Genomic DNA, 112,962 nt, shown 5'->3' on the forward strand with positions numbered 1-112,962 from the left:
ACGTGATCAGGTGGTAGGCCGCCCACAGCTTCCAGTCGGCGAGGTCGGCCTGCGCCCACAGCTCCGCGAAGCCGGTCGCGAAGGACGGCTCGCGCACCACGAGGTCGTCGAGCGACCCGGCGGGCGCGCCGAGGGCGTCGGCCCACGCCGCCCAGTCGAACCCGGGCGCGGAGCCCGCGAGGTCGGCCAGCGTCATCGGGTTGTAGGTCAGGGTGGCGTCGCGGTCGCGCACGACGTCCCAGTGGTGCCCGGCCAGCGCCGTCTCCAGGGCGACGACGCGCTCGGCCGCCGCCTCCGGGGTGACGCCCCACGACGCCTCGTCCACGCCGGCGAGCCCGAGCATCCGCGCGACGTGCGGGAGGAAGGCGTCGCGCACGGCCGCGTACTGGTCCTCCCGGTAGTACGCCTCGTCGGGCAGGCCGAGGCCGCCCTGGACGAGGTAGACGACGTACCGCTCGGGGTCCTTGGCGTCGTTGTCGACGTAGAGGCCGACCACGCCGCCCCCGCCGGTGCGCTGCAGCCCGCCCAGGACGCGCGTCAGGGCGGCGGAGTCCGCGGCGTCGCGCACGGCGCCGAGCTCGTCGGCGACCGGGTCGGTGCCGAGCGCCTCGATGCGGTCGGTGTCCATGAAGCTGGCGTACAGGGCGCCCACCTGGGCCTGCGCGCCCGTCGCGGTCCCGGCCAGGACGGCGGCGCCCGCGTCGGTGATGATCTCGCGGACCTGCTCCTCCGCGGCGTCGTGCAGGGTGCGGAACGCGCCGTCCATGGCGCGGTCGGCGGGGATCTCGTAGGTGTCGAGCCAGCGCCCGTTGACGTGGCGGAACAGGTCGTCCTGCGGGCGGACGGCGTCGTCGAGGGCGGACAGGTCGATGCCGGACCGCAGCCCGGTCGCGTCGGTCGTCATGGCGTCACACTACGCGTCGCGCGCGGGGCGTCCGGCGCGTACGGCACGGTCGGCGCGATGGGGGAGAATGGCCCCATGCGCCTGCACATCGCCGCCGATCATGCCGGATTCGAGCTCAAGTCCCACCTCGTCGCCCACCTCACCGAGGCCGGTCACGACGTCGTCGACCACGGGGCCCACGAGTACGACGCGCTGGACGACTACCCCTCGTTCTGCTTCGCCGCGGGCGAGGCGGTCGTCGCGGAGCCGGGCACGCTCGGCATCGTCATCGGCGGGTCGGGCAACGGCGAGCAGATCGCCGCGAACAAGGTGCCGGGCGTCCGCGCGATCCTCGCCTGGTCCCTGGACACGGCCACGCTCGGCCGCCAGCACAACGACGCGAACGTCATCGCCGTCGGCGGCCGCATGCACTCCCTGGAGGAGGCCGCGGCCCTCGTCGACGCGTTCGTCGCCGAGCCGTTCTCGGGCGACGCGCGCCACCAGCGCCGCATCGACCAGCTCGCCGCGTACGAGGCCTCCCGGCCCGCGACCGCCTGACGTGCCCGAGGGGCACACCGTCCACCGGCTGGCCCGTACCCTCGAGACGCTGTTCGCCGGGCGGCCGCTCGCCGTGACCAGCCCGCAGGGCCGGTTCGCGCACGGCGCGGCGCTGCTCGACGGGTCCGTCCTGGTGCGCGCCGAGGCGTGGGGCAAGCAGCTGTTCTGCGGCTTCGCGTCGTCGGGCGACGACGACGTGGCCCGCTGGCTGCGCGTCCACCTCGGCCTGTACGGCGCGTGGACGTTCGCAGGCACGGGGGACGACGTCGTGCACGCCATCGGGGCGCCACGGCGACGCATCGGCGAACGGGACTCCGTCCCGGCCGGCGTCGCGGCGGACGCCCCGGGAGCGTGGGAGCCGCCGGCGCCCCGCGGGGCCGTGCGCGTGCGGCTGCTCGCCGACTCGGCGGTCGCGGACCTCACCGGCCCCACGGCCTGCGAGGTCCTCACGGGTGCCGAGAAGGCGGACGTCGAGGCCCGGCTGGGACCGGACCCGATCCGGCCCGACGGCGGCCGGGGCGACCTGGCCGCGGCCCGCGACGCGTTCGTGGCGCGGGTGCGGCGCTCGCGGGTGACGGTCGGCCAGCAGCTCATGGACCAGGCCGTGGTGGCGGGCGTCGGCAACATCTACCGCGCCGAGGCCTTGTTCCGGGCCCGGCTCGACCCGCTGCGCCCGGGCCGGGACGTGCCCGCGGCCGTCCTCGCCGCGATCTGGGACGACCTCGTCGACCTCATGCGCGACGGGGCCGCGACGGGCCGGATCGTCACGACCCGGCCCGAGGACCGCGGGGCGGGGACCGGCCCGGCCCCCGGCGCCGGCCGTCGCCGCACCCGGCAGAACACCGACGACGACACCGGCGCCGTGCCCGCGGACGAGGCGTTCTACGTCTACCACCGCGACGGGCTCGGCTGCCGCGTGTGCGGCACGCCCGTGGCGGTGGCGGACCTGGCGGGCCGGAACCTGTTCTGGTGCCCGGCCTGCCAGTCCTGACCGCCGTCGGACCTGCCGCGGCGCCGGGTCAGAAGACCCAGGAGCAGACCGGCGCCACCGGCCAGCCGAACGCCGTGCTCGCGGCCGCCAGCGCGCCGGGGGCGCGCTCGTCGACGAGGCCCGCCGTGGCGAGGACCGCCAGGGACGTGCCGCCCAGGTAGGCGGCGCCCAGCTCGCGCACGTCGAGCGCGAGGTCCGCCTCGGCGGGCGGGACGTCGACCGCCTCGCACGACGCCGGCCCGAACGCCGTGGCCCGCAGCCGCCACACGCCCGCGTTGTCGGGCAGCCGCACGTCGCGCACCGCGAGCGTCACGTCGACGTCCGCCGCGTACTGCCGCCCCGCCAGCGCGACCGGCAGGTCGACGAGCCGCACCCACACGTTGTCGACCCGCTGCTGCGCGGCCGCGCGGGGGTTCTCCAGCAGGGTGAGCACGGCGTCGTCGGGCGCGAGGATGAACGTGCGGGTCTGCGTCATGAGGTCCAGGTCCACCAGCACGCCCCACAGGGCCCGCGCCGCCGCCGCGTCCAGCGCGACGGCCTCGGACACCGACACCGTGCCGTTCGTGCCCGTGGGCACCCACTCCAGCTTGCGGCGCAGCAGCGCGTACCCGCGCGGCCGCCCGTCACGCTCCACCACGACGACGCGCCGCGACTCCTGCCCGCCCCGGAACGCGGGGGAGTCCGCCCAGAAGTGCGCCTGGAGCTCGCCCGACTCGCGGGTGGCCCACCCGGGGCGGTTCACGCCCAGCCCGCCGGGGGCGCGTCCCGCCGCCCGGTGCACGGCGTCCACGAGGACGCCGTGCCGGTCCCGGTCGGCGTCCTCGATCCGCACCGTGTGGTCCGCCGCGCCGGGGACGTCGCGCAGCCGGGCGCCCCGCGGGATGGTCAGGCGGACGTCGTCGGCGGCCTTGCCGTACCCGAACCGGCCGTAGATCGCGTACTCCGCGGCGAACAGCGCCGACAGCGGCTCGCCGCGCTCCCGGCAGCGGGCCAGGTGCCGGTCGATCATCGCCGTGGCGAGGCCGCGACGCCGGTGCTGCGGGTGCACCCCCACCCACGTCAGCCCCGCCGTCGGCAGCGTGCCGCCCGGCACCTCGAACCGCGAGAACGGGTACGAGGAGTGCATCGCCGCCAGCGACGTCGCGCCGTCCTCGCGGGTGACCTCGACCGCGACGGTGCGGTCCCACGTCAGCGGGGAAGGAAGCTTGTCGAGCTCGTCCAGGGAGACGCCCGTCGGGAACGCCCAGGTGTCGAGCTGCGTCGCCGCCCGGGCGTCGTCGGCGGTGAGCGTGCGGAAGCGGTAGCCGGCAGGCAGGCCGGAGGCAGGGTCCATGCCCCGATCGTGGGGGGTGGCGGGCGGGCAGCGCCACCCGATATCGCCGGAGGTCGCCCGGGACGTGTCCGCCGGTCGGTGGCGGGTGTCATAGTCGGGGCATGCCGTCCCGCCCGCCCCGCGCCGTCCCCGGCTCCGACCCCGGCTCCGACCCGGACGCGCCGACGACGGCCGAGGAGTACCTCGACGAGGTCCTGGCCGTCGTCGAGCAGGTACCGGCCGGTCGGGCGACGACGTACGGGATCGTCGCCGAGGCCGTCGCGGACGTCCTCGGGCGCGGCGGGCCCCGTCAGGTCGGTCAGGTCATGGCGCGTGCCGGGTCGGGCGTCGCGTGGTGGCGGGTCGTGAACGCCGCGGGCTCGCCCCCGGCACGCCACCTCGACACGGCGCTGGCCGAGCTGCGCGCCGAGGGCTGCCCGCTCACCCGCGACGGGCGCCGCGTGGACCTGCGGCGCGCCGTCTGGCTGCCCTGACGCTCAGGCGCCCAGCAGCGCCGCGACGGACGCCGGGTCGCCCTGCGCGAGCAGCGTCGTCAGGGCCGTGCCCTCCCAGCGGGCGAGGTCGGTGCGGACCTTGGTGGCGGGGCCGACGAGCGCGACCTCCTCGACCAGCTCGGTCGGCACCGCACGGGCGGCGTCCTCCTTGCGTCCGGCGAGGAACAGCCGCTGCACCTCGTCCGTGACCTCGGCGTACCCGAGCCGGTCGAGCGACGCCTTGTGGAAGTTCGCCTCCTTGGCGCCCATCCCGCCGACGTACAGCGCGATGTGGGGGCGCACGACGTCCGCCGCGGACTCGACGTCGTCGCGGACCACGACGGGGACGGTCGCCAGGACCTCGAAGTCCTCGGGGCGGGAGCGCTCGTCGGCGCGCGCCGCGAAGCCCTCCGCCAGCAGGGCACGCAGCTCGGCGTCGTGGCGCGCCGGGTAGAAGCCCGCCATCCAGCCGTCGGCGATCTCCGCGGCCAGCGCGACGTTCTTCGGGCCCTGCGCCGCGAGGACGATCGGCAGGTCGGCGCGCAGCGGGTGCACGGTGGGCTTGAGCGCCCGCCCCAGGCCGGTCGCGCCGGGCGTGTCCGCGCCGACGGGCAGGGTGTAGAACTCGCCGTCGTACGTCACGGGGCGCTCGCGGGCGATCACCTCGCGCACGATCTCGACGAACTCGCGGGTGCGGGCGAGCGGCCGCCGGTACGGCTGGCCGTACCAGCCCTCGACGACCTGCGGGCCGGACGCCCCGAGGCCGAGGACGAACCGGCCGCCCGACAGGTGGTCGAGCGTGAGGGCGTGCATGGCGGTGGCGGTGGGCGTGCGGGCGGCCATCTGCGCGATCCCGGTGCCGAGCCGCAGCCGGGTGGTGTGCGAGCCCCACCAGGCGAGCGGCGTGAAGGCGTCGGACCCGTAGGCCTCGGCGGTCCAGACGGAGTCGAGGCCCGCGGCCTCGGCGGCCTGCAGCATCTCCACGACGCCGGCCGGGGGCCGGCGGGACCAGTAGCCGGTCTGGATGCCGATGCGCAGGGTGGTCATGGGGCTCCTCGTCGAGTCGGGTACCCGGGACGCGCCGTTCCGGGTACCCGACACCCTAGCGGACGCCGCCACCGCCCCCGGTGCGTGCGCGCGCCCGGTCCGCCATCGTGTTGAGCAGCGCGGCGGCCGTGGCCGCGTCGTCCACCGTGACCACGAGCGACCGCTCGCCCGTGCGCTCGACCAGCAGCCCCTCGCCGGAGCGCAGCACCACGCCGACCCGGCCCCCGTGGAACCCGACGCGCCAGCCCCAGCCACCGAAGTCGCCCAGCGGCGAGACGTCGACGACCGAGGCGCGCACCACCTCGTCGGCGGGGACCTGCGTGCGGGGCCAGCCCAGCGCGGAACGTACGCGCATGCCCGCGGAGTCCACCCGCACCGTGAAGGAGAACATCGCGGCGAACACCCCGACGAGCAGGACGGGTACCGCCAGCAGCGCCCACATCTGCAGGACGATCGCCAGCAGGGTGACCGTCAGGATCGCGACGACGGCGATGACGGTGCCCGGCCCGCCCTGCGTCGTGCGGAACCACACGGCGCGCTCGTCCGCGGCCAGCCCGGCGCGTGCGGCGTCCGGCTCCACCGGGTCGGTGGCGGGCTGCGCCGGGTCGCCGGCCACGAGGAGCGCCGCCGGCACGGCGAGCACCAGGGGGCCGAGCAGCACCGCGACGAGGGCCCCGCCCGGCATGGCGACGGTCGAGACGTCGGTGACGCCGCGCTGCAGCACCACGGTGACCAGCAGGAGCGTCGCACCCAGACCGCCGGACCACACGTTCGCCGCCGCCGTCATGCGCCGCGTGGACGCGCTGGACCCCCAGGCGAGGCTGATCGCCGAGAAGAGCGCGACGAGGGACAGCACGAGCGCGACGTCGGCCCACAGGAAGGTGGTGAGCGCCATCGTGTCGTCCGGCACCCCGCCGGGACCCCAGTGGGAGGCCACGCGGGCGGGCAGGTCGTCCTGGGCCGCCAGGGTCACGACCGCGGCCGCGAGCACCAGGCCGACGGCGGCCGCCGCGGACCAGGCCGTCGAGCGGCGGGCGAGCCGGCGCCAGCCGGGCCGGTCGCTGCGAGGGGGTGTCGTCATCGTCTCATCGCCTCCTTGACGAGGGTGGTGGCGGCCTCGGGGGAGAGCCGGGCCGACCGGGCGGCCGCGACGAACGCGGCGAGGGCGTGCTCCACGGCACCGATGTCCGTGGCGGCACGGGCGGTCACGACCGCGCCGCGACCGCGGCGGAGCTCGACCAGACCGTCGTCGCGGAGCTGCCGGTAGGCCTTGAGCACCGTGTGGACGTTGAGGTCGAGCGACGACGCGAGCTCGCGTGCGGAGGGCAGCCGGTCGCCCGGCGTCAGGTCGCCACGGGCCGCGGCGACCCGCGCCTGCGCGACGAGCTGGGCGTAGAGCGGCTCGTCGCTCGCGGCGTCGATGGTCCAGAGCATGCCGCCACTGTAGTTGTTCTATGGCAACTAGAACAAGTTGGTGCCGAGTCGGCGCAGCATGGTCCCGTGGACGGGTGGGACGGGGAAGAGAAGTGGTGCGGAGCGCCATTGCACCGCACCGCGTTCCTTTCTAGTCCTCGGCAAGGACGCCTACAAGGCTCGTTGCCGAATCGCAATCAGATCTCCCGGGCGCAGGGCCCGGCGTCCGCGACCTGCGAGGGCGCGACGGCGGTTCGTCCGTGGACGGACGACGGCCCGGGGTCGCGCACGACGGATCGTGCACGACCCCGGGCCGTCGCCGGGCCGGTCAGATGACGTACTCGAGCAGCTCCGAGGCGTCCTCGACGTGCTGGCCGTGGTCCGGCCGGTGGCCGGGCGCCCGGACGATCGCCGGGACGCCGACGGCCACCATGCCCGCCGGGACGTCCTTCGTCACCACCGCGTTCGCGCCCACCTGCACGTCGTTGCCGATCCACAGCGGACCGAGGACCTTCGCGCCGGCGCCGACCATCACGCGGTCCCCGAGCGTGGGGTGCCGCTTGCCCTTCGCCATCGACCGGCCACCCAGGGTGGAGCCGTGGAAGAGCACGCAGTCGTCGCCGATCACCGTCGTCTGCCCGATCACGACACCCATGCCGTGGTCGATGAACAGCCGGCGTCCGATCCGCGCCCCCGGGTGGATCTCGATCCCCGTGAGCCACCGCGCGAGCTGGGACACCAGCCGTGCGGGCAGCCGCAGGCCCGGCCGGTGCCACATGCGGTGCGCCACCCGGTGCGTCCACAGCGCGTGGACGCCCGGGTAGGCGAGCGCCACCTCGATCCGGCTGCGTGCCGCCGGGTCGTGGGCGTGCGCGGCGCCGAGGTCCTCACCGAGGATGTCGAGCAGGTGCCGCAGGCCCGGCCGGTGACCGTTCGGCATGGGGTGGTCGGTCTCGTCGTGGTCCGGTGTCACGTCAGTCCAGCAGGTCGGAGAAGAGGACGGTCGACAGGTAGCGCTCACCGAAGCTCGGGATGATGACGACGATCGTCTTGCCCGCGTTCTCGGGACGGGCCGCGACCTGCGCCGCCGCCGCGAGGGCCGCGCCGGACGAGATGCCCACGAGCAGGCCCTCCTCCTGGGCGGACCGCTTGGCCCACTCCACCGCGGTCTCCGCGTTGATGTCGACGACCTCGTCGTAGACGTTCGTGTCGAGGATCTCCGGGACGAAGTTCGCGCCGATGCCCTGGATCTTGTGCGGGCCGGGGGCGCCGCCGTTGAGGATGGGCGACTCCTCGGGCTCCACGGCGATGATCTGCACGCCGGGCTTGCGCTCCTTGAGCACCTGGCCGACGCCCGTGATGGTGCCGCCCGTGCCGACGCCGGCGATGAGGATGTCGACCTCGCCGTCGGTGTCGGCCCAGATCTCCTCGGCCGTGGTCTCGCGGTGGATCTTCGGGTTGGCCTCGTTCGCGAACTGGCGGGCGAGGATGGCGCCCGGACGCTCCGCGGCGATCTTCTCGGCGGCGGCGACGGCGCCCTTCATGCCCTCGGCGGCCGGGGTGAGGATGAGCTCGGCGCCGTACGCGCGCAGCAGGGCGCGGCGCTCCTTCGACATCGTCTCCGGCATGGCGAGCACCACGTTGTAGCCGCGGGCCGCGCCCACGAACGCCAGCGCGATGCCGGTGTTGCCCGACGTGCCCTCGACGATGGTGCCGCCCGGCTTCAGCTCGCCCGACGCCTCCGCGGCGTCGACGATCGAGACGCCGATGCGGTCCTTGACCGAGCTGGCGGGGTTGTAGAACTCGAGCTTGGCGAGCACCGTGGCGCCGGCGCCCTCGGTGAGCCGGTTGATGCGGACCAGCGGGGTGCGGCCGATGAGCTTCGTGGCGTCGTCGTAGATGGTGGCCATGGTGATGATCCTTCGGTGGGGTGCGATGGTGCGGGGCGAGGTCCGGACGGCGCGGCGCGCAGGTGCGCGGGAGCGTCCGTGAGCGGGGAGGGCCGGCGAGCGTCGCACGGTCGCCGCGACCCGGCGGGTCAGGCGTGACGTGGACGCTCTAGCGACAGCAGCAGGGGACCACCGGGAGGCCGTGCGCCGACGACGGCGTGCACGTGCGAGCACCGACCGAGGACGTCGTCCGGGTCATCTGTGCCTGCCTCCCTGATCTCGTGGTCCGGCGGGATCGCGCGCACGCCGAGGCGCGGGACGCGGCCCGCAGGGCCAGACTAGCCACCCCCGGACCGATCGACAAGACCGTGCCCACCCATCGACACGATCGATGGAAAGCGGGTGCCCGCCGCCGGCCACGGTGGTGCTCACCCTGCCCCGGAGGACGACGAAGGGCGACCCGGATCATCCGGGTCGCCCTTCGGTCTGCGGAGCGGGCGACGGGAATCGAACCCGCGTAGCCAGTTTGGAAGACTGGGGCTCTACCATTGAGCTACGCCCGCGACGATGCCCGACGACGTGCGTCGGGATGCGGCGTCAGCCTAGCAAAGGCCCCGCCCTGGTCCGTGCCACGACCGGCTCGAGCCGTCGATCCGGGCCGGTGCCGTGCCGGACCGCGACGACCGGCCACTACACTGACGCCGGACCCGCCGTCCCGAGGGCGGACGGGTACCACGGGGTGTGGCGCAGTTTGGTAGCGCATCTGCTTTGGGAGCAGAGGGTCGCAGGTTCAAATCCTGTCACCCCGACCACCGCCCACCTGCACCGATACCACTCGGAGCAGGTGGGCGAACCCGTGGGAAGGGCCATTGAGGTTCTCACTGAGGTTCTCAGCCTCGTCGCCGTCATCTGCCGGCCCGACGTGAGCACGGGAAGCATGGCATCCGTCACCGCCATCAGGCATCACAGGTCAGTTCACCTATCCGTGCAGCAGTCCCGCCGTCGGGCGCAGGGGGTCACAGATTCAGATCCTGTCACCTCGACCGACGTGTACGGGTGGTTCTGAAATCTTGCCGCAGCGACTCCCGGGCAGCGTCCGCTGCGGCCTGTTCGCATGATGGGCGGTGTGGTTACCTCATCAGTGCAGTGAGCTCGGCGGCGAACTGGGGCACCGTCTCCTCGAGCGTCGCGACGAGCTCGAGCACGCTGGTCGGAGGGTTCGCGTTCCGGGCGAGTATCTGGTGCAACGTGCGGATCACCGCGACCTGGTTGAGGTCCAGCAGGTCCAGGAGGAAGTCGTCCGGGTGGATGGCTGCGACTCCGTACGGCTCGAGGTGCTCGGGTGCGAAGTCCTTGAGGTTCGCGGTCACGATCAGGCCCGTGTTCGCCCGCACGGCCGCCGCCATGACGTGACGATCCTTGGGATCGTTCGTCATGGCGGGGACGAGGCCCTCGTGTCCGGTCACCGTCGCGTCGGGGAACACCCGGCGCATCGTGCTCACCCGCTTGGCGGCCCTCTCCGGCTCCAGGCCCAGATGCTTGATCAGGTTCCGCTGCGTCTCGTCGAGGATCTCGGCGGACCACAGGGGGCGGTACATGCCCTTGTCCGCGCAGCGCAGCAGCACGTCGAACAGCGGATACGGAATGAGCACGCACGCATCCAGGACCGCCGAGTACATCAGCCGCTCTACCGGGTCTGGACGAACCCGGTCGTCACCGGTCCCTCGGTCGCCTCACGGGTCAGCTCGTCGAGGGCCTCACGACGTGCAGCCGTGTGGCGACGCTGGAACGAGTCCAGATCCGCAAGGCGCACCCGACGGTGACGGCCCGGCTTCGTGAACGGGATCTGCCCGTCCTCGAGCAGCCCGACCAGCGTCGGGCGGGAGATCCCGAGGAAGTCCGCGGCCTGCTGCGTCGTCATGATGGTGTCGCGCGGCACCACCGAGATGCCCTTGCCCTGCTGCATGGCGTCCACGACGTCCTTGAGGATCTCGTAGACGTTCAGCGGCAGCGTGATCTCCTCGCCGTCGGGCCCCACCAGCGCAGGCATGTCGTGACCGTGGAGGATGCGCGAGACCGACGCGAGAGCCTCCGAGTCGTCGGGTGTCGCGAACGTCACGGGAACTGCTGCTGGCGCGGCCATACCCTGACCTTAATCGAAGAAAACGAAAACGGATAGCGTGTACTCGGGGATCATGCCGCTCAGGAGCGCGCGCGGGGGAGGCCCGTCGTAGCGCGGACCAGCTCCGCCTGGGCGGCCACGGGCATCGCCGCGAACATCCCCCACATGGCGCGTGCGAGCTCGGTCGTGCCGGCATCTCGGGAGAGGAGACCTCGTCGCAGGGCGGCCGGCAGACGCCCGAAGCCCTCGAAGAGCTCCAGCGTGCCTCGGGTGCTGAGCCGGAGCAGCGCGCGCAGGCCGACCTGGCGCAGGCGCTCGGTGGCGTCGAGCTGGTCGGCGTCGTCGGGCGCGTGCCCGTGGGCGAGGTCCTGGGCGAGCGTGTCCGCTCGGCGCAGGGAGTGCGCGACGGAGTAGCCGGTGATGAGGTGCCCACCACGTCCCGCGGTACCGACGGCCAGGACGCCGGGGGGCGGGGGAGCGCCCCGCCCGCGCATGGGGATCCGCACGACCTCCCGGTCGAGCGGGTCGTCCACGGTGCGCGCGTCGACCCCGCGGGCCAGCAGGCGGCGTCGCAGCCGTCCCCGCAGCTCCGCGACGGGCATTCCCGGCGCGGCGGCCAGGCAGGTCTCCTCCAGGAGCATCCGGTCGTCACCCACGGGGACGGCGTAGAGGAAGGTCGGGGTGGCGGTCGGCCGTTCGTCGGCGGACCAGTCGGTGCGCCAGTCCATGAGCAGCGACTCGGCGCCCTGGAGGGCCGGTAGGGCGTCCTCGGTCCGCACGACGATCCCGTAGGCGGTCTGCATCGGGGCCGGGTCGTCGGCTCGCAGCCCGTCCGGGCGTGCCCCGCGGGCGTCGACCACCACGCGGGCCTCGCCGCGCAGCGCGGCGACCTGCGCGTCGTCGAGGCGTCCGGTGCGGACCTCGACGTCGTCCAGCGGCAGCGCGGCCTGCAGCGCCGCGTTGTCGAGCACCAGGTAGCCGCGGTCGAGCGGGTGCACGCCGACGGACCGCAGCTCGGGGTTCGCCGCCCGGGCGCGGACGACGGAGGACGGCAGGTCGCCGAGCTCGTCGGCCCAGATGCCGTACGTCGGGGTCCACACCGCGTCGGGCCGAGGGTCGACCGCCAGCACCGACGACCCGTGGGCGGCGCACCGCGAGGCGAGGGCACGCCCGGCCGGACCGAGCCCGACGACCGCCACGTCCTTCATCATGGTGACCGACCCTACGTCGACGGGAGGCCGTCATGAGCCCAGCACGCGGACCCCGCCTGCCCACGCTGCCCCACCCGCACCTCATCTGGCTGCGCAGCGCCGCCACGATCGTGCTGAGCTGCGTCGTCGCGCAGGCGGGCTGGGCCGCGGCGCTGCTCGGCGGGCAGCCGGGATACCTGGTGCAGCACCGGGCGGGCGCCTGGGTGACGCTCGCGGCCGCCGTCGCGGCGGCGGGGGTCTACGTCGTGCTCCGCCGGTCCGCCGGCCCGGTCAACGTGGCGCTGGCGCTCGCGGTGGCGGTGCTGGTGGCCGTGCAGGTCGCCCTCGGCGAGCTCGGCGTCGACTTCCGTTCGGTGCACATCTTCACCGGGGTGCTGCTGGCGATGCTCGTCACGGCCCTGACGTCGTGGACGTACCGTCACCGGCTCCCCGGGTCGTCGGCCGGCAGCTCCAGCACCAGCCCGCGCAGCGTGTAGCCCTCGATGAGGTCGTCCCAGCCCACCTCCGGCTCGCGGACCACACGCGGTGCGCGACCCAGGAGCCGGGTGAGCAGGACGTCGGCCTCCAGGATCGCCAGCGGCTGGCCGGGACACTTGTGGGCGCCGTCGCCGAAGGTGAGTCCTGCGGCGTTGACGCCCCGCGGCAGGGTGCGGCCGGGGCACAGGTCCAGGCCGTCCTCGCCCGTCGCCCGCGGGTCCGCGTTCGCGGGACGCACGCACACGTCGACGAGGTCGCCCGCCTCGATCGTCCACGAGTCCTCACCGTCGGTGACGTCGATCGGTTCCTGCGCGCGCCGGTACAGGTGCCCCACGACCGGTTCGAGCCGGATGATCTCGGTCAGGATCGCGAAGCGTTCCTGCTCCCCGGCGACGAGGTACCGCTCGCGCAGGACGTCGTCGCGCAGCAGGTGCCACGCCGCCATCGTGACGAACTCGCGCGTCGTCACCATCCCGGCCGTGCCGTACGTGACGCACTCGACGAGGATGTCGACGTCCGTGTACCCCTCGTCGATCAGATGGCTGATGACGTCCTCGCGCCGCTCCCGTCGGCGCTCGCGGATCGCCGGACGCACGTCCGCCAGGAAGAAGCGCCCCACGGGCAGGAGCCCGTTCCACGCCGCCAGCATCCACTGGCGGGGCGTGCGCCCCAGGTCACGGCGGGTGATGTCGAACGGCGGCTGGCGGAAGAAGCTGACCAGCCGACGGGACATGCGCGGCACGGACGACTCCGTCAGGCCGACCACCTCGGCGGTGACCTCGACCGTGTAGTGCAGCGCGAGCTCGTCCAGCGTGAGCCGGCCTCCGGGCCCGGTCCGGCCGAGCAGGCGGTCCGCGCACTCCTCCATCTGCGCGGTGTAGCGCTCGGCGACGACCACGGGGGCGAAGAACCGGGCGACCTTGCTGCGCTGCTCGTCGTGCAGCGGCCCGTCGGACACGAGGATCGGGTGGTGCTTGAGCCGGCCCCGGGGGATGGCCTCCGCGGTGAACCCGGCCTGCGTCGTCGCGTGCCGCGCCCGCAGCACCTGGCGCGCGGTCTCGAGCGAACGGACGCGCCACACGGTGCTCACCCCGGCGCGGCCGTCGGCGCCCTGCCGCTCCACGCGCGGGGTGCTCGGTTCGCCCGGTCGCACCGCCCTCCGCCGCCCGGTCATCGCCGTGCGGGGGAGAGGCGGTGGCGCACGGCCCGGGCGGTGCGTGCGACGGCGGCGCCCGCCCCCGACAGGTCCGGCCGGCGTCGCAGCACGCCCTGCAGCGGCACGGTCCAGACGTCCTCCCCGCGCACGCCCCAGCCCTGCAGCAGGTGGTTGGCGGCCAGCACGCCGGTCACTGCGGCGCGCTCCATGAGGGCGATCGGCCAGTCGACCCGCAGACCGTCGCCGGCCAGCGCCAGCCCCGGGTACGGGGTGTCGACGGTCAGCCGGTCACGCCACGGCCCGGTGCCGACCAGGCCGCAGTCGTCCTCGACGAGCAGCTCGTCGTGGAGGGCCAGCAGCCCGCGCGTCTCGGGGTACACCTCGTGCAGCGCGGCCAGGAGGCGGGCCCGGAGCCGGTCGGTGTCGAGCCCGCGCGGCCCGTCGCCGGCGAGGTCGGGGTCGCGCGCGGGGTCCGCCGCATAGGCGTGCAGCTCCACGACCGAGCCGCCGTGCTCGCGCGCCCAGTCCGCCGCCCCCTGCTCGAAGCGCTCCAGGACGGTGACGTTGTCGAGCAGGTCGTAGCCGCTGGTGCCGAGGAACGCCTCGCGCTCCGGGGCGACCTGGCCGTCCAGCCACAGGCGGAGCACGGCGAACGGCGGGGCGTTGCGACCCGCGGCGAGGCGCCGGTGCCAGTCCGCGCGCTCGGGGGTGCCGGGCCCGTCGACCGACGCCCCGGCGAGCGGCGCGAGCAGCTCCCGGGTGACGCGAGGGTCGGCGGCGACCACGACCGCGTCCGCGGCGATCTCGCCGGACGCGGTGCGCACCCGCCACGACCCGTCCTCGTCCTGCCCGAGCGACTCCACCCGGGTGCCCGTGCGGACGTCGGCACCCTGCTCGCCGAGGTAGCGGCGCAGCGGCGCCCACAGGGCGGTGTCGTAGTCGTCGTCGGGGACGTCGAACAGCAGACCCTCCGACGACCCCGCGAAGTACGTGTGAAACATGCCGACCAGCTCGCCGGCACCGAACTCGGTCGGATGGGCGAAGAACGACCGGGCGAAGACCTCCAGCGCGAGGTGCCGCGCCCCCTCGGGGAAGCGCAGCCGGTCGAGGAAGTCCTGCGCGGACTCGCCGTCGTAGCGCTCGTGGCTCGCCGGGTAGGACACCGACACGAGCTCGATCGCGCTGGGCAGGTGCACCGACGGCAGCGCGGACAGCGGGAACGTGGGGCTGCGCACGACGAACGCGGCGAGGTTGGCGGGCGGGGTCAGCGGCAGCGACGCGAAGCTGTCGGTGAGCCCGTCGCCGCGACGCAGCGGGTAGTCGGGGACCGGCACCAGGTGGGAGAGCGTCGGGTCGGCGCGGCGCAGCAGCGCGCGCAGCGTGTAGTACTGCCGGAAGAACGCGTGGAAGCCGCGGCTCATCGTCCGGGGGACGTCGCCGGCGTCCGGCGTGCCGTCCGGGCCGTCGGCGAGCGGCCACGCGCGGACCCGGCCGCCGAGCTGGTCGCACGCCTCGAGCAGCGTCACGCGGACGCCGCGCTCGGCCAGGATCGTCGCCGCGCCCAGGCCGGCGATGCCGCCCCCGACGACGACCACGTGCCGGTCGTCGGTGGGGTGCTCGGTACCGGGCGTGCCGGGGTGGAGGACGGCGCCGCGGTCGCGACCGGGCGGCACGGGCCGGCTCATGCCGGGTCCGCGTCAGGTCGACGGGCCATCACGGTGTGCAGGATGCCGCGCTGCCATCCGGTGCCGGTGCGCCACCTGACGTCGGTCAGCCCGGCGCGTTCCAGACGGGCCTCGAGCTGGGTGGTGCTGTCGTTGTCCACGACGCTGCGCCACAGGTAGCGGTAGATCGCCGGGTTGCCCCGCACGATCACCGACAACGGCATGACGACGCCCCAGCAGACGGCCGTCCAGACCGCCGTGGACACCCGACGACCCTTCACGTGGTAGTCCTGCAACGCGATCCACCCGCCGGGCCGCACCTGGTCGCGGATCGCCGCCACGACGTCGTCGCGCTGCTCCTCGGGGACGTTGCGCAGGAGGTACGCGGCGAACGCGCCGTCCGCCTCCGCCCGGCCCTGCTCCCGCGCCACCTTCGGCAGGTCCTGCGCGAAGGCCTGCACGAACCGGACGCCCTCCGGCCAGGGCTTCGCCTCGGCGTGGCTCAGCATCCCGCCCGACGCGTCGAGCCCGACGACGTCGGCGTCCTCGCCGGCCGCGTCGAGGAGCGCCCGCGTGGACAGGCCCGAGCCGCACCCCAGGTCCCACAGCACGAGCGGCTCGCCGCCGCCCCGCCGCGGCAGCCGCGAGACCAGGTCGCGCGCCGCGGTGAGCAGCGCACGGTGGTAGCCCGGGTTGAGGCGGGTCAGGAGGTCGTAGCGATCGGCGGCACGGTCGAACTCGTCGGCGAGCCGTCCTCCTCGCACCTCGACGGGACCGTCGGCAGCGGAGCGTTTGCGAAGCACGCCCTTACCTTAGGGGGCGGCGCGCAGATTGCACCGGATCGCACGCCCGACGACGCGGCACGCGCGCGGGCACCGATGAGGATCGTCGCCGACAGTGGTCTCATCACCCGTCCGCACCGACGCGTCGCACCCGAGGGAGAGCCGCGAGATGAGACCGCTGCGCTATTCGATCAACGTCACGCTCGACGGCTGCTGCCACCACGAGGCCGGCGTCCCGCCCGACGCGGAGTCGATGGACTTCTGGACCGCCGAGACGCGAGGCGCCGGCGCCCTGCTCTTCGGTCGCGTCACCTACCAGATGATGGAGTCCGCGTGGCGGCGGCCCCAGACCGGCCCGTGGCCCGACTGGATGCAGGAGTGGGACACCCCCTTCGCCGAGGCCATCGACCAGCAGAAGAAGTACGTCGTGTCCAGCACGCTCGACGACGTCGACTGGAACGCCGAGCTGCTGCGCGGCGACCTGGGGGAGGCCGTCCAGCGGCTCAAGGAGGAACCGGGCGAGTTCCTGTCCGTCGGCGGGGTGACCCTGCCCCGGGCGCTCGCCGACCTCGGGCTCATCGACGAGTACGTGTTCCTCGTGCAGCCGGTCCTGGCCGGGCACGGACCGACGCTGCTCGCCGGGCTGCGCGAGCGGATCCGGCTCGAGCTGGTGGACCGCCAGGAGTTCCGCTCCGGGACGGTCGCGCTGCGCTACCGCCCCGCACCCGTTGCCGGCTGACCGGTACGGGCCCGCGACCTCTCAGCGCGGGTCGTCCGCGCGTGTGGCGCCGTCGTCCGGGCCCACCAGGTCGGTCCAGCCGACCAGCTCGATCCCCACGAGGTTCTGGTGCGCGTCGAGATCGAGGACGACCGTCCCGCGCAGACGCTCGTCGTCGACGACGACCTGCAGCGGTGCGCGGCTCCTGTCGCGCGGACGGAGCCCGATGTACGCGGCGTCCGCACCGCCGTCGTAGGCGAACCGCAGGCGCCGGCGGGCGCTGACGTGGGTGAACGCCGCGCTGACGGCCGTCCGGGCGGCCCGCCGCGCCGCCGCCAGGCGACCCCGCGGACTCCGGTCGTGCTGCTCGGTCAGGAAGTCGAGCAGGATCTCGATGCCGTCGAGCCGGAACTCCTCGGGGAGCGCGTCGACGGCGGCGGCCGCGGCTTCCGAGGCGGTGGCGTCGTCCGCGGTCGTGGTGGCGCCGACGAGCATCCCCGACGGGAACGGCTCGCCCGCGGTACCGACGGAGCGGAGCTCGCGAGCCTCGACGTCCTCCCAGACGGCGTCCATCTGCTCCATCAGCACGGTCGCGACCCGGTCCCGCTGCGCGTGCCCGGCCGCGGAGAGCAGCCGGCGCAGTCCCGGTGCGATCACGGACCCGGGGTCCGGCAGCGCGACGGTGTGCGTCCCGCCCTCGGCGTCGATCCACATGGTGGCGGCCCCTCCCTGGCGACCGGCGGCCGCGTCGAGCGGTGATCGTAGCGGTCGGCCACGTGCCGGGGACGCCGCGCAGCGAAAGGGACGTGCTCCGCCGCGCGCTCGACCGGCGCCGCTGGTAGACCGGCCCCATGCCGGACTCCCCCCAGAGCGTCGAGGAACCCAGGAGCGTCCGCGTCGTGGCGTCGGAGCACGGCGGGGAGAGCACGCTGACGGTCGTGGTCGCGTTCGTCGCGAACCTGCTGATCGCGATCGCGAAGTCGGCGGCGGCGGTGCTGACGGGGTCGGCGTCGATGCTCGCGGAGGCGGTGCACTCGTGGGCCGACGCGGGCAACGAGGTGTTCCTGCTCGTCGCGGACAAGCGGTCGCGGCGTCCCGCGGACGCGGACCACCCGATGGGGTTCGGGCGCGAGGCGTACGTGTGGTCGATGTTCGCCGCGATCGGTCTGTTCGCCGTCGGCGCGGGGGTGTCGGTGGTGCACGGCATCCAGGAGCTGGTGCACCCGGAGCCGGCGGAGAACCTGGGGATCGCGTACGCGGTGCTGGGGGTCGCGTTCGTGCTGGAGGGGATCTCGTTCCTCCAGGCGGTCCGGCAGGCGCGCGCGGGGGCGCGGGCGTCCCGGCAGGACGTGCTGGACCACGTGGTGGGCACGTCGGACCCGACGCTGCGGGCGGTGGTCGCCGAGGACGCGGCCGCTCTGGTCGGGCTCGTCGTCGCGTTCGCGGGGGTGCTGGCCCACCAGCTCACCGGGTCGGCGGTGCCGGACGCCGTGGGGTCGATCGTCATCGGCGTCCTGCTGGGGGTGGTCGCCGTCGTCCTCATCGACCGCAACCGCCGGTTCCTCGTGGGGGAGGTGAAGCGTCCCGAGGTGCGGGACGCCGCGCTGCGCGCACTGCTCGCGCTGCCGGACGTCGACCGGGTCACCTACCTGCGCCTGGAGTTCGTGGGACCGCGCTCGGTGTACCTGGTGGCGGCGGTGGACCTCACGGGCGACGACGTCGAGTCGTCGGTGGCGCTCCGCCTCGACGTGATCGAGCGCCACGTGGTGGCGCACCCGGCGGTGGCGGGGGCGGTGCTGACGGTGTCGGCACCGGGCGAACCTGCGCTGAGCCCCTCGTCGCCGTCGTGACCTGCCGATAGGCTCGAGGACGTCCCTCGAGAACCAGACCGGAGCACCCCGTGAGCGACCCGAACGACCCCTACGCCCCGCCGTCGGCGGACCATCCGCAGGACCAGGGGACGCAGCCGCTCCCGTACGCGTACTCGACGGGCACCCCCGCCGAGCCGCCGCACCGGTCGACCGACACGCCTGTGTCCCCGCCGCCGGCCCCCTACGCGCCGCCCGCGCCGTACGCGCCGCCCGCGCCGTACGCCGCGGGGACGTCCCCGGCGCAGCCCTACCCGTCGGGGACGTCGGCCGCGGCCGGTCCTCTGGTCCCCGGGCCGCAGCCCTACCCGTACCCCTACGCCCTGCCCTACGCGCCGCGGCGGACCAACGGGCTGGCGGTGACGTCGATGATCCTCGGGATCCTGTGGCTGTACTGGGTGGGCAGCCTCCTCGCGCTGGTCTTCGGGTACGTGGCCCTGGCCCAGATCCGCCGCGCGCCCGTCGAGTCGCCGCAGGACGGGCGCGGGATGGCGATCGCCGGGATCGTGCTCGGCTGGGTGGGGGTCGCGACGCTCGCGCTCTTCGTCGTGGGCCTGGCCGCCCTGTCCGGCTCCGGCTACTGACGGGCGTCGCGCGCGGTCACGCGTCCGCGGGCACCGTCGAGTCCTCCTCGATCAGCTCCATGGTGAGCTGCGCGGCCGCCCAGGCGCCCTCGGCGGCCGCCTGACCGACCTGTGCCGCGAGGTTCGTCGCGTTCCCCGCCACCCGGACGCCGGGGACCGTCGTGGCGCCGTGCGGGTCGGCCACCAGGTGCTCGCCCGCGCCCGACGGGTGCGGCGCGACCTCCAGTCCCAGGCCCTCCAGCCCGGCCGTGCGGACCCGGGACGTGGTCGCGACGACGACGGCGTCCAGCGGCACCGACGTGCCGTCGTCGAGCACCGCCGCGTGCAGGGCGTCGTCGACGACGTCGAGCCGCGCCACGGTGCCTGGCACGACGGCGACCCCGCGGTGGGCGAGCCGCGCGGCGTCGTCGGGGGCGACGTCGCCGGCCGTGTGCGCGAGGAGCGTCACGTGCGCGGTCCACTGCCGGAACAGCAGCGCCTGGCGGACGGCGTGCGGCCCGGTCGCCAGCACGCCGACGCGGCGGTCCCGCACCTCGTAGCCGTGGCAGAACGGGCAGTGCAGCACGTCACGCCCCCAGCGCTCCGCGAGGCCCGGGACGGCGGGCAGCTCGTCGACGAGCCCCGTCGCCACCAGCAGGCGGCGGGCCCGCGTCGTGCGGCCGTCGGCCAGGGTGAGGTGGAACGGGTGGGTCGGGTCGTCGTCGCGGACGGCCCCGACGACGCGCCCGGCCACGATCTCGCCGCCGACGGCCTGCACCTCGCGGCGGCCGGTGGCGAGGAGGTCCGCGGGGGAGACGCCCTCGCGGCCGAGCAGGCCGTGCACGGCGCCCGCGGGGGCGTTGCGGGGCTCGCCGGCGTCGACGACGAGGGTGCGCCAGCGGGCGCGGGCCAGGGTGAGGGCGCCGGAGAGGCCGGCGGCTCCGCCGCCGATCACGACGACGTCGTGGCGGGGGTCCAGGGTCGCTGTCATGCGTCGAGACTGCCGCCGGACACCACCAGACGGCAACAGGCGTTGCCGTTCTGGCAAGATGGGGGAGTGCGCCACGACCACGACCACGACGGACCTGGTACCCCCCGCGCCGACCGGGCCGCCCCGCCCGGTCCGGCCGCCGGGGACGACCTCGCCGCCGCGCTCGGGACGGTCGGCGTCCGGCTGCGGACCCTGCGCTCCGGCGCCGGGCTCACCCTGGCGCAGGTCGCGGGGCGGACCGGCATCTCGGTCAGCACCCTGTCCCGGCTGGAGTCCGGCTCCCGGCGCCCCACCCTGGAGCTGCTCCTGCCGCTGGCCCGGGCCTACGGCGTGACGCTCGACGACCTCGTCGACGCCCCCACCACGGGCGACCCGCGCGTCCACCTGCGACCGGTCACCACCGACGGCATGACGAGCATCGCGCTGACCTCCGGCGCCACCGAGATCGGCGCGTACAAGCTCGTCCTCGAGGCCGGGTCGCGCCCCGCCCCCGACCCGCGCACCCACGACGGCTACGAGTGGCTGTACGTCCTGACCGGTCGCCTGCGGCTGGTGCTCGGCCACCACGACGTCGTCATGGGGCCGGGCGAGGCCGCCGAGTTCGACACCCGGGTGCCGCACTGGTTCGGCCCGGCGGACGGCGGGGCGGTGGAGCTGCTCAGCCTGTTCGGCGAGCAGGGGCAGCGGGCGCACACCCGGGTACGGCCCCGCGCCCGGGAGTGACCCGCGCCGCGACCCGGCGGCCCGGTACGCCGTCGTCGGCAGTGGTGCATCCCACCGCCCCCCGCCTGTCGGCGCCACGGGCCGGTGGCGTACAATCGACGGGTTGCCCGTACGCCTGCCCGTGCGAGCCGCATGCCCGCATCACGCGCCGCAACCATCTCCCCGGTCCGCCGGGACGACGCGCGCGCACGCACCCGACACGTTGGAGTACATCGAAGTGAAGAGCGCCGTCGAGACCCTGGAGCCCACCAAGGTCAAGCTGACCGTCGAGGTGGAGTACGACGAGCTCAAGCCGAGCATCGACCACGCCTACCAGCACATCGCGGAGCAGGTGAACATCCCCGGCTTCCGCAAGGGCAAGGTCCCGCCGCGCATCATCGACCAGCGCGTCGGTTGGGGTGCCGTCGTCGAGCACGCCGTGAACGAGGGCCTGTCCGGCTTCTACCGCGAGGCCGTCACCACCGAGTCGCTGCGCCCCCTGGGCCAGCCCGAGGTCGAGGTCACCGAGATCCCCGCCAAGGCCGGCGAGGGCCAGCTGGCCTTCACCGCCGAGGTCGAGGTCCGCCCCGAGATCGAGCTCCCCGAGCTGTCCGGTCTCGAGCTGACCGTCGAGTCCACCGAGGTCTCCGACGACGACGTCGCCGAGCGACTCGACTCCCTGCGCGAGCGCTTCGGCACCCTCGTGGGCGTCGACCGCCCCGCCGTCGAGGGCGACTACGTCGTCATCGACCTGAAGGCCGTCATCGGCGACGAGGAGATCGACTCGGTCTCCGGCGTCTCCTACCAGATCGGCTCCGGCAACATGCTGGACGGCCTGGACGAGGCCCTCACCGGTCTGTCGGCCGGCGAGACCACCACCTTCTCGACCGAGCTCGCCGGTGGCGAGCACCAGGGCGAGGAGTCCTCGGTGACCGTCACCGCGACCTCCGTCAAGGAGCGCGAGCTGCCCGAGGCGGACGACGACTTCGCGCAGATGGCGTCCGAGTTCGACACGCTCGACGAGCTCAAGGCCGACCTGCGCGAGCAGGTCGCCTCGGCCAAGACCTCCAACCAGGCCGTCGCCGCCCGCGACGCGCTGCTGGAGAAGCTCCTCGAGGCCGTCGAGATCCCCGTCCCGGCCGGCGTCGTCGAGGCCGAGGTGCACCGTCACCTCGAGTCCGAGGGTCGCCTGGAGGACGACGAGCACCGCGCCGAGGTCACCGTGGACGCCACCAAGGCGATCACGAACCAGATCCTGCTCGACACCCTCGCCGAGAAGCTCGAGGTCAAGGTCGGCCAGGGCGAGCTCATCGAGTACCTGGTCCAGGCCTCGCGCCAGTACGGCATGGAGCCGCAGCAGTTCATCTCCTCCCTCGACCAGTCCGGCCAGATCCCGGCCATGGTCGGCGAGGTCGCGCGCTCCAAGTCGCTCGCCGTCGCGCTGCGCGACGTCGTCGTCAAGGACGGCGAGGGCAACGTCGTCGACCTGTCGGAGTTCATCGGCTCCGAGGAGGACGACGCCGCCCAGGCCGCCGAGGCCGAGGTCGAGGAGTCCGCGGAGTCCGCCGACTCCTCGCCGGAGTCCGCCGACTCGGCCGACGAGGCCCCCAAGGCCTGACGCCACCCCGCACGCCCCGACGGCCCGCGTCCTCCGCCCGGAGGACGCGGGCCGTCGTCGTCCCGCCGTCGGGGGCGCGCACCGACCCGCGGGACCCCGTTCCGGGGCCGGTGTGCGCCCGCAGCGAAACCGGAGCGTTCCGGGACTCTTCGGGGCAGGGGCGCACGTTAGGGTCGAGCGACAGCGAACCGAAGGAGACGGACGTGAACATGCTGCGGACGGACGTGGCCGCACCTGTGGCTCGGGGCGAGGCCCAGGGCCTCGGCCTCAACGACTCGATCTACAACCGACTCCTCAAGGAGCGCATCATCTGGCTCGGCTCGGAGGTGCGCGACGACAACGCGAACGCCATCTGCGCCCAGATGATGCTCCTCGCGGCCGAGGACCCCACCAAGGACATCTACCTCTACATCAACTCCCCGGGCGGCTCGATCACGGCCGGCATGGCGATCTACGACACCATGCAGTACATCCAGCCGGACGTCGCCACGGTCGCCATGGGCATGGCCGCCTCGATGGGGCAGTTCCTGCTCTCCTCCGGCGCGAAGGGCAAGCGCTACGCCACGCCCCACGCCCGCGTCATGATGCACCAGCCGTCCGGCGGCATCGGCGGCACCGCCACCGACGTCCGCATCAACGCGCAGCTCATCATGCACATGAAGCAGGTGCTGTCGGAGCTGACCGCCGAGCAGACCGGCCAGCCGCTGGAGAAGATCCTCAAGGACAACGACCGCGACTCCTGGTTCACCGCTCCCGAGGCGCTGGAGTACGGGTTCATCGACCACGTCGTGACCAACGCCTCGGCGGTCGCCGGCGGCGGCGGCACGAACGCCGACTGACGCCCCCGACGCCACCCTTCAGACTTCATCCGAGGAGAACCATGAGCTACTCCAGCGAGTACCAGTTCGCCATGACGGCGCAGCGGCTGGCCGGTGCCGCCGGCCGCCCCGGGGGCGTCGCGCTCCCGGGCGGCGCACCGACGTCACGCTACGTCCTGCCGCAGTTCGAGGAGCGTACGGCGTACGGGTTCAAGCGTCAGGACCCGTACACCAAGCTGTTCGAGGACCGCATCATCTTCATGGGCGTCCAGGTCGACGACGCGTCGGCCGACGACATCATGGCCCAGCTCCTGGTCCTGGAGTCCCAGGACCCGGACCGCGACATCATGATCTACATCAACTCGCCGGGCGGCTCGTTCACCGCGATGACCGCGCTGTACGACACGATGCAGTTCATCAAGCCGCAGATCCAGACCGTCTGCCTCGGCCAGGCCGCGTCGGCCGCCGCCGTGCTGCTGGCCGCCGGCCAGCCGGGCAAGCGTCTGGCCCTGCCGAACGCCCGTGTCCTCATCCACCAGCCGGCGATGGAGGGTGGCGGCTACGCGCAGGCGTCCGACATCGAGATCCACGCCAACGAGCTGATCCGGATGCGTGAGTGGCTCGAGCACACGCTCGCCCACCACACGGGCCGCGACGAGGAGCAGGTGCGCGAGGACATCGAGCGCGACAAGATCCTCACCGCCGCGCAGGCGAAGGACTACGGCCTGGTCGACCAGGTCCTGGAGTCCCGCAAGCCGGCGCACCTGGCCCGCTGAGCCGGTCGATGAACGACGACGCGACCCGGGTCGCCGCGCAGGTCGCGGCACCCGGGTCGCGCCACACCGGGAGAACTCTGCTGACAAGTGGGGCCCGGTGGTGTGGAATGGACGCGGAAGCGCTCGAGACAAGGGAGGCCCGTGGTGGCTCGAATCGGTGACGGTGCAGACCTGCTCAAGTGCTCGTTCTGCGGGAAGTCTCAGAAGCAGGTCAAGAAGCTCATCGCCGGTCCGGCCGTGTACATCTGCGACGAGTGCATCGAGCTCTGCAACGAGATCATCGAGGAGGAGCTCGGCGAGGCCACGGAGCTGGGGCTGACCGAGCTGCCCAAGCCGCGGGAGATCTTCGCGTTCCTCGAGCAGTACGTCATCGGCCAGGACGGGGCGAAGCGCGCGCTCGCCGTGGCCGTGTACAACCACTACAAGCGGGTGCAGGCCCCGGCGGCGACGAAGGAGGACGACGGCGTCGAGATCGCCAAGTCGAACATCCTGCTCGTCGGTCCCACCGGCACCGGCAAGACGTACCTCGCGCAGACGCTCGCCAAGATGCTCAACGTCCCGTTCGCCATCGCGGACGCCACGGCCCTCACCGAGGCGGGGTACGTCGGCGAGGACGTCGAGAACATCCTCCTCAAGCTCATCCAGGCCGCCGACTACGACGTCAAGAAGGCCGAGACGGGCATCATCTACATCGACGAGGTCGACAAGGTGGCCCGCAAGGCGGAGAACCCGTCGATCACGCGCGACGTGTCCGGCGAGGGCGTGCAGCAGGCCCTGCTGAAGATCATCGAGGGCACCAGCGCGTCGGTGCCGCCGCAGGGCGGGCGCAAGCACCCGCACCAGGAGTTCATCCAGATCGACACGACGAACGTGCTGTTCATCGTCGCCGGCGCGTTCGCCGGCCTGGACGACATCATCGCGGCCCGCTCCCGCAAGCGCGGCATCGGGTTCTCCGCCCCCATGGAGTCCACCGGCGACGAGGACCTGTTCGCCGAGGTCCGGCCCGAGGACCTGCACAAGTACGGCCTCATCCCCGAGTTCATCGGGCGCCTCCCCGTCATCGCCGCGGTGTCGCCGCTCGACCGCGAGGCCCTGGTGCGCATCCTCACCGAGCCCCGCAACGCCCTGGTCAAGCAGTACCAGCGGATGTTCGAGATCGACGGTGTCGAGCTCGCCTTCGAGGACGACGCGATCGACGCGATCGCCGAACAGGCGCTGCTGCGGGGGACCGGTGCGCGCGGGCTGCGGGCCATCATGGAGGAGGTCCTCCAGCAGGTCATGTTCGACGTGCCGAGCCGCGACGACGTGGAGCGCGTCGTCGTGACGCGCGAGGTCGTCGAGGAGAACGTCAACCCGACGATCGTCCCGCGGACCTCGGGACCGGTGCGCAACCGCAAGTCCGCCTGACACGCCGTGGCCTCCGGGCGTGACCCCGGGGGGGCTGAGACGTCCGTCCCACCCCGTGGGGTGGGCCGCGTCGCGACGTCGTCGGGCCGTAGGATCGGGGACATGGCAGAAGCTTTCGACGAGTCGCCCGTGCCCGCCGACGGGCGGCCGATGCCGTCCGAGATCCTCGACCTGCGCGGCACGATCGACAACATCGACGCCGCGCTCGTCCATCTCCTCGCCGAGCGGTTCCGCGCCACGCAGCGCGTGGGCGAGCTCAAGGCGACCAGCGGGATGCCGCCGGCCGACCCCACGCGCGACCGCCAGCAGATCGAGCGCCTCAAGGCCATCGCGTCCGGCGCCGGGCTGGACCCGGAGTTCGCGGAGCAGTTCCGCAACTTCATCGTCTCCGAGGTGATCCGCCACCACGAGCGCATCGCCGCCGAGCACGCCGCCGGTCGTCGCGCCGGCGAGGCCCCCACCCTGGACACCTATTCTTGAAGAGGTGAGTGACCGCGGGGATCCCGCGAGTCAGCGCACGTCTGCGCGAGTCAGCGCAGGAATCCGCGAGTCAGCGCAGTTCGCGCCGAGTCAGCGCAGAGCCCCGCGAGTCGGCGCACGTCTGCGCGAGTCAGCGCGTTGACCTGCGCCGACGACGTCTCACGCCGGTCGTGAGGATTCCGTCGAGGTCGTGCACCGCTCGGACGACTGTGGGGGCGCGCGGTGGCGTGCGGCCACGATCCGTCGCACGCTGGGGGCCACAGCCGACGGACCCGGAAGGGGGATCCTCTGCATGACCACCCGATGGCTCAAGCCGCTCGTCGGACACCCCGGACCTTTCGCGACGGTCTACCTCGACGCGACGCGTTCGGTCGAGGCAGGCGACAAGGACGTCGCGAACCGGTGGCGCGCCGTGCGCCGCGCCCTGGAGAAGCAAGGAGCACCGGCGACGGTGCTCACCGACCTGGACGACGTCGTCGCCGTCCCGACACGCGTGGCGGGCACGCACGGCCGTGTCCTCATCGCCGACTCGACGGGGGTCCTGGTCGACCGGGTCCTCAAGGAGCCGCCGGCGGTGACCGTCGGCCTCTGGCACGAGGTGCCCTCCCTGCTGCAGGCCGCCCGCTCGGCGGACGAGAACGTCGACGCCGTCTGCGTGACGGTCGACCGGCAGGGTGCGGACTTCTGCCGCGTCGGCGCCGACGGCTACGCCACCGGCCCCGTGGAGAGCTTCGAGGCACCGCACGACGAGGTGTCGAAGTCGAGCAGCACGACGGTCAAGCGGGCCACGATCGAGTCACGCGCCGAGGACTCGTGGCGGCGCAACGCCGAGGCGGTCGCCGCGGAGATCGACCGCCGGGTCGCCGAGGAGCGGCCGGAGACCGTGCTGATCAGCGGCGACGTGCGCGCCGTGCACCTCGTCAAGGCCGCGCTGGGGCAGGGTGCCGGGCGGTTGACCGTGGAGGTCTCCGGCGGTGGGCGCGGGCCGGGCATCCGGCAGGCCGCCTTCGCGGAGGCCCTCGCCGACGCGCTCGACTCGTTCCGGGAGCGGCGCCGCGAGCTGGTGCTGGCCGAGCTGCGGCAGGGCCTCGGCCGTGCCGACGGCGCGGTGACGAGCATCGACGACGTCGTGCAGGTCCTCGCCCGGGGCCAGGTGAAGCACCTCGTGCTGTCGGAGGAGCTCGCCGACGCCGCGGCGGTCGCTCTGCGGCGCTGGGCCGCGGGTGACGCGGACAACCCGGGCTTCGGGGGCCTGCTGGACGGCCGCAACCTCTGGATCGGTCCCGAGCCGATGCACATCGCCGTGGCCCGGGCCGAGCTGACGGGCCAGGGTGTCTCCGAGGGGCTCCAGGAGCTGCCGGCGGCGTCCGCCCTCATGCGGGCCGCCGTCGCGCAGGACGCCGGGCTCACCTTCGCCCCGCCGGGGTCGGTGGAGCTCATGGACGGCGTCGGCGCCACCCTGCGGTGGTCCGACGGCGGGACACCGCACGAGTCCGCCGTGTCGATGAGCGGTGACGGCCGTCGCCTGCACAACCTGTAGCGACCGTCGTCGTGACGTGCGAAGGGCCCCGCTCGTTCCCGAGCGGGGCCCTTCGTCGCGCTGACTCACGCCGACCTGCGCTGACTCGCGAGAGCCTGCGCTGACTCGCGGTGCCGCGTGTCAGGCGCGCGGCTGCTTCAACGGCGGCTCGCCGAGCACGTGCTCGACGACGACGATGCCGCCCTGGACGTCCGGGTCGCCCTGACCCTCGGCGGCCTCGACCAGATCGAGCGGACCCTCGACGCGCCCGGCGCCGCGGACGTCGTCCAGCGCGGAGCGGACGCCCGGCAGGAGCGCGGCGGGGGCCGCGACGGTGCCCGAGAGGATGGGCGTCTTCATGGAGACCTTGGCGGCCGACTTGAGCTTGCGCAGCGCGGCGAGCGCGTGGCCCGCGGCGGCGAGGTCGGTCGGGTTCGCGCCCGCCGCGGCGGACCGCAGCGGCTCAGCGACCGGCCACTCGGCGCGGTGCACCGACCCGGCGCGCCACCAGGACCAGACCTCCTCGGTGGCGAACGGGATGAACGGCGCCAGCAGACGCAGCATGACGTCGAGCGCGAGGGCGAGCGCGGTGCGCGCCGACACGGTCTCGGCGGTGACCTCGCCCGCGGCGGCGCCGGCACCGTAGGCCCGGTCCTTGACCAGCTCGAGGTAGTCGTCGCAGAAGGTCCAGAAGAACGACTCGGTGACCTCCAGCGCCCGCGTGTGGTCGTACGCGTCGAACGCGGCGGTGGCCTGCTCCACGACGTCCGCGAGCCCCGCGAGCATCGCCCGGTCGAGCTCGACGGTCACGGCGGCCGGGTCGAGGACGATCTCCCCGGCACCGGTCTCGGCGTCGACGCCGAACGTGAGGGCGAACTTCGAGGCGTTGAGGACCTTGATCGCCAGGCGGCGGCCGATCTTCATCTGCCCGACCTCGAAGGCCGCGTCGGTGCCGAGGCGCGCCGCGGCGGCCCAGTAGCGCACCGCGTCGGAGCCGTGCTCGACGAGCAGGTCCATCGGCGTGACGACGTTGCCCTTCGACTTGGACATCTTCTTGCGGTCCGGGTCGAGGATCCAGCCGGAGATGGCGGCGTTCTTCCAGGGCAGGACGCCGCACTCCAGGTGCGAGCGGACCACGGAGGAGAACAGCCAGGTGCGGATGATGTCCTGGCCCTGGGGGCGCAGGTCCATCGGATAGACGCGGTCGAACAGGTCGGCGTCGCGCTCCCAGCCGGACACGATGAGCGGGGACAGCGACGACGTCGCCCAGGTGTCCATGACGTCGGCGTCGCCGACGAAGCCGCCGGGCACGCCGCGCTGGGACTCGTCGTAGCCCGTGGGGGCCTGCGACGTCGGGTCGACGGGCAGCTCGGCCTCGGTCGGAAGGATGACGCGGTCGTGGTCGACGTCGCCGTGCTCGTCGACGCCGTACCAGACGGGGACGGCCACACCGAAGAAGCGCTGGCGGGAGATCAGCCAGTCGCCGTTGAGGCCGCCGACCCAGTTGTCGTAGCGCACCCGCATGAAGTCGGGGTGGAAGTCGAGCTCCTTGCCGCGGCCGAGCAGCTCGTCCTTGAGGTCACGCTGGTCCCAGGCGCGGCCGCCGTTGCGGATGTACCACTGCCGCGAGGTGACGATCTCGAGGGGCTTGTCGCCCTTCTCGTAGAAGTTCGTCATGCGCTGGGTGGGCTTCGGCTCGCCGTCCAGGTCGCCGGAGGCGCGCAGCGCGTCGACGACGGCGGTGCGCGCGGAGAACGAGGTCTTGCCCGCGAGCTGATCGGCGTACAGCCCGGCGCCGGGGCCCGCGGCGATCCACTCGGGGGTCTCGCGGGTGAGGCGGCCGTCGCGCTGCACCACGGAGCGGGTGGGGAGCTGGAGCTCGCGCCACCACTGGACGTCGGTGAGGTCGCCGAACGTGCAGCACATCGCGATGCCGGCGCCCTTGTCCATGGCGGCGGCGGGGTGCGCGAGGACGGGGATCTCGACGCCGAACAGCGGCGAGGTCACCGTGGTGCCGAACAGGTCCTGGTACCTCTCGTCGTCGGGGTGCGCGATGAGAGCGACGACGGCGGGCAGCAGCTCGGGGCGGGTCGTCTCGATGTGGACCGGGGTGCCGTCGGGGCGGTGGAACGCGACCCGGTGGTAGTGACCGGGGTACTCCCGCGCCTCGAGCTCGGCCTGGGCGACGGCCGTCTGGAAGGTGACGTCCCACAGGCCGGGGGCCTCGGCCTGGTAGGCCTCGCCGCGCTCCAGGTTGCGCAGGAACGCGCGCTGGGAGGCGGCGCGCGAGGTCGCGTCGATCGTCTGGTAGGTCTGCGACCAGTCGACGGACAGGCCGAGCTTGCGCCACAGCTCCTCGAACTGGCGCTCGTCGTCGGCGGTGAGCTGCTCGCACAGCTCGATGAAGTTGCGGCGGCTCACGGGCACCTGGTCGCCGGGCTTGACGTTCTTGCCGTCGGTGCCCTGGTGCGGCGGCACGAAGCCCTCGACGTACGGCAGGGACGGGTCGCAGCGCACGCCGAAGTAGTTCTGGACGCGACGCTCGGTGGGCAGGCCGTTGTCGTCCCACCCCATCGGGTAGAACACCTCCTTGCCCTGCATGCGCTGGTAGCGCGCGACGACGTCGGTGTGGGTGTAGCTGAAGACGTGACCCACGTGCAGGGAGCCGGACACCGTGGGCGGCGGGGTGTCGATGGAGTACACCTCGTCGCGGGTCTTCGACCGGTCGAACGCGAAGGTGCCCTCGGCGGTCCAGCGCTCGTCGAAGCGGGCCTCCAGGCCGTCCAACGAGACCTTGTCCGGTACCTCCCGGACCACCGCGCGCACGACGTCGCCGGCTACCGCGCCGGTGGTCGGGGTCGCTGCGGGGGTCTGCGCGGGCGCGTCGTGCGCCGGGGAGGTCGGGAAGTCGCTCATGGTCAGCCATTGTCCCAGATCCGTCGTGTCGTGCGGACCGCTCTCAGCGGCTGGACGCAGGGTCTGCGAGGAGGTGGTCCGCCGGGCGTAAGGTCGGGGCATGGCAGACCTCACCATCGGCTATGCCGCGATGCTCGAGCAGTTCCACCCCACCGACGTGGTCGCACTGTCCGCCTACGCGGAGGAGCACGGCTTCTCCGGCGTGATGGCCGCGGACCACTTCCAGCCGTGGGTCCCGCAGCAGGGGGAGGCGGCGTTCGTCTGGAACGTCCTGACCGCCCTCGGCGAGCGCACCCGTGGCGACCTCGGTCCCGGCGTGACGTGCCCGTCGTTCCGGTTCCACCCGGCCGTGGTCGCGCAGGCGTCGGCGACCCTCGCGGCGATGTACCCGGGCCGGCACTGGCTCGGCCTCGGCTCGGGCGAGGCGCTCAACGAGCACGTCACCGCGGGCTACTGGCCCGAGGCGCCCGAGCGCATCAACCGCATGTTCGAGGCGATCGACGTCATCAAGAAGCTCTTCGCGTCCGGTCTGGAGGGCAAGGACGTCAAGCACTCGGGGCAGTTCTTCAAGCTGGAGTCCACGCGGCTGTGGACCATGCCGGAGGTCGCCCCGGAGATCCTGGTGGCCACCGCCGGCCCGATCACCGCCAAGCGGGCGGGCAAGCACGCGGACGGCCTCATCACCGTCGGCGCCCCGCTCGAGAAGATCGAGATGCTGTTCGGCCGCTTCGACGCCGGCGTCAAGGAGTCGGGCCGCGACCCCGAGGGCATGCCCAAGGTGCTCCAGGTCCACATGTCGTGGGCGGAGACCGACGAGGAGGCGCTCGCGAACGCGATGACCGAGTGGCCCAACGGCGGCATGAAGTTCCCCAAGGCGGACATCCGGTCCCCGCACGACTTCGCGCAGATGGCCAAGCTGGTCCGTCCCGAGGACTTCGAGGGCCGCATGGTGATCTCGGCCGACCCGGACGAGCACCGCGCCGCCATCCAGAAGTACGTCGACCTCGGCTTCGACCGCATCTACCTGCACAACGTGGGCCGCAACCAGCGGGAGTGGATCGAGGTCTTCGGCCGCGAGGTGCTGCCGAAGCTCGTCCGGTGACGCCGCCGGGCACCGGGCCCCTCGACGACGCCCGCCTGGAGCTGTGGGCGCCGGCGGGCCTGGGCGAGGTGCGCCCCGGCGACGACCTCGCCGCGCTCGTCGGCGACCTGCTGGCCGCCGACGCGGCGCGCTCGGGCGTCCCCCTCGCCGAGGGGGACGTCGTCGTCGTCACGTCCAAGATCGTGTCGAAGGCGGAGGGCCGGGTGGTCGCCGCCGCGGACCGCGAGCAGGCCATCACGGACGAGACGGTGCGCGTCGTGGCGACGCGGGCCCGCCCGGGCGGGCCGCCGCTGCGCATCGTGGAGAACCGGCTGGGCCTCGTCATGGCGGCGGCCGGGGTCGACGCCTCCAACACGCCGGAGGGCACGGTGCTGCTGCTGCCCGTCGACCCGGACGCCTCGGCGCGCGCGCTGCGGGCGGCGTGGCGGGCGCGGTTCGGGCTCGAGCGGCTCGCCGTGGTCGTCACCGACACGGCGGGACGCCCGTGGCGCGACGGCGTCACGGACGTCGCGATCGGGGCGGCCGGGCTGCGGGTGGTGGACGACCTGCGGGGCGGCCTCGACGCGCACGGTCGCCCGCTCACCGTCACGGTGACGGCGGTGGCGGACGAGATCGCCGCCGCCTCGGAGCTCGTGCGGGGCAAGACGTCGGGCCGCGCCGTCGCGGTCGTGCGGGGTGCGGGCCGGTTCGTGCTGGGCGGGACGGGGCCGGACGGCGACGGGCCCGGTGCCCGGACGCTGGTGCGGACCGGTCCGGACGACCTGTTCCGCGAGGGCACCGCGGAGGCGTACGCCCGCGGCCTGGCCGACGGCCGCGCCGCGGCGGGGACCGCACCCGGTCGGGACGGCTAGCGCCGACGCCCGGCACCGCGCGGGAATCCTGTGGCCCGCCGGGCGCCGGGTCGGTAGCGTGCCGCGCATGCTGCCCACCGACTGGATCGAGCACCGCCGACCGGGCGACCGGGAGGTCGTCGGGTGGATCAGGCCCGCCGGGCACGACTGGGTCGCCGTGTCCCTGCTGGGCCACGACCTGACGGGACCGGTGGGCTGGCACGACGCCGAGGAGACGCTCGACGCGACCTCGTTGTCCTGGCTCGCGGGCGTCTGGGTGCTGGAGCGCGCCGACGACGACCCGTTGCGGGTGCGGATCGTGGAGGTCACCCCGGACCGGGTGGTCGTGCAGACGGACGACCTGGGGGCGGTCGACGCCCCCGTGGAGCGGCAGGTGCTGCCGTGGCCGGCGCCCGCGGCGCTGCGGCCGCACCGTCCGGGGGATCCCGACGGGCGGGTGCTCGGCGGGGCGTGACCGTCCGTCCCTCCGCGTCCGGGCGCCGGATCCCGCGCCTGCCGTCGCCGGAACCCGGCGCAGGGGCTACCGTCTCGGTGGACTCCTGCGACGTGCGGGGGTCGGGGAGGGATGCACGCATGACGCAGCACGTGACCAGCACGGCCGGCGACCAGGTGGGCTTCGACCGCTACGGCGACGGACCGGCCGTCGTGTTCGTGGCCGGCGCCGGGCCGTTCCGGGCGGTGGACCCGCTGACGACCCGGACCGCGCAGCTGGTGGCCGAGCAGGGGCTGACCGCCGTCGTGTACGACCGGCTGGGCCGGGGGGACAGCCCGGCCGACGGCGTCCTGGACCTGGACCGCGAGGTGTCGGCGCTGGGGGCCGTGATCGACGTGGCGGGGGTCCCGGCCGTGCTGGTGGGGCACTCGTCGGGGTGTGCGATCGCGCTCGCCGCCGCGGACGTGGAGCAGCCCGTGGCGGGTCTGCTGCTGTGGGAGGCGCCGCTCGCCGGCAGCCTGGAGGAGGTCGCCGCGTGGAGCGGCGAGTTCGAGCGGCGCCTGGACGCGGAGGACTACGTGGGCGCCACCGAGCAGTACATGCGGGACATGCCGCCGGAGTGGCTCGCGGCGATGAAGGCGGCCCCGGAGTTCGAGGTGCTGGCGCGGGCCTCGCGCAGCCAGCGCGCGGACGGTCAGGCGATGGTGCGGGCCACCGAGCTGCTGGAGACGGGCGCCCTGCGCGAGCTGTCGGTGCCGGTGCTGGCCACCTACGGCACGAGCACGTTCCCGGAGATGCCGGTGGCGGCGCAGCGCGTCGCGGAGGTGGCCACCCGCGGCCGCGTCGAGGAGGTGCCCGGGGAGGGCCACTCGTGGGACGCGGAGGCGATGGCCGCGCGGATCGTGCAGTTCGTGCGCCACGAGCTCTGAGGTCGACCGGGCCGGCGGGCCGCCCGCCGTCCGGCGCCGTCCGGCGCCGTCAGGACGCGGACCGCGGCTCCGGCGAGTCGACGTCGTCCCACGGGTCGCGCAGCGGCTGATCGTCGCCGGGGACCCCCGGGGCCGGCGCCGGGGCCGGGGCCTCGCCGCGATCGACGGCCGCGGCGTACTCGCCGGCAGTCCCGGCGGACACCTCGGCGGGCGCCGGGTCCGCCGCGGGGACGTGGTCGCCGGCAGGGGCGTCGGCCGTCCCGAGGTGGCGGCCCGTCGTCGCGGAGGCCGCCGGGGCCGTCACGGCGGGCCGCGCGGCGGCCACCGCGGGGTCGTCCGACCCTGTCGGTGTCGGGCCCGGGTCGTCGTCGGGGTCGACGTCGTCGCCCGACAGCCAGCGCAGCCAGACGTTGCGCGGGTCGCCCTCGAGGACCAGCGCGCGCACCAGCAAGGTGAGCGGGATCGACAGGATCGCGCCGAGCGGGCCGATGACGAACGTCCAGAACACCACCGAGACGAAGCTCAGGGTGAGGGACAGCGAGACGGCGTCGGCGACGAACTTGGGCTGCACGAACACCTGCAGCACCACGTTGACCACGCAGTAGACCGCCACGACGCCCAGCGCGAGCTGCCAGCCGCCGACGACGAGCGCCATGACGGCCGGCGGGACGAGGCCGAGCACGAACCCGATGTTCGGCACGAAGTTGGTGACGAACGCGAGGATCGCCCAGATCGCGGCGCCGGGGACCTGGAGCAGGGCCAGGGCGACGCCGTCGACGAGCGCGACGACCGCGCCGAAGCTCGCGTTGACGACGTAGTAGCGGCGCACGCCGGAGCTGAACCGTTCGGCACGGTCGATGGCGTCGGCGCGGGTGCGCCCGAACCGGGGGCGCGCGGTGGCGTACCGGGAACCGTCGGCCGCCATGAACACGGCGTAGGCCAGCACGAAGAAGAAGGCGGTGCCGATGCCGAGCGCCGTCCCGCTGACGGTGCCCGCGACCGAGACGATGTTGGACGGCTGGAGCCAGGTGGTGACGGCGTCGGCGACCTGCGTGTCGAGCCCGGCCGCGGCGAGCTGCGCCTGGAGGTCCTCCACGACGCCGCCGAGCTGCGGCAGGAACTCCCGCACGAGCGCCGCGAACCGGAAGCCCGCCCAGACGCCCATCGCGAGGAGCGCCGCGAGGATGAGGTAGGTCAGCACGACGACGGCGGTCGTCGCGAGCCAGCTCGGCCAGCCGCGGGCCTGGAGCGGGAACCGCACGGGGTGGCAGATGATGACGATGACCGCGGCGAGCAGCAGCGGCGCCAGCACCTCGCCGGCCACGTGCATCCCGCCCAGCACCACGACGGCCGCCGCGAGCCCGAGCAGCGTCCGCAGCGTCGGACCCAGCCCGGCCGGTGCGGCCCCGGGGCCGGGCGTCGGGGCGGTCGTGGCGGGAGCGTCCTGGCTCGCGGGCACCGTGGTCGTCACGGGGCGACCCTAGCGGCGACCCGGCACGGTGGCGCGCTGCCGCGCGGGGCTATGCTGCGAAGAGGTGTCGGCACGGGGACAGAGGCGGTGGCAGGGGTGCAGGGGAACGTGGTGCGGTACGACGCGGCCAAGGGGTACGCGTTCGTCGCGACGGAGGGGCTCGACGAGGACGTGTTCCTCCACGTGAACGACCTCGACTTCGACAAGTCCCTCATGGCGGTCGGCACGGTCGTCGACGTGGACTACGAGGTGGGGGACCGGGGGCCGCGGGCGACCGGTGCCTCCCTGGTGTCCTCGCCCGTGGCGGACGCCGTGCAGGCGGCCCTGGGCGGGTCCACGGTGTCGTCCCCCGACGTGGACCAGGCCCCGCACGACGGCTTCGCCGACGTGCTGTCCGCGGCCGAGCTGCGCGTCGAGCTCACCGAGCGGCTCCTCGCGGCGGCCGGCGACCTGACGGGACGTCAGGTGCTGGCCGTGCGCTCCGCCGTCGAGCAGGTCGCGCGGGGGCACGGCTGGCTCGACGGCTGAGCTACATCCACTTCTTCCAGCGGAACACGGCGTAGAGGCCGACGCTGACGGCGAGCATCAGCAGCAGGGCGAACGGGTAGCCGAACGCCCAGTGCAGCTCCGGCATCGAGTCGAAGTTCATGCCGTAGATCGCGCCCACGAGGGTCGGGGCGAAGAGGATGGCCGCCCAGCCGGAGATCCGCTTGACCTCGTCGCCCTGCTTGATCGACACCTCCGTCAGGTGCGTCATCTCCTCGTTCTGCCGCTGCGCCACCAGGGTCGCGTTCACGGTGAGGATGTCGCGCAGCGCGGCGCGGAACGTCTCCACGGACTCGGCGACCTCGATGAGGTGGTCCGCGACGTCGCGCAGGTACGCCTGCATCTCGTCGTCGACCCGGTACTTCTCGGCGCCCTTAGCCAGCGACTGGCACACGCTCTGCAGGGGACGCACGGCCCGCTGGAAGTCCACGACCTCGCGGGACAGCTCGTAGATGCGCCGCGACACGTGCGCGTCGCCGGAGAAGACCTCGCCCTCGATCTGGTCGATGTCGTAGTCCAGTCCGGACACGACGGGCGCGTAGTCGTCGACGATGCGGTCCATGATCGCGTAGAGGACGGCCTCGGGGCCGCGCGCCAGCATCTGCGGCGTCGACTCCAGGCGGGCCCGGACCGCGGCCAGGTCGGGGGAGTCGCCGTGGCGGACCGTCACCACGAAGTCCGGCCCGATGAACACGTGCAGCTCCGCGAACTCGACCTCCTCGATCGAGTCCAGGTAGCGCGCCGCGTGCAGCACCACGAACAGCGTCTCGCCGTACCGCTCGATCTTGGGTCGCTGGTGCGCCTGGATGGCGTCCTCGACGGCGAGCGGGTGCAGGTCGAACTCGCGGGCGAGGGCCGCGAGCTCGTGCTCGTCGGGTCGCTCCAGCCCGATCCACGCCATGCCGCCGGGCGCCGAGCGCAGCGCGCGGAACGTGTCGGCCAGGCGCGTGAAGCCGGCCGTGCGGTGCCCCTCGTCGTCGTAGACGGCCGCCGCGACGATGGCGGAGCGGGGACGCAGCGGGGTGGGTGTCGTCGGGTCCGCCGCGGGGTAGTTCACCCCGGGACGCCGCGGGCGCAGCGCGCCGAGCATCTGACGGGTACGGACCGAACGGTTGGAGCTGAAGGCCATGAGGACTCCCAGGCGTGCAGGATCGGTGGTCTGCGTGCTGGTATCCGCGACTGTCGGTGCCGACGGGGGCGCTCGGGGAACGGCGGCGTCACCGCCCTGACGGGGCGGCGGTGTGGAACCGGGTCAGTCGCGGCTCGGACTACTGGGAGGTTCGCTGCGAGTCATGCGCGGAACCTCCTTCGTGGTCGGGCGACGGCCTGGTGCCGCGCGCCTGGTGGGGCCGGGCACATTCTACTCCGCGAAGCGTCGCCCGCGCCCCGTCGGGCGGGCGTGGCCTGCGCCACTGTGCCGCCCCGGCGGGGCCGGGTCCGTGCCGCTCGGTGGCCGGTCAGCGCGCGACGACGTCGCGGATCGCGGCGAGGGTCGCCGGGATGCCGTCGTGCGCCATGCGGGTGCGCTGCTCGATCTGCACGGGCGCGTCGTCGCCGTAGCGCTCCGCGAACGTCGCCAGGCCCTGCGGCGTGAACTCCCACCACTCCGTGAGCGTCGTCGAGCCCTCGTAGGGCCCGGGGGCGAGGTCGTAGCCCCAGCGCACCAGCCCGTCGCCCACCTCCCACGCGAACCGGCGGCCGGGTTCGGCGGCCACCACCGTGCACCGCGTCTCCCAGGTGCGCTCCGCGGTCTCGTTCCGGCCGGTGAACTGCGCGCCCACCCGCGGCCCCTCGCCGGGCGCCGGGGCGTCCCCCTCGTCCCACCGGCACGCGACGCACACCGGCGACCACTCGCCGGTGCGGGTGACGTCGCTGACCACCCGGTAGACCTCCGCGGCGGGGGCGGGGACGACGATCGAGCCGGCATGAGTACGTGCGTCAGTCATGCGGCGATGATGGCACGACGACCCGGGCCGGTCACGATTGGGCCACGACGGGTCGGCGGGCGTACGGTGCGCGCCGTGACCACGACCCGGACGAGGGCGACGACGCTCGCGTGCCTCCTGTTCCTCCTGCTGCTCGGCGCCGCGTCCGTCTGGACCGTGCTGCCGCCCGCACCCCGCGGCGCCGACACCCCCGCCGACGAGTTCTCCGCCACCCGCGCGTTCGAGGTCGTCGAGGCCGTCGGCACCGACGTCCACCCCCACGGCACCCCCGCGAACGACGCCGTGCGCGAGCTGCTCGTCCAGCGCCTGGTCGACCTCGGCCTCGACCCCGAGGTCGTGGACGGCGTCGGCATGGACGACGGGCTCGGCGGGCAGAGCCGCGTCGCCGCGACGCGCAACGTCGTCGCGACCCTGCCCGGCACCGATCCCTCCGTGCCCCTCTTCCTCGTCGCGCACTACGACTCCGCCGAGGTCTCCTACGGCGGCAACGACGACGGCGCCGGGCTCGCCACCATCCTGGAGACCGTCCGCGCCCTGGGTGACGGGCCCGCGCTGCGCAACGACGTCGTCGTCGTCCTCACCGACGCCGAAGAGGCGTGCCTGTGCGGCGCCGAGGCGTTCGTCCACGCCGACCCGCGTGCCGCCGACGGGGGCGTCGCCCTCAACTTCGAGGCCCGCGGCACCGCCGGGCCCGCCATCATGTTCGAGACGTCCGACGGCAACGCCGGGCTCGTGGACGCCTACGCCGACGTGCCCTACCCCGTGGGCAGCTCGCTCGCCGTCGAGGTCTACCGCATCCTGCCGAACGACACCGACTTCTCGCCGTTCCTCGACGACGCCGACGGTCGCTTCACCGGCCTCAACACCGCCTACATCGACGGGTCCGCCGCCTACCACTCGCCGCAGGACACCCCCGAGCGCATGTCGCTCGCCAGCCTGCAGCACCACGGCTCCAACGCCCTCGCCCTCACCCGCACCCTCGGCGACGCCGACCTCGCCGCGCTCGCCACGCCCTCCGGGGGCGACGCCACCTACTTCCCGCTGCCCGGCCGACTGCTCGCCGCCTACCCCGGCTGGCTGGTCTGGCCCCTCGCGCTCGCGGGCGTCCTCGCCGTGGCCGCGCTCGCGGTCGTCGTGGGCCGTCGGCGTCGCGACGACGGCGAGCGGCTCGCCGGGCCGGGCCGCCTCGCGCTCGGGCTCGCCGCCGGGATCCTGCCGATCGTCGGCGCCGTCCTGGGTGCCATGGGCCTGTGGGCGCTGCTGGTCGCCGTGCGTCCCGGGTACGCCGAGCTCATCGACCCCTGGCAGCCGTGGGGCTTCCGCGTCGCGCTCCTCGGGATCGTCGCGCTGGTCGTCACCGGCTGGTTCGTCGGCCTGCGCCGGTGGCTCGGCTCCCCGGCGCTCGCGGTCGGCGCGCTCGGCTGGCTCGCGCTGCTCGGCGTCGTCCTGGCCGCCGTCACCCCGGGCGGGTCGTACCTCGCGGCGCTGCCGGCGCTCGCCGGTGCCGTGGCCGGGATCGTCGCCCTGGGCCGTGGCGCGACCGGCCGCCGGGTCGCCGTCACCCTCGGCGCGGCCGTGGGCGTCGTCGTCCTCGCGCCCGTCGTGCTCCTGTTCTTCCCGGCGCTCGGCCTCGCCACCGGTGCGGCACCCGCCGTCGTCGCCGCGCTCCTGGGGCTGGCTCTCGTGCCCGTCCTGGCCGTCGTGCTGCCGACCGGTCGCCCCGGCCGCTGGACCGTCGCCGCGTGCGGCGCCGTCGCCGTGGGGGCGCTCGCGGTCGGGTTCGTCGTCGACTCGTTCGACGCCGAGACCCCCCGGCCCACCGCTCTCGGCTACGCCCTCGACGCCGACACCGGGGACGCCTGGTGGGTGTCCGACGAGGTCACGCCGGGCGACTGGACCGCGCAGTACGTGGACGGCACCGCGCCCCTGTCGGTCCGGTTCCCGCCGCTGCACGACGAGGTCTGGGCGGGGCCCGCGCGGGTCGCGGACCTGCCCGCGCCCACCGTCGAGGTCGTCGACGACGTCACCACGGGCGACGAGCGCTCCCTCACCCTGCGGGTGCGCCCCGGGGACGGCGAGATCGGCACCGCCGGCGCCCTGCGCTACGTCGACGTCAGCGGTGCCGCGACCGACGCCGGCGTCGTGCGCGCGGCCGAGGTCGCCGGGCGCGACGTCCCCGTCGACGCGGGCGGGCACCTCGACACCCGGTTCTACGCGCCGGACGCCGACGGGTTCGAGATGACGCTCACCGTGGCCGCCGGGCAGGACGTCGTGCTGCGGCTCGTCGCCGCGGGCGGCGGGCTGGAGACCCTGCCCGGGTTCGTCGAGCGGCCCGCCGACGTCGGCGTGGCCGGTTCGCACACCGCCGAGCTCGTCCTCGTCGGGACCACCGTCACCCTGTGACACCGGCGCCGCCCGGGCCGCAGTGCCCGGGCGGTGCGGACGCCGGTGGGACGCCGGCGTCGCAGGTCGGCCCGCCACGTCCACGACGTCGGCAGGACACCTTCACACCGACCGTTGGCACGCGGCCGGTCCTGCTGGGACGCTGGCAGGCATGGCCATCGACCTGCCGAACGCCCGCGAGCCGCTCGCCCTCGTCGCCACGACGGTCGACTCCGTCGAGGTCGCGCAGGAGCTCGCCTCCGAGGCGGTCGGCAAGCGGCTCGCGGCCTGCGCCCAGGTCGACGCCCCCATCACCAGCACCTACTGGTGGGAGGGCGCGGTCGTCACCACCACGGAGGTGCGGGTCACCTTCAAGACCACCGCCGGGCGGGCGCCCGACCTCGAGGAGTGGATCGTGGTGCGCCATCCGTACGACGTGCCCGAGGTGCTGCGCACGCTCGTCAAGGCGGCCGGCTCGGGCTACCAGTCGTGGGTGCGCGCCGAGGTGCAGTGACCCCGGACCGACCCCGGGTTCGGCTCAGGCCGCCCGGCGGCGGTGCTCGGCCGGGCTCACGCCGCGCACCCGCTTGAACGCCGCGGACAGCGCGAACGGGGTGGCGTACCCGACGGCCCGCGCCACCGACGTCAGCGTCGCGTCGTCGTCGGCGAGCAGCAGGTCGGCCGCGAGGTCCAGGCGCCAACCCGTCAGGTACGCCATCGGCGACTCGCCGACCAGTCCGGTGAACCGCCGGGCGAACGCCGCCCGGGACAGCCCCACCTCCCGGGCCAGGCCCTCCACCGTCCACGCGCGGGCGGGGTCGTGGTGGATGAGCCGCAGCGCCTGCCCGACCCCGGGGTCGGCGTCGGCGCGGTACCAGCCCGGGGCGTCCGGGCGGTCCAGCCAGGTGCGCAGGCACGTGATGAGCAGCAGGTCGAGCAGCCGGTCGAGCACCGCCTCCTGGCCCGGGAGGTCCTGCACGACCTCGCGGGCCAGCAGGTCGACCAGCGTCGGGTCGACCTCGCCGGGCCGCAGCACCACCCGGTGCGGCAGGACCCGCAGGATGCGGCGACCGACGGCGCCGTCCAGCGGGTAGGTGCCCATGATGAACACGGTGTCGCCGTCCGGGTCGTTGCCCCAGCTGCGCACCCCGAAGGTCGTCATGGGGGACGGCCCGCCGTCGACCGCCCGGCAGTCCTCCGGGTTCGGGCCGACCACGACGGTCGATGGCGTCGTGGGGGAGTCCGCCACCAGGTAGTGCTGCGGGCCGCGCAGCAGCACCACGTCCCCGGCCGCCAGGTGCACGCCCTCGTCCCCGTCCGGTCCCGGTGACCCGACCCAGCCGGACCCGCGCAGCACCGGGACGATCGTCAACGGCGACTCGTCCTCGATCCGCATGCCCCACGGCGCGGAGAGGTGGCTGCGCAGGAGGAACGCCCCACGGGCGCGCGGCCCGTCGAGCAGCCCGGCGACGACGTCCATGCGACCCAGCGTAGGCCCGGAACCGGCCCGGCGAGACGATCGCGTATGCGCCCGAGCGTCGCGGCGATGGATCGTCTCGTCAGGTGCGGGTGGAATCGGACACGTCAGCACGTCCGCCCCACCACGGAGGTCACCATGACCACGCAGCCCGCCACCCGTCCCGCACCCCAGCACCTGCCCGACGCCGGTCCGGTCGTCGTCCTCGGCGCCACCGGCAAGACGGGCCGCCGCGTCGCCGACCGGCTGGACGCCCTCGGCCTCGAGGTGCGTCGCGGGTCCCGCACGGGCAGCCCCCGCTTCGACTGGGCCGACGAGTCCACCTGGGCGCCGCTGCTCGACGGCGCCGCCGCGGTCTACGTGGCCTACGCCCCCGACCTCGCGGTGCCCGGCGCGCCCGAGACCGTGACCCGGCTCGCGCGCGCCGCCCACGACCTCGGCGTGCGTCGGCTGGTGCTCCTCACCGGCCGCGGCGAGACGGAGGCGCAGCGTGCCGAGGCCACCGTCGCCGCCGTCTTCCCCGACCGCACCGTCCTGCGGTGCGCGTTCTTCGCCCAGAACTTCTCCGAGAGCTTCTTCCTCGACCCCGTGCTCGACGGTGTCCTCGCCCTGCCCGTGGCCGACGTGCGCGAACCGTTCGTCGACCTCGAGGACGTCGCCGACGTCGCCGTCGCCGCCCTCACGCAGGACGGCCACGCGGGACGGGTCCACGAGCTCACCGGACCCCGCGCCCTCACCTTCGCCGAGGCCGCCGACGCCATCGCCGCCGCATCGGGCCGACCCGTGCAGCACGTCCCGATCACGGCCGACGGGTTCACGGCCGGCCTGGCCGCGGCCGGGATCCCCGACGACCTCGTCGCCCTCCTGCGCTACCTGTTCACCGAGGTGCTCGACGGTCGCGGCTCCCACGTCACCGACGGCGTCCGCGCGGTGCTCGGCCGTGAGCCCCGCGACTTCGCCGCGTTCGCCACCCGCGAGGTCGCCGCCTGGACCGCCACGGCGTCCTGACCCCGGGGTCCTGACCGCGCACGCGACTCAGCGCAGGGTCCCGCGCCGACGCGCCGGGGCGCGGGGCGGGTCAGCCCAGGTGGGCGGTGAGGACGACGTCGTCACCGACGTCGAGGGAGACGTCGCGCAGGTGCACCCCCGGCGGGAGGGACGCCGCGAGGTCGACACGCTGCCCGGTGGCGGCCTCGATCTTGCCGCGGAACGCGCCGAGCATCGCGGCCACGAGCGGGTTGCCGCTGTGCAGGTGGACGTCCCCGACGGTGAGGACCATGGCGTCGTCGACGGCCGCCGAGGCGGTGGCGGTGATGGTCGCGGACAGGAACATGCCCTTGCGGATGCCGGCGGACGCCTTGAGTGCGGCGCCGCGCGGACCCTCCTGGGTGACGTCGAGGTCGAACGACGTGAGCTGGATGCCGTTGGACTGCAGCGCGACGGCGAGCATGCCCTGGACGGCGCCGGCGAGGCCGGCGCGGGACACGGCCACGCGGGCGGAGCCGGTCACGGGGGTGTCGGCGGTGGGTTCGACGAGCTCGACCCCGGCCTGCGCGTCGTCGCCCGTCACCCAGGCGAAGGTGAGGCCGGCGAGCTCGGCGGTGACGTCGACGGGCAGGTCGACCGCGGTGAGGGGGTGCGCGTCGATGCGCAGGGTGCGCAGCGTGCCCGGCTCACGGGTCTCGACGGCGGGCCGCCAGTGCGCGGGGGGCGACTGCTGCCCGGTCGGCAGCCCGACGGCGACACCGGTGAGGTCGACGTCGAGGGAGGTGAGGTCGGCGCCGTCGAGCACCGGCGTGACGGTGGCGCCGTCGAGTCCCTGCACCCGGCTGCCCGCGAGGGCGGCGAGCGAGGCACGCAGGCGTGCGGCGAGGTCGTCGTCCGTCGTGGGGCGCGGGGCGGGTCCGAGGGGCAGCAGGGCGTCCATGGGGCCCGAGCCTAACGGCCGGGAGGTCCGGTCGGCGGCACGGTCGGCGGGAGGCCCGGTGGTGAGGCGGCCACGTCGTCGAGGGCGTCGTGGTCACGCCGGGGTCGTCGCCGCCGGCGGACGGCGCGCCACACGACGATCCCGAGCCCGACGAGCAGCGGCACGACGAGCAGCGGGACGAGGATCGCGGCGAGGGACAGCCCGACGGACGCCCCGTCCTCGGCGGTCGACAGCAGCGGCGCCGCGAGCCCGCCGGTGGCGGCGTTCGCCGTCGCCCGCACGGCGGCCTTCGCCAGGTGCACGCCGAGCGCGAGCAGGATCCCGAGCAGGACCGGCACCCACGCGCCCGACTCGACGAACGCGCCCGGGTCCTGCACGCGGGCGGTCTGTGCCGTCGCCCCCGCACCGAACGCGATGCCGCCCGCCCCGGGGCGCACGACGGTCTGGACGACGTCGTTGACGGTGTCGACGACGGGCACCTTGTCGCCCACGACCTCGAGCAGGAGCAGCACGCCCAGGACGACGAGCACCCACCCGTTCTCCAGCCACGACCACCCGCCGGGCAGGGTGAGGAGGTCGGTGTACCGGGACAGCAGGCCGAGCGCGAGCAGCGGGATCCAGGCGTTGAGCCCGGCGGCCAGGGCGAGGCCGGTGCCCGTGACGAGCTCGATCACGGGCGCAGCGGGGTGTGGTCCGCCGTGACCCGCTCGCCGCCGCGCACCGGGCCGGGCGGGGTGCCGCCACCCCACGGGTCGTCGCCGAGCGCCTCACGGCCGTGCGGCGTCGTCCAGCCGGACAGGTCCGGCCCGGCCGGCACGATCCCGGTGGGGTTGATGTCGCGGTGCACCACGTAGTAGTGCTCCTTGATCTGCGCGAAGTCGACGGTGTCGCCGAACCCGGGGAGCTGGAACAGGTCACGGGCGTACGCCCACAGCACCGGCATCTCGGTGAGCTTGTTCCGGTTGCACTTGAAGTGCCCGTGGTAGACGGCGTCGAACCGCACCAGGGTGGTGAACAGTCGCACGTCGGCCTCGGTGATCGACGACCCCATGAGGAACCGGCGGTCCGCGAGACGGTCCTCCAGCCGGTCGAGGGCGTCGAAGAGCCGGACGTAGGCGGCGTCGTACGCCTCCTGCGACCCGGCGAACCCGCACCGGTACACGCCGTTGTTGACCTCGGTGAAGACGCGCCGCATGACGGCGTCCATCTCGGCCCGCTCGTCGGGGTCCGCGGGGAGCAGCCGGGGCGCGCCGGGGCGCTGGTGCTCCGTCCACTGCGTCGACAGGTCGAGCGTCATCTGCGCGAAGTCGTTCGTGACGACCGCGCCGTCGCGCGTGTCGACGATCGCGGGCACGGTGATGCCGCGCGGGTAGTCGGGGTCGCGGCGGAAGTACGCCTCCTGGATCCGTTCCATCCCCAGCACCGGGTCCTTGCCGCCCGGGTCGAGGTCGAACGTCCAGCTGCGCTCGTCGTGCGTCGGTCCCGCGAGGCCCAAGCTGATCGCGTCCTCCAGGCCGAGGAGCCGGCGCACGATGATCGCGCGGTTCGCCCACGGGCAGGCGCGCGCCGCGACCAGCCGGTACCGCCCCGCCTCCACCGGGTACCCGTCCTCGCCGTCCGCGGTGATGCGCGTCGTGATGTACCGCTGGTCGCGCACGTACTCCTGGCCCTCGACCGTGTACGTCCCGCCGCGCGCGTGCTCGGGACGCTCGGTCGCGGCGTCGGCCCGCCCGCCGCTCACCGGTCGGCCTTCGCGGCGGCCTTGGCGGCCTTCTTGAACGCCCGGACCTCCTGGAGGGACTCCGCGCTGGTGACGTCCGCGATGGACCGGCGCGACCCCTCGTCGCCGTAGTGGCCCGCGGCCTCGCGCCAGCCGGCCGGCTCCACCCCGCGCTGCTTGCCCAGCAGCGCCAGGAAGATCTGCGCCTTCTGCGCGCCGAACCCCGGCAGCGCGTGGAGGCGCCCCAGCACCTCGGCGCCCGACGGCGCCCCGCCGGACGATCCCGGGTCCGTCCAGATGCGCGTCACGTCACCGTCGTAGTCGTCGACCACGGCGCGCGCGACCGCCTGCACGCGACCCGCCATCGACCGGCCGTAGCGGTGGATCGCCGGCGGCGTCGTCGCCATCGTCACGAACTCGTCCGGGTCGGCGTCCGCGATCACCTGCGGGTCCAGGCTCCCCACCCGGTCACGGATCTTGCGCGGGCCCGCGAACGCGTGCTCCATCGGGTACTGCTGGTCCAGCAGCATGCCGATCAAGAGTGCAAAGAAGTCGTCCGAGAGTAATTGATCAGTATCCTGATCTCCGGTAATCCAAAGTTTTTCGGTCATGAGATTCTTGCCCTCCTGATCAAGGGGACGATGAGTTCCGCGGAGGCCGGCTAGTCCACGAGGTCATCGAAGATCTCGCTTCGCAGAATGACGCGTCGGATGCTTCGCTTGTCAGCGAAAGGAACAATTCGGTCCGAGGTGGGCGAGGTGTTTTCCTCACCTTCAACCTCGAAATCGAAAGGCTCCGCCTTCGTGCGCTTTAGGTCGACATAAGTTCCATAGTCGAGCGCGTAAATATTATACCGCTGCCCAGGGTTTTCCTTGTCGCTGTATCCGCGCGAGATGAGGTGAATAAGGCGCAGGTCAAACAGTGACAGGATCATCTTGTTGTCCGCGTGTTCGCGCGACAGCATGAACATTTTGGTCTGTCGGCTCCCGATCACGTCGGTGATGATGCGATGGAGTGCGGTTCGCTGCCCGTCCGAGAGTGCCGTTGACTTGTCGGTCTCGTACCAGTCACGAGCTGCCTCTTCGACAGAGTTTAGGTCGATCTTCTGGCGCCCAGTCGACTTTGCCTTGAAGAATGCCGAACTGAAGATTCCAAGAAAGTCTCGCACGACACCCTCGCCGGCGCGGACGAGTTCGATAAAGGTCGCCTTCTCGGTAAAGAGGCGAGACCGGAAGGACGTCGCGTCGCGAACGTTGAAACTCCGAAGCGTGTCCTCGCTCATCCCCGTGACGATGTGGCGAAAGAGTAGCTCGTGAAAGATCTCTACCACGTTGTCAGGGTTGCGTTCGTAGACGTAGTAGTCATCGAGGTCAAGGTTCGCCTTGATGTCAGGTCCGAGCTCGAATCCGATCGGGTTGCCCTCCCGAGGGAGGGTGAAACGTGAGCGGTATTCGAGAGAAGCGATCTTGATCGTTACCAGATTGCTCGGGAAGAGGGATCGCTTGATGAATTCCGCGATGAATGGCTGGAGTTCGACGGGGAGTGATGTCCACTCGTCGATGAGGATCGTCAAACGGCTGGCTCCGAGGGCGCGAAGGGCCGTCTCGAGACCGTGGTAGATCTCGCTAAATACGAGCGACTGACGGAGGGCCTCTGTGAACTGCGTCTCGTGAGTCTGTGTTTGGGAATTCGCGTCGTTGGCGCCGATGGAAGCGCCAGGTTTCATTCCCGACATTCCCAATTCGGCCGTGGTACCCGACGAGTTGCTCTGCTGGTGCGAAGTCAGAATATTGCGTTCGTTGACTTCGGAAGCTTTTCGAGCAATTGTGTCAGCGAAGTCGCTTACCTCCTCGAGGCCGCTGCCATCCGACTCGGGTGAAGTAACGATGTCGAGAAGTTTGCTTTGGACGTGGGAGAGTAGATCCTTGAACACCGCGACGCAGCGCTCGGCCAGGGGCTTCTCGGTGTCGAGGAACGTGTGCGCACTGCCCAGGACGCGCACATCCACGTAGATCACGTGCGATCCAGGGCTCTCCTCCAGTTCGGAACGCAGGACCTGGAAGACATGGGTCTTACCCGTCCCGCGTCGACCATAAAGGATCTGGTTCGCGTGATTTGCGACCTGTTGGAGGACACCGGTGTCCACGTAGGTGTCCCGGAGGACATCGAGATCCCCCTGCTTTTCGGACCGGTCGGTAATGTTTGAGACAGCTCGGGCAAGATGCCTGTCCGAGATCAACGACGACTCGCTCATGCTGCTCCTGGGTATGAACCGGAATTGTTGGCTGTGTTGTCGGACTATGCGTCAGGGGTCGGTCAGTAGGCTCGACGCGGGAACCTCCAGCTCATCTGCCAGCGCGTAGAGGCTGCCGACGCTGATGTTCCTCTCTCCGCGTTCGACAGAGCCCACGTAGGTGCGGTGGAGTCCTGCTCGGTGGGCGAGTTCCTCCTGGGACAGACCGAGCCGGCCGCGCTCGCTGCGCACCCGTCGTCCCAGGTTGTGGAGACGAGCCTGGAGGTGCTCGTCGTAGTTGCCCATGACTGGAGTCTTGGATCGTGCACTGTATAAGTCGACAGACTATGAGTAGCATCGGATGCCATGACACTGTAGCGTGTGGATGTGTGCGGTGTCAGCCATCGGTTCGTGGAGGCTGACACCAAGGCGGAGGCTGAGGACGCGGTGCGGCGGGCGCTACTCGATGGGATGGACGTCCGGGCGACGGACGCCGGGGTGTCGCTGACGCGTGCCTACGAGGCTGCGGGACCCCTTCAGCGGAAGAAGCTGCTCGCGAAACTTGACGGACTGACCAACCCGCGTGAACGGCATTCCTCACGGTCCGCGCGGCGCCGGTTGGAGCGGGAGATCAAGCGGGAAGAGGCGGAGGCCGAGTGGATGGCGGATTCGCTCCGTGGGGCGCCGCCCGTGTCGCAGGACGTCATCGACCTGCTCGTCCGACAAGAGGAGGTGCGGCACATCGAGGTGAGCCATCTTCGGCTCCACGAGTGGGAGCGGAAGTCTCCGATCCACGGCGAAACGTTCTGACCTGCGGCGATACCTGTTGGCTAACGAGTGTGCTGGTCCAGCAGCATGCCGATCAGCAGGGCGAACGGGTCCTCGTCCAGCAGGCGGTCCGTCTCGACGTCGCCGGTCATCCACAGCGGAGTGCTCATGGGTCCATCCTGCCGTGGGGAGGGCGGCCGTCGCACGGTCGCACGATCGCGCCGGACCGGCCCGCGTGGCGCCGCCACGACGACGGGGCGTCCCGTGCCCGTGGACGGGCGAGGCCAGGGCGTGGGGCGGGGCCTGTGGAAACGGCCTGCGCGGGTGTCGCGGTGTTCCCTACGGTCCTGCCCATGACCACGTCGCGCCAGACCCTCGCCCTCGCCCTCGCCACCGCGCTCGTCCTGGTCCTGGCCGGATGCGGGGGTGCGGCCCCCGCCGGGACGTCCGTGGTGGTGACGGCGTCCGCCGTGCCGGACCCGGGACCGGAGGAGGCGGTCGAGGAGTTCTTCGCCGCGTTCGACGAGATCGTCCTCACCGGTGACACGACGCCGTGGACCGAACGGTCGGCACCGGGCTGCACCTACTGCGAGGCGGTCGCCCGGTACGCGGCGACCTTCGGGCTCGGCGCGGGGGTCCGTGGCGCACGGACCCTGGAGGAGGTGGGCCTGGCCGGCTACGACGTCGTCGTGCTCGGCAGCACGGACCACGGGGACGGGACGGCCGAGGTCGACGTGCGCCTCGAGCTGCTGCTCACCGACCTGCTGCCGGTCACGCCCTCGATGGTCGGGCCCGACGGCGAGATCGACGCGACGTCCCTGTCGACGGCGGTGGCCGCGGGCCCGGAGCCGGCCAGGGTGGCGCTCGCGGCCGAGGGGGACGGCTGGACCGTCACCGCGATCACGGGGGTCCCCGCCGACGCGTCCGCCGACGGCACGGTGGCCGGGACGGTCCGCGACGACGACGTGGACGGTGCCCTGGCGGCTCTGTCCCGGTACCTGGAGGCCGAGCGCCAGGTGTACCTCACGGGTGACACGTCGGCGGTCGCAGCCCTGGCGCCACGCGGCTGCGCCGACTGCTGGACGCGCATCGCGCTGGGTGAGCAGTCCTATCGCGCCGGCTACGTGCTGACCGGCGGCAGGACGACGCTCGAGCTGCAGCGCCGCGTGACCTCCGACGAGGTCCTCGGTGCGGGCACGTACGACCCCGCGGACGTGGTCGGCGTCTACTACCTCGACGTCACGGTGCGGTCCGAGGCCCTCACGCTCCGGGGCGGGGGCACGACCTCAGCCCAGCCCGCGACGTCCTACACGCTGGCGGCGACGGTGGTGGCGGCGCCGGGCGGCGGATGGGAGGTCTGGCAGGTCGCGGAGCTCGGCTGACCGGTCAGGTCGGGGGGCGCCAGCCCATCACCGGGCGCAACGATCTCGTCCCGAGGCTGCCGCTCCAGCGGCTGACCAGCCGCATGCCGGTGTCGCGCGCGGCCACGAGCACGGGGGAGGTCCACAGCGTCGGGCCTGCGATGCGGGCGGAGAGTCGCATGACGTGCTGCACCCGCGGGCGGCGCTCCGCGGACCACCGGTGCAGGGCGGCGGGCACGTCGGCACCGGGCACGACACGGACGCCCAGCACCGCGGCGTCCTCGAGGGCCTGGCAGCCGCCCTGGCCGAGGTTCGGCAGCATCGCGTGCGCGGCGTCACCGACCAGGACGGTGCGTCCGCACGCCAGGGAGGCGGGCGGCGCGGGCAGGGCGCGCAGCTCGTTGCGCAGGGTGTCGGCGGGGTCGACGGAGGCGAGCAGGGCGGGCAGGGGCGCGTGCCACCCGGCGAGCCGCTCGCGCAGCGCGGTGAAGTCGTCCGGGACGCCGGCGGCCTCCGCCACCGACACGTAGCAGTAGACCCGGCCGTCGGCGAGCGGCATGACGCCCGCGACGATCCCGCGTCCCCAGGTCTCGGAGCCCACCAGCCCGGGGACGGCCGGCGCGACGAACCGCCAGGCGGTGGAGCCGCCGGCCACCGACCCGGCCGCGTCCGGCCACCACCGGGTGCGCGTGCCTGACCCGACACCGTCCGCCGCCACGACGAGGTCCGCCTCGACGTCCCCGTCGGGGGTGGTGACGCGGGCGGGCCGGTCCGTCCCTCCCGGGTCGACGACCTCGGCGGTCCCCCCCAGGCGCAGCGCACCCGACGGCAGGGCGTCGGCGAGGAGCCCGACGAGGTGGGCACGGTGCAGCACCAGCGTGCGGTCGCCGAACAGGGCGCCCGCGTCGTCGGCGTCCGTGCGCAGCAGCCAGGTGCCGTCGGGCCGCCGCATCCCGACCTCGCCCTGCAGCGCCGACAGCTCCCGCAGGGACTCGTCGATCCCGAGGGCGGCGAGGGACCGCACCGCGTTCGGCGCCACGGCGATCCCGGCACCGACCGGCTCCAGCGCTGCGGCCCGCTCCAGCACCGTGACCTCCCACCCGGCACGAGCGAGGGCGACGCCGGACGCGAGCCCGCCGATCCCGCCACCGACGACGACGGCACGCCGCCCGCCCGGTCCGTCGCTGCGCGCCCCTGCCGTGTCGTCGGTCATCGCGCCAGGCTATTAGCCTCGGGTCATGGCTCGTCGAACCCACCTCTCGGCCGCGGCGCTCGCAGCGCTCCTCGCGACGTCCGGGACGCTCCACCTCGTGCGCCCCCGCGTGTTCGAGGGGCTGATCCCGGCCGCGCTGGGCTCTCCGCGGGCCTGGGTGTACGGCAGCGGGGTGGCGGAGCTGGCCTGCGCGGCCGCGGTCGCGGCGCCCACCACCCGCCGGGTGGGAGGGCTCGCCACGGCGGCCCTCCTCGTCGGGGTGTTCCCCGGCAACGTGAAGATGGCCCTCGACTCCCGGCCGGGGGCCCGGCACTGGTCGCGCCGGCGGTCCGTCGCGTGGGGGCGCCTGCCGCTGCAGGTCCCGCTCGTGGCCTGGGCGTGGCAGGTGTCCCGCTCGGGCTAGGCCTCGTCGAACGTGAGGACCGGGCGGCCCGTGCGGGGATGGCGCAGCACGGTGGTCCGCACCCCGTACACGGGGTCGATGACCTCGGGCACGAGGACGTCGGCCACCGGTCCGGCGGCGACGACTCGCCCGGCGGGTCCCGGGGCGAGGACGACGACGTGGTCGCACGTCGCGGCGGCCAGCGACAGGTCGTGCAGGGCGGTGAGCACGGTGACGCCGTCGCGGGCGAGCTCGGTGACGAGCCGCATGGTGGCGAGCTGCGCGGCGACGTCGAGGTGGTTCGTCGGCTCGTCGAGCAGCAGCATGCGGGGCTCCTGCGCGAGGGCGCGGGCGAGGTGGACGCGCTGGCGTTCACCGCCGGACAGGGTCGCGACCTCGCGGTCGGCCAGGTGCTCGGCGCCGACGCGCGCCAGCACCGCCCGGGCGACGTCGCGGTCGTGGGCGGTCGGCCCGGCCAGCAGGTGCCGGTGCGGGGTGCGGCCCAGCAGCACGGCGTCGAGGACGGTGACGGGCAGCTCGCTGGTGGCGTCCTGCTCGACGAACGCGACGGTGCGCGCGCGGCGGCGACGGTCCAGGGCGAGCAGGTCCTCGCCGGTGGCGTCCGCGGCCCGGCCGGCCACGGACCCGTCGATGGCGGCGCCGACCAGCCGCACCGTGCCCCCGTCGGGGCGCTGCACCCCGGCGACGAGGCGCAGCAGGGTGGACTTGCCCGTGCCGTTGGGGCCGAGCAGGCCGGTCACGGCACCCGGTGGGGCGGTGACGTCGACGTCGTCGAGGACCAGTCGGCCGGCGACGGACCAGCGCACGCGCTGCGCGGCCAGCCCGGAGGCCTGGTCCCGCGGCGTCGTGTCGCCGGTCGGTGGGCTCCCGGCGGGCAGCGGCGGCGACGGCGAGCGTGCCGGCGCCGGGGCGTGCGCGGAGGGTGCCCGGGTCATGGGCGGGTCCGTCCCTTCCAGAGCAGGGCGGCGAACACGGGGGCGCCGACGGCGGCGGTGACGATGCCGACGGGCAGCTCGCGGGGCTCGAAGAGGGTGCGGGCGAGCGTGTCCGCCCAGACGAGGAACGTGGCGCCGCACACCATCGACAGGGGCAGCAGGGCGCGGTGGCGGGCGCCGACGACGAGCCGCACGGCGTGGGGGAGGATCAGCCCGACGAACCCGATGGCCCCCGACTGGGACACGAGCGCGCCGGTGAGGAGCGCGACGACGACGAGCAGCCCCCACCGCACCTTCGCGACGTCCACGCCGAGGGCCGCGGCGGCGGTGTCCCCGAACGTGAACGCGTCCAGCACCGAGCCGGTGAGCGCCAGGAGGGTGCCGAGCACGAGCACGGCGCCGGCGGTGATCGCGACCGACGTCCACGTGGACCCGGCCACCGACCCGAGCATCCAGGCGAGGATCTCGCGGTACTGGTCGCCCTGGGCGGACCAGAAGATGACGAAGCTGGTGGCCGCGGCCGCGAGCTGGGACACGGCGAGCCCGGCGAGGACGGTGCGGGCGGGGGAGAGCTCGCCGCGTCCGGCGGAGGTCGCCAGGACGAGGGTGGCCACCAGGGCGGCGGCCGCCCCGACGAAGGCCGCGACGGGCAGGACGGCGAGCCAGCCGAGCACGAGGACGCTCACCGCGCCGAGCGACGCGCCGGAGCTCAGCCCGAGGAGGTACGGGTCGGCCAGGGGGTTGCGCAGCAGGGACTGCATGACGACGCCGCACACGGCCAGTCCCGCCCCGACGGCGGCCGCGGTGAGCACGCGGGGCAGCCGCAGCTGCCACACGATGCCGTCCGCCAGCCGGTCGGGGGTGGCCAGGCCCAGCAGTTCGCCGAGCCCGAGCCGCGTCGCGACGACCTGACCGACGTCGGCGGGGCCGAGCCCGGCGGGGCCGAGCGTCACCGCGACGACGACGCTCGCCAGCAGCACGGCCGCGGTCGCGCCGAGCCACGTGGCGAGCCGCCCGCGCGTCAGGGGTGCGCGGGCGGCGGGCAGGGTGGTCTCAGCCATCGATCTCCAGCGCGTCGAGCTGGGCGGCGAGGTCGACGACGGCGTCGACGTTGCGCACGCCGGCCTCCGTCGCGGGGAACGGCACCGTGACGTAGCGGCCCTCCTGGACGGCGGTGAGTGCCGCGGTGGCGGGGTTGGCCTCCAGGGCCTCGATCTTGCCGTCCGCAGTGTTCCAGGCGGCGTCCACGAGGACGATGACGTCCGGGTCGGCCTCCACGACGCTCTCCCAGCCGAGGGCGGTCCACGTGTCGTCGACGTCCCCGGCGACGTTGCCCAGCCCGACGGCGTCCATGATCATCGCGGGCGCGCCGATGCCGGCGCCGACGTACGGGATGTCGGTGCCCGACGAGTACCACAGGGCGTCGAGCCCGCGGTCGTCGGGGGTGACGGACTCCAGCGTGGCGCGCTGGTCCGCGACGAGCGCGGCGGCGGCGTCGGCCACGTCGAACACCTGCCCGACCTCGGCGATCTCCGCGAAGACGTCGTCGAACGTCAGCGGGTCCGGCATGTACGCGGGGTCCTTGCACGCGGCGGGCGCGACGTACGTGTTCACGCCGAGCGAGTGCAGGGTGTCGCGCTCGCCGGCGCCGTCGGCGGACACGTTCGACTCCCAGCCGGCATAGACGAGGTCGGGCTCCAGGGCGAGCACGGCCTCGGTGCCGGGCACCTGGTCGCTGAGCGGCTCCGCGACGGCGGTGCCCTGTGCGGCGGCGGCGAGGTCGTCCGGCAGGGGGCCGTCGAGGAACGCCGCGCCGACGACGCGGTCCCCGAGCCCGAGGGCGAGCATCGTCTCGGCGGTCGACGACTTGACGGTGACGACGCGCTGCGGGGCCGCGTCGAACGTCACCTCGGTGCCGCAGTTGTCCAGGGTGAGGGGGTAGGCCGTCGCGTCGGCCCCGGACCCGGGCGCGGTGGGCCCGGAACCCGGGCCGTCGACCTCGGGCGTCGACGTGCAGGCGCCGAGCACGAGCGCGACGCCGGCGAGGCCCGCGAGGGAGGCCGTCGCGACGCGGGCGCCGCGCCGCGGCCTCGTGGCGGTGCCCCGGGCGGGGGCGTCCGCCGCGACCCGCGGCGGGGTGGGCGGCACGTCGGCGGACGCGGGGATGACGGGGTGACGGTGTGCACGACGCACGGGCGGAGGCTCCCTCGGGCAGGGTTCGGTCGGGGAGGCGCGTCATCTCGCGCCGCAGGGACCTGCGACCCAGAGCCGAGGGTCGCACCGACGGGCGATTCACCGGTGCCCGTGGTCCGCGGTCCACCACCCTAGTACGTGCCGGACGGGTGCTCGCGGCCTCGCTCGGGCCTCGGCCCGTCGGTCGGGGCGGGGTGACCTGGGACGGGAGGCTCGGCAAGTGCCGCCCGTGGTGGCAAGGTGGGCACATGAGCGTGCGCGGGGGCGACGACCGGGGTGTGCGACGACGCGGTGACGGGGCGGCGGCTCTCGCCGGTGTCGTCGCGGCGGGAGCGGGCCTGGCGCTCGCCGAGCTGGTGGCCGCCGTGGTCGACCCGGCGTCCTCGCCGGTGCTGGCGCTCGGCGGGGTCGTGGTGGACAGCGTGCCGCCGGGTCTGAAGGACTTCGCGGTGCAGTGGTTCGGCACCGCCGACAAGCTGGTGCTGCTGCTGACGATGGGCGCCGTGCTCGCGGCGGGTGCGGCGCTCGCGGGCGTGCTGGAGCGACGCCGCCCACCGGCGGGGCGCGTGCTCCTGGCCGTCGTGGGCCTCGCGCTGGGTCTGGTGGCCATGACCCGGCCGGGTGCGTCGCCGGTGTGGGCGCTGCCGGCGATCCTCGGCGTCGGGGTGGGCGTGGTGCTGCTGCGGGCGCTCGTCGTCCGGGTGCCGGCCGCCACGGTGCCGGTTGCCGTGGCCCCGGACGCCGGCGTCCCGCCGGACGGCGCCGTCGCGGGCGGCGCGTCCCGGCGCACGTTCCTCACCTGGACGGGGGCGACGGCGGCGGGCGCCGTGATCGCCCTGGTGGCGGCCCGGGCGGCGTCGGCGGGCAGCCGTGCGGTGCAGGTGGTCCGCGACGCGGTCCGCCTGCCCTCGCCGTCGACGGCCGCGCCGGCGGTGCCCGCGGGCGCGGACCTGGGGGTGCCCGACGCCGCGCCGTACGTCACACCGAACGACGACTTCTACCGGATCGACACCGCGCTGCGCGTCCCGCAGGTGGATCCGGCGACGTGGACGCTGCGCGTCACCGGCCTGGTGGACGAGCCGTTCGAGATCACGTGGGACGAGCTGCTCGCCCTGCCGATGACGGAGCACCACGTGACCCTGTGCTGCGTCTCGAACGAGGTGGGCGGCGACCTCATCGGCAACGCGCTGTGGCTGGGCCACCCCGTGCGCGAGCTGCTGGCGCGCGCCCGCCCGCAGGCCGGGGCGGACATGGTGCTGTCGACGTCGGTGGACGGGTTCACGGCCGGCACCCCGCTGGAGGTGCTCACGGACCCGGACCGCGAGTGCCTGGTCGCGATCGGCATGAACGGCGAGCCGCTGCCCGAGCAGCACGGGTTCCCCGCGCGGCTCGTCGTCCCGGGCCTGTACGGCTACGTGTCGGCCACCAAGTGGGTGACCGAGCTCAAGGTGACGCGGTTCGCCGACGACGAGGGGTACTGGACGCCGCGCGGCTGGTCCGCGCGGGGGCCGGTCAAGCTGCAGTCCCGGATCGACGTGCCGCGGCCCGGGACCCCGCTCGAGCCCGGTGACGTCGTGGTCGCGGGCGTGGCCTGGGCGCAGCACACCGGCATCTCCGGCGTCGAGGTGCGCATCGACGACGGCGAGTGGGAGGCCGCCGAGCTCGCCGAGACCGTCGGGCCCGACACGTGGCGCCAGTGGCGCTTCGTCTGGGACGCGACGGCCGGGGAGCACACCGTCGCCGTGCGCGCCACCGACGCCGACGGGCAGGTGCAGACCGACGCGGAGGCGCCGCCCGCACCGGACGGTGCCACCGGGTGGCACTCGTTCGACCTCACGGTCGGCTGAGCCGGGCCCCCCGGGCTGCGGCGACACACCGCCGGTCCCTACCGTCGAGCGGTCACCGCCACCACCGGCAGGACGGCCAGGGCGAGCAGCCCGCCGCCGAGCGAGAGCGCCGCGAAGCTGCTCGATGCCACGACGAACCCTGACCCCAGACCACCGGCCGCACCCGCCAGGGCGAGCGCGAGGTCGACGCCGCCCTGGGTGCGGGCCCGGGTCGCCAGGGGCAGGGACGACGTGAGCATCGCGGTGCCGGAGACCAGCCCGAGGCTCCAGCCGAGCCCCAGCAGCCCGAGGCCGACGGCAAGCCCGACCACCGACGAGGACGGCACGAGTCCCGCGACGAGCCCCGAGGCCAGCAGCGTCACGGCGGCGCCGACCGCGACCCGCAGCGGACCGAACCGGTCGGTCAGCCAGCCCGACAGCGGCGAGGGCAGGTACATCATCCCGACGTGGACGGCGATGACGAACCCGGCGGTCGCCACCGCGTGGCCGTGGTCGGCCATGTGGACCGGGGTCATCGTCATGATCGCGACCATGACGGCCTGCGTGAGGACCATGACGGTCCCGGCGACCAGGACGGCGCGCCGGGTCGCCCCGGGATCCCCGGCGGCCTCCGCGAGGTCGTCCGGTGCCGCCTGCGCGGCGGTCTCACCGTCGTCGCGCGTGCGGCCCGCGGCCGGCCCCGGGGTCACGTCCGCCGCGGGTGCCGTCGTGCTCTCGCCCGCGGCCGCGTCGCGGTCCCGGGCGACCAGCAGCGGGTCGGGGCGCAACGCGACCCAGAGCACGATTCCGGCCGCCGCGTAGGCCGCCCCGCCGAGGATGAACGGGCCGGTGAGGGCGGGCAGGTCCCAGCCGGTGGCGACGTCGCCCATGACGCCCACGAGGTTCGGGCCGGCGACGGCACCCAGCGTGGTGGCGACCAGCACGGTGCTCACGGCGCGGGCGCGGCGGTCCGGCGCGGCGAGATCGGCCCCGGCATATCGGGCCTGCAGGTTCGTGGCCGTCCCGGCGCCGTACAGCGCGAAGGCGCCCAGCAGGACCCAGACGTTCTCGGCGGCCGCCGCGACCACGACGACGAACGCGCCCACGGCGCCGGCGACGTAGCCGGCCGTGAGACCGGCGCGACGCCCTCGCTGCTGCGACAGCCGTCCGACGGCCAGCGCGGCCAGGGCCGAGCCGCCGGTGAACAGGGCGGCGGGCAGCCCGGCGAACCGTGCGGACCCGAGCAGGTCGGTCACGAGCAGCGCGCCGACGGTGATGCCCGCCGCGAGCCCGGCGCCGGACAGCACCTGGGCCAGGACCAGGACACGCAGGGTGCGCCGCTGCAACGGGTCCGCCGGTGCGGACGCGGGCGGTGCGACGTCGGGCGTGCGGCGATCGGCCCGCATGGGTGCTCCTCGGTGTGCTCGACGGGGTGACGGTCGTGGCCGGTCCGACACTACGGCGCTCGCTGCGGCGCGAAGGTCGCCGGTGCCGGATCCGGCCCGTCCTCGTCGAAGGATGGCAGGATCTGCCCGGTGGCGATGAGTTCTGCCGGCTCGGGCCGTCAGCCCCACGGCTCACCGGGCACGAGGCCCGCGGCGGCCGACCGAGAGGAGTGGACCCATGCCGAACGACGCCGGGATCTGGGAGACGGTCCACGCGGAGCGGCACCGACTGGTGCGCGACCTGACGGGCCTGTCCGAGGACCGGTGGTCGGTCCCGGCGCTCGTGCCCGGGTGGTCGGTGCACGACGTGCTCGCGCACCTCGTGGACAGCGCCGTCACGACCCGCCGAGCGTTCTGGAGCCAGATGGTCGCCGCCCGGTTCGACTTCGACCGCGTGAACGAACGCGGTGTGGCTCGTCATCGGGCCGCCGACCCGCGGGCCACGCTGGAGGCGTTCCGCGCCGTGGCCGACCGCACCGACACGCCGCCGGGCCCGAGGGCCACCCGCCTCGTGGAGGCCTACGTCCACGGGGAGGACATCCGCCGGCCTCTCGGGATCAGGGCGACCTACCCCGTGGAGCCGGTCATGACGGCGCTGGACTACATGATCCGCACCGGGGCAGGGTTCGGGGGAGGGCGTGAGCGTGTCGCGGGCCTGCGTCTCGAGCCGGCCGACGCCGACGGCGCGCGCGGTGAGGGCTCGCCGGTCCGTGGCCCCGCCCTCGCCCTCCTCCTGGCGGCGAGCGGACGTCGCGCGGGACTCGCCGACCTGACCGGGAGCGGTGTCGCACTCCTGGACGAGCGCCTGTGAGCGCGGGCTTGCGCGGCTCGCTATCATCGAGGCACAGGCGTCGACCCGGCCATCACCGGCGAGCCTCCGGAAGAACGGCCCCGCGGCACGCGGGCGCCCAGTAGAACCGGACGGGTAGGCCCGTCACAGCCGTCAACGAGCGGCGGACCCGAGTCGGGTCCGCAAGCGGGGTGGTACCGCGGCCCGGCAGGCCGGGCGTCCTCAGGGCGCCGGGCGCCGTCGTCGTCCTCGTGGCTGCACGACGACCCGAACCACCGCCCGACCGTTCGTTCAGGAGCCCACCCATGGCCTATCCCCTGCACCGCTCGTCCGAGCCCTCCGGCACCCCCGGGGAGGCGTTCGGCATCGCCGGCGTCCCTGCGTCCCCGCGCCTGCCGGACATCGAGCGCGACGTGCTGGCCTACTGGGAGGCCGACGACACGTTCCAGGCGTCGGTGGCGAAGAACCCGGCGGGCGAGAACGGCGAGAACGAGTTCGTCTTCTACGACGGCCCGCCCTTCGCGAACGGCCTGCCGCACTACGGCCACCTGCTGACCGGCTACGTCAAGGACGTCGTGCCGCGCTACCAGACGATGCGCGGCAAGCACGTGGAGCGCCGCTTCGGCTGGGACACCCACGGCCTGCCCGCGGAGCTGGAGGCGATGAGCCAGCTCGGCATCAAGACGAAGGACGAGATCGTCGAGCTCGGCATCGGCACGTTCAACGACGCGTGCCGCGCGTCGGTGCTGAGGTACACGTCCGAGTGGCGCGACTACGTGACCCGCCAGGCGCGCTGGGTCGACTTCGACCACGACTACAAGACGTTCAACCCCGACTACATGGAGTCGGTGATGTGGGCGTTCTCGGAGCTGTACCGCAAGGGCCTCGTCTACTCCGACTTCCGCGTGCTGCCGTACTGCTGGAACGACCAGACGCCGCTGTCCAACCACGAGCTGCGCATGGACGACGACGTCTACCAGAACCGTCAGGACCCGGCGGTCACCGTCGGGCTGGACGTCCTCGACGTGCCCGCCGGCAGCGTGCTGCGCGCCGGCGACAAGCTGCTCGTGTGGACGACGACCCCGTGGACCCTGCCCTCGAACCTGCTGGTCATGGTGGGCGAGGACATCGACTACGTCGTCGTGGAGTCCGCGTTCACGGGCACCGTCCAGCGGTACGTGCTGGCCGAGGCCCGCGTGGCGGCGTTCGCCCGCGAGCTCACCGACGACGGCACCGAGGAGCCGCGGGTGGTCGCCCGCCTCACGGGCGCCGAGATGCTCGGCACGTCGTACACGCCGCCGTTCTCCTACTACCAGGGCCACGAGAACGCGCACCGCGTCGTCGCCGCCGACTTCGTCACCACCACGGACGGCACCGGCCTGGTGCACTCCGCGGGCGCGTTCGGCGAGGACGACAAGATCGTCTGCGACCGCGAGGGCGTCGCGTCCGTCATGCCGGTCAAGGCGGACGGCACGTTCGTCCACCCCGTCGACGAGTACGCGGGCCTGCAGGTGTTCGACGCGAACGGCCCGATCATCGACCACCTCAAGGCCGCCACCCGCGGCGAGGCCGAGACGGGATCCGTCACCGCGGGCACGGTGCTGCTGCGCCGCGAGACCTACGACCACTCCTACCCGCACTGCTGGCGCTGCCGGCAGCCGCTGATGTACATGGGCGTGTCGTCGTGGTTCGTCGAGGTCACCAAGATCAAGGACCGCATGCTGGAGCTCAACCAGGAGATCTCCTGGACGCCGGAGCACATCCAGGACGGCCAGTTCGGCAAGTGGCTCGCGGGCGCCCGCGACTGGTCGATCACCCGCAACCGGTTCTGGGGCTCGCCCGTGCCGGTGTGGGTCAGCGACGACCCGACCTACCCCCGCACCGACGTGTACGGCTCCTTCGCCGAGCTGGAGCGGGACTTCGGCCGCCTGCCGCTGGACGCCGACGGGCAGCCGAACCTGCACCGCCCGTTCATCGACGAGCTGACCCGCCCGAACCCGGACGACCCGACGGGCCGCTCCACCATGCGCCGCGTCGAGGACGTCCTCGACGTCTGGTTCGACTCCGGGTCCATGCCGTACGCCCAGGTCCACCACCCGTTCGAGAACGCCGACTGGTTCGAGCACCACTACCCGGGCGACTTCATCGTCGAGTACATCGGCCAGACCCGCGGCTGGTTCTACACGCTGCACATCCTGGCCACCGCCCTGTTCGACCGGCCCGCGTTCCGCTCCGCGATCTCCCACGGCATCGTCCTCGGCTCCGACGGCCGCAAGATGAGCAAGTCCCTGCGCAACTACCCGGACGTCAACGAGGTCTTCGACCGCGACGGCTCCGACGCGATGCGCTGGTTCCTCATGGCCAGCCCCATCCTGCGCGGCGGCAACCTCGTCGTCACCGAGGAGGGCATCCGCGACGCCGTCCGCCAGGTGCTGCTGCCCCTGTGGAGCACCTACTACTTCTTCACCCTGTACGCGAACAGCGCGACCGGCACCACGGACGCGGGCACCGGCTACGTCGCGCAGCCGGTCACCGCGGAGCGCGTGCCCGGCCTGCCGGCGCTGGACCGCTACCTGCTCGCCCGCACCCACGACCTCGTGGCCACCGTCACCGCCCAGCTCGACGCCTACGACATCGCGGGCGCCTGCGAGACGGTGCGCGAGCACCTCGACGTGCTCACCAACTGGTACGTGCGCACCCAGCGTGACCGCTTCTGGGCCGAGGACCCCGACGCGTTCGACACCCTGCACACCGCGCTGGAGACCCTGACGCGCGTCATGGCGCCGCTCGCCCCGCTCCTGGCCGAGGAGATCTGGCGCGGCCTCACCGGCGGGCGCTCCGTGCACCTCGCCGACTGGCCCACCACCGCCGAGCCCGCCCTCGTGGCCGACGACGCCCTCGTCGCCGCCATGGACGAGGTCCGCGCCGTGGTGTCCACGACCCTCGCGCTGCGCAAGGCCCACCAGCTCCGCGTGCGCCAGCCGCTCGCCCGCCTCACCGTGGCGGTGCCCGACCCGGAGGCGCTCGCGGACTACGTCGGGCTGCTCACGGGCGAGCTCAACGTCAAGGCCGTGGACCTGGTGACGGCCGACGCGGAGGCGTCCGGGCGGTTCGGCATCACCGAGCGGCTCGCCGTCAACGCCCGCGCCGCCGGACCGCGCCTCGGCCGGGGCGTGCAGGCGGTCATCAAGGCCGCCAAGGCCGGTGCGTGGACGCGCGACGCGGACGGCGTCGTCGTGGTGACCACCGACGACGGCCCCGTCGAGATGCTCGCCACGGAGTACGAGCTGACGACCGTCGTGGGGGAGCAGGCCGGCGGGGGAGAGGTCGCCGCGAGCGTCCTGCCGGGCGGCGGGTTCGTCGTCCTCGACCTCGCGCTCGACGACGCCCTGCGTGCCGAGGGCTACGCCCGTGACGTCGTCCGCGACGTGCAGGACGCGCGCAAGGCCGCCGGCCTGGAGGTGAGCGACCGCATCGCGCTGGAGCTCGACGTCCCGGCCGCGCACGTCGCGGACGTCGAGGCGCACCGCGACCTCGTCATGCGCGAGACCCTGGCGGCCACCCTGGCCGTCACCGGGACGGACGGCGCCGAGCGCGTCGTCCGCGTCGCCAAGGAGGACGCGTGAGCAAGGACGCCCAGGCCCGTGCGGCCGAGCGGAAGGCGGCCCGCGCCGCCGCGGAGGACGCGGCGGCCCGGGCGGACCTCCAGCGGGTCTACGAGCACATCGTGTCCCGCGCGCCGGAGCACGACGTCGACCCGACGATCGACGACCGCGTCGGCCGCCTGCTCGAGATGCTCGGCGACCCGCAGCACGCGTTCCGGGTCGTGCACCTCACGGGCACCAACGGCAAGTCGTCGACCGCGCGCATGACGGAGCGGCTGGTGCGCGAGCACGGCCTGCGCACCGGCCTGTTCACCTCGCCGCACCTGACGAGCGTGACCGAGCGCATCCAGGTCGACGGCGAGCCGTTGAGCGCCGCCCGGTTCGTCGACGTGTGGAACGACGTCCACCCGTACGTGCAGATCGTCGACGCCGAGCTCACCGCTGCCGGCAAGTCGCCCCTGCACTTCTTCGAGGTGCTCACCGCGATGGCGTTCGCGGCGTTCGCGGACACGCCCGTGGACGTCGCCGTCGTCGAGGTCGGCATGGGCGGCACGTGGGACTGCACCAACACCGCCGACGGCGAGGTCGCGGTGATCACACCGGTGGGGATCGACCACGAGAAGTGGCTCGGTTCGACGCCCGCGGAGATCGCGTCGGTCAAGGCGGGCATCGTCAAGCCCGGCGCGACCGCCGTGTCCGCCGCCCAGCTCCCGGAGGTCGACGAGGTCCTGCGCGACCGGGTCGCCCAGGTCGGCGCGCGGCTCCTCGCCGAGGACGACGACATCGCGGTCGTGGACCGCCGCGTCGCGGTCGGCGGACAGCTCGTCGCGCTGCGCACCCCTGCGGCGACCTACACCGAGGTGTTCGTCCCGCTGCACGGCGAGCACCAGGCGCACAACGCGCTCCTGGCGCTGGCCGCCGTCGAGCAGCTCCTCGGCGGGCGCGCCCTCGACGGCGGTGTCGTGGAGACGGCGTTCGCCGACGTCTCCGTGCCCGGCCGCCTCGAGCTGGTGCGCTCCAGCCCCACGGTGCTCGTGGACGTCGCCCACAACCCGCACGGCGCCCGCGCCCTCGTCGCGGCGCTGGACGAGGCGTTCACCCTGCGCACCGTCGTCGGCGTCGTCGGGCTCATGGCCGACAAGGACGCCGAGGGGCTGCTCGCCGAGCTCGAGCCCGCGTTCTCCCACGTCGTGATCACCCGGTCCTCGTCGCCGCGGTCCGCGGACCCGCACGACGTCGCCGAGGTCGCGCGCGACGTGTTCGGCGACGACCGCGTGCACGTCACCGAGCGGCTCGACGAGGCGCTCCAGGTCGCCACCGACCTCGCCGAGGCCGACGACGTGGTGGGCGTCGGCACCGGTACGGGCGTCGTCGTGACCGGCTCGGTCGTCACCGTCGCCGACGCGCGCATCCTCCTCGGCCGTCCGTGAGGCGCACCCGGTCGGCCCGCCGCGCACGGCGGGCCGACCGGGCGCTGCGTGCGACGCCCGGCGGGTGTTGGATGGTGACGGAACGACCGTGAAAGGGGTGCTAGGGCGATGAAGAAGCTGCTGGACGACCCGGCCGAGGCGGTGACCGACGCGCTGCAGGGACTGGCCGCGGCGCACCCGGACCTCCTGACCGTGCACCACGACCCGACCTACGTGCAGCGCAAGGGCGGGACGCCGCCGGGCCACGTGGGCGTGGTCAGCGGCGGCGGCTCGGGCCACGAGCCGCTGCACACCGGGTTCGTGGGGTCGGGGATGCTCGACGCCGCCGTCCCCGGGGCGGTGTTCACCTCGCCGACGGCCGACCAGGTGGCCGCCGCGCTGAAGGCCGCCGACGGCGGGGCCGGGGTGCTGGCCGTCGTGAAGAACTACACCGGTGACGTGCTCAACTTCGAGACGGCGGTCGAGCTCGCCGAGATCGACGGCGTGCGGGTGGAGAGCGTGCTCGTCAACGACGACGTCGCCGTCGAGGACTCGATGTACACGGCGGGCCGCCGCGGGGTCGCGGGCACGCTGTTCGTCGAGAAGGTCGCCGGGGCCGCCGCCGCACGTGGCGACTCGCTCGCCGGGGTCGCGGAGGTCGCCCGGCGTGCCGTGGCCCGGGTGCGGACCATGGGGGTGGCGCTCACCGCGTGCACCGTCCCGCACGTCGGTCGGCCGAGCTTCGACCTGCCCGACGACGAGGTGGAGATCGGGATCGGCATCCACGGCGAGCCCGGCCGGCACCGCATCCCCGCCTCGGGGGCCCGTGACATCGCGACCCGGCTGATCGACGCCGTGCTCGACGACCTGGGGACGACCGGCGGCGAGCAGGTCCTGCTGTTCGTCAACGGCATGGGCGGCACGCCGCTCAGCGAGCTGTACGGCACGTACGCGCGCGCCCGGGAGGTCGTCGAGGCGCGGGGCGTGGAGGTCGTGCGCTCGCTCGTCGGCTCCTACGTGACGTCCCTGGAGATGCAGGGCGCGTCCGTGACGGTGGCCGTGCTGGACGACGAGCTCACCGAGCTGTGGGACGCGCCCGTGCGGACCGCGGCGCTCGCATGGTGACGGCCCTCGACGTCGAGTGGGCGGTGCGCTGGGTGCGGTGCGCGGCCGCGGACGTGCGCGCGCACCGCGACGAGCTGACCGAGCTGGACCGGCTCATCGGCGACGGCGACCACGGCGTCAACATGGACCGCGGGTTCACCGCCGTCGTCGCACGTCTCGACGGACCCGACGGCGCGGCGCTGGAGACGGTGGGGCAGGTCCTCCAGCTCGTCGCGACCACGCTGATGTCGACGGTGGGCGGCGCCGCCGGGCCGCTGTACGGGACGGCGTTCCTGCACGCCTCCCGCGTGACGGCGCGCCCGGTCCTGGACGCCGCGGGCGTCCTGGCGCTGGTGGAGGCCGCCGCCGAGGGCATCGCGTCGCGGGGGCACGCGGTGCCGGGGAACAAGACGATGGTGGACGCGTGGCACCCGGCCGTCGAGGCGGCGGGGGAGGTCGTGGACGGCGGGGACGCCCTGGTCGTGCTGCGGGCCGCGGCGGACGCGGCCGGAGCCGGGGCGCTGGCCACGATCCCGATGACGGCCACCAAGGGCCGCGCCTCCTACCTGGGGGAGCGCAGCGCGGGCACGCAGGACCCGGGCGCCTGCTCGACGGCCCTGGTCCTGGCGGCCGCCGTGACGGCCGCGGAGCAGGCGGGAGCGTCGTGACGGTCGGTCTGGTGCTGGTGTCGCACTCCGTGCGGCTCGCCGAGGGCACGGCCGAGCTGGCCGCGCAGATGGCCCCGGACGTCGTGGTGCGCTGCGCCGCGGGCGGCCCGGACGGCGGGCTCGGCACGTCGTTCGACAAGGTGGTCGGGGTGCTGGCCGAGGTGCTGGCCGAGGTCGACGGTGCGGTCGTGCTCGCGGACCTGGGCTCGGCGGTGCTGACCGTCGAGAGCGCGTTCGAGCTGGACCCCGACCTGCCGCGCCGGGCCCGGCTGGTCTCGGCGCCGTTCGTCGAGGGGGCGGTGGCCGCCGCGGTGACCGCGCAGCAGGGCGCGGGGCTGGAGGCGGTCGCGGGGTCGGCCCAGGACGCGGTCCGGTCGATCGGCGCGGGCCCCGTGCTGGAGCTGGTCGAGGCGACGGCCTCGGACTCGCCCGCGGCGGTGGCCACGACGGTCCCGGGCGAGGTCGTCGGCCGTCCCGCGGCGCCGTCGTCGGCCGACGACGTCACGGCGGCGGTGCGGATCCGCAACCCCCTGGGCCTGCACGCGCGCCCCGCGGCCGTGGTGGCCCGGGCGACGGCGGAGCTCGGGGTGACGGTGACGATCGACGGGGCGGACGCCTCGAGCGTGCTGCAGCTGATGTCGCTGGGCACGTCGGAGGGGCAGGTCGTCACGGTGGCGGCGCGGGGGCCGGGGGCCGAGGGGGCGGTGGCGCTGGTGCGGGGGCTCATCGAGGGCGGGTTCGGCGAGGTCTGACGCACGTCACATCATCTGCATTGACTGCAAAGTTGCACGGGGTGCAAGATGGGCCGGTGAGCCCTGCCGACCCCACCGGACTGCGCGAGCGCAAGAAGCGCGCCCGCGCCGCCCGCATCGCCGACGCGGCCCGCCTGCTCGTCCTCGACCGCGGCCTCGACGCCGTGACCGTCGAGGAGATCGCCGCCGCGGCCGAGATCTCGCCGCGCACGTTCTTCAACTACTTCGAGTCCAAGGACGACGCCGTGCTCGGCCAGGGCTCGTTCGACCTCGACCCGCACGTCCGCGAGGAGTTCGTCGCCGGGGGCCCCACCGGACGCCTCCTCGCCGACCTCGACCCCCTGGTGCGCGGGCTCCTGGACGCCCTCGTCGGGCACGCGCCCCAGGCCGTCGCGCAGACGCTCGAGATCCTGGAGCGCGAGCCCCGCCTGCTCGGTCGGCACTTCGCCTGGTTCGAGCGCCACAAGTCGCATGTCGTCGGCCTCTTCGAGCGCCGTCACGCGGTCGTCCCGCTCCCCGCCGATCCCGAGACCTGCACCATGGTCGTCTTCGTCGTCGCCCGCGCGGCGATGGACGACTGGGACCGGACCGGCCGCGAGGGCGACGTCGGCGACCACGTCCCCGTCGCCGTCGACCGGCTCGGCGCGATCTTCACCTCCTGACCCGTCGGACGGCGGCCCGCACCACGCGTGGGCCCCGCCCCGAGGTCCCCTCCCTCCCCACCGGCGCCCGCGCCACGACCCGAGGTACCCCATGAGCCACGCCGACCCGACCGCTCCCGACAAACCGCTGGTGGTGCTGGACCAGCGCACCGTCTGGCTGATCTTCGGCGCCCTGCTGGCGTCGATGTTCCTGTCCTCGCTCGACCAGACGATCGTCGGCACCGCGATGCCCACGATCGTGGGCGAGCTCCACGGCGTCTCCCACCAGGGCTGGGTCATCACGGCCTACATCCTGGCCGTGGCGATCGCCATGCCGCTGTACGGCAAGTTCGGCGACCTCTACGGCCGCCGCTGGCCGTTCCTCGTCGCGATCGGCCTGTTCACGCTCGCGTCCGCGGGCGCCGGGTTCGCCGACTCCATGGGCGCGCTCGTCGCCTGGCGTGCCGTCCAGGGTCTCGGCGGCGGCGGGCTGATGATCCTGTCGCAGTCGATCATCGCCGACATCGTCCCCGCCTCCGAGCGTGGCAGGTACATGGGTCCGCTCGGCGCGCTGTTCGGCGTCTCGGCCGTGCTCGGCCCGCTCCTGGGCGGCTGGCTCACCGAGGGTCCCGGCTGGCGCTGGGCCTTCTGGCTCAACATCCCCGTGGGCATCGCCGCGTTCGCCGTCGCCTGGTACACGCTGAAGCTGCCCTCGCACCGCTCCTCCCGGCCGGTCGACCGGGCCGGCATCGTCTCGATGGCCGTGGCGACCACCGGCATCGTGCTCCTCACGAGCTGGGAGTCGATCGCCGGGGACGGCTACGACTGGTCCGACTGGCGCCTGACCGGCCTCGTCGTCGCCACCCTCGCCGCCGTCGCGACCTTCGTCGTCGTCGAGAACCGTGCGGCCGAGCCGCTCATCCCGCTGCGCCTCTTCAGGAACCGCACCTTCACCATCACCACGCTCATCGGGCTCGTGCTGGGCATGGGCATGTTCTCCGCGATGGCGATGGTCCCGACGTTCCTGCAGATGTCCACGGGTGCCGGGGTCACGGAGTCCGGCTGGCTCATGCTGCCGATGATGGCGGGCGTCATGCTGACGTCCATCGTCTCCGGTGTCGCCGTCTCGAAGTCGGGCCGCTACAAGGCGTACCCGATCGTCGGTCTCTCGGTGGTCGCCCTGGCGATGGCGTGGATGACCACGATGTCCGGCGACATGTCGATGTGGCTCTTCAGCGCGATGATCTTCACGCTCGGCGCCGGCATGGGCCTCGTCATGCAGATCATCGTGCTGGCCGTGCAGAACGCGGTCGACCCGCGCGAGCTCGGCACCGCGACCAGCGCGAACAACTTCTTCCGCGAGATCGGTGCCGCGGTGGGCACCGCGCTGTTCACCACCATCTTCACCACGCGGCTGACCGACAACCTGGCCGAGGTGTTCGCCGGCGTGCCGACGGGCGTGGCGCCGGGCGGGGAGAGCCTGACCCCGGCCGAGGTGCAGGCGCTCCCGGAGCCGCTGAAGTCCGGCGTCGTCGACGCCTTCGCGAACGCCCTCGCACCGTCGTTCTGGTACCTGGTGCCGCTCGTGCTGGTCGGTCTGGTGCTCGCCTTCTTCCTGCCCGTCATCAAGCTGTCCGACGTCGCGGGGATGGTCGCGCGCGGCGAGGCCGTCACCGACCCCGCGGACCTCCCGGCCGCGACGGGCACCGCCGGGTCCGCCGCGGACGTCGCCGGGGCCGAGGCGCGCCCGGTGGCGGATATCCTGGAACGGTGAGCAGCAGGAAGAAGGACGACCGCCCCGTCCCCGGGGACCGGATCACCCCGCGCAAGGCGGCCAAGCCCCAGTTCGCCTCGACGGTGCTCCAGCTCGAGGCGTTCGTCGTGGCGTTCGCGGCCCTCGCGATGTTCGGGCTGCGCGACTCGGTGTTCGAGAAGGGGCTGCTCGTCCTGGACTCGACCGCCGCGATGTGGACCCTCACCGGCGTGCTGTTCGTCGTCCTCATGGTGCTGTCGCGCATGGTGACGCGGCCCGGCGGCTACGTCGCCGGGACGGTCGTCCAGGTGCCGGTGCTCGCCCTCGGGCTGCTCCTGCCGATGATGTACCTCGTCGGCGGCATCTTCGTGGTCATGTGGTTCGTCGCGCTGCGCCTCGGCGAGCGGGTCGACACCGAGCGCGCCGCCTACGACGCGGAGCACCCGGAGACCGCGCCCAACACCTGACGCCGGTCCGGTCCCCTCTCGCGGGGGACCGGTCCGGGCGGGGGCGGTCGCGCCGATAGGGTGACCGCATGACCGAACCGACCACCGTCACCGTCGAGCGCACGCTCGTCCTCGTCAAGCCCGACGGCGTCCGCCGGGGCCTGTCCGGCGAGATCCTGCGGCGCATCGAGGCCAAGGGCTACACGCTCGCGGCCGTCGAGCTCCAGCACGCCACCACCGAGGTGCTCGCGCAGCACTACGCCGAGCACGAGGGCAAGCCGTTCTACGCGCCCCTCGTGGAGTTCATGCTCTCCGGTCCCGTCCTCGCGGTCGTGGCCGAGGGCCAGGGCGTCATCGCCGGGTTCCGTTCCCTGGCGGGCGCGACCGACCCGACGGCCGCCGCCCCGGGCACGATCCGCGGCGACCTGGGCCGCGACTGGGGCCTCAAGGTCCAGCAGAACCTCGTGCACGGCTCCGACTCGACCGAGTCGGCCGAGCGCGAGATCGGCCTCTGGTTCCCGAACCTCTGATCGAACCCCCGCCGTGGGGAGGAAGAGTGCGGCCCCGACACCCGTCGGGGCCGCATTCTCTCCACCCGCAGCGGGACGGGCGGTGGCCCGGACCCGGGGAACGCCGCCGCAGATGCCCGGATCGGCGGCGCCCGGCGGCTAGGCTCGCCGACGTGCACCTCAAGACGCTCACTCTCCGGGGCTTCAAGTCGTTCGCCTCGGCGACGACGCTGAGCTTCGAGCCCGGGATCACGTGCGTCGTCGGACCCAACGGCTCCGGCAAGTCGAACGTGGTCGACGCCCTGTCCTGGGTGATGGGGGAGCAGGGCGCCAAGTCGCTGCGCGGCGGCAAGATGGAGGACGTCATCTTCGCCGGGACGTCCGGCCGCCCCCCGCTCGGCCGCGCCGAGGTCGCCCTGACGATCGACAACACCGACGGCGCGCTCCCGATCGAGTACACCGAGGTCACGATCTCGCGGACCCTGTTCCGCAGCGGCGGGTCCGAGTACGCCATCAACGGCAGCTCGTGCCGGCTGCTCGACATCCAGGAGCTCCTCAGCGACTCCGGCATCGGCCGCGAGATGCACGTCGTGGTGGGCCAGGGCCAGCTCGACGCGGTGCTGCGCGCCACCCCGGAGGACCGCCGCGGTTTCGTCGAGGAGGCCGCGGGCGTCCTCAAGCACCGCAAGCGCAAGGAGAAGGCGCTGCGCAAGCTCGAGGCGATGCAGGGCAACCTCGCCCGCCTCACCGACCTCACCGCCGAGCTGCGCCGCCAGCTCGGCCCGCTCGGCCGGCAGGCCGAGGCCGCCCGCCGCGCCCGCGTCGTGCAGGCCGACCTGCGCGACGCCCGCGCCCGCCTGCTCGCCGACGACCTCGCCCAGCTCGGCGCCCGGCTCGACCAGGAGCGTGCCGACGAGGCGGCGCTCGCCGAGCGCCAGACCGCGACCGAGGCCGCGCTGGACGCCGCGCGGTCGCGGCTCGCGCGGGCCGAGGTCGACGCGTCCCGGGCCGCACGGGCGGCCGCCGCCGCGAACGACACGTTCCACGCCCTCGGCGCGGTCCGGGAACGGCTGCGCGGCGTGGCGTCGCTCGCCGACGAGCGCGTGCGGCTGCTCGGCGTCACCGAGCCCACCCCGCAGGGCCAGGACCCCGACGCGCTGGAGGCGCAGGCCGAGCGGGCGCGCGCGTCCGAGGCCGAGCTCACGCGCGAGGTCGAGCTCGCCCGCACCGCCCTGGGGGAGGCCGAGGCGCGCCGGGCCGAGGCCGAGCGGGCCGCTGCCGACGCCGAGCGGGAGGTCGGCACCCTCCTGCGCGGCGCGGCCGACCGTCGCGAGGGCCTGGCCCGCCTCGCCGGGCAGGTCGCCGCCCGCCGCAGCCGCGTCGAGTCCGCGGACGCCGAGCTCGACCGGGTGCGCGCGCAGCTCGTCGAGGCCGAGCGCCGGGCCGAGGCCGCCGCACGTGACTTCGCGGCCCTGGAGTCCGAGGTCACCGGCGCCGAGGCCGGCGAGGAGGGCCTCGACGCCGAGCACGAGGCCGCCGCCGACGCCCTGGAGGCCGCGCTCGCCGCCGTCGCGGAGCTGGAGGCCGCCGCCGCCACCGCCGAGAAGGACCGGTCCACGTGGTCCGCGCGGGTCGAGGCCCTCGAGCTCAGCCTCGACCGCAAGGACGGCGCCGGCGCCCTGCTCGCGGGCGACCAGCCCGGCGTGCTGGGGTCCGTGGCCGCGCTGCTCGGGGTCGAGCCCGGCTACGAGGCCGCGGTCGCCGCCGCGCTCGGTCCGCTCGCCGACGCCGTCGCCGTCGAGTCGCTCGGTGCGGCCGTCGACGCGATCCGCACCCTGCGCGACGACGACGCCGGCCGCGCCGGGATCGTCGTCGGCGGGAGCCACCCGGACGTCGTGGCGCCCCGCACGGGCTCCGGCCGGCCCGTGCTGGACGTCGTCACGGCGAGCGGCGCCACGGCCGCCGCGCTGCGCACCCTGCTGGCGGGCGTCGTCGTCGTGGAGGACCTCGCCGAGGCGCGCGCCCTCGTCGCGGCCGAGCCGGACGTCGTGGCCGTGACCCGCGCCGGGGACCTGCTGGCCGCCACCCGCGCGTCGGGCGGGTCGGCCGCCGCGCCCAGCGTGCTGCACCTCACCGGCGCGCTGGACGAGGCGCGGGCGGGGCTCGACGACGCCCTCGCGCGGGCGCGACGCTGCGCCGACGGCCTCGTCGAGGCGCGTGCCGCCCGGGACGCCGCCCGCGTGCGCCACGACGACACGCTCGCCCGGCTGCACGAGTCCGACGCGGCGCTGGCCGCGGTGGCCGAGCAGCTCGGCACGCTCGGCTCCGCGCGCCGCGCCGCCCAGACGGAGGCCGACCGGCACCGGCAGGCGGTCGAGGCCGTGCGGGCGCGGCGCGAGGCCGACGAGGCCGAGCTCGCGGGCCTGGTGGCCCGGCTGGAGGTCGCCGAGTCCGAGCCCGCGGGGTCCGAGGCCGACCTCGTCCGCGCCACGGCGGCCCGCGACGCCGCCCAGACCGCCGCCACCGCCGCCCGCCAGGGCGAGACCGAGGACCGGCTCGCGCTGCGCACCGCCGAGGAGCGCGCCCGCGCCGTCGCCGGCCGGGCCCAGGGCCTGGCGCGCGCCGCGGAGCAGGAGCGCCGGGCCCGGGCCGAGGCCGCCGCCCGGGCACGCCGGCGGGCGGAGCAGGCCCGCCGGGCCGCCGAGGTCCGCGCCGACGCCGACGTCGTCCTCGCCGCGCTGGCCACCTCCGTGGACCGCGTGACCGCCGAGCGGGCCGCCGCCGAGGCGGACCGGGCGACCTCCGGCCAGGAGGTCGCGCAGGCGCGCGGGGACGTCGACCGCCTCACCCGTGAGCTGCGCGAGCTCACCGACGCGGCGCACCGCGACGAGGTGGCGCGCGCCGCCCAGGTCGCCCGCTGGGACCAGCTGCGCTCCCGGGCGACCGACGAGCTCGGCACCGACCCCGAGGTGCTCGTCGAGGAGTTCGGCCCGCACCGCGACGTGCCGGTCCCGCGCCCCGACGACGCCGCCGAGGACGACCCGGACCCCGACCCCGTGCCCTACGTGCGGGCCGAGCAGGAGAAGCGGCTCGCCGCCGCCGAGAAGGCGCTACGCCGGATCGGCACCGTCAACCCGCTCGCGCTGGAGGAGTTCGCCGCCCTCGAGGAGCGGCACCAGTTCCTCGCGACCCAGCTCGCGGACCTGCGCAAGTCCCGCGAGGACCTGCTGCACATCGTCGCCGAGATCGACGACCGCGTGCAGCAGGTGTTCGCCGAGGCCTACCAGGACACCGCGGCACAGTTCGAGCGCGTGTTCGCCCGGCTCTTCCCCGGCGGGGAGGGCAGACTGGTGCTCACGGACCCGGGGGACCTGCTCACGACCGGCATCGAGGTCGAGGCGCGTCCCGCGGGCAAGAAGGTCAAGCGGCTCTCCCTGCTCTCGGGCGGGGAGCGGTCCCTCACGGCGGTCGCCTTCCTGGTGGCCATCTTCAAGGCGCGGCCCAGCCCGTTCTACGTCATGGACGAGGTCGAGGCCGCGCTCGACGACGTCAACCTGGGCAGGCTGCTGGACATCTTCCGCGAGCTGCAGGAGGACTCCCAGCTCATCGTCATCACGCACCAGAAGCGCACGATGGAGGTCGCCGACGCGCTGTACGGCGTCACCATGCGCGGCGACGGTGTGACGACGGTCATCTCCCAGCGCCTGCGAGAACCCGCCGAGGCAGGGTGAGAATATGGACATGGTCACCTTCGTCGTCTGGCTCGTCGTCACGCTCCTGCTCGCCTCGGCGGTATTTCTCGTGGCCAGCGTGATGGAGCGTCGTGACGGCGACGACGACATCCGGGGTGCGCGGGCCTTCGTGCGGGACTTCCGCGGCGGCCTGCGCCGGCACCGCTCCGCCGTGCCGAAGTCGGTCGACACCGACATGGACGCCTTCTTCGCCGCGAACGTCGAGGACGCCCCCGGCTACGTCGACGCGGACGAGCTCTCCGACGTGCTGCACCGCGCCCAGGGGCGCGTCCGGCTCCCGCACCACTCGTCGACCCAGGACCGCGCCGACGCCTGATCCGTGCCCCGTCTGGGAGACTGGGGCACCGTGACGGACTTTTCCTGGCTCTGGATCCTGCTCGGCGTCCTGGTCGTGGCCGGTGCCACCACCGCGCTCGTCGTGCCCCGCCGTCGTGGCCGTGGCGCCACGACCCTCGACGCCCCGCCGCCCGCCGCGGCCCCCGCCCCCGCCGACGACGCCCCGACGGACGTCGACGTCGCCCCGGTCGGGCAGGACGCCGCCGTCGCGCCGCCCCTCGAGGTCCCGGAGCCCGCGGCCGGGCGCCTGGTCCGGCTGCGCGACCGCCTCGCCCGCTCGGGCTCCCCGCTCGGCGCGCGGCTGCTCAGCGTGCTGTCGCGGGACACCCTCACCGAGGACGACTGGGACGAGATCGAGGAGACCCTGCTGCTCGCGGACCTCGGCACCGGCCCCGCCGAGGAGCTCCTGGAGGCGCTGCGCACCCGGGTGCGCGTGCTGGGCGTGCGCGAGCCCGCCGCCGTGCGCGAGCTGCTGCGCGAGGAGCTGCTGCGGGTCGTCGACCCGACCCTCGACCGCTCGCTCGCCCTCGACCGTCCCGTCGTGGACGGCGTCACCAAGCCGGCCGTGATGATGGTCGTCGGCGTCAACGGCACGGGCAAGACCACCACGGTGGGCAAGCTCGCCCGCGTGCTCGTCGCCGAGCACCGCAGCGTCGTCCTCGGGGCGGCGGACACGTTCCGCGCGGCCGCCGCCGACCAGCTCGAGACCTGGGGCTCGCGCGTCGGCGTACCGACGGTGCGTTCCGCCAAGGACGGGGCCGACCCGGCCGCGGTCGCGTTCGACGCCGTGCGCCGGGGTGTCACCGACGACGTCGACGTCGTGCTGGTCGACACCGCCGGCCGCCTGCAGAACAAGGCGGGCCTCATGGACGAGCTCGGCAAGATCACGCGCGTCGTCACGCGGGAGGCGCCGCTCGGCGAGGTGCTGCTCGTGCTCGACGCGACGACCGGCCAGAACGGCATGCAGCAGGCCAAGGTGTTCGGCGAGGTCGCGGGCGTGACCGGCATCGTGCTGACCAAGCTCGACGGCACCGCCAAGGGCGGGATCGTCGTCGCGGTGCAGCGCCGGCTCGGCGTCCCGGTGAAGCTCGTCGGCCTCGGCGAGGGGCCGGACGACCTGGCGCCGTTCGTGCCGGAGCAGTTCGTCGACGGCATCCTCGGCTGAGCCGCAGGCTCGGCCGGCACGGACCCGGCCGACACCGGTTCGGTCGGGACCGGGCGGGCCCCGCGGCAGGTTGCGGGTCGGACACGGTCAGGTCACGGCCCGGTCACGACGGGCCGTGACCTGTCTCGCAGTGCGGACCGAAACTCGATGTTTACCCGGGTGAGGCGTCTGTCACACGGCTGTAACACCACCTCCGTCCAGTGGAAACCCTGCACCGCCACGGTGGTCCCCGACCGGCCAAACGGGCTGGCGAGGGGAGTAGCACAATGGAGCTGGATACCGGAGCAACCGCGTGGATGCTGACGTCAGCGTCTCTCGTGCTCCTGATGACGCCTGGTCTGGCGTTGTTCTACGGGGGCATGGTCCGCGGCAAGTCCGTCCTCAACATGATGATGATGTCCTTCGGTGCGATCGCCGTCACCGGCGTCATCTACGTGCTGTGGGGCTGGTCGATGTCCTACGGCAGCGACATCGGCGGCATCATCGGTAACCCGTTCGACCAGTTCGCGCTCCAGGGTGCGATCTACGACGAGGCCGGGAACTTCCTCATCGACGACTTCGGCGTCCCGGGCATCGTCGGCGTCGGCTTCCAGGCCACCTTCGCGATCATCACCGTGGCCCTGATCTCCGGTGCCATCGCCGACCGCGTGAAGTTCGGCACCTGGATGGTCTTCGCGGGCCTCTGGGTCACGTTCGCCTACTTCCCGATGGCGCACATGGTCTGGGGCGGCGGCCTCCTCTCGGGTGACGGTCCCTTCGCCTCGATCGCCGCGCCGATCGACTTCGCCGGTGGCACGGTCGTCCACATCAACGCCGGTGCGGCCGCGCTCGTCCTCGCCCTCGTGGTCGGCAAGCGCAAGGGCTTCGGCACCGAGCCGATGCGCCCGCACAACCTCACCCTGGTCATGCTCGGCGCCGCCCTGCTGTGGTTCGGCTGGTTCGGCTTCAACGGTGGTTCGGCCTTCACCGCGGACGGCTTCGCCGGTCTCGCCTGGGTCAACACCACCACCGCGACCGCCGCCGCCGTCATCGGCTGGCTGGTCGTCGAGAAGCTCCGTGACGGCTCGGCCACCTCCCTCGGTGCCGCCTCGGGCGTCGTCGCCGGTCTCGTCGCGATCACCCCGGCCGCCGGCTCCGTCAGCCCGTTCGGCTCGATCTTCGTCGGCGTCATCGCCGGTGTGCTGTCCGCCTACGCGGTCGGCCTGAAGTACAAGCTCGGCTACGACGACTCGCTCGACGTCGTCGGCGTCCACCTCGTCGCCGGCCTCTGGGGCACGCTGTCCATCGGCTTCCTCGCGACCGAGACCGGCCTGTTCTACGGTGGCGGCGTCAACCAGCTCGCCGTCCAGGCCATCATCGCCGTCGTCGCCGTGGTCTTCTCGGCCGTCGTCACGTTCGTCCTGGCGATCATCCTCAAGCCCACCCTGGGCTGGCGCGTGTCGGAGGAGGCCGAGGTCAACGGCATCGACCTCGCCGTCCACAGCGAGTCCGCGTACGAGGGGATCCAGTCTGGTTCCGTCATCAAGGAGGTCCGCGCATGAAGCTCGTCACCGGGGTCATCCAGCCCCACCGTCTCGACGACGTGAAGTCGGCCCTGGAGGCCGCCGGCGTCCGGGGGATGACCGTCAGCGAGGCCAGCGGCTACGGCCGGCAGAAGGGCCACACCGAGGTCTACCGCGGCGCGGAGTACACGGTGGACCTGGTCCCCAAGGTCCGTGTCGAGATCCTCGTGTCCGACGCCGACGCCGCGGCCATCGTGGACGTCGTCGTGGGCGCGGCCCAGACGGGCAAGATCGGTGACGGCAAGGTCTGGACGGTGCCGGTCGACGACGTCGCCCGGGTCCGCACGGGCGAGCACGGCGACGCCGCTCTCTGAGCCTCGATGACCGACCTTCCCCACCAGGACGGCGGTCCCACGCAGCAGGCCCCGCACCCCGGCACCGGGGTGCGGGGCCCTGTCGTGGGGCTCCGCGAGGAGCTGCTCGCCACGGCCGGGCGGCTCACCGGCCCGGGCCGCTCGGGCGTCGCGCGCCGGGCGGCCCTCCAGCAGGTCGTGACGGACCGGCTCGGCCCGCTCTACGCCCAGGCGACCGCCGACGTCGACCCGGCGGGGCTCGCGCTGGCCGCGGTCGGCTCGCTCGGCCGGGGCGAGCTGGGCCCGCTGTCCGACCTCGACCTCGTCCTCGTCCACGACGGGCGCACCCACAAGCCGGACGAGCTGGCGCGCGTCGCCGAGCGGCTCTGGTACCCGCTGTGGGACTCGGGCGTGGACATCGACCACGCGGTGCGCTCCCTGAACCAGACGCGGCAGCTCGCGATGCGGGACCTGCCTGCGGCCGTCGGCTGGCTGGACGTGCGTCCGGTGGCCGGCGACGCGGTGGTGGTGCACCGTGCGGCGTCGGGGATCCTCACCGACTGGCGGTCGGCGTCGCGGCGCCGGCTGCCCGAGCTGCTGTCGAGCGTCAAGGAGCGCGCCGAGCGCTCGGGCGACCTCGCGTACCTCATCGAGCCCGACCTCAAGGACGCCCGCGGCGGCATCCGCGACGCCGTGGTGCTGTCCGCGCTGGCCGCCACGTGGCTGACCGACCGCCCGCACGGCCGCGTCGACACGTCGTACGCGCACCTGCTGGACGTGCGCGACACGCTGCAGGTGGTGACGCGGCGCCGGTCCACGAAGCTGCTGCTGGCGGACCTGGACGAGGTCGCTGCGCTGTGCGGGTTCGACGACCCGGACGAGCTCCTGGCGAGCCTCGCCGAGGCGGGCCGGGAGATCTCCTTCGCGCTCGACTCGACGATCCGCCGCGCCCGGCAGGCCCTGCAGCGCCCGGCCGCGCGCCGTCCCGTCCTGGTCCGGGGCCGGCGGCAGCCGCCCCGCCTGCGCTCGGTGGGCGAGGGCCTGGTCGAGCACGACGGCGAGCTGGTGCTGGCCGTGAGCGCGGTGCCGTCGCAGGACCCGACGCTGTCGCTGCGGGCGGCGGCGACCGCCGCCCGCACGGGCCTGGTGCTCTCGCCGGTGACCATGCAGTCGCTCGCGGAGTGCCCGCCGGTGCCGGAGCCGTGGCCCGCCACCGCCCGCGGCCACCTCCTCGCCCTGCTCGGGTCGGGCACGGCCCAGGTGCACGTCTGGGAGGCGCTGGACCTCGCCGGCGCCGTGACGACCTGGATCCCGGAGTGGGCGGACGTGCGCAACAAGCCGCAAAGGGCGGCGATCCACCGGCACACGGTCGACCGGCACCTCGTGGAGACCGCCGCCCTGGCGGCCTCCGTGCGCCGCCGTCGCATCGCCCAGGGCGTCCCTGCGGATCTGCTGCGCGCGGACCTGCTGGGGGTCACGGCGATCCTGCACGACATCGGCAAGCGGCGGGGGGCGCGGAGCGACGACCACTCGGTGGAGGGGGAACGGGTCGTCGGGCCGATCGTGCGTCGGATGGGGTTCGACGAGGACTTCGTCGCCGACGTGGAACGTCTGGTGCGTCACCACCTCACGCTGGCGGGTCTGGCGACGCGGTCGGACCCGGAGGACCCGGCCACGGTCGCGGCCCTGCTGGCGGGCGTCGACCACCGGCGCGACCTGCTGGAGGTGCTGCGGGCCCTGACGGAGTGCGACGCCTCCTCGCTCGGGCCGGCCGGCTGGACGGGCTGGCGGGCCAGTCTCGTCGACCAGCTCACGGCACGGGCCCGCGCGGCGCTGGCCGCGACGGAGGCGACGCCCGCGGACGGAGGGCCCGCCGCCGACGGCCGGTAGGCTGGGGGACCGCACGTCATCCATCCCCGTGAAGAGGACCACCTGGTGTTCAACTCCCTGTCGGACCGGCTCACCGCGACCTTCAAGAACCTGCGCGGCAAGGGTCGGCTCTCCGAGGCGGACATCGACGCGACCGTGCGCGAGATCCGTCGCGCGCTGCTCGACGCCGACGTCGCCGTGCCCGTGGTGCGCGAGTTCACCGCCGCGGTGCGCGAGCGCGCGCTGGGCGCCGAGGTGTCCGGGGCGCTGAACCCGGCGCAGCAGGTCGTCAAGATCGTCAACGCCGAGCTCGTCGAGATCCTCGGCGGGCAGACCCGCACGCTGCAGCTGGCCAAGACCCCGCCGACGGTGATCATGCTCGCCGGCCTCCAGGGCGCGGGCAAGACGACGCTCGCCGGCAAGCTGGCGCTCGCGCTCAAGGAGCAGGGCCACACGCCCCTGCTCGTCGCGGCGGACCTCCAGCGCCCGAACGCCGTCACGCAGCTCGCGGTCGTCGCGGAGCGGGCGGGCGTGCCCGTGTTCGCCCCGCACCCGGGCAACACGAGCAGCGCCGACGGCGAGACCGACACCATCATCGGCGACCCGGTGGGCGTGGCCCGTGACGGCGTCGCCGAGGCGCGGTCCAAGCAGCACGACGTCGTCATCGTCGACACGGCGGGCCGCCTGGGCGTCGACCGGCTGCTCATGCAGCAGGCGGCGGACATCCGTGCCGCGATCACGCCGGACGAGGTCCTGTTCGTCATCGACGCGATGATCGGTCAGGACGCGGTGACGACGGCGCAGGCCTTCCTCGACGGCGTCGACTTCACCGGCGTGGTGCTGTCCAAGCTCGACGGCGACGCCCGCGGTGGTGCCGCCCTGTCGGTCGCGAAGATCACCGGCCGGCCGATCATGTTCGCCTCCACCGGCGAGAAGCTCACCGACTTCGAGGTGTTCCACCCGGACCGCATGGCGTCGCGCATCCTCGACATGGGTGACGTCCTCACGCTCATCGAGCAGGCCGAGCGGGCGTTCGACGCCGACGAGGCCGAGCGGATGGCCGCGAAGGTGGCCGGCGGCGAGGACTTCACCCTCGCCGACTTCCTGGTGCAGATGCAGCAGATGAAGAAGCTCGGCTCGATGAAGAAGATGCTCGGCATGATGCCGGGCATGGCGCAGATGCGCGAGCAGCTCGAGAACTTCGACGAGCGCGAGGTGGACCGCGTCCAGGCGATCATCCAGTCGATGACGCCCGCGGAGCGGGACAACCCGAAGATCATCAACGGCTCGCGCCGCGCCCGCATCGCGCGCGGTTCCGGGCAGACGACGACGGCCGTGAACGGTCTGCTGGACCGGTTCGCCCAGGCCCAGAAGATGATGCGCCAGATGGCCCGCGGCGGCGGGATGCCGGGCATGCCGGGCGGCATGCCGGGGATCCCGGGGATGCCGGGCGGCGGCAAGAAGGCGCGGGGCAAGCAGGCTCCGGCGCGCAAGGTCAAGGGCAAGTCCGGCAACCCGGCCAAGCGGGCGCAGCAGGAGCGCGAGGCGATGCAGCGCGCCCTCGGCGGCGGCGCGAAGCCGGCCGGTCCGGCGGGCTCCGCGTTCGGGGTCGGCACGCAGGACGCCGAGCCCGCGAACCTCGACGACCTCCAGCTGCCCGCGGGTCTCGACAAGTTCCTGGGCGGTCGCTGAGCGCCTGCGGGCCCTCGCGGCGCTACGCTTCCCCCATGTCGGTGCCGCACGTCCCCCTGCACGTCACGGGTCATGTCCTCCTGGACGGCGACCGCGAGGTCGGTGAGATGTGGGTGCGCGACGGTCGGATCAGCCTGTTGCGGCCCACGCCCCAGGGCAGCCCCGCCACCGAGCTCGAGGGCTGGGTGCTGCCGGGGCTCGTCGACGTCCACTGCCACCTGGGCCTCGACGCCGGGGGAGCGACCGAGCCGGACACGGCCGCGAAGCAGGCCCTCACGGACCGTGACAGCGGCGTGCTGCTGGTGCGGGACGCGGGCTCGCCGCTGGACACGTCGTGGGTCCACGCGCGCGCCGACCTGCCCCGCCTGGTGCGGGCCGGGTCGCACCTGGCGCGCCCCAAGCGCTACCTGCGCCACTACGGGGTCGAGCTCGACGACGTGGAAGCGCTGCCGGAGGCGGTGCGCGCCGAGGCCCGGGCCGGCGACGGCTGGGTCAAGGTCGTGGCCGACTGGATCGACCGGGACCTGGGCGCCGACGGCGACCTGACGCCGCTGTGGCCGGCGGACGTGCTCGCCGAGGCGGTGCGGGCCGCGCACGCCGAGGCGGCACGGGTGACCGTCCACGCGTTCTCCGAGGAGGTCGTGCCCGACCTGCTCGCGGCCGGCGTCGACGGCATCGAGCACGGCACCGGCATCCCGCCCGAGCTCATGGGCGAGGTCGCCCAGCGTCAGGTCCACGTCACGCCCACGCTGCTGCAGGTCGGCCAGTTCGAGAACATCGCGGCGCAGGCCGACGGCAGGTACCCGCGGTTCGCCGCACGGATGCGGCGCATGCACGAGCGCCGGTACACCCAGGTCCGCGAGATGTACGAGGCCGGGATCCCGCTGCTGGTGGGCACCGACGCGGGCGGCACCATCGACCACGGCAGGATCGCGGACGAGTGCGCCGAGCTGGTGGCCGCCGGCATCCCCGACGCCGAGGTCGTCGCGATGGCGACCTGGCGCGCGCGGGCCTTCCTCGGGCACGGGTCGATGGTCGAGGGCGCGAGCGCGGACTTCGTGGTCTACCCCGCCGACCCGCGCCAGGACGTCGCGGTGCTGCGGCACCCCACGGCCGTGGTGCTCCGCGGCCGCATCGTCGCCCCGTGACCCGCCGCCCGCCGCGGCGCCGGTGTGACGCAACCGTGGTCGGGCAGAGGTTGGGGGACACCCCCGCGATCTGGCACAATGTCCGGGTACTCGGCGTGCCCAGGCCCCTCTCACCTGCGCCCGCCCGGTCCTGACCCGACCGCCCGCCGGACCCCACCGGCACGGCGCCAGGGTCGCACCCACAGAACCAGGAGACCACTCAAGTGGCCGTCAAGATCCGTCTGAAGCGTCTCGGCAAGATCCGGGCCCCGTACTACCGCATCGTCGTGGCCGACTCGCGCACCAAGCGCGACGGTCGTGTCATCGAGGAGATCGGCAAGTACCACCCGACCGAGGAGCCCTCGTTCATCGAGGTCGACTCCGAGCGTGCGCAGTACTGGCTGGGCGTCGGCGCGCAGCCGACCGAGCAGGTCGCCGCCATCCTCAAGGTGACCGGCGACTGGCAGAAGTTCAAGGGTCTCGAGGGCGCCGAGGGCACCCTCAAGACCAAGCAGGGCACCACCGACACCGCCGCCGCGGTCGAGGCCGTGCACGCCGAGGCCGAGAAGGTCAAGGCGAAGGCCTCCGAGGCCAAGTCCGAGGAGAAGGCGGAGTCCACCGAGGACGAGGCCGGGGCCTGATGCTCGCCGACGCCCTCGAGCACCTCGTGCGCGGCATCGTCGACAACCCGGACGACGTCCGGGTCACGGCCCGCACGCAGCGCCGGGGCGACCTGCTCGAGGTCCGGGTGCACCCCGACGACCTCGGGCGGGTCATCGGTCGAGGAGGCCGCACCGCCAAGGCGCTGCGCACCGTCGTCGGTGCGCTGTCGTCCGACGGCCCGGTGCGGGTCGACGTCGTGGACGTCGACCGCCGCTGACCGACCACGGGCACGCCGACGAGGCCCGGTCCCCCCGCGGGACCGGGCCTCGTCGTGTTCACTGGCACCGACCGGCACCGCAGCGGTGCCGCTGGGCTCGACGGCCCACGACCAAGGAGACGACATGGACCTGGTGGTCGCCCGCATCGGACGGGCCCACGGACTGCGCGGCGAGGTAGGCCTCGACGTGCGCACGGACGTCCCGCAGGAGCGGTTCGTCGTCGGGGCGGTGCTGGCGACGGCGCCCGCCGCCGCGGGACCGCTCACCGTGACGAGCGCCCGCACCCACCAGGGGCGGTGGCTCGTCGGGTTCGCCGGGGTGTCCGACCGGACCGGTGCCGAGGCGCTGCGCGGCGTCGAGCTCGTCGTCACCGAGGACGTCTCCGCCGAGGAGGACGCCTGGTACCCGCACGAGCTCGCGGGACTGCGGGCCGAGCTGGCCGACGGCACGGTCGTCGGCGAGGTCGTGGGGCTCGAGCACCTGCCCGCCCAGGACGCCCTGGTCGTGAAGGAGACCGGGGGCGAGCGGACGCTCGTGCCGTTCGTCCGCGCGATCGTGCCCGAGGTCGACGTCCCCGGCGGCCGGGTCGTCCTGACCCCGCCCGGTGGGCTGCTCGCCCGGGACGCGGACGCCGCGATCGTGGACCGCGCCGACGACGACGCCGAGGGCGAGGCCTGAGCGTGCGGGTCGACGTCGTCACGATCTTCCCCGACTACCTCGCGGCGCTGGACCTGTCCCTCGTGGGCAAGGCGCGCCGGTCCGGGCTCCTCGACCTGCGGGTCCACGACCTGCGCGACTTCACGACCGACCGGCACCGCACGGTCGACGACACCCCGTTCGGCGGGGGCGCGGGCATGGTCATGCGACCCGACGTCTGGGGTCGCGCGCTGGACGACCTCATGGGCGATCCCGCCGGCGCGGGCGAGCCGCCCGCGGGCGCGCACCTCGTCGTGCCGACGCCGTCGGGGGAGGTGTTCACCCAGCGGCACGCCGAGCGGCTGGCCGAGGCGGAGCACCTGGTGGTCGCGTGCGGTCGGTACGAGGGCATCGACGCGCGCGTCGTCGAGCACTACCGCGCGGCGGGGCACCCGGTGAGCGAGCTCTCCATCGGCGACTACGTCCTCAACGGCGGCGAGGTCGCGGCCCTCGTCATGATCGAGGCCGTCGGCCGGCTGCTGCCGGGCGTCGTCGGCAACCCGCACTCCCTGGTCGAGGAGTCCCACGGGGCCGCCGGCCTGCTGGAGTACCCGGTCTACACCAAGCCCCCGGCGTGGGACGGGCACGACGTGCCGGAGGTCCTGCTGTCCGGGCACCACGGCCGCATCGAGCGGTGGCGTCGTGACCAGGCGCTCGAGCGCACCGCCCGGCGCCGCCCGGACATGGTCGCGGCGCTCGACCCGGCCGGGCTCGACCGCCGCGACCGCGAGGTGCTCGCAGGGCTCGGCTGGACGGTCGACGAGGACGGCGTCCACCCGGGCGACGGCTCCTGAGCCGAGGTCGCGTGCCCGCCCGACGGGCCGGTGGTGCGCGTCACGACCTGCCCGCGCCCGCCGCGCGGGGCGTTGTGGCAGAATGGTGCGTCGGTGTGCCGCAGCCCGGACTCTGCCACAGGGGAGACCAGCGGGCCGAGACACGGCGCACCACCACTGACGACACCAGGGTCCGCGCCGCCGTGCCGGCCCTCCGATGCTTGCTCTGACCTGTGGCAGGGTGGGGAGAGAACATGAAGACGCTCGACTTCGTCGACGCAGCCTCGCTGCGCTCCGACGTGCCGGACTTCCGCGCCGGCGACACCGTCAAGGTCAACGTCAAGGTCATCGAGGGCAACCGCTCCCGTGTGCAGGCCTTCCAGGGCATCGTCATCGCCCGCCGGAACAACGGCATCGGCTCGACGTTCACCGTCCGCAAGATCAGCTTCGGCGTCGGCGTCGAGCGCACCTTCCCGGTGCACGCCCCGACCATCGAGTCGATCGAGCTCGTGACCCGCGGTGACGTCCGCCGGGCCAAGCTGTACTACCTGCGCAAGCTGCGCGGCAAGAAGGCGAAGATCCGCGAGAAGCGCGACACCCCCGCCAAGTGAGCCGTGCGGCCCCGTCCGGGCCGCCGCCACGCCGACGGGCGGCACCTCCTGCGGGAGGTGCCGCCCGTCGGCGTTTCGCCTTCCCGGCAGGCCCGTGGGAAGGTGTGCTCGTGGCAGACTCCGACCCCATGACGTCCCCGAACCGTCGGCACGGTCCCGACGACGACGCCCCGGCGAGCCGCCCCTCCGACGAGGAGGTCACGACCCGCTCGGAGTCCGCCCCCGCCCACGCCGCCGCACCCTCGGGGCACCGCGGCGGACGGGGCATGAGCCTGCTGCGCGAGACCGCGATCATCGTCGTCTCGGCGCTCGTGCTGTCGTGGCTGATCAAGACCTTCCTGGTCCAGGCGTTCTTCATCCCGAGCTCGTCGATGGAGGACACCCTCCAGATCGGCGACCGCGTCATGGTCTCCCGCCTCGTCCCGGACGTGCTCGACGTGCACCGCGGCGACGTCGTCGTCTTCAAGGACCCGGGCGGCTGGCTCCCCCCGTACGAGGCGCCCGACAAGGGCCCGGTCGGCAACGCCGTGCGCGACGCCGCCACCTTCGTCGGTCTGCTGCCGCAGGACACCGGCGAGCACCTCATCAAGCGCGTCATCGGCATGCCGGGGGACACGGTCGAGTGCTGCGACGCCGAGGGTCGGGTGAGCGTCAACGGGGTGCCGATCGACGAGACGTACATCGCCCCGGGCTCGGTGCCGAGCCAGACGGAGTTCTCCACCGTCGTGCCCGACGACATGCTGTTCGTCATGGGTGACAACCGCCAGCACTCCCAGGACTCCCGGTACAACACCGGCAAGCCCGGCGGCGGGTTCGTCCCGATCGACAACGTGGTGGGCAACGCCTTCGTCATCGTCTGGCCGTTCCCCGACATGACGCTGCTGCGCAACCCGGCCGACGTCTTCGCCGAGGTACCGGAGCCATGACCGGGGCCGCGCGACGCCGCAGTCCCACGCTGCGCACCGAGCGGGCGCTGCTGTCCGAGGGTGCGCGCCTGGTCGGCGGCATGGACGAGGTGGGGCGTGGCGCGCTGGCGGGACCCGTCAGCGTCGGGCTCGTCGTCGTCGACGCGACCACCCGGACGGCGCCGCGCGGGCTGACCGACTCCAAGCTGCTGTCGCCGACGGCGCGCGAGGCGCTGGTGGAGCCGCTGCGGCACTGGGCGGTCGCCTGGGCCGTGGGCCATGCCGGCCCCGCGGAGATCGACGCGCACGGCATCGTCGCCGCGCTGCGGCTGGCGGGCCGGCGCGCACTGGCCCAGGTGCGGCGCAGCCTCGGCGACGTCGACGCGGTGCTGCTCGACGGCTCCCACGACTGGCTCAGCCGCCCGGCCGCCGACCTGTTCGAGGCGGCCGCGCTGGACCCCGGCAGCGGGCTCGACGCCCCGGAGCCCGGCGTGCGGACCCTGGTCAAGGCCGACCTGCAGTGCTCGTCGGTCGCGGCGGCCAGCGTGCTGGCCAAGGTGGAGCGCGACGGCCTGCTCCGACGGCTCGCCGCGCAGTACCCGCACTACGCGTGGGACCAGAACAAGGGCTACTCGGCGCCGGCGCACCTGGACGCGCTGCGCCGCCAGGGCCCCACCCCGCAGCACCGTCGTTCCTGGAACCTGCGGGTCCTGGAGGACGCGCCGCCCGCGCCTCCGGCCCCGGCCGGCCGGTCCGACGTGGTGCGCGAGATCTCCGAGCAGGCGAGCCTCGGGACACCGCTCGACGTGTCCTTCCGTTCCCGGGTGGGATGATGGGCGCGTGAGCGCTGAGGACCTGGAGAACTACGAGAACGAGATGGAGCTCGCGCTCTATCGCGAGTACCGGGACGTCGTGGGGCTGTTCTCGTACGTGGTGGAGACCGAACGACGGTTCTACCTCGCCAATCAGGTCGACCTCCAGGTGAGGTCCGCCGCCGGCGAGGTGTACTTCGAGGTGCGGTTGTCCGACGCGTGGGTGTGGGACGTCTACCGGTCGGCCCGGTTCGTCAAGTCCGTGCGGGTGGTGACCTTCAAGGACGTCAACGTCGAGGAGCTCGCCAAGGCCGAGATCGCCCTCTGACGCACGGACGTCACCTCGCCGGCCCGTCCACAGGACCGCCGGGGTGGTGACGATCCACAGGCCGCCCTGCCGCCCGTGGCGGGCGACCGGTCCCGCGCGGCAGCGTGCTGCGCGGAGGTGGTTCCGTGCAGGCGAAGGACGCCGTCGGGCGCTACGGCGAGAAGCTGGCCGCCCGGCATCTGACCGGGCTCGGTTACGAGGTGCTCGACCGCAACTGGCGAGGGGCGGCGGGCGAGATCGACCTCGTCGTGCGCCACGGCGGGACCGTCGTGGTCGTCGAGGTCAAGACCCGGCGCGGGCTCGCCCACGGGCACCCGGCCGAGGCCGTCACCCGGGCCAAGCTGGCACGGCTGCGACGCCTCGCGGGGGAGTGGCTGCACGCCCACCCCGGGGCGCGGGACGTCCGCATCGACGTCGTCGCCGTCGTCCTGCCGCGCGCCGGCGCCGCGCAGGTCGAGCACCTCGTCGGGGTGTCGTGATGGGGTTCGCCACGACCGCCGCGGTCGCCCTCACCGGCATGGAGGGACACCTCGTGGAGGTGCAGGCGCAGCTCGCGGCCTCCGTGCCCGGGTTCACCCTGGTCGGGCTGCCCGACGCCGCGCTCGCCGAGTCCCGCGACCGGGTGCGCGCCGCCGTGCTGTCCACCGGGATCGAGTGGCCGCACCGGCGGATCACCGTCAACCTCTCGCCGGCGTCGCTGCGCAAGTCCGGCTCGGCGTTCGACCTCGCCGTCGCCGTGGCGGTCCTCGCCGGTCACCGGCTGCTGCCCGCGCCGGGCCTGGACCGGGTCGTCCACCTCGCCGAGCTCGGGCTCGACGGCCGCCTCCAGCCGGTGCGCGGCGTGCTGCCCGCGGTGGCCGCGGCCGTCGGCGCGGGCCTGTCGGACGTGGTCGTCGCGGCCGAGGACGCCGCGGAGGCCGCGCTGGTCCCCGGCGCCCGCGTCCACGGCGCCGCCCACCTCGCCGACGTCGTCCGGCTCCACGGCGGCGACCTCGCGCACGAACCGGTCGTCGGCGCGGTCTCCCGCCCCCGGCCCGTGCCCGCGCGGCGCGCCGTCGGCGACCTCGCCGACGTCCTCGGTCAGCACGAGGCACGTCTGGCGCTCGAGATCGCCGCCGCCGGCGGCCACCACCTGCTCATGGTGGGACCGCCCGGCGCCGGCAAGACCATGCTCGCGGCACGGCTGCCGGGCATCCTGCCCGACCTGACCGACGACGAGGCCGTCGAGGTGACCAGCGTGCACTCCGTCGCGGGGACGTTCGACCCCGGGCAGGGGCTGCTGCGCCGGCCACCGTTCGAGGACCCGCACCACACCGCCACCCCCGCGTCGGTCGTCGGCGGCGGGTCGGGCCTCGCCCGGCCCGGTGCCGTGTCCCGCGCGCACCGTGGCGTGCTGTTCCTCGACGAGGCCCCCGAGTTCAGCCCGCGCGTGCTGCAGACGCTGCGCCAGCCGTTGGAGGCCGGCGAGCTGGTGCTGCACCGGGCGGGCGGGGCGGCCCGCTACCCCGCCCGGTTCCAGCTCGTGCTGGCGGCCAACCCGTGCCCGTGCGGCATGGCGGGCACCGACGCCGGGGCGGGCTGCGGCTGCACGTCGCTCGCCCGCCGCCGGTACCTCGGGCGGCTGTCGGGCCCCCTGCTCGACCGGGTGGACCTGCACGTCCGGCTCGACGGCCCGACGCGGGCCGACCGCGTGCTCGGGTCGGCGGGGGAGTCCACCGCGACCGTGGCGGACCGCGTCCGGGACGCCCGGGAGGCGGCCCGGGCCCGGCACGCCGGGACGACCTGGACCACCAACGCCGAGCTGCCCGGTCCCTGGCTGCGGGACCGGCTGCGCGGCGAGGCGGGGCTGCTGTCTAGGGTGGAGCGACAGATCGACGCGGGCGTGCTGTCCCTGCGCGGAGCCGACCGGCTCCTGCGCGTCGCCTGCACCGTGGCGGACCTGGACGGTCGGGAGGTCCCGACCGTCGACGACGTGGACACCGCCCTGGTGCTCCGGACGGGAGAGCACCGTGGATGACCTCACGACACCGGACCGGGGGCCGGCCCCGACCGTGCCGCGTGCCGCGCGGCTGCTGGTGTTCGACGGCGACGACCCCCGCCTCGCCGCCGCGGCGTGGAGCCGCCTGGCCGAGCCGGGCGACGTCGTGGCCGGCGCCCTGGTCGCCCAGCTGGGCGCGCCGGGCGCGCTGGCCTGGCTCGTGGACGCCGTCGCGGACCCGGGGCGCGCGGTCGCCGGTGCGGGTGGTGCGGATGCCCTCGCGGGGGACCCGGGCTCGGGCGTGCCGCCGGGGCTCCCGCCCGCCGGCCGGCGCCGCGCCGCCGAGCGCCTCGCCGCCGCGGTCGGGCGGTGGGCGCCCCGCCTGGCGTCCCTGGACCCGCGGCGCGAGCTGCGCGTCCTCGACCGGTGCGGCGGGACGCTGCTGCTGCCCGGCGACCCGGGCTGGCCGACCCGGCTCGACGACCTCGGTCCCGCCGCGCCGCTCGTGCTGTGGGTGCGTGGCCGCGCCGACGTGGCGTCGTGGTCGCGCCGGTCCGTCGCGGTCGTGGGGGCGCGCGCCGCGACGTCCTACGGCGAGCGTGTCTCCGCCGAGCTCGGCTCCGGGCTGGCCGAGCGCGGCTTCACGGTGGTCTCGGGCGGCGCCTACGGCATCGACGTGGCCGCGCACCGGGGGGCCGTCGCGGCGGAGGGCACCACCTGCGCCGTGCTGGCGGGCGGTGTCGACCGCTTCTACCCGCAGGGCAACGAGGACGTCCTGCGGCGCGTCGCGGCGACGGGAGCCGTCCTCAGCGAGGTCCCGCCCGGGTCCGCTCCGTTCCGCCAGCGCTTCCTCGCCCGCAACCGCGTCATCGCCGCGCTGACGTCGGCCACGGTGGTCGTGGAGGCCGCGCACCGGTCCGGGGCGCTGTCGACCGCGCGCCGGGCGGCGGAGCTGCTGCGACCGGTCGGCGCGGTGCCCGGCCCCGTGACCTCCATGGCGTCCGCGGGGTGCCACGCGCTGCTGCGGGACGCCGTGGCGGTCTGCGTCACCGGTCCCGACGACGTGGCGGACCTGGCGGGGGCGGTCGGGGCCGAGGTCGCCGCGCCGCCGCCCCGCACGGAGCTCCCGCGGGACGCCCTGGGACCCGACGAGCGCGTCCTGTGGGACGCGGTCCCGGCCCGGTCGGCGGCGTCGGTCGACTCCGTGGCGCGCGCCGCGGGACTCGACCCGCGCCGGGTGCTCACGCTGCTCGGCGGGCTCGAGCGGCGCGGGCTCGTCCGCCGTGACGGAGGACGCTGGCGGCGGGACTGAGCCTCCACCGTGCGAGCGGGGAGCGACCGTGCCCGGCGCGAGGACGCGAAACGCCGGGCCACCTGCGACGTCACCCCGGTGGCCGGCGTCACACTGGGCGACGATGCCGGACCCGGACCTGCCCCCGCTGCCCACCGCGCTCGCGAGCGCGGTGGACGGTTTCACGCGGTTCCTCGCCACCCGCCAGGGGCACTCCGACCACACCCGCCGCGCCTACCGCGCCGACGTCACCGGGCTGCTGCGCCACGCCGTGCGCCACGGGGCCGCGACGCTCGACGACGTGGACCTCGCGCTCCTGCGCGGCTGGCTCGCGGCCCAGGCCGACCGTGGCCTGTCCCGGGCCACTCTGGCCCGGCGGGGCGCGTCCGCGCGGTCGTTCCTGCGCTGGGCGCACGACGAGGGGCTGGTGGCCACCGACGTCTCGTCCCGCCTCGCGACACCCAAGGTCGCCCGCACGCTGCCCACCGTGCTGTCCGTCCCCGCCGCCCGGCGGCTGATGGAGTCCGCCGAGGAGGCCGTGGCGGGCGCCGAGCCGGAGCGGCGTCCGGCCGCGCTGCGCGCGTGGGCGGCGGCCGAGCTGCTGTACGGCTCCGGGGTGCGGGTCGGCGAGCTCGTGCAGGTGGACGTGGGGGACCTGGACCTCGACGAGCGTCTCGTGCGGGTGCTGGGCAAGGGCGGCAAGGAGCGGGTGGTGCCGTTCGGCGTGCCGGCGGCGCGCGCCCTGCGCCGCTGGGCGGACGAGGGCCGTCCCGAGCTCCGGCACGCGGGCTCTCCGGCGGCGCTGTTCCTCGGTGACCGCGGCGGCCGCTGGGGTCAGCGCCAGGCGCGGGAGTCGGTGCACGCCCTCGCCGCGACGGCGGGCGTGGAGGACGTCGCGCCGCACGCGCTGCGCCACTCGGCCGCGACGCACCTGCTGGCCGGGGGGTCGGACCTCCGGTCCGTGCAGGAGGTGCTCGGGCACGCCGACCTGGGTACGACGCAGCGGTACACGCACGTGGACGCCGAGCGGCTGCGCAGTGTGTTCCAGCAGGCCTTCCCCCGCGCCTGAGCGGCCTGGCCGGGGACGGGGCCGCCGCCCTGCGCCGGGCCCCGTGCGGCGTCCCCGCCCGCCGGCGTCAGCCGGTGAGCGGCAGCAGCACGATCGGCGCGGCGCGGCCGAGGAGGACGAGCGGGTCGAGGTACTCCTCGCCGCGGCGCACGCCCCAGTGCAGGCACGTGGCGGGGGCGCAGTGCGACCCCGTGCCCACGACGACGCCGACGGCTCGCCCGGCGGGGACGACGGACCCGACGGGGACGGTCGCCTCGACGGGTTCGAGGGTGGAGCGCAGCTCGCCGTGCGTCACCACGACCAGGGGGCGTCCTGCCACCGCACCGGCGAACGTGACGACCCCGTCGGCGGGGGCGACGGCCTGCGCCCCGGGAGCGGACGCGAGGTCGACGCCGCGGTGCCCGGGCAGCCAGCGGGCGGTCGGGAGGTCGGCGGGCGCGACGACGGCGCCGTCGACGGGTGCGCGCCAGCCGGGTGCGGGGGCGTGGTGCGTCGTGCCGGGCGCGCCGACCGGGTCGCCCTCGGCGCCCGTTGCCGTGGTCACGGCTGCGTCGGCCGACGCGGCGGGCAGGAGCGTCAGCAGGACGAGGGCGGCCGCGCGGGCGGCACGGCGACCCCGGCGGCGGGGGGCCGCGGGGCGGCGGGCGGGTACGGTGGTCGGTCGGCTCACGGGGTCCAGCGTGGTCGCGGGCGCGGCGGTCCTCCCGGGCGCGCACGAGTGCTGTGGAGTGCGGCCCGCGCGGGGCGTCGGTGGACGCTCGCCGAGGTGCTGCACACCACGTCCGCGGCCGGTCCCACGGTTCAGGACGGTCGGGTAGACTGTCCGCTGCGACCAACCGTGTCCGCATCCACCTCCGTCCAGGCCTGTCGGCCTGCCCCCGGGGGAGAGGTGCGGGCGCCGGTCGACATCGCGCGTCACGGACGCGTCGCGGGACCCGGGAGGCCGGGGGCCGGGGCGCGGTCGCGTCGGCAGCGGTCCGCCCGCGGCATCCCGCCCCGGTCGGCGCCGACGCGGGTGACGCCAGGGGTGACGGGCCCGACGCCCGCCACCGACAACCGGAACCGCGGCCCCCCGTGCGGGGCGGTCGCCGACGCGTGCGCCACCGGGTTGATCCCGGGGCGTACGGCGAAAGGACGTGTCATGGCCGTCGTGACCATGCGCCAGCTCCTCGAGAGCGGTGTCCACTTCGGGCACCAGACCCGCCGTTGGAACCCGAAGATGAAGCGCTTCATCTTCACCGAGCGCAACGGCATCTACATCGTCGACCTCCAGCAGTCGCTGTCGTACATCGACCGCGCCTACGAGTTCGTCTCCCAGACCGTCGCCCACGGCGGCTCGATCCTGTTCGTCGGCACCAAGAAGCAGGCGCAGGAGCCCGTCGCGGAGCAGGCCGCGCGCGTCGGCATGCCCTACGTGAACCACCGCTGGCTCGGTGGCATGCTGACCAACTTCACCACCGTGCACAAGCGTCTCCAGCGCCTCAAGGAGCTCGAGGAGATCGACTTCGACGACGTCGCGGCCTCCGGCCTGACGAAGAAGGAGCTCCTGGTCCTGCGTCGCGAGAAGGACAAGCTCGCCCGCACCCTCGGTGGCATCCGCGACATGGCCAAGACCCCGTCGGCCGTGTGGATCGTGGACACCAACAAGGAGCACCTGGCCGTCGACGAGGCCCGCAAGCTCGGCATCCCCGTCGTGGCGATCCTCGACACGAACTGCGACCCGGACCAGGTCGACTTCGCGATCCCGGGCAACGACGACGCGATCCGTTCCGTCACGCTGCTCACCCGCGTGATCGCCGACGCCGTCGCCGAGGGCCTCATGCAGCGCGCCTCCGGCAAGAAGGGCGACGCCGCCGAGGCCGAGGCCGAGCCGCTGGCCGAGTGGGAGCGCGAGCTCCTCGCCGGCGCCGAGGCCGACGCCGCGGCCCAGGCCGCCCCGGCGGAGGAGGCCCCCGCCGAGGCCGCTCCGGCCGACGCCACCGAGGCCGCTCCGGCCGAGGCCGAGGGCGCCGAGAAGTCCGAGTGAGCCCGGTGCGGGCCGGCCGCACGCCGGCCGGCCCGCACCCCGCCCACCGCACACCGACCCACCTGCACGGAGGACACCCCCATGGCGAACTACACCGCCGCTGACATCAAGGCGCTGCGCGAGCGCACCGGTGCCGGCATGCTCGACGTCAAGAAGGCCCTCGACGAGGCCGCCGGCGACGCCGAGAAGGCCGTCGAGATCATCCGCAAGAAGGGCCTCGCCCGCGCCGCCAAGCGTGAGGGCAACGCCACCTCCGAGGGCCTCGTGGCCGTCAAGGTCTCCGACGTCGACGGCGGCCAGACCGCCACGATGATCGAGCTCAACGCCGAGACGGACTTCGTCGTCAAGAACGAGAAGTTCATCGCTCTCGCCGAGGCCGTCCTCGAGGCCACCGACGCCGCCGGTGCGACCGACGCCGAGTCGGCCCTGGCCGCCCCGGCCGCCGAGGGCACCGTGGGCGACACCATCGCGGCGCAGGGCGCCACGATGGGCGAGAAGGTCGTGCTGCGCCGTGTCGCGCGCGTCGAGGGCCCGAAGGTCACCGCGTACCTGCACAAGACCGCCAAGGACCTGCCGCCGTCGATCGGCGTCCTGGTCGTGACGGACGAGGCCGGCGAGCCCGCCGCCAAGGACGTCGCGCAGCACATCGCCGCGCTGTCCCCGACCTACCTGACCCGCGAGGACGTCCCCGCGGACGTCGTGGAGAAGGAGCGCGAGATCGCCCGCGAGGTGTCGATCGCCGAGGGCAAGCCCGAGGCCGCGCTGCCGAAGATCGTCGAGGGTCGCCTCAACGGGTTCTTCAAGGACGCCGTCCTCGTGGACCAGCCGCTGGCGAAGGACACCAAGACCACGGTGGGCAAGCACGTCGCTGCCACCGGTGGCGAGCTCAAGGGCTTCGTCCGCTTCCGCGTCGGCAACTGACGCGACCCGGCCCGGCCGCACCTCGGTGCGGCCGGGCCGTCGCATGCTCGCCCACGGCCGCCGGCTGCAGGGGCGGGCACGGGCATCCGGTGTCAGGATGCGCCAGGAGACCTCGTCCCGGGTCGTGCGGTCCCGGGCGTCGACAGAGACGGACGGTGTCATGACCCAGATCGACCAGACCGAGACCCGGACCTCCGAGCCCGCCTTCGACGCCACCGGCGCCCGCCGCGTGCTGCTCAAGCTCTCGGGCGAGGCGTTCGGCGGCGGGAGCGTCGGGCTCGCCACGGACGTGGTGCGGCGGGTCGCGCAGGAGATCGGCGACGCCGTCCGCCAGGGCGTGCAGGTCGCGATCGTGGTCGGCGGCGGGAACTTCTTCCGTGGTGCCGAGCTGTCCCGGGCGGGCCTGGACCGGGCGCGTGCCGACTACATGGGCATGCTCGGCACGGTGATGAACTGCCTCGCCCTCCAGGACTTCCTCGAGCAGGACGGGATCAAGACGCGCGTCCAGACCGCCATCACGATGGGGCAGGTCGCCGAGCCGTACATCCCGCTGCGCGCGATCCGCCACCTGGAGAAGGGCCGCGTGGTCATCTTCGGCGCGGGCGCCGGGATGCCGTACTTCTCCACGGACACGGTCTCGGTGCAGCGCGCGCTGGAGACGCACTGCGACGAGGTCCTCATGGGCAAGAACGGGGTCGACGCCGTCTACTCGGCGGACCCCCGCACGAACCCGGACGCACGCCGCCTCGAGCACGTCACCTACACCGACGCGCTCGTGCAGCGTCTCGGCGTCATGGACGACACGGCACTGGCCCTCTGCCGGGACAACGACGTGCGCATGCGCGTGTTCGGCCTCGAGGAGACGGGTAACGTGACCCGTGCGCTGCTCGGTGAGCAGATCGGCACGTCGATCACGACGCGCTGAACCACCATCCACACCACGAACCGCGAACGAACAAGGAGCACCGGGTGATCGACGAGACCCTCCTCGAGGCCGAGGAGAAGATGGACACGGCGATCGACTTCGCCAAGGAGCAGTTCGCGGGTATCCGCACGGGGCGTGCCAACGCCGGGATGTTCTCCTCGATCCAGGTGGACTACTACGGGGCCCCCACGCCGCTGCAGCAGCTCGCGTCGTTCAACATCCCCGACGCGCGCACGGTGCTCATCACGCCGTTCGACAAGAGCTCGATGACGACCATCGAGAAGGCGCTGCGCGAGTCCGACCTCGGCGTGAACCCGTCGAACGACGGCAACGCCATCCGCATCATCATGCCCGCGCTGACCGAGGAGCGTCGCCGCGACTACGTGAAGATGGCCAAGGGCAAGGCGGAGGACGCCCGCATCGCGGTGCGCGGCGTGCGCCGCAAGGCCAAGGAGCAGATCGACCGTCTGGTCAAGGACGGCGAGGTCGGCGAGGACGAGGGCGTGCGCGCGGAGAAGGAGCTCGAGGTCCTCACCAAGAAGCACGTCGAGCTGGTCGACCAGCTGCTCGCCGGCAAGGAGAGCGAGCTGCTCGAGGTCTGATGGCACCCGTCGACGCGCAGCGCACCTCCCGTGCCGGCCGCAACCTGCCGGCGGCGATCGCGGTGGGCGTCGGGCTCCTCGCGCTGCTCGCCGCCTCCCTCTGGTTCCGCCCGGAACCGTTCGTCGCCCTCGTGGTGGTGGCGCAGAGCGCCGCGCTGTGGGAGCTGCGCGCGGCGTTCGCGCGCCGTGACATCCACGTCCCGCTGACGCCCCTGGTGGTCGGCGGGGCGGGGATGGCGGTGTCGGCCTACGCCGCCGGTGCCGAGGCGCTGCTCGTCGCGTTTGTGCTGACGGTCGGGGGCGTCGTCGTGTGGCGCGTCCTGGACGGGTCCGGCCCACGGGCGCTGCGCGACGCCGCCGCGGCGGTGTTCGCGGCGACCTACCTGCCCTTCCTCGCGGGCTTCGTCCTGCTGATCCTGGACCAGCCGCGCGGCGAGCTGCGGGTCGTGCTGTTCGTCCTGCTCGCGGTGGCGAACGACGTCGGCGGCTACGTCGCCGGCGTGATGTTCGGCCGCCACCCGCTGGCCCGGTCGATCAGTCCCAAGAAGAGCTGGGAAGGGCTGGCCGGCTCCATCGCCCTGGCCGTCGTGGTCGGCGTCGTGGGCGCGGTGTGGGTCCTGGAGTCGTCCTGGGCGCTCGGCGTCGCGCTGGGCGTGCTGACGGCCGTCACGGCGACCGTGGGCGACCTCGCGGAGTCGCTCATCAAGCGCGACCTCGACCTCAAGGACATGGGATCGCTGCTGCCGGGCCACGGCGGCGTGCTGGACCGCCTGGACTCCCTGGTGGTCACCGCCCCGTTCGTCTACCTCGTCCTGGCCACCACCGTCTGAACCTCAGGAGCCTGCTGTGGCACCCACCGACAACCCGACCAGGACCGACCTCGGCGTCCCCGCCGTGCGGCCGTCCGACGAGACGCCGCCGATCCCGCTGCAGATGGCCCCGAAGCGCCGCGGCAAGCCGCCGCGCCACTTCGCGGACCTCACGCCCGAGGAGCGGGCGGCCTCCGTCGTGGAGATGGGGGAGAAGCCGTTCCGGGCCAAGCAGCTCGCGGCGCACTACTTCACCCACTACACCTCGGACCCCGCCGAGATGACGGACCTGCCGAAGGCGACCCGCGACGCGCTGGCGACCACGATGTTCCCGCCCCTGATCCGGCCGACGCGCCGGATGGAGGCGGACGGCGGCACGACCGTCAAGACGCTGTGGCACCTGTTCGACGACGCCAAGGTCGAGTCGGTGCTGATGCGCTACCCGCACCGCACGACGCTGTGCGTGTCGTCGCAGGCGGGCTGCGGCATGGCGTGCCCGTTCTGCGCGACGGGTCAGCTGGGCCTGACGCGCAACCTGTCGACGGCGGAGATCCTGGAGCAGGTGCGCGCGGCGTTCCGCACCCTGGACCGCGGCGAGATCCCGGGCGGGCGGGCGCGCCTGAACAACCTGGTGTTCATGGGCATGGGCGAGCCGATGGCGAACTACCGCGCGGTGATGGAGACGGTGCGCACGCTGGTCGCGCCGGAGCCGCAGGGCTTCGGGATGTCGGCGCGCAACATCACGGTGTCGACGGTGGGCCTGGTGCCGGCGATGCGACGGCTGGCGGACGAGGGCATCCCGGTGACCCTCGCGCTGAGCCTGCACGCGCCGGACGACGACCTGCGCAGCGAGCTGGTGCCGATCAACACGCGGTTCTCGGTGGACGAGGTGCTGGACGCCGCACGCCACTACTTCGAGGTGACCAAGCGCCGCGTGTCGATCGAGTACGCGCTCATCAAGGACATGAACGACCACGGCTGGCGCGCGGACCTGCTGGGCAAGAAGCTCAACGAGCGCGGTCGCGGCTGGGTGCACGTCAACCCCATCCCGCTGAACCCCACGCCGGGGTCGATCTGGACGGCCAGCGACCGTTCCGTGGAGGACGAGTTCGTGGCACGATTGCGCGGGCACGGCATCCCCACCACGATCCGTGACACCCGCGGGAGCGACATCGACGGCGCCTGCGGGCAGCTGGCCGCCGAGGAGGACGACGAGTGAGCACGCTCTTTTCGACCGTGTCGAAGATCAAGACCGGGTACGACCCGGACGAGGTCGACGACTTCTTCGACCACGCCCGGCAGGCCTACGAGGGCCGCACGCCGGAGCCGATGACGAACGCCGACATCGCAGGCTCGACGTTCGAGCTCGTGCGCGGCGGGTACAACACCCACGAGGTCGACGCCGCGCTGGACCGTCTGGAGGGCGCGTTCATCGCCCGGCAGCGGGCCGAGTTCGTCAACCAGCACGGTCAGGACGCGTGGATGGGCGCGCTCGCCGAGCGGGCGCGCACGCTGTACCCGCGGCTGGGCCGTCGCGACGGGCAGAAGTTCGCCCCGGCGGAGCGCGGCCAGCAGGGGTACGACATGGACGACGTGGACGCGTTGTGCGACCGGCTCGTCGGCTACTTCGACCGCCAGGAGCCGCTGACGGCGGCGGAGGTGCGCTCGGCGACGTTCGGTCGGGCGAAGGGCGCCGAGGCGTACTCCGAGGCCTCGGTGGACCGCTTCCTGGCTCGCGCGATCGAGGTCCTGCTCGGCGTCGAGTGACGTCGCGCGGCCGGACGGCCGCAGGCCTGCCAGGATGGCGGGCATGACGCGCACGGTGACGATCCTCGGGTCCACGGGTTCGATCGGGACGCAGGCCCTCGAGGTCGTGGCCGCCCACCCGGGCCGGTTCGTCGTCGTCGGGCTCGTGGCGGGCTCCGACGCCGCCGGGGTGGCCGAGCAGGCCGCCCGGTTCGGCGTCCGGACGGTGGGCCTGGCGGACCCGGGCGCCGCGCCCGCGCTGCGGGACGCGCTGCGCGCCCGGCTCGGTGCGGCGGCGTCCGGGATCGAGGTGGTCACGGGTCCGGGTGCGGCGACCGAGCTGGCGGGCCGCGGCAGCGACGTCGTCCTCAACGGCGTCACCGGGTCGGTGGGGCTGCGACCCACGCTGGCCGCGCTGGCGGGCGGGTCGACGCTCGCGCTGGCGAACAAGGAGTCCCTGGTGGTCGGCGGCGCGCTCGTGCGCGCCGCGGCCGCCGACCGCCAGGTGGTCCCCGTGGACTCCGAGCACTCGGCGATCGCCCAGGCGCTGCGGGGTGGTGCGCGCGCCGAGGTGCGCCGCCTCGTCCTGACGGCGTCCGGAGGGCCGTTCCGCGGGCGTTCCCGGGACGAGCTGCGCGCGGTGTCACCCGCCGACGCGCTCGCGCACCCGACGTGGTCGATGGGTCCGGTGGTGACGATCAACTCGGCCAGCCTGATGAACAAGGGCCTGGAGCTCATCGAGGCGCACCTGCTGTTCGACGTCCCGGCGGCGGACATCGCCGTGGTCGTGCACCCGCAGTCGGTGGTCCACTCGATGGTGGAGTTCCACGACGGGTCGACGCTCGCCCAGGCCTCCCCGCCCGACATGCGGCTGCCCATCGCGCTCGGGCTGTCCTGGCCGGACCGGCTCGACGCCGTCGTGCCTGCGTGCGACTGGAGCCGCGCGGCCACGTGGACGTTCGAGCCGCTGGACGACGCGACCTTCCCCGCGGTGGGCCTGGCCCGGGCCGCGCTGGCCGCCTCGGCGACGCACCCGGCGGTCCTCAACGCCGCGAACGAGCAGGCGGTGGCCGCGTTCCTCGGCGGTCGGGCGGGGTTCCTCGCGATCGTCGACGTCGTGGAGCGGGTGCTCGCCGAGCACGACGGGACGCCCGTCGACGCCGTGACCCTGGACGCGGTCGAGGACGCCGAGCGGTGGGCCCGGGCGCGCGCGGACGAGCTGCTGGGCGCTGCGGCCGGCTGACCACGGGGCTGCCCGCAAGCCTTCACCGCATCTGCGCGCGACGACGCCCCGGGCGACGCCCGGCACCCGCGACGTGTCCTACGCTCGACCTCGTGGACATCCTTCCCGTCGTCGTCGGCATCGTCGTGGTCGTGCTGGGCATCCTGGTCTCGATCGCCCTGCACGAGGTCGGGCACATGGTGCCCGCCAAGAGGTTCGGCGTCCGGGTGAGCGAGTACATGGTGGGCTTCGGCCCGACGCTGTGGTCGCGGCGCCGGGGCGAGACCGAGTACGGGATCAAGGCGATCCCGCTGGGCGGGTACGTGCGCCTGGTGGGCATGATGCCGCCCGCCCCGGCGGGCACGCGCCCGCGCGAGGGGTTCTTCTCCCGGGTCGTCGCGGACGCCCGGGACGCGAGCGTGAGCGAGATCCGTCCCGGCGAGGAGCACCGCGCCTTCTACCACCTGTCCACCCCGAAGAAGCTCGTCGTGATGCTCGGCGGCCCGGTGATGAACCTCCTCATCGCGGTGGTGCTGCTCGCGGTGGTGTTCCTCGGCATCGGGATGCCGGCGGCGACCACGACGGTGGAGTCCGTCGGCGACCACTCCGCCGCGGCCTCCGCGGGCGTCCTGCCGGGCGACGAGGTCGTCTCGTTCGACGGCGAGCCGGTGCAGGAGTGGACCCAGCTGGTCGGGATGGTCAACGACCGCGCCGGGCAGAGCGTGGAGATGGTGGTCGAGCGGGACGGCGAGCAGGTCGTCCTCGACGTCACCCCCACCCCCGCCGAGCGCCCGCTGACTGACGACCAGGGGTACGCCGTGACCGACGACGCGGGGGAGCCCGTGATGATCGACGGCGCCCTGCTGGGCGTGACGTCGGAGGTCGAGCGGCAGGCGCTGCCCGTGGCGACCGTCCCCGAGGCGGTGTGGCTCCAGGTGTCGGGCACCGCCGGGGCGATCGTCACGCTCCCCGTGCGCGTGTACGACGCGGCCCGGCAGGCGTTCACCGACGAGCCGCGCTCGCAGGACTCGGTGATGTCGGTCGTGGGCGTGGGTCGGGCGGCCGTCGACACCGCGGGCGCGGAGGACTACACCGTGCTCGCCCGGGTGCAGCTCATGCTCATGCTGCTCGCGTCGCTCAACATCGCGCTGTTCATGTTCAACCTCATCCCCTTGCTGCCGCTCGACGGCGGGCACGTCGTCAACGCGCTCTACGAGGGCGCGCGCCGCACGGTGGCACGGGTGCGGGGGGCCGAGCGTCCCGGTCCCGCCGACGTCGCCCGCATGATGCCCGTCGCGTACGTCGTGTTCGTGCTCCTGATCGGCGTGGGCGCGATCCTCATGGTCGCCGACGTCGTGGACCCGGTCCGCCTGTTCTGAACGTGAAGGTCGTGTGCCCGCGGGCCACGATCGGGTGACGAATCCGGCGAGCGAGTGTGTCCCGCGCCGCGACGGGCGATACTGGGCGCGTGACGTCCGTGAACCTGGGAATGCCCGCCCCGCCGGCACCGGTCCTCGCCCCCCGGCGACCGACGCGCAAGATCCGGGTCGGGGACGTCGAGGTCGGCGGCGACGCCCCGGTGAGCGTCCAGTCGATGACGACGACGCCCACGCACGACATCAACGCGACGCTCCAGCAGATCGCCGAGCTGACGGCCGCGGGCTGCGACATCGTCCGGGTGGCGGTGCCCACCGCCGACGACGCCGCGGCGCTGCCCGCGATCGCCGCGAAGTCGCAGATCCCCGTCGTCGCGGACATCCACTTCCAGCCGCGGTACGTGTTCGCCGCGATCGACGCCGGTTGCGCGGCCGTGCGCGTGAACCCGGGCAACATCCGCAAGTTCGACGACCAGGTCCGCGAGATCGCGGCCGCGGCGTCGGCCGCGGGCGTCTCGCTGCGGATCGGGGTCAACGCCGGCTCGCTCGACCCGCGGCTGCTCGAGAAGTACGGCCGGGCCACGCCGGAGGCCCTGGTGGAGTCCGCGGTGTGGGAGGCGTCCTTGTTCGAGGAGCACGACTTCCACGACTTCAAGATCTCCGTCAAGCACAACGACCCCGTGGTCATGGTGCGCGCCTACGAGCTGTTGTCCGAGCGGGGCGACTGGCCGCTGCACCTCGGCGTCACCGAGGCCGGTCCCGCGTTCCAGGGCACCATCAAGTCCGCCACCGCGTTCGGCGCGCTCCTCAGCCAGGGCATCGGCGACACCATCCGCGTGTCCCTGTCCGCGCCGCCGGTCGAGGAGGTCAAGGTCGGGCTCCAGATCCTCCAGTCGCTCAACCTGCGCGAGCGCAAGCTCGAGATCGTGTCGTGCCCGTCGTGCGGGCGCGCGCAGGTGGACGTGTACTCGCTGGCCGAGCGCGTCACCGCCGGCCTCGACGGCCTCGAGGTCCCGCTGCGGGTCGCCGTCATGGGCTGCGTCGTCAACGGCCCCGGCGAGGCGCGCGAGGCCGACCTGGGCGTCGCGTCCGGCAACGGCAAGGGCCAGATCTTCGTCAAGGGGGAGGTCGTGCGGACCGTCCCGGAGTCGATGATCGTCGAGACCCTCATCGACGAGGCCATGCGGCTCGCCGAGCAGATGCCCGCACCCGACGACGACGCCGTGGCGGGACCGCCCGTCGTCACGGTGTCGTGACGGGGGAGCGGTGAGCTGGCGGCCGACGAGCTGGGGGCACAGGGCGATGCTCGCGCAGGAACCTGACTCCGGTGCCGCCCGCGTGCTGGGCGCCACCGACCTCGCGGACGCCCGCCGCGTCTGCGCCGCCGACCCCGTGGCGTCCGTCCTGGCCGCCGCCCGCGTGGAGGTCGCCTCCCGGGGCGGGATCGCCGCCGCCGGCGGGCAGCTGTGGGGCTACCCGGCCACCGGCCCCCTGCAGGCGGTGTGCTGGGCCGGGGCCAACATCGTGCCCGTCGTGCCGTCGACCCTGAGCCGCGCGGAGCGCGACGACGCGGTCGCGGCGTTCGCCGGGGCGGCGCGTCGCCTCGGCCGCCGGTCGAGCTCGATCGTGGGCGACCAACAGGTCGCGCTGCGGCTGTGGGAGCTGTTGTCCCGGGTCTGGCCCGCGCCCCGCGAGGTCCGCGCCGACCAGCCGTCCCTCGCGATCGACCGCGCCCCCGACGTCGAGCCCGACCCGGCCGTGCGGCGGTCCCGGCCCGACGAGCTCGACCTCGTCCTGCCGGCGTGCGTGCGCATGTTCACCGAGGAGGTCGGCTACTCCCCGATCTCGGGCGGCGGCGGGTCGTACGCCGCGCGGGTGCGCGGCCTCATCGCCGAGGGGCGCTCCTTCGTCCGTCTCGACGAGCGCCACGGCGCGCCGCAGGTGTCCTTCAAGGCCGAGCTCGGCGCCGTCGCCGGACCGGTGGCGCAGGTCCAGGGCGTGTGGGTCGACCCCGAGCTGCGGGGACAGGGCCTGGCCGCGCCGGGCATGGCGGCCGTCGTGGAGGCGACCCGGCAGCAGGTGGCGCCGGTCGTGTCGCTGTACGTCAACTCGTTCAACGCCCCGGCCCTGGCGACCTACCGGCGGGTGGGGTTCGAGCAGGTCGGCACGTTCGCGACGATCCTGTTCTGAGGTCGGCGGGTCAGCGGACCAGCCGGGACAGACGACGGTCCGCCAGCGGCTTGCCGCCGGTCTGGCACGTCGGGCAGTACTGCAGGGAGCTGTCGGCGAAGCTCACCTCGCGCACCGTGTCCCCGCAGACCTCGCACGGCTGCCCGGTGCGTCCGTGCACGCGCAGGTGCCGGCGCTTGGCGTCCTTGAGCTCGGCGGCGGGCCGGCCGGCGGACGCCTCGACGGCCGAGCGCAGCGTCGCGACGACGGCGTCGCGCAGGGCGTCGACGTCGTCGTCGGACATCGACCCCGTCAGCCGGAACGGTGACGTGCGGGCCGCGTGCAGGATCTCGTCGGAGTAGGCGTTGCCGATGCCCGCGACGGCGTGCTGGTCCCGCAGCAGGCCCTTGACCTGCTGGTTGCGCCCCCGGACCAGGGCCGCCCACACCTCGGGCGTGAACGCGGCCGAGAGCGGGTCCACGCCGAGCGTGCGCACCTGCTCGACGTCGTCCGGCGAGCGCACCACGTGCACGGCGAGCCGCTTGCGGGTGCCCGCCTCGGTGAGGTCGAACCCGGAGCCGTCGTCGAACCGGACCCGCAGGGCGAGCGTCGCCGCGCGCCCGCCGCCGCTGCCCCCGAGCCGGGGACGCACGGGCGTCGTGGGTGCCGTGTCCGACCAGCGCACCCACCCGCCGCGGGACAGGTGGAAGACCAGGTGGAGCACGTCGTCGGGGTCGTCGCCGGCCATCGCGAGGTCCAGCCACTTGCCGTGCCGGGCCGTGCCGACCACGGTGCGGTCGACGAGGGCGCCCAGCGGCGGGTCGAACGTCTTGAGCGCGGCGATCTGCGCCACGTCGGCGGCGACCACGCGCCGTCCGCCGGTGCGTTCGCCGAGGAACCGCACCAGCGCCTCCACCTCGGGCAGCTCGGGCACGTCTCCCATCCTGGTGCCGCACCCGCCGCCGCGCACCCCGGCGCCGCGGGCCGCCGGCCCGTCCGGGCGCCGCCGGTCGCGCGGCTAGGCTGTGCCCATGCCGATCGAGTCCCACCGCAGCGGCGACCTGCTGCGGCTCTCCTCCCTGTTCGTCCGCACCCTGCGCGAGGACCCGGCCGACGCCGAGGTCGCGAGCCACCGGCTCCTCGTGCGCGCCGGGTACATCCGTCGTGCCGCTCCGGGCGTCTACTCGTGGCTCCCGCTGGGCCTGCGCGTGCTCGCCAAGGTCGAGGCCGTCGTGCGCGAGGAGATGAACGCGATCGGGGCCCAGGAGGTGCACTTCCCGGCGCTGCTGCCGCGCGAGCCCTACGAGGCGACCGGCCGCTGGGAGGAGTACGGCCCCAACCTGTTCCGCCTCCAGGACCGCAAGCAGGCCGACTACCTGCTCGCGCCGACCCACGAGGAGATGTTCACCCTCCTGGTCAAGGACCTGTACTCGTCGTACAAGGACCTGCCGGTCGCGCTCTACCAGATCCAGACGAAGTACCGCGACGAGGCGCGCCCCCGCGCCGGCCTCATCCGCGGTCGCGAGTTCATCATGAAGGACGCCTACTCCTTCGACCTCGACGACGCCGGCCTGGCCGCGGCCTACGAGAAGCAGCGCGGCGCCTACCAGCGGATCTTCGACCGTCTCGGCCTCGAGTACGTCGTCGTGTCCGCCACGTCCGGCGCGATGGGCGGCTCGCGGTCCGAGGAGTTCCTCTCCCCGTCGGCGATCGGCGAGGACACGTTCGTGCGCTCCGCCGGCGGCTACGCCGCCAACGTCGAGGCCGTCGTCACGCCGGTGCCGGAGGCGCTGCCGTTCGACGACGCGCCGGCCGCGCACGTCGAGGACACCCCGGACACCCCGACGATCGCGACCCTCGTGGACTTCGCGAACGCCCACCACCCCCGTCCGGACCGCCCCTGGACCGCGGCGGACACGCTGAAGAACGTCGTGCTCGCGGTGACCCAGCCCGACGGTGCGCGCAGCCTGCTCGTCGTCGGCGTCCCCGGCGACCGCGAGGTCGACATGAAGCGCCTGGAGGCCTCCCTGGCCCCGGCCGAAGCCGAGGCGGCGGGCGAGGCGGACTTCGCCGCGCACCCCGAGCTCGTCAAGGGCTACATCGGGCCCGAGGTGCTGGGGCCGCAGGGCGCCCAGGTCGTCGACCCCGGGACGGGCGAGACCCGCTCGGCCGTGCCGTACCTGCTCGACCCGCGCGTCGTGGCGGGCACCCGGTGGATCACCGGCGCCAACAGCGCCGGCCGCCACGTGTTCGACCTGGTCGCCGGCCGGGACTTCGTCGGCGACGGCACGATCGAGGCCGCCGAGGTGCGCGCGGGCGACCCCGCCCCCGACGGCTCCGGCCCGCTCGAGCTCGCCCGCGGCATCGAGATCGGTCACATCTTCCAGCTCGGCCGCAAGTACGCGCAGGCGCTCGACCTCAAGGTGCTCGACCCGAACGGCAAGCAGGCCGTCGTCACGATGGGTTCCTACGGCATCGGCGTCTCCCGCGTGCTCGCCGCGCTCGCCGAGGCCAACCACGACGACCGCGGCCTGGCCTGGCCCGCCCACGTCGCCCCGGCGCACGTGCACGTGGTCGCCACCGGCAAGGGCACCGAGGTGTTCGACGCCGCCGAGGAGATCGCCGCCGCCCTCGTGGCCGAGGGCGTCGAGGTCGTCTACGACGACCGTCCCAAGGTGTCCCCGGGCGTGAAGTTCGCCGACGCGGAGCTGTTCGGCGTGCCGCTGCTGCTCGTCGTGGGCCGCGGCCTCGCGGACGGCGTGGTCGAGCTCCGCCCGCGGGCGGGCGAGGCGGTCCAGGTGCCCGTCGGCGAGGTCGTCGCCACCGCCGTCGAGCGGGTGCGCGAGCTCCTCGCCGACGCCTGAGCCCCGCCGTCGGACCTCAGTCCCCGGCCTGCTCCGGCAGGCCGGGGAACGGCACCGGGTCCGCGCCCCAGGCGTCCTGGACGAGGGCCGACTCCACGAGGAGGTCCACCAGGACGCCGCGCGTCCCGGCGGCCGTGGTCGCCACGAGGGACGCGTAGGTGGTGCCGAGGTCGCCCTCGACGTCGCGCACCAGCGCCTTGTCCTTGGTGCCGCGAGGCACCGCGTAGGCGACCTGGCGGGGGTCCTGGGCGGTGTCGGCCGTCCCGGCCAGCAGGGCCCACGAGCGCGCCCGCCCGCTGTGCTCGTCGGCACGGGCCGCGAGGCGCTCCCGCGCCGCACCGTCGCGCAGGGCGGCCCGCACCCGCAGGGCGTACCCGACGGAGTCCTCGGACCCGACCAGGACGCGCAGGTCCTCGGCGGTGAGCCCCCGGGGCAGCACCGCGGGCTCGTCGGAGTCGGGAGCAGTGCTCGACACCACGTCGTCCGCGTCCTCGTCGGCGGCGGCCTCCTCCTCGTCGGTCGTGGCCGACGGCAGGGCGCCCGCGGCGTCGGTGGCGTCCGCGGACGCGGGCTCGGTGGGTTCGGCCGACGCGTCGGGGGCGGGCACGGAGGGGTCGACGGGGTCGGGCGCGCCGGCGTCGGTGAGGTCGCCCACCCGCGCGGCCGAGACGGCCTGGGCGGCGCCCACGGAGGCCAGCAGCCGGGCGAGCGGCCCGTCGGCGGTGGTGCCCGCCGCGACGCGGCTCCGCCCGGAGGCCTCGACGAGCGCCGTCACGACGTCGCCGGGCTCCACCGGTGCCGCGCTCGGCTCCGGCGACCCGGAGACCGGGGCCTGGACCTCCAGCCCGGACGCGTACTCCCCGCCGAGCTCGGCGGCCTGCTCGCGCGAGTCGTCCGCGACACGCTCCAGCTCGGCGGCGAGCCGGGCCCGGCGCCCGTCCAGCGTCACCACGGCGGACTCCGCCTGCTCGGCGACGTACAGGGCGTCCGACACCGCCGTGCGGCGGACGATCTCCAGCGCGTCCGGCACCGGCTCCGCCGGGGGCGGGGTCTCCAGCCGCAGCCCGCACCCCGCGAGGGCGAGGGTCAGCAGGACGGCGCCCAGCGCGGCGCCGCGACGTCGACGAGCGGGGGCGGGGGAGCGGTGCGGATCCATCGGGCCTGATCTTGCCACGTCCGGGTGTGACGTTCCTCCACCTGCGGGGGCGGGTCGTTCGGCACGCGGGACCGGCGGCGTTCGTTACGCTGGACGACGCACAACCACACACCGGCCGCGGGACGTCCCGGCGCGGGAGAACACCCACGGGAGGCAGCGATGGCAGCAGGGCGGAGCGCCGCGGACGAGCGCGTACGGGCGGCCGTCGCACCGGCGGTCGACGCTGCGGGTCTGTACCTCGAGGACGTGCGGCAGGTCCGGACGGGCAGCACGACGGTGGTGCGGGTGACAGTCGACCTCGACGAGGACGTCGTCGGCTCGCTCGACTCCGACACGCTCGGCGAGGTCTCGAAGGCCGTCTCGGCGGCGCTGGACGAGTCCGACGTGGTCGCCGGCGCCTACACCCTCGAGGTGTCCACCCCCGGGGCGACCCGTCCGCTGACCGAGCCGCGGCACTTCCGTCGCGCCCGGACCCGGCTGGTGCGCCTCGTCCTGGACGACGGCGCCGCCGTCGAGGGTCGGCTGGTCGACGTCGTGGACGAGGCCGACGAGCCCGTGGCCGTCCTGGAGGACGGGACCCGGGTACCGGTGGCGCGGGTGCGCAAGGGCAAGGTGGAGGTCGAGCTGCGCAGGCTCGAGGACGAGGCGGACGACACCGCCGACGGCGAGGAGGGCTGACGATGGACATCGACATGAGCACGCTGAGGCTGCTGGAGCGCGAGAAGGAGATCAGCCTGGACGTCCTGGTCGAGGCCATCGAGCAGGCGCTGCTGTCGGCGTACCACCGCACGCCCGACGCCTGGACGAACGCGCGCGTCGAGGTCGACCGCCGCTCCGGGCACGTCACCGTGTGGGCGCGCGAGCAGATCCGCACCCCCGACCCGGAGGACCCGGAGGGCCGCGACCACGTGGAGCTCGGCCCCGAGTTCGACCACACCCCGGCGAACTTCGGCCGCATCGCCACGGCGACGGCCCGCCAGGTCATCGTCCAGCGCCTGCGGGACGCCGAGGACGACCAGGTCCTCGGCCTGTTCCGCGGCAAGGAGGGCGAGGTCCTCGCGGGTGTCATCCAGCAGGGCCGCGACCCGCGCGTGGTGCTCGTCGACGTCGGCGGCACCGAGGCGGTGCTGCCCCCGCACGAGCAGGTGCCGAGCGAGGAGTACGTGCACGGCGAGCGGCTGCGTGCGTACGTCGTCGAGGTCGCCCGCGGGGCCAAGGGCGCGCAGGTCACGCTGAGCCGCACCCACCCGGGGCTCGTGCGCAAGCTCTTCGAGCTCGAGGTCCCCGAGGTGGCCGACGGTTCCGTCGAGATCACCGCGGTGGCCCGCGAGGCGGGGCACCGCACGAAGGTCGCGGTCCGCTCGCACGTGAGCGGGCTCAACGCCAAGGGTGCCTGCATCGGCCCGATGGGGGCCCGCGTGCGTGCCGTCATGGCGGAGCTGCACGGCGAGAAGATCGACATCGTCGACCACAGCGACGACCCGGCCCGGTTCGTCGCCAACGCGCTGTCGCCCGCCCGGGTGAGCTCGGTCACGGTGGTCGACGCCGACGCGCGCGCCGCGCGCGCCGTCGTCCCGGACTACCAGCTGTCCCTCGCGATCGGCAAGGAAGGGCAGAACGCCCGCCTCGCCGCCAAGCTGACGGGGTGGCGCATCGACATCCGTTCCGACGAGGCGGAGGCCGGCGCCACGGTCGCGGACGCGCCGGAGGAGCTCGCCTGAACGGGCCGGGACGGCGGGGCTTGCCCGGGTTTGGTCGAGTGTCATGAGCAGGCGCGCTAGACTGACGGGGACCGGGTCGCGAACCCTGGACTCCGTGCGCTCCCGTACCTCCCTCCCGTCCGAGACGGGTCCGGTGCGGACCTGCGTCGGCTGCCGGGCCCGTGACCTGCGGTCGGAGCTCCTGAGGCTGGTGCTCCCGACGTCCGGCGACCTCTCCGTGGTCGCGGTCGACGTCCGGGGGATCCTGCCCGGGCGAGGCGCCTGGATCCATCCGGACCTCGCCTGCCTGGATCTCGCCGAGCGTCGGCGGGCCGTCCCCCGTGCACTGCGGGCGGAGGGCCCCACGAGCCTGACGACGGTCCGGGATCATCTGGAGGGTCAGGACCGTTGAGACCAGGTCGGCACACCGTGCCGACCGCCGTCGCGACCGGACGAACGTCCGGCCGCACCTGAGTTACGTCGACAAGGAAGCGGGTCAGAAGCCGATGGGCACCCGATGAGTCCCCAGCGATGAGTACTCGGTACTTTTAACGACGGTCCTGCCTGTCTCGGTGGGGCCGAGACAGGAGAGATGTGGCGAAGATCCGCGTCCACGAGCTGGCGAAGCAGCTCGGGGTGGAGAGCAAGACCCTGCTGGCCGAGCTGAAGGAGGCAGGCGAGTTCGTCCGTTCGGCGTCCTCGACCCTCGAGGCCCCGGTCGAGCGCATGATGCGTGACCGCCTGCAGGCGGGCAGCGCGTCGTCCGACAAGCCGAAGCCGGCCGCGAAGCCCGCGCCGAAGGCGACCCCGGCACCCGCGAAGCCGCAGTCCGCGGCTCCGGCACCCGGGCCCCGCCCGGCCCCCGCGGCCGAGAAGCCGGCCGCCGAGAAGCCGGTGGCCAGGCCCGAGGCGGACAAGCCCGCCCCGGCACCCGCGCCCGCCGCCCCCGCGCAGCAGGCGCCGGCCCAGCCCGCGGCCCCGAAGCCGGGTGGTGCGCCCAAGCCGGCGTCCGCCCCGTCCTCGGCCGCGCCCCGGCCGGGCGCCAAGCCCGGCGGGCAGCGTCCCGGCGGCCGCGAGCCGCGTCCGGGCAACAACCCCTACGCGTCCCAGCAGGGCATGCAGCGTTCCCCGCGCCCGGGGAACAACCCCTACGCGTCCAACCAGGGCATGCCGCGCCAGCAGCGCGGCGAGGGTGGCGGCCAGGCGGCGTCCGAGCGTCCGGGCGGTCCCCGTCCCGGCGGTCCCCGTCCCGCGTCCGCGGCTCCCCGCCCCGGCGGGCCCCGCCCGAACCCCGGCATGATGCCGGGCCGCACGAGCATGCCCCGTCCGGGCGAGCGCCCGGCCCCGGGCGGCGCGCGCGGTGGCGGCGGTGGTCGTGGCGGTCGTCCCGGTGCGCCGGGCGGTCGTCCCGGTGGCGGCGGCGCTCCCGCCGGTGGCGGCGCGCGTCCCGGTGGCGGCGCCCCGGCCGGCGGCGGCGGTTTCCGCGGTCGCGGTGGTGCCGGTCGCGGCAGCACCCAGGGTGCGTTCGGTCGTGCGGGCGGTCGTCCCGTCCGCGGCCGCAAGTCGAAGCGGGCGAAGCGCCAGGAGTTCGAGCAGATGCAGGCGCCGTCGCTGGGTGGCGTGACCGTCCCCCGCGGCAGCGGTGACACCGTCATCCGCCTGCGTCACGGTTCGTCGCTCAACGACTTCGCCGACAAGATCGACGCCAACCCGGCGTCGCTCGTGACCGTCCTGTTCCACCTGGGCGAGATGGCCACGGCGACCCAGTCGCTCGACGAGGACACGTTCGCGGCCCTCGGCGCCGAGCTCGGCTACGTCATCGAGATGGTCTCGGCCGAGGAGGAGGACCGCGAGCTGCTCGGGTCCTTCGACATCGACCTGCAGGCCGAGGAGGCCGGCGAGTCCGACGAGGACCTCGTGGCCCGTCCGCCGGTCGTGACCGTCATGGGCCACGTCGACCACGGAAAGACGAAGCTCCTCGACGCCATCCGGTCCACCGACGTGGTGGCCGGCGAGGCCGGCGGCATCACGCAGCACATCGGTGCGTACCAGGTGCACGCCGAGCACGAGGGCGTCGACCGTGCCATCACGTTCATCGACACCCCGGGCCACGAGGCGTTCACCGCCATGCGTGCCCGTGGTGCCCAGGTCACGGACATCGCGATCCTCGTGGTGGCCGCGGACGACGGCGTGATGCCGCAGACCATCGAGGCGCTCAACCACGCGCAGGCGGCCGGCGTGCCGATCGTCGTCGCGGTGAACAAGGTGGACAAGGAGGGGGCCAACCCCGCCAAGATCCGCCAGCAGCTCACCGAGTACAACCTGGTGGCCGAGGAGTACGGCGGCGACACGATGTTCGTCGACGTCTCCGCGCTGCGCCGCAAGGGCATCAACGAGCTGCTCGAGGCGGTCCTGCTCACGGCGGACGCCGCCCTCGACCTGCGGGCCAACGCGGACAAGGACGCGCGCGGTGTCGCCATCGAGGCGCACCTCGACAAGGGTCGCGGTTCCGTCGCGACCGTCCTGGTCCAGTCCGGCACGCTGCACGTCGGTGACGCGATCGTCGCCGGCACGGCCCACGGCCGTGTCCGCGCGATGCTCGACGAGCACGGCGAGACGCTGTCCGAGGCGGGCCCCGCCCGTCCGGTCCAGGTCCTCGGCCTGTCGTCGGTGCCGAGCGCCGGCGACAGCTTCCTGGTGGCGCCCGACGAGCGCACCGCCCGGCAGATCGCGGAGAAGCGCGAGGCCGCCGAGCGTGCCGCGCTCCTGGCCAAGCGCCGCAAGCGCATCAGCCTGGAGGACTTCACCAAGGCGCTGGAGCAGGGCAAGGTCGAGACCCTCAACCTGGTCCTCAAGGGCGACGTGTCGGGTGCCGTCGAGGCGCTCGAGGACGCGCTGCTCAAGATCGACGTGGGCGACGAGGTCCAGCTGCGGGTCATCCACCGCGGCGTGGGCTCCATCACCCAGAACGACGTCAACCTGGCCACGGTCGACAACGCCGTGATCCTCGGCTTCAACGTGAAGTTCGGTCCTCGTGTCGAGGACCTGGCGGACCGCGAGGGCGTCGACGTCAAGTTCTACTCGGTCATCTACCAGGCCATCGACGACATCGAGGCGGCCCTCAAGGGCATGCTCAAGCCGGAGTACGAGGAGGCGCAGCTCGGTACCGCCGAGATCCGCCAGGTCTTCCGTTCCTCGAAGTTCGGCAACATCGCCGGTTCGATCATCCGCTCGGGCACGATCCGACGGAACTCGAAGGCGCGCGTGCTGCGCAACGGCAAGGTCGTCGGCGACAACCTCACGGTCGAGTCGCTGCGGCGCGAGAAGGACGACGTCACCGAGGTCCGCGAGGGCTTCGAGTGCGGTATCGGTCTCGGGTCGTTCAACGACGTCACCGAGGGCGACATCATCGAGACCTTCGAGATGCGGGAGATCCCCCGCTCCTGAGAAGGTCAGGGCGACGACGGCGCCCGGCCCGGCCGCAGCGGTCGGGCCGGGCGCCGTCGGCGTGAGCAGAAGGAGGAACGATGAACGAGAACCCGCGGGCACGCAAGCTCGCCGACCGCATCAAGGAGATCGTGGCGAGCATGCTCGACACGCGGATCAAGGACCCGCGTCTCGGCTTCGTCACGGTGACCGACGTGCGGGTGACCGGCGACCTGCAGCAGGCGTCGGTCTTCTACACCGTGTACGGCAGCGACGAGGAGCGGGCGGGCACCGCCGCGGCGCTGGAGAGCGCCAAGGGGCTCATCCGCTCCGAGGTCGGCAAGCAGACGGGCATCCGCCTGACGCCCAGCATCGAGTTCCACCTGGACTCGGTGCCGGACACCGCCGCGCACCTCGACGCCGCCCTGATCGAGGCCCGTCGCCGGGACGCCGAGCTCGCGTCGCTGCGCGAGGGCAAGCAGTTCGCCGGGGACGCCGACCCGTACCGGGTCGAGGCCGACGACGACGAGTCCTGACCCCACGCCCCTCGGGCCCGGGACCCCTGCGCACGCCGACGGCGTCGCCCGGGGCCCGGGCCCGAGGGCTTCGGAGAGGAGCGGCCCGATGGCCGAGCAACACCGGGACCGCCGCCCGACGGCACCCGACGGTCTGCTGGTGGTGGACAAGCCCGCAGGCTGGACGAGCCACGACGTCGTCGCGCGCTGCCGGCGCCTGGCCGGCACGCGCAAGGTCGGTCACGCCGGGACGCTGGACCCGATGGCCACGGGCGTCCTCGTCGTCGGCGTCGGCCGCGCGACGAAGCTGCTGACGTACGTGGTGGGCGCCGACAAGGCGTACGACGCCACGATCCGGCTGGGCGTGAGCACGACCACGGACGACGCCGAGGGCGAGGTCGTGGTCGCGGCGGGCACCGGCCCGGGTGTCGCGCGCGACGCGCTGGACCGTGAGGTCGCGCGGCTCACCGGCGACATCCGGCAGGTGCCCACGACGGTCAGCGCCATCAAGGTCGACGGGAAGCGTGCGTACGCCCGCGCCCGGGCCGGCGAGGAGGTCGAGCTGGCCGCCCGTCCGGTGACCGTGAGCCGGTTCGACGTGCTCGACGTCCGCACGGCGGTCGCCGACGGTCTGGACGTCGTCGACGTCGACGTGCACGTGGTCGTGTCGTCCGGCACGTACGTGCGGGCGCTGGCCCGCGACCTCGGGGCCGCGCTCGGCGTCGGGGGGCACCTGACGGCGCTGCGCCGGACGCGGGTGGGAGGCTTCGACCTCGCGCAGGCGCGCACGCTGGAGGAGCTCGCGGAGCAGGCGGACGCCGACGGCACGCTGGCGACCCTGCCCCTCGCCGACGCGGCCCGTGCCACCTTCCCCGTGCGGGAGCTCACGGAGCCGGAGGCCCGGGCGCTGGGCTACGGCCAGTGGGTGCCGGTGACGGGAACCGCGGGGACGGTCGCGGCGTTCGGGCCGGACGGTGCGCTCGTGGCCCTCCTGGAGGACACGGTGCGGCGGGGCGAGCCGCTGGCGCGACCGGTCCTGGTGCTGGCACCGGCCTGACGACCCGGACCGGCGTCGGACCGGCGTCGGACCGGCGTCGGACCGGCGTCGGACGCAGCCCCGACCCGGGGCTATCCTGGACGGTCGGCGCCGGA

General features: G+C 74.2%; 108 protein-coding genes and 2 tRNA genes (1 of these 110 running past the window's edge). 75 read left to right on the forward strand and 35 right to left on the reverse strand.

The features are described from left to right. Positions 1-904: the beginning of a M13 family metallopeptidase gene (locus ATJ88_RS06645; RefSeq protein ID WP_098463144.1), read on the reverse strand. 1,109 nt of this gene lie to the left of the window's left edge; 904 of the gene's 2,013 nt are visible here — the first part of the coding sequence; its start codon is at positions 902-904; its stop codon lies beyond the left edge, outside the window. Between the two features lie 75 nt (positions 905-979). Here ATJ88_RS06645 and ATJ88_RS06650 point away from each other — a divergent pair, with 75 nt between their 5' ends. Together ATJ88_RS06650 and ATJ88_RS06655 are read left to right on the forward strand one after the other, a co-directional pair. Beyond that, the gene (locus ATJ88_RS06650; protein ID WP_098465171.1) at positions 980-1,441 is read left to right on the forward strand and encodes a ribose-5-phosphate isomerase; all 462 of its coding nucleotides are present in this window, start codon (positions 980-982) and stop codon (positions 1,439-1,441) included. A gap of 1 nt (position 1,442) precedes the next feature. Next, on the forward strand, positions 1,443-2,432 hold the full coding sequence (locus tag ATJ88_RS06655; RefSeq protein WP_098463145.1) for an Fpg/Nei family DNA glycosylase: 990 nt from the start codon (positions 1,443-1,445) through the stop codon (positions 2,430-2,432). A 28-nt stretch (positions 2,433-2,460) separates the two neighbouring features. Here the strand turns inward: ATJ88_RS06655 and ATJ88_RS06660 are convergent, their stop codons facing one another. After that, positions 2,461-3,765: a GNAT family N-acetyltransferase gene (locus ATJ88_RS06660; protein ID WP_098463146.1), complete on the reverse strand. Its 1,305-nt coding sequence runs from the start codon at positions 3,763-3,765 to the stop codon at positions 2,461-2,463. Positions 3,766-3,866: 101 nt separating this feature from the next. On the opposite strand from ATJ88_RS06660, the gene ATJ88_RS06665 reads away from it, so the two are divergent. Next, a complete protein-coding gene (locus tag ATJ88_RS06665; protein ID WP_245852196.1) occupies positions 3,867-4,238 on the forward strand; it encodes an MGMT family protein in 372 nt (123 codons plus the stop codon). 3 nt (positions 4,239-4,241) lie between these two features. On the opposite strand, the gene ATJ88_RS06670 is transcribed toward ATJ88_RS06665, so the two are convergent. The 6 genes from ATJ88_RS06670 to ATJ88_RS06695 form a co-directional block, all read right to left on the reverse strand. Beyond that, on the reverse strand, positions 4,242-5,276 hold the full coding sequence (locus ATJ88_RS06670; protein ID WP_098465172.1) for an LLM class F420-dependent oxidoreductase: 1,035 nt from the start codon (positions 5,274-5,276) through the stop codon (positions 4,242-4,244). A 64-nt stretch (positions 5,277-5,340) separates the two neighbouring features. Continuing rightward, a complete protein-coding gene (locus ATJ88_RS06675; RefSeq protein ID WP_098463147.1) occupies positions 5,341-6,366 on the reverse strand; it encodes a DUF1648 domain-containing protein in 1,026 nt (341 codons plus the stop codon). Continuing rightward, positions 6,363-6,719: a GntR family transcriptional regulator gene (locus tag ATJ88_RS06680; protein ID WP_098463148.1), complete on the reverse strand. Its 357-nt coding sequence runs from the start codon at positions 6,717-6,719 to the stop codon at positions 6,363-6,365. Before ATJ88_RS06680 ends, ATJ88_RS06675 begins: the two co-directional genes overlap by 4 nt. A gap of 307 nt (positions 6,720-7,026) precedes the next feature. Next, complete coding sequence (gene epsC / locus ATJ88_RS06685) at positions 7,027-7,638, reverse strand: serine O-acetyltransferase EpsC (RefSeq protein ID WP_098465174.1); 612 nt, start codon at positions 7,636-7,638, stop codon at positions 7,027-7,029. 34 nt (positions 7,639-7,672) lie between these two features. Continuing rightward, positions 7,673-8,608, reverse strand: a complete 936-nt coding sequence (cysK, locus tag ATJ88_RS06690) for a cysteine synthase A (protein WP_098463149.1) — start codon at positions 8,606-8,608, stop codon at positions 7,673-7,675. 471 nt (positions 8,609-9,079) lie between these two features. After that, positions 9,080-9,150, reverse strand: a tRNA-Gly gene (locus ATJ88_RS06695). 172 nt (positions 9,151-9,322) lie between these two features. Here ATJ88_RS06695 and ATJ88_RS06700 point away from each other — a divergent pair. After that, positions 9,323-9,399: transfer RNA gene (locus ATJ88_RS06700), tRNA-Pro, on the forward strand. A 318-nt stretch (positions 9,400-9,717) separates the two neighbouring features. Here the strand turns inward: ATJ88_RS06700 and ATJ88_RS06710 are convergent. From ATJ88_RS06710 to ATJ88_RS06720, 3 genes are all read right to left on the reverse strand, one after another. After that, a complete protein-coding gene (locus ATJ88_RS06710; RefSeq protein WP_211287476.1) occupies positions 9,718-10,266 on the reverse strand; it encodes a PIN domain-containing protein in 549 nt (182 codons plus the stop codon). Between the two features lie 8 nt (positions 10,267-10,274). Next, positions 10,275-10,637, reverse strand: coding sequence for a helix-turn-helix domain-containing protein (locus ATJ88_RS06715; RefSeq protein WP_211287477.1), 363 nt, complete (start codon positions 10,635-10,637; stop codon positions 10,275-10,277). Positions 10,638-10,789: 152 nt separating this feature from the next. Continuing rightward, a complete protein-coding gene (locus tag ATJ88_RS06720; protein ID WP_098463153.1) occupies positions 10,790-11,920 on the reverse strand; it encodes a lycopene cyclase family protein in 1,131 nt (376 codons plus the stop codon). Positions 11,921-11,952: 32 nt separating this feature from the next. On the opposite strand from ATJ88_RS06720, the gene ATJ88_RS06725 reads away from it, so the two are divergent. Next, complete coding sequence (locus ATJ88_RS06725; RefSeq protein WP_098463154.1) at positions 11,953-12,396, forward strand: hypothetical protein; 444 nt, start codon at positions 11,953-11,955, stop codon at positions 12,394-12,396. Here the strand turns inward: ATJ88_RS06725 and ATJ88_RS06730 are convergent. The 3 genes from ATJ88_RS06730 to ATJ88_RS06740 are packed head-to-tail and all read right to left on the reverse strand — an operon-like array spanning position 12,339 to position 16,020. Then, entirely contained in the window at positions 12,339-13,520 is a 1,182-nt protein-coding gene (locus tag ATJ88_RS06730; RefSeq protein WP_245852197.1) for a cytochrome P450, read from the reverse strand. The genes ATJ88_RS06725 and ATJ88_RS06730 overlap by 58 nt on opposite strands. A gap of 47 nt (positions 13,521-13,567) precedes the next feature. Beyond that, a complete protein-coding gene (locus ATJ88_RS06735) occupies positions 13,568-15,238 on the reverse strand; it encodes an FAD-dependent oxidoreductase (protein ID WP_098463156.1) in 1,671 nt (556 codons plus the stop codon). Then, positions 15,235-16,020, reverse strand: a complete 786-nt coding sequence (locus tag ATJ88_RS06740; protein WP_211287478.1) for a methyltransferase domain-containing protein — start codon at positions 16,018-16,020, stop codon at positions 15,235-15,237. The genes ATJ88_RS06735 and ATJ88_RS06740 overlap by 4 nt, the downstream gene beginning before the upstream one ends. Positions 16,021-16,168: 148 nt before the next feature. Between ATJ88_RS06740 and ATJ88_RS06745 the strand changes: the two genes are divergently transcribed. Then, positions 16,169-16,738, forward strand: a complete 570-nt coding sequence (locus ATJ88_RS06745) for a dihydrofolate reductase family protein (RefSeq protein WP_098463157.1) — start codon at positions 16,169-16,171, stop codon at positions 16,736-16,738. 21 nt (positions 16,739-16,759) lie between these two features. Here ATJ88_RS06745 and ATJ88_RS06750 read toward each other — a convergent pair whose 3' ends face one another. After that, on the reverse strand, positions 16,760-17,431 hold the full coding sequence (locus tag ATJ88_RS06750; protein WP_098463158.1) for a DUF2283 domain-containing protein: 672 nt from the start codon (positions 17,429-17,431) through the stop codon (positions 16,760-16,762). A 137-nt stretch (positions 17,432-17,568) separates the two neighbouring features. On the opposite strand from ATJ88_RS06750, the gene ATJ88_RS06755 reads away from it, so the two are divergent. Both ATJ88_RS06755 and ATJ88_RS06760 read left to right on the forward strand, forming a co-directional pair. Continuing rightward, positions 17,569-18,567: a cation diffusion facilitator family transporter gene (locus tag ATJ88_RS06755; protein WP_098463159.1), complete on the forward strand. Its 999-nt coding sequence runs from the start codon at positions 17,569-17,571 to the stop codon at positions 18,565-18,567. A 50-nt stretch (positions 18,568-18,617) separates the two neighbouring features. Beyond that, entirely contained in the window at positions 18,618-19,169 is a 552-nt protein-coding gene (locus tag ATJ88_RS06760) for a DUF4190 domain-containing protein (RefSeq protein ID WP_098463160.1), read from the forward strand. Between the two features lie 16 nt (positions 19,170-19,185). Here the strand turns inward: ATJ88_RS06760 and ATJ88_RS06765 are convergent, their stop codons facing one another. Beyond that, a complete protein-coding gene (locus tag ATJ88_RS06765) occupies positions 19,186-20,139 on the reverse strand; it encodes an NAD(P)/FAD-dependent oxidoreductase (protein WP_098463161.1) in 954 nt (317 codons plus the stop codon). Positions 20,140-20,322: 183 nt separating this feature from the next. On the opposite strand from ATJ88_RS06765, the gene ATJ88_RS06770 reads away from it, so the two are divergent. The 7 genes from ATJ88_RS06770 to ATJ88_RS06800 all read left to right on the forward strand — a co-directional run bounded on the left by ATJ88_RS06770 (position 20,323) and on the right by ATJ88_RS06800 (position 27,480). Continuing rightward, complete coding sequence (locus tag ATJ88_RS06770) at positions 20,323-20,862, forward strand: helix-turn-helix domain-containing protein (protein ID WP_245852611.1); 540 nt, start codon at positions 20,323-20,325, stop codon at positions 20,860-20,862. 217 nt (positions 20,863-21,079) lie between these two features. Next, the gene (tig, locus tag ATJ88_RS06775; RefSeq protein WP_098463163.1) at positions 21,080-22,459 is read left to right on the forward strand and encodes a trigger factor; all 1,380 of its coding nucleotides are present in this window, start codon (positions 21,080-21,082) and stop codon (positions 22,457-22,459) included. Between the two features lie 209 nt (positions 22,460-22,668). After that, entirely contained in the window at positions 22,669-23,298 is a 630-nt protein-coding gene (locus ATJ88_RS06780) for an ATP-dependent Clp protease proteolytic subunit (protein WP_098465176.1), read from the forward strand. A gap of 41 nt (positions 23,299-23,339) precedes the next feature. Then, entirely contained in the window at positions 23,340-24,053 is a 714-nt protein-coding gene (locus ATJ88_RS06785) for an ATP-dependent Clp protease proteolytic subunit (RefSeq protein ID WP_098463164.1), read from the forward strand. A 144-nt stretch (positions 24,054-24,197) separates the two neighbouring features. Beyond that, positions 24,198-25,460, forward strand: coding sequence for an ATP-dependent Clp protease ATP-binding subunit ClpX (clpX, locus tag ATJ88_RS06790; protein WP_098465177.1), 1,263 nt, complete (start codon positions 24,198-24,200; stop codon positions 25,458-25,460). A gap of 102 nt (positions 25,461-25,562) precedes the next feature. After that, positions 25,563-25,940 carry a chorismate mutase gene (locus tag ATJ88_RS06795; RefSeq protein ID WP_098463165.1) on the forward strand — a complete coding sequence of 126 codons (378 nt, stop codon included), beginning with the start codon at positions 25,563-25,565 and terminating at the stop codon, positions 25,938-25,940. 292 nt (positions 25,941-26,232) lie between these two features. Beyond that, positions 26,233-27,480 (forward strand): baeRF2 domain-containing protein, encoded by a 1,248-nt coding sequence (locus ATJ88_RS06800; protein ID WP_098463166.1) that lies wholly within the window; start codon positions 26,233-26,235, stop codon positions 27,478-27,480. A 120-nt stretch (positions 27,481-27,600) separates the two neighbouring features. Here ATJ88_RS06800 and valS read toward each other — a convergent pair whose 3' ends face one another. Then, the gene (gene valS / locus ATJ88_RS06805) at positions 27,601-30,375 is read right to left on the reverse strand and encodes a valine--tRNA ligase (RefSeq protein ID WP_098463167.1); all 2,775 of its coding nucleotides are present in this window, start codon (positions 30,373-30,375) and stop codon (positions 27,601-27,603) included. A gap of 100 nt (positions 30,376-30,475) precedes the next feature. Here valS and ATJ88_RS06810 point away from each other — a divergent pair, with 100 nt between their 5' ends. The 4 genes from ATJ88_RS06810 (at position 30,476) to ATJ88_RS06825 (ending at position 33,690) form a co-directional block, all read left to right on the forward strand. Then, positions 30,476-31,477: a TIGR03557 family F420-dependent LLM class oxidoreductase gene (locus tag ATJ88_RS06810; protein WP_098463168.1), complete on the forward strand. Its 1,002-nt coding sequence runs from the start codon at positions 30,476-30,478 to the stop codon at positions 31,475-31,477. Further along, a complete protein-coding gene (gene cofE, locus ATJ88_RS06815) occupies positions 31,474-32,328 on the forward strand; it encodes a coenzyme F420-0:L-glutamate ligase (RefSeq protein ID WP_098463169.1) in 855 nt (284 codons plus the stop codon). The genes ATJ88_RS06810 and cofE overlap by 4 nt, the downstream gene beginning before the upstream one ends. Positions 32,329-32,395: 67 nt before the next feature. Beyond that, the gene (locus ATJ88_RS06820) at positions 32,396-32,782 is read left to right on the forward strand and encodes a hypothetical protein (protein ID WP_098463170.1); all 387 of its coding nucleotides are present in this window, start codon (positions 32,396-32,398) and stop codon (positions 32,780-32,782) included. Between the two features lie 119 nt (positions 32,783-32,901). Then, on the forward strand, positions 32,902-33,690 hold the full coding sequence (locus ATJ88_RS06825; RefSeq protein WP_098463171.1) for an alpha/beta fold hydrolase: 789 nt from the start codon (positions 32,902-32,904) through the stop codon (positions 33,688-33,690). A gap of 49 nt (positions 33,691-33,739) precedes the next feature. Here the strand turns inward: ATJ88_RS06825 and ATJ88_RS06830 are convergent, their stop codons facing one another. After that, positions 33,740-35,161 (reverse strand): AI-2E family transporter, encoded by a 1,422-nt coding sequence (locus tag ATJ88_RS06830; RefSeq protein ID WP_245852198.1) that lies wholly within the window; start codon positions 35,159-35,161, stop codon positions 33,740-33,742. An 87-nt stretch (positions 35,162-35,248) separates the two neighbouring features. Between ATJ88_RS06830 and ATJ88_RS06835 the strand changes: the two genes are divergently transcribed. Further along, positions 35,249-35,689, forward strand: coding sequence for a cold-shock protein (locus tag ATJ88_RS06835; RefSeq protein WP_211287479.1), 441 nt, complete (start codon positions 35,249-35,251; stop codon positions 35,687-35,689). A 1-nt stretch (position 35,690) separates the two neighbouring features. Here ATJ88_RS06835 and corA read toward each other — a convergent pair whose 3' ends face one another. Both corA and ATJ88_RS06845 read right to left on the reverse strand, forming a co-directional pair. Further along, the gene (gene corA / locus ATJ88_RS06840; RefSeq protein WP_211287480.1) at positions 35,691-36,836 is read right to left on the reverse strand and encodes a magnesium/cobalt transporter CorA; all 1,146 of its coding nucleotides are present in this window, start codon (positions 36,834-36,836) and stop codon (positions 35,691-35,693) included. A 328-nt stretch (positions 36,837-37,164) separates the two neighbouring features. Further along, positions 37,165-37,653, reverse strand: coding sequence for an SRPBCC family protein (locus ATJ88_RS06845; protein ID WP_098463173.1), 489 nt, complete (start codon positions 37,651-37,653; stop codon positions 37,165-37,167). A 75-nt stretch (positions 37,654-37,728) separates the two neighbouring features. Between ATJ88_RS06845 and ATJ88_RS06850 the strand changes: the two genes are divergently transcribed. Together ATJ88_RS06850 and cutA are read left to right on the forward strand one after the other, a co-directional pair. Next, positions 37,729-40,056 carry a M28 family peptidase gene (locus ATJ88_RS06850; RefSeq protein ID WP_211287481.1) on the forward strand — a complete coding sequence of 776 codons (2,328 nt, stop codon included), beginning with the start codon at positions 37,729-37,731 and terminating at the stop codon, positions 40,054-40,056. Between the two features lie 151 nt (positions 40,057-40,207). Continuing rightward, entirely contained in the window at positions 40,208-40,549 is a 342-nt protein-coding gene (cutA, locus tag ATJ88_RS06855; RefSeq protein WP_098463174.1) for a divalent-cation tolerance protein CutA, read from the forward strand. Positions 40,550-40,573: 24 nt separating this feature from the next. Here cutA and ATJ88_RS19010 read toward each other — a convergent pair whose 3' ends face one another. Continuing rightward, entirely contained in the window at positions 40,574-41,515 is a 942-nt protein-coding gene (locus ATJ88_RS19010) for an AraC family transcriptional regulator (RefSeq protein WP_098463175.1), read from the reverse strand. 135 nt (positions 41,516-41,650) lie between these two features. Between ATJ88_RS19010 and ATJ88_RS06865 the strand changes: the two genes are divergently transcribed. After that, positions 41,651-42,520 carry a Rossmann-fold NAD(P)-binding domain-containing protein gene (locus ATJ88_RS06865; protein WP_098463176.1) on the forward strand — a complete coding sequence of 290 codons (870 nt, stop codon included), beginning with the start codon at positions 41,651-41,653 and terminating at the stop codon, positions 42,518-42,520. Between the two features lie 70 nt (positions 42,521-42,590). Here the strand turns inward: ATJ88_RS06865 and ATJ88_RS06870 are convergent, their stop codons facing one another. Genes ATJ88_RS06870 through ATJ88_RS06895 form a run of 6 tightly spaced genes read right to left on the reverse strand, consistent with a single transcriptional unit; the run spans position 42,591 to position 47,698 of the window. Next, positions 42,591-43,439, reverse strand: coding sequence for a hypothetical protein (locus ATJ88_RS06870; protein ID WP_098463177.1), 849 nt, complete (start codon positions 43,437-43,439; stop codon positions 42,591-42,593). An 11-nt stretch (positions 43,440-43,450) separates the two neighbouring features. Beyond that, positions 43,451-44,113 carry a DUF4126 domain-containing protein gene (locus ATJ88_RS06875; RefSeq protein WP_211287482.1) on the reverse strand — a complete coding sequence of 221 codons (663 nt, stop codon included), beginning with the start codon at positions 44,111-44,113 and terminating at the stop codon, positions 43,451-43,453. After that, positions 44,110-45,180: a glutathione S-transferase family protein gene (locus ATJ88_RS06880; protein WP_098463178.1), complete on the reverse strand. Its 1,071-nt coding sequence runs from the start codon at positions 45,178-45,180 to the stop codon at positions 44,110-44,112. Before ATJ88_RS06880 ends, ATJ88_RS06875 begins: the two co-directional genes overlap by 4 nt. After that, positions 45,177-45,770, reverse strand: coding sequence for an HhH-GPD-type base excision DNA repair protein (locus ATJ88_RS06885; protein WP_098463179.1), 594 nt, complete (start codon positions 45,768-45,770; stop codon positions 45,177-45,179). The genes ATJ88_RS06880 and ATJ88_RS06885 overlap by 4 nt, the downstream gene beginning before the upstream one ends. Before the next feature lie 50 nt (positions 45,771-45,820). Beyond that, positions 45,821-47,413 (reverse strand): P-loop NTPase family protein, encoded by a 1,593-nt coding sequence (locus ATJ88_RS06890; RefSeq protein WP_098463180.1) that lies wholly within the window; start codon positions 47,411-47,413, stop codon positions 45,821-45,823. A gap of 51 nt (positions 47,414-47,464) precedes the next feature. Further along, entirely contained in the window at positions 47,465-47,698 is a 234-nt protein-coding gene (locus ATJ88_RS06895) for a helix-turn-helix domain-containing protein (RefSeq protein ID WP_098463181.1), read from the reverse strand. A 105-nt stretch (positions 47,699-47,803) separates the two neighbouring features. On the opposite strand from ATJ88_RS06895, the gene ATJ88_RS06900 reads away from it, so the two are divergent. Both ATJ88_RS06900 and ATJ88_RS06910 read left to right on the forward strand, forming a co-directional pair. Then, positions 47,804-48,202, forward strand: a complete 399-nt coding sequence (locus ATJ88_RS06900) for a hypothetical protein (RefSeq protein WP_141538624.1) — start codon at positions 47,804-47,806, stop codon at positions 48,200-48,202. A gap of 311 nt (positions 48,203-48,513) precedes the next feature. Next, positions 48,514-49,542, forward strand: coding sequence for a hypothetical protein (locus ATJ88_RS06910; protein ID WP_098463183.1), 1,029 nt, complete (start codon positions 48,514-48,516; stop codon positions 49,540-49,542). Positions 49,543-49,546: 4 nt separating this feature from the next. Here ATJ88_RS06910 and ATJ88_RS06915 read toward each other — a convergent pair whose 3' ends face one another. Next, positions 49,547-50,734 (reverse strand): FAD-dependent monooxygenase, encoded by a 1,188-nt coding sequence (locus ATJ88_RS06915; protein ID WP_098463184.1) that lies wholly within the window; start codon positions 50,732-50,734, stop codon positions 49,547-49,549. A gap of 25 nt (positions 50,735-50,759) precedes the next feature. Here ATJ88_RS06915 and ATJ88_RS06920 point away from each other — a divergent pair, with 25 nt between their 5' ends. Further along, positions 50,760-51,137, forward strand: coding sequence for a DoxX family protein (locus ATJ88_RS06920; RefSeq protein WP_098463185.1), 378 nt, complete (start codon positions 50,760-50,762; stop codon positions 51,135-51,137). Here ATJ88_RS06920 and ATJ88_RS06925 read toward each other — a convergent pair. From ATJ88_RS06925 to ATJ88_RS06935, 3 genes are read right to left on the reverse strand one after another with little or no spacing between them, the layout of a single operon-like run. Then, the gene (locus ATJ88_RS06925; protein ID WP_098463186.1) at positions 51,134-52,072 is read right to left on the reverse strand and encodes an ABC transporter ATP-binding protein; all 939 of its coding nucleotides are present in this window, start codon (positions 52,070-52,072) and stop codon (positions 51,134-51,136) included. The two genes, ATJ88_RS06920 and ATJ88_RS06925, sit on opposite strands and share 4 nt — an antisense overlap. Continuing rightward, a complete protein-coding gene (locus tag ATJ88_RS06930) occupies positions 52,069-53,133 on the reverse strand; it encodes a putative F420-0 ABC transporter permease subunit (protein WP_098463187.1) in 1,065 nt (354 codons plus the stop codon). The genes ATJ88_RS06925 and ATJ88_RS06930 overlap by 4 nt, the downstream gene beginning before the upstream one ends. Then, positions 53,126-54,100 (reverse strand): putative F420-0 ABC transporter substrate-binding protein, encoded by a 975-nt coding sequence (locus ATJ88_RS06935; protein WP_098465182.1) that lies wholly within the window; start codon positions 54,098-54,100, stop codon positions 53,126-53,128. Before ATJ88_RS06935 ends, ATJ88_RS06930 begins: the two co-directional genes overlap by 8 nt. A gap of 413 nt (positions 54,101-54,513) precedes the next feature. Between ATJ88_RS06935 and ATJ88_RS06940 the strand changes: the two genes are divergently transcribed. Beyond that, entirely contained in the window at positions 54,514-56,112 is a 1,599-nt protein-coding gene (locus ATJ88_RS06940) for a molybdopterin-dependent oxidoreductase (RefSeq protein WP_098463188.1), read from the forward strand. Positions 56,113-56,150: 38 nt separating this feature from the next. On the opposite strand, the gene ATJ88_RS06945 is transcribed toward ATJ88_RS06940, so the two are convergent. Further along, positions 56,151-57,497 carry an MFS transporter gene (locus ATJ88_RS06945; protein ID WP_098463189.1) on the reverse strand — a complete coding sequence of 449 codons (1,347 nt, stop codon included), beginning with the start codon at positions 57,495-57,497 and terminating at the stop codon, positions 56,151-56,153. A gap of 217 nt (positions 57,498-57,714) precedes the next feature. Between ATJ88_RS06945 and ATJ88_RS06950 the strand changes: the two genes are divergently transcribed. The 30 genes from ATJ88_RS06950 to ATJ88_RS07100 all read left to right on the forward strand — a co-directional run bounded on the left by ATJ88_RS06950 (position 57,715) and on the right by ATJ88_RS07100 (position 90,353). After that, positions 57,715-58,347: a maleylpyruvate isomerase family mycothiol-dependent enzyme gene (locus ATJ88_RS06950; protein WP_098463190.1), complete on the forward strand. Its 633-nt coding sequence runs from the start codon at positions 57,715-57,717 to the stop codon at positions 58,345-58,347. Positions 58,348-58,631: 284 nt separating this feature from the next. Then, on the forward strand, positions 58,632-61,952 hold the full coding sequence (gene ileS / locus ATJ88_RS06960; protein ID WP_098463191.1) for an isoleucine--tRNA ligase: 3,321 nt from the start codon (positions 58,632-58,634) through the stop codon (positions 61,950-61,952). Next, a complete protein-coding gene (locus ATJ88_RS06965) occupies positions 61,949-63,361 on the forward strand; it encodes a bifunctional folylpolyglutamate synthase/dihydrofolate synthase (RefSeq protein ID WP_098463192.1) in 1,413 nt (470 codons plus the stop codon). The genes ileS and ATJ88_RS06965 overlap by 4 nt, the downstream gene beginning before the upstream one ends. A 108-nt stretch (positions 63,362-63,469) precedes the next feature. Then, on the forward strand, positions 63,470-64,465 hold the full coding sequence (gene dhaK / locus ATJ88_RS06970; protein WP_098463193.1) for a dihydroxyacetone kinase subunit DhaK: 996 nt from the start codon (positions 63,470-63,472) through the stop codon (positions 64,463-64,465). Beyond that, a complete protein-coding gene (gene dhaL, locus ATJ88_RS06975) occupies positions 64,459-65,112 on the forward strand; it encodes a dihydroxyacetone kinase subunit DhaL (protein WP_098465183.1) in 654 nt (217 codons plus the stop codon). The genes dhaK and dhaL overlap by 7 nt, the downstream gene beginning before the upstream one ends. Continuing rightward, entirely contained in the window at positions 65,109-65,864 is a 756-nt protein-coding gene (gene dhaM, locus ATJ88_RS06980; protein ID WP_098463194.1) for a dihydroxyacetone kinase phosphoryl donor subunit DhaM, read from the forward strand. The genes dhaL and dhaM overlap by 4 nt, the downstream gene beginning before the upstream one ends. Positions 65,865-65,920: 56 nt before the next feature. Then, positions 65,921-66,526, forward strand: a complete 606-nt coding sequence (locus tag ATJ88_RS06985; protein ID WP_098463195.1) for a TetR/AcrR family transcriptional regulator — start codon at positions 65,921-65,923, stop codon at positions 66,524-66,526. 91 nt (positions 66,527-66,617) lie between these two features. Further along, entirely contained in the window at positions 66,618-68,279 is a 1,662-nt protein-coding gene (locus tag ATJ88_RS06990; RefSeq protein WP_098463196.1) for an MDR family MFS transporter, read from the forward strand. Then, positions 68,276-68,725, forward strand: coding sequence for a DUF4233 domain-containing protein (locus ATJ88_RS06995; protein WP_245852200.1), 450 nt, complete (start codon positions 68,276-68,278; stop codon positions 68,723-68,725). Before ATJ88_RS06990 ends, ATJ88_RS06995 begins: the two co-directional genes overlap by 4 nt. 68 nt (positions 68,726-68,793) lie before the next feature. After that, the gene (ndk, locus tag ATJ88_RS07000) at positions 68,794-69,234 is read left to right on the forward strand and encodes a nucleoside-diphosphate kinase (RefSeq protein WP_098463197.1); all 441 of its coding nucleotides are present in this window, start codon (positions 68,794-68,796) and stop codon (positions 69,232-69,234) included. Between the two features lie 152 nt (positions 69,235-69,386). Continuing rightward, positions 69,387-72,944: a chromosome segregation protein SMC gene (gene smc, locus ATJ88_RS07005; RefSeq protein ID WP_098463198.1), complete on the forward strand. Its 3,558-nt coding sequence runs from the start codon at positions 69,387-69,389 to the stop codon at positions 72,942-72,944. Between the two features lie 10 nt (positions 72,945-72,954). Then, positions 72,955-73,281, forward strand: coding sequence for a hypothetical protein (locus tag ATJ88_RS07010; RefSeq protein ID WP_098463199.1), 327 nt, complete (start codon positions 72,955-72,957; stop codon positions 73,279-73,281). 30 nt (positions 73,282-73,311) lie between these two features. Further along, positions 73,312-74,466 carry a signal recognition particle-docking protein FtsY gene (gene ftsY / locus ATJ88_RS07015; protein ID WP_098465185.1) on the forward strand — a complete coding sequence of 385 codons (1,155 nt, stop codon included), beginning with the start codon at positions 73,312-73,314 and terminating at the stop codon, positions 74,464-74,466. 266 nt (positions 74,467-74,732) lie between these two features. Beyond that, the gene (locus ATJ88_RS07020; protein ID WP_098463200.1) at positions 74,733-76,007 is read left to right on the forward strand and encodes an ammonium transporter; all 1,275 of its coding nucleotides are present in this window, start codon (positions 74,733-74,735) and stop codon (positions 76,005-76,007) included. Then, complete coding sequence (locus ATJ88_RS07025; protein ID WP_098463201.1) at positions 76,004-76,342, forward strand: P-II family nitrogen regulator; 339 nt, start codon at positions 76,004-76,006, stop codon at positions 76,340-76,342. The genes ATJ88_RS07020 and ATJ88_RS07025 overlap by 4 nt, the downstream gene beginning before the upstream one ends. A gap of 6 nt (positions 76,343-76,348) precedes the next feature. After that, positions 76,349-78,211, forward strand: a complete 1,863-nt coding sequence (locus tag ATJ88_RS07030; RefSeq protein WP_098463202.1) for a [protein-PII] uridylyltransferase family protein — start codon at positions 76,349-76,351, stop codon at positions 78,209-78,211. A gap of 45 nt (positions 78,212-78,256) precedes the next feature. Next, a complete protein-coding gene (gene ffh, locus ATJ88_RS07035; RefSeq protein WP_098463203.1) occupies positions 78,257-79,882 on the forward strand; it encodes a signal recognition particle protein in 1,626 nt (541 codons plus the stop codon). 35 nt (positions 79,883-79,917) lie between these two features. Next, complete coding sequence (locus ATJ88_RS07040) at positions 79,918-81,030, forward strand: amidohydrolase family protein (RefSeq protein WP_098463204.1); 1,113 nt, start codon at positions 79,918-79,920, stop codon at positions 81,028-81,030. 203 nt (positions 81,031-81,233) lie between these two features. Then, positions 81,234-81,650, forward strand: coding sequence for a 30S ribosomal protein S16 (rpsP, locus tag ATJ88_RS07045; protein WP_098463205.1), 417 nt, complete (start codon positions 81,234-81,236; stop codon positions 81,648-81,650). Further along, entirely contained in the window at positions 81,650-81,889 is a 240-nt protein-coding gene (locus tag ATJ88_RS07050; RefSeq protein ID WP_098463206.1) for an RNA-binding protein, read from the forward strand. Before rpsP ends, ATJ88_RS07050 begins: the two co-directional genes overlap by 1 nt. 124 nt (positions 81,890-82,013) lie before the next feature. Further along, positions 82,014-82,568, forward strand: a complete 555-nt coding sequence (rimM, locus tag ATJ88_RS07055; protein ID WP_098463207.1) for a ribosome maturation factor RimM — start codon at positions 82,014-82,016, stop codon at positions 82,566-82,568. Positions 82,569-82,570: 2 nt separating this feature from the next. Continuing rightward, positions 82,571-83,380, forward strand: a complete 810-nt coding sequence (gene trmD / locus ATJ88_RS07060; RefSeq protein WP_098463208.1) for a tRNA (guanosine(37)-N1)-methyltransferase TrmD — start codon at positions 82,571-82,573, stop codon at positions 83,378-83,380. Between the two features lie 233 nt (positions 83,381-83,613). Further along, positions 83,614-83,970, forward strand: a complete 357-nt coding sequence (gene rplS / locus ATJ88_RS07065; RefSeq protein ID WP_098463209.1) for a 50S ribosomal protein L19 — start codon at positions 83,614-83,616, stop codon at positions 83,968-83,970. 110 nt (positions 83,971-84,080) lie between these two features. Further along, positions 84,081-84,896 carry a signal peptidase I gene (gene lepB / locus ATJ88_RS07070; protein ID WP_245852202.1) on the forward strand — a complete coding sequence of 272 codons (816 nt, stop codon included), beginning with the start codon at positions 84,081-84,083 and terminating at the stop codon, positions 84,894-84,896. Then, a complete protein-coding gene (locus ATJ88_RS07075) occupies positions 84,893-85,708 on the forward strand; it encodes a ribonuclease HII (protein ID WP_098463211.1) in 816 nt (271 codons plus the stop codon). The genes lepB and ATJ88_RS07075 overlap by 4 nt, the downstream gene beginning before the upstream one ends. A 7-nt stretch (positions 85,709-85,715) precedes the next feature. Continuing rightward, positions 85,716-86,015, forward strand: a complete 300-nt coding sequence (locus ATJ88_RS07080) for a DUF2469 domain-containing protein (RefSeq protein WP_098463212.1) — start codon at positions 85,716-85,718, stop codon at positions 86,013-86,015. 125 nt (positions 86,016-86,140) lie between these two features. After that, a complete protein-coding gene (locus ATJ88_RS07085; protein WP_098463213.1) occupies positions 86,141-86,494 on the forward strand; it encodes a YraN family protein in 354 nt (117 codons plus the stop codon). Then, on the forward strand, positions 86,494-88,032 hold the full coding sequence (locus tag ATJ88_RS07090; RefSeq protein ID WP_098463214.1) for a YifB family Mg chelatase-like AAA ATPase: 1,539 nt from the start codon (positions 86,494-86,496) through the stop codon (positions 88,030-88,032). The genes ATJ88_RS07085 and ATJ88_RS07090 overlap by 1 nt, the downstream gene beginning before the upstream one ends. Next, a complete protein-coding gene (gene dprA / locus ATJ88_RS07095; RefSeq protein WP_342744839.1) occupies positions 88,025-89,305 on the forward strand; it encodes a DNA-processing protein DprA in 1,281 nt (426 codons plus the stop codon). The genes ATJ88_RS07090 and dprA overlap by 8 nt, the downstream gene beginning before the upstream one ends. Before the next feature lie 103 nt (positions 89,306-89,408). Continuing rightward, positions 89,409-90,353 carry a tyrosine recombinase XerC gene (locus ATJ88_RS07100; RefSeq protein ID WP_098463215.1) on the forward strand — a complete coding sequence of 315 codons (945 nt, stop codon included), beginning with the start codon at positions 89,409-89,411 and terminating at the stop codon, positions 90,351-90,353. Positions 90,354-90,420: 67 nt separating this feature from the next. Here ATJ88_RS07100 and ATJ88_RS07105 read toward each other — a convergent pair whose 3' ends face one another. Beyond that, positions 90,421-91,023, reverse strand: a complete 603-nt coding sequence (locus ATJ88_RS07105; RefSeq protein WP_245852203.1) for a murein hydrolase activator EnvC family protein — start codon at positions 91,021-91,023, stop codon at positions 90,421-90,423. Between the two features lie 471 nt (positions 91,024-91,494). Between ATJ88_RS07105 and rpsB the strand changes: the two genes are divergently transcribed. The 11 genes from rpsB (at position 91,495) to ATJ88_RS07165 (ending at position 102,170) form a co-directional block, all read left to right on the forward strand. Then, positions 91,495-92,379, forward strand: a complete 885-nt coding sequence (gene rpsB, locus ATJ88_RS07115; protein ID WP_098463217.1) for a 30S ribosomal protein S2 — start codon at positions 91,495-91,497, stop codon at positions 92,377-92,379. A gap of 81 nt (positions 92,380-92,460) precedes the next feature. Beyond that, positions 92,461-93,300, forward strand: coding sequence for a translation elongation factor Ts (tsf, locus tag ATJ88_RS07120; RefSeq protein WP_098463218.1), 840 nt, complete (start codon positions 92,461-92,463; stop codon positions 93,298-93,300). Positions 93,301-93,460: 160 nt separating this feature from the next. Then, positions 93,461-94,225 carry a UMP kinase gene (pyrH, locus tag ATJ88_RS07125; RefSeq protein ID WP_245852205.1) on the forward strand — a complete coding sequence of 255 codons (765 nt, stop codon included), beginning with the start codon at positions 93,461-93,463 and terminating at the stop codon, positions 94,223-94,225. A gap of 44 nt (positions 94,226-94,269) precedes the next feature. Further along, positions 94,270-94,827, forward strand: coding sequence for a ribosome recycling factor (frr, locus tag ATJ88_RS07130; protein ID WP_098463219.1), 558 nt, complete (start codon positions 94,270-94,272; stop codon positions 94,825-94,827). After that, positions 94,827-95,657, forward strand: a complete 831-nt coding sequence (locus ATJ88_RS07135) for a phosphatidate cytidylyltransferase (protein ID WP_098463220.1) — start codon at positions 94,827-94,829, stop codon at positions 95,655-95,657. Before frr ends, ATJ88_RS07135 begins: the two co-directional genes overlap by 1 nt. Positions 95,658-95,760: 103 nt before the next feature. Further along, entirely contained in the window at positions 95,761-96,855 is a 1,095-nt protein-coding gene (rlmN, locus tag ATJ88_RS07140) for a dual-specificity RNA methyltransferase RlmN (protein WP_245852619.1), read from the forward strand. Further along, positions 96,852-97,403, forward strand: coding sequence for a DivIVA domain-containing protein (locus ATJ88_RS07145; RefSeq protein ID WP_098463221.1), 552 nt, complete (start codon positions 96,852-96,854; stop codon positions 97,401-97,403). Before rlmN ends, ATJ88_RS07145 begins: the two co-directional genes overlap by 4 nt. Before the next feature lie 43 nt (positions 97,404-97,446). Next, the gene (gene dxr / locus ATJ88_RS07150) at positions 97,447-98,625 is read left to right on the forward strand and encodes a 1-deoxy-D-xylulose-5-phosphate reductoisomerase (RefSeq protein ID WP_098465190.1); all 1,179 of its coding nucleotides are present in this window, start codon (positions 97,447-97,449) and stop codon (positions 98,623-98,625) included. 92 nt (positions 98,626-98,717) lie between these two features. Continuing rightward, positions 98,718-99,983, forward strand: a complete 1,266-nt coding sequence (locus ATJ88_RS07155; protein ID WP_098463222.1) for a M50 family metallopeptidase — start codon at positions 98,718-98,720, stop codon at positions 99,981-99,983. A 110-nt stretch (positions 99,984-100,093) separates the two neighbouring features. After that, complete coding sequence (gene ispG, locus ATJ88_RS07160) at positions 100,094-101,236, forward strand: flavodoxin-dependent (E)-4-hydroxy-3-methylbut-2-enyl-diphosphate synthase (RefSeq protein ID WP_098463223.1); 1,143 nt, start codon at positions 100,094-100,096, stop codon at positions 101,234-101,236. Positions 101,237-101,282: 46 nt separating this feature from the next. Beyond that, entirely contained in the window at positions 101,283-102,170 is an 888-nt protein-coding gene (locus ATJ88_RS07165) for a GNAT family N-acetyltransferase (RefSeq protein WP_098463224.1), read from the forward strand. 10 nt (positions 102,171-102,180) lie between these two features. Here the strand turns inward: ATJ88_RS07165 and ATJ88_RS07170 are convergent, their stop codons facing one another. Then, positions 102,181-103,083, reverse strand: coding sequence for an Fpg/Nei family DNA glycosylase (locus tag ATJ88_RS07170; protein WP_098463225.1), 903 nt, complete (start codon positions 103,081-103,083; stop codon positions 102,181-102,183). Between the two features lie 97 nt (positions 103,084-103,180). Here ATJ88_RS07170 and ATJ88_RS07175 point away from each other — a divergent pair, with 97 nt between their 5' ends. After that, entirely contained in the window at positions 103,181-105,013 is a 1,833-nt protein-coding gene (locus ATJ88_RS07175; protein WP_098463226.1) for a proline--tRNA ligase, read from the forward strand. A 16-nt stretch (positions 105,014-105,029) separates the two neighbouring features. Here ATJ88_RS07175 and ATJ88_RS07180 read toward each other — a convergent pair whose 3' ends face one another. Next, the gene (locus ATJ88_RS07180; protein ID WP_098463227.1) at positions 105,030-106,169 is read right to left on the reverse strand and encodes a DUF4439 domain-containing protein; all 1,140 of its coding nucleotides are present in this window, start codon (positions 106,167-106,169) and stop codon (positions 105,030-105,032) included. 159 nt (positions 106,170-106,328) lie between these two features. Here ATJ88_RS07180 and ATJ88_RS07185 point away from each other — a divergent pair, with 159 nt between their 5' ends. The 6 genes from ATJ88_RS07185 (at position 106,329) to truB (ending at position 112,867) form a co-directional block, all read left to right on the forward strand. Next, positions 106,329-106,847 carry a ribosome maturation factor RimP gene (locus tag ATJ88_RS07185; RefSeq protein ID WP_098463228.1) on the forward strand — a complete coding sequence of 173 codons (519 nt, stop codon included), beginning with the start codon at positions 106,329-106,331 and terminating at the stop codon, positions 106,845-106,847. Positions 106,848-106,849: 2 nt separating this feature from the next. After that, the gene (nusA, locus tag ATJ88_RS07190; RefSeq protein WP_098463229.1) at positions 106,850-107,890 is read left to right on the forward strand and encodes a transcription termination factor NusA; all 1,041 of its coding nucleotides are present in this window, start codon (positions 106,850-106,852) and stop codon (positions 107,888-107,890) included. A gap of 43 nt (positions 107,891-107,933) precedes the next feature. Next, complete coding sequence (locus tag ATJ88_RS07195; RefSeq protein ID WP_098463230.1) at positions 107,934-108,281, forward strand: YlxR family protein; 348 nt, start codon at positions 107,934-107,936, stop codon at positions 108,279-108,281. Between the two features lie 182 nt (positions 108,282-108,463). Next, on the forward strand, positions 108,464-111,316 hold the full coding sequence (gene infB, locus ATJ88_RS07200) for a translation initiation factor IF-2 (RefSeq protein ID WP_098463231.1): 2,853 nt from the start codon (positions 108,464-108,466) through the stop codon (positions 111,314-111,316). Between the two features lie 80 nt (positions 111,317-111,396). Beyond that, positions 111,397-111,831 (forward strand): 30S ribosome-binding factor RbfA, encoded by a 435-nt coding sequence (gene rbfA, locus ATJ88_RS07205; RefSeq protein WP_098463232.1) that lies wholly within the window; start codon positions 111,397-111,399, stop codon positions 111,829-111,831. 88 nt (positions 111,832-111,919) lie between these two features. Then, positions 111,920-112,867 carry a tRNA pseudouridine(55) synthase TruB gene (gene truB, locus ATJ88_RS07210; RefSeq protein ID WP_098463233.1) on the forward strand — a complete coding sequence of 316 codons (948 nt, stop codon included), beginning with the start codon at positions 111,920-111,922 and terminating at the stop codon, positions 112,865-112,867. The last annotated feature ends 95 nt before the right edge of the window (positions 112,868-112,962 follow it).

It is taken from the genome of Isoptericola jiangsuensis (assembly GCF_002563715.1).
Taxonomy (GTDB): domain Bacteria; phylum Actinomycetota; class Actinomycetes; order Actinomycetales; family Cellulomonadaceae; genus Isoptericola; species Isoptericola jiangsuensis.

Coding starts and splice junctions, on each gene's coding strand:
- ATJ88_RS06650 (WP_098465171.1), top strand. CDS start 980: ATGCGCCTGCACATCGCCGCCGATCATGCCGGATTCGAGCTCAAGTCC.
- ATJ88_RS06660 (WP_098463146.1), bottom strand. CDS start 3,765: ATGGACCCTGCCTCCGGCCTGCCTGCCGGCTACCGCTTCCGCACGCTC.
- ATJ88_RS06665 (WP_245852196.1), top strand. CDS start 3,867: ATGCCGTCCCGCCCGCCCCGCGCCGTCCCCGGCTCCGACCCCGGCTCC.
- ATJ88_RS06675 (WP_098463147.1), bottom strand. CDS start 6,366: ATGACGACACCCCCTCGCAGCGACCGGCCCGGCTGGCGCCGGCTCGCC.
- ATJ88_RS06680 (WP_098463148.1), bottom strand. CDS start 6,719: ATGCTCTGGACCATCGACGCCGCGAGCGACGAGCCGCTCTACGCCCAG.
- epsC (WP_098465174.1), bottom strand. CDS start 7,638: ATGCCGAACGGTCACCGGCCGGGCCTGCGGCACCTGCTCGACATCCTC.
- cysK (WP_098463149.1), bottom strand. CDS start 8,608: ATGGCCACCATCTACGACGACGCCACGAAGCTCATCGGCCGCACCCCG.
- ATJ88_RS06710 (WP_211287476.1), bottom strand. CDS start 10,266: ATGTACTCGGCGGTCCTGGATGCGTGCGTGCTCATTCCGTATCCGCTG.
- ATJ88_RS06715 (WP_211287477.1), bottom strand. CDS start 10,637: ATGCCTGCGCTGGTGGGGCCCGACGGCGAGGAGATCACGCTGCCGCTG.
- ATJ88_RS06720 (WP_098463153.1), bottom strand. CDS start 11,920: ATGATGAAGGACGTGGCGGTCGTCGGGCTCGGTCCGGCCGGGCGTGCC.
- ATJ88_RS06725 (WP_098463154.1), top strand. CDS start 11,953: ATGAGCCCAGCACGCGGACCCCGCCTGCCCACGCTGCCCCACCCGCAC.
- ATJ88_RS06735 (WP_098463156.1), bottom strand. CDS start 15,238: ATGAGCCGGCCCGTGCCGCCCGGTCGCGACCGCGGCGCCGTCCTCCAC.
- ATJ88_RS06745 (WP_098463157.1), top strand. CDS start 16,169: ATGAGACCGCTGCGCTATTCGATCAACGTCACGCTCGACGGCTGCTGC.
- ATJ88_RS06750 (WP_098463158.1), bottom strand. CDS start 17,431: ATGTGGATCGACGCCGAGGGCGGGACGCACACCGTCGCGCTGCCGGAC.
- ATJ88_RS06755 (WP_098463159.1), top strand. CDS start 17,569: ATGCCGGACTCCCCCCAGAGCGTCGAGGAACCCAGGAGCGTCCGCGTC.
- ATJ88_RS06765 (WP_098463161.1), bottom strand. CDS start 20,139: ATGACAGCGACCCTGGACCCCCGCCACGACGTCGTCGTGATCGGCGGC.
- ATJ88_RS06780 (WP_098465176.1), top strand. CDS start 22,669: ATGCTGCGGACGGACGTGGCCGCACCTGTGGCTCGGGGCGAGGCCCAG.
- ATJ88_RS06785 (WP_098463164.1), top strand. CDS start 23,340: ATGAGCTACTCCAGCGAGTACCAGTTCGCCATGACGGCGCAGCGGCTG.
- ATJ88_RS06795 (WP_098463165.1), top strand. CDS start 25,563: ATGGCAGAAGCTTTCGACGAGTCGCCCGTGCCCGCCGACGGGCGGCCG.
- ATJ88_RS06800 (WP_098463166.1), top strand. CDS start 26,233: ATGACCACCCGATGGCTCAAGCCGCTCGTCGGACACCCCGGACCTTTC.
- valS (WP_098463167.1), bottom strand. CDS start 30,375: ATGAGCGACTTCCCGACCTCCCCGGCGCACGACGCGCCCGCGCAGACC.
- ATJ88_RS06810 (WP_098463168.1), top strand. CDS start 30,476: ATGGCAGACCTCACCATCGGCTATGCCGCGATGCTCGAGCAGTTCCAC.
- ATJ88_RS06820 (WP_098463170.1), top strand. CDS start 32,396: ATGCTGCCCACCGACTGGATCGAGCACCGCCGACCGGGCGACCGGGAG.
- ATJ88_RS06825 (WP_098463171.1), top strand. CDS start 32,902: ATGACGCAGCACGTGACCAGCACGGCCGGCGACCAGGTGGGCTTCGAC.
- corA (WP_211287480.1), bottom strand. CDS start 36,836: ATGGCCTTCAGCTCCAACCGTTCGGTCCGTACCCGTCAGATGCTCGGC.
- ATJ88_RS06845 (WP_098463173.1), bottom strand. CDS start 37,653: ATGACTGACGCACGTACTCATGCCGGCTCGATCGTCGTCCCCGCCCCC.
- cutA (WP_098463174.1), top strand. CDS start 40,208: ATGGCCATCGACCTGCCGAACGCCCGCGAGCCGCTCGCCCTCGTCGCC.
- ATJ88_RS19010 (WP_098463175.1), bottom strand. CDS start 41,515: ATGGACGTCGTCGCCGGGCTGCTCGACGGGCCGCGCGCCCGTGGGGCG.
- ATJ88_RS06865 (WP_098463176.1), top strand. CDS start 41,651: ATGACCACGCAGCCCGCCACCCGTCCCGCACCCCAGCACCTGCCCGAC.
- ATJ88_RS06870 (WP_098463177.1), bottom strand. CDS start 43,439: ATGGACGCCCTGCTGCCCCTCGGACCCGCCCCGCGCCCCACGACGGAC.
- ATJ88_RS06885 (WP_098463179.1), bottom strand. CDS start 45,770: ATGACCGAAAAACTTTGGATTACCGGAGATCAGGATACTGATCAATTA.
- ATJ88_RS06890 (WP_098463180.1), bottom strand. CDS start 47,413: ATGAGCGAGTCGTCGTTGATCTCGGACAGGCATCTTGCCCGAGCTGTC.
- ATJ88_RS06895 (WP_098463181.1), bottom strand. CDS start 47,698: ATGGGCAACTACGACGAGCACCTCCAGGCTCGTCTCCACAACCTGGGA.
- ATJ88_RS06910 (WP_098463183.1), top strand. CDS start 48,514: ATGACCACGTCGCGCCAGACCCTCGCCCTCGCCCTCGCCACCGCGCTC.
- ATJ88_RS06915 (WP_098463184.1), bottom strand. CDS start 50,734: ATGACCGACGACACGGCAGGGGCGCGCAGCGACGGACCGGGCGGGCGG.
- ATJ88_RS06920 (WP_098463185.1), top strand. CDS start 50,760: ATGGCTCGTCGAACCCACCTCTCGGCCGCGGCGCTCGCAGCGCTCCTC.
- ATJ88_RS06925 (WP_098463186.1), bottom strand. CDS start 52,072: ATGACCCGGGCACCCTCCGCGCACGCCCCGGCGCCGGCACGCTCGCCG.
- ATJ88_RS06930 (WP_098463187.1), bottom strand. CDS start 53,133: ATGGCTGAGACCACCCTGCCCGCCGCCCGCGCACCCCTGACGCGCGGG.
- ATJ88_RS06940 (WP_098463188.1), top strand. CDS start 54,514: ATGAGCGTGCGCGGGGGCGACGACCGGGGTGTGCGACGACGCGGTGAC.
- ATJ88_RS06945 (WP_098463189.1), bottom strand. CDS start 57,497: ATGCGGGCCGATCGCCGCACGCCCGACGTCGCACCGCCCGCGTCCGCA.
- ATJ88_RS06950 (WP_098463190.1), top strand. CDS start 57,715: ATGCCGAACGACGCCGGGATCTGGGAGACGGTCCACGCGGAGCGGCAC.
- ileS (WP_098463191.1), top strand. CDS start 58,632: ATGGCCTATCCCCTGCACCGCTCGTCCGAGCCCTCCGGCACCCCCGGG.
- dhaK (WP_098463193.1), top strand. CDS start 63,470: ATGAAGAAGCTGCTGGACGACCCGGCCGAGGCGGTGACCGACGCGCTG.
- dhaL (WP_098465183.1), top strand. CDS start 64,459: ATGGTGACGGCCCTCGACGTCGAGTGGGCGGTGCGCTGGGTGCGGTGC.
- ATJ88_RS06990 (WP_098463196.1), top strand. CDS start 66,618: ATGAGCCACGCCGACCCGACCGCTCCCGACAAACCGCTGGTGGTGCTG.
- ndk (WP_098463197.1), top strand. CDS start 68,794: ATGACCGAACCGACCACCGTCACCGTCGAGCGCACGCTCGTCCTCGTC.
- ATJ88_RS07010 (WP_098463199.1), top strand. CDS start 72,955: ATGGTCACCTTCGTCGTCTGGCTCGTCGTCACGCTCCTGCTCGCCTCG.
- ATJ88_RS07020 (WP_098463200.1), top strand. CDS start 74,733: ATGGAGCTGGATACCGGAGCAACCGCGTGGATGCTGACGTCAGCGTCT.
- ATJ88_RS07025 (WP_098463201.1), top strand. CDS start 76,004: ATGAAGCTCGTCACCGGGGTCATCCAGCCCCACCGTCTCGACGACGTG.
- ATJ88_RS07030 (WP_098463202.1), top strand. CDS start 76,349: ATGACCGACCTTCCCCACCAGGACGGCGGTCCCACGCAGCAGGCCCCG.
- ATJ88_RS07040 (WP_098463204.1), top strand. CDS start 79,918: ATGTCGGTGCCGCACGTCCCCCTGCACGTCACGGGTCATGTCCTCCTG.
- ATJ88_RS07050 (WP_098463206.1), top strand. CDS start 81,650: ATGCTCGCCGACGCCCTCGAGCACCTCGTGCGCGGCATCGTCGACAAC.
- rimM (WP_098463207.1), top strand. CDS start 82,014: ATGGACCTGGTGGTCGCCCGCATCGGACGGGCCCACGGACTGCGCGGC.
- rplS (WP_098463209.1), top strand. CDS start 83,614: ATGAAGACGCTCGACTTCGTCGACGCAGCCTCGCTGCGCTCCGACGTG.
- ATJ88_RS07075 (WP_098463211.1), top strand. CDS start 84,893: ATGACCGGGGCCGCGCGACGCCGCAGTCCCACGCTGCGCACCGAGCGG.
- ATJ88_RS07090 (WP_098463214.1), top strand. CDS start 86,494: ATGGGGTTCGCCACGACCGCCGCGGTCGCCCTCACCGGCATGGAGGGA.
- ATJ88_RS07100 (WP_098463215.1), top strand. CDS start 89,409: ATGCCGGACCCGGACCTGCCCCCGCTGCCCACCGCGCTCGCGAGCGCG.
- rpsB (WP_098463217.1), top strand. CDS start 91,495: ATGGCCGTCGTGACCATGCGCCAGCTCCTCGAGAGCGGTGTCCACTTC.
- tsf (WP_098463218.1), top strand. CDS start 92,461: ATGGCGAACTACACCGCCGCTGACATCAAGGCGCTGCGCGAGCGCACC.
- pyrH (WP_245852205.1), top strand. CDS start 93,461: ATGACCCAGATCGACCAGACCGAGACCCGGACCTCCGAGCCCGCCTTC.
- ATJ88_RS07135 (WP_098463220.1), top strand. CDS start 94,827: ATGGCACCCGTCGACGCGCAGCGCACCTCCCGTGCCGGCCGCAACCTG.
- rlmN (WP_245852619.1), top strand. CDS start 95,761: ATGGCCCCGAAGCGCCGCGGCAAGCCGCCGCGCCACTTCGCGGACCTC.
- dxr (WP_098465190.1), top strand. CDS start 97,447: ATGACGCGCACGGTGACGATCCTCGGGTCCACGGGTTCGATCGGGACG.
- ispG (WP_098463223.1), top strand. CDS start 100,094: ATGCCCGCCCCGCCGGCACCGGTCCTCGCCCCCCGGCGACCGACGCGC.
- ATJ88_RS07165 (WP_098463224.1), top strand. CDS start 101,283: ATGCTCGCGCAGGAACCTGACTCCGGTGCCGCCCGCGTGCTGGGCGCC.
- ATJ88_RS07175 (WP_098463226.1), top strand. CDS start 103,181: ATGCCGATCGAGTCCCACCGCAGCGGCGACCTGCTGCGGCTCTCCTCC.
- ATJ88_RS07180 (WP_098463227.1), bottom strand. CDS start 106,169: ATGGATCCGCACCGCTCCCCCGCCCCCGCTCGTCGACGTCGCGGCGCC.
- ATJ88_RS07185 (WP_098463228.1), top strand. CDS start 106,329: ATGGCAGCAGGGCGGAGCGCCGCGGACGAGCGCGTACGGGCGGCCGTC.
- nusA (WP_098463229.1), top strand. CDS start 106,850: ATGGACATCGACATGAGCACGCTGAGGCTGCTGGAGCGCGAGAAGGAG.
- ATJ88_RS07195 (WP_098463230.1), top strand. CDS start 107,934: ATGAGCAGGCGCGCTAGACTGACGGGGACCGGGTCGCGAACCCTGGAC.
- rbfA (WP_098463232.1), top strand. CDS start 111,397: ATGAACGAGAACCCGCGGGCACGCAAGCTCGCCGACCGCATCAAGGAG.
- truB (WP_098463233.1), top strand. CDS start 111,920: ATGGCCGAGCAACACCGGGACCGCCGCCCGACGGCACCCGACGGTCTG.